The sequence below is a fragment of the Kitasatospora sp. NPDC008115 genome (assembly GCF_042957205.1).
Taxonomy (GTDB): Bacteria; Actinomycetota; Actinomycetes; order Streptomycetales; family Streptomycetaceae; genus Kitasatospora.
In genome coordinates this window covers 56,365-167,181 of sequence record NZ_JBIBHU010000004.1, presented here as the reverse complement: position 1 = coordinate 167,181, position 110,817 = coordinate 56,365, and the positions used below count along the sequence as shown (strand labels likewise).

Below are 110,817 nucleotides of genomic sequence, written 5' to 3'. Positions count from 1 at the left end.
CGGCCAGCAGGCGGACCTCGCAGGTGCCGCAGAAGCCCTGGCGGCAGGAGTAGGCGAGTTCTGGGCGGGCCTCGCGGAGCACGTCCAGGGCGGAGCGGTCGGCGGGGACGGCGAGGCCGGGGCCGTCGGCGCCGAGGCGGACGGTGAACGGTTCGCCGTCGGTGACCGGGGCGGCGCCGAAGCGTTCGAAGTGCAGCGCGGAGGCGGGCGAAGCGTCCAGCGCCCGCTGCACGGCGGCGAGCATCGGGGCCGGGCCGCAGCAGTAGACGGCGGCGCCGCGCGGGGCGTGGGCGAGCAGTTCGGCGCCGGTGGGCGGGCCGCCGTGCTCGTCGTCGGTGCGCAGGTGGACCCGGGCCGGGTCGAGGGCGCGCAGCTCGTCGGCGAACGGGAGGGTGTCGGCGCTGCGGCCGGTGTGGACCAGCCGCCAGTCCAGGCCGTGCCGTTGGGCCTCGCGGGCCATCGGGAGCAGCGGGGTGACGCCGATGCCGCCGGCCAGCAGAAGGACGGCCGGTTCGGCGCAGAAGGCGAAACCGTTGCGCGGGCGGCGGGCGGTGAGCCGGGTGCCGGGGCGGACGGTGTCGTGGATCTCGACGGAGCCGCCGCCCCCGTCGGGCAGCCGGCGCACGGCGATCCGGTAGGCGGCGGGGTTGGCACGGTCGGCGGAGTCAGCGGGGTCGGCGGAGTCGGCGGGGTCAGCGGAGTCGGTGGGGTCGCCGCAGAGCGAGTAGTGGCGTTCGCGGCCGGAGGGGAGCGTGAGGCGCAGGTGCGCGCCGGGCTGCCAGGGCGGCAGCGGGCCGCCGGAGGGGTCCGCGAGGGTCAGTTCGACGGCGTCGGCGGCGACGGCGCGGCGGGCGGCGACGACCAGTTGGAGTGCGGGGGCGGGGCGGCCGAGCGGGCGCCGGGGGTTGCGGCGCAGCAGCGGGCCACCGAGGGCGGGGCTGTAGCGGTCGCCGAAGGCGGTGAGGAAGCGGAAGAAGGTGTCGGCGCGCGGGCGGCCGTAGAGGTCGGGGGGCGGGGTGCGCAGGTCGTCCATCCGGCGGGGTCCTTGGGGGCTCGGGTGGGGCGGGGGCTGACGGCGGACAGCTGACGGGCTGACAATTGACAGCTGACAGATTTCAGATGACAGATAACGTCAGCTGTCAGCTGTCAGTCGTCATCCGTTCCGCCCGGCGGCGGCGCGGGCGGCCGGGGAGGTCGCGAGGTAGCCGAGGGCCTGGCTGGAGGACCCCTCCTGGGTGGGGTGGTAGCCGGGCCGCAGGTAGCGCAGCCCGGAGCGGAGCGACCTGACCGGGTCGGGCAGCAGTCCGCACCGGGCGATCCGGCCGGCCTCGCGCCAGGTCGGCTTGAGCCGGCCGTCGAGGGTCGGGTCGGCGGCGAGCAGGAAGCGCGCGCCGCGCACCCAGAGGTGGACCAGCAGCGGTCCGGAGATCAGCATGCCGCGGATACGGCGCGCATAGCCGGGGTCGAGGTGAACCATCAGGTCGAAGGCGACGCTGCGGTGCTCGACCTCCTCGGCGCCGTGCCAGCGCAGCAGGTCGAGCATCGTCGGATCGGCCTTGGCACGGTCCAGGCCCGGGGAGTTGAGCGCCCAGTCGCCGAGGAAAGCGGTGAAGTGCTCGATCGCCGCGACGAAGGCGACCCGCTCGATGACGTTCTCGCGCCGGCGGGCGCCGGACAGGCCGGGCTTGTCGCCGAGCACGCGCTGGAACAGCCAGGCGATCTGGCGCACGTAGGGGCGCGGGTCGAGGCCTTGGCCGAGCAGGTGGTCGAGCACCTCCTGGTGCGCTTCGGCGTGGATGGCCTCCTGGCCGATGAACCCCAGGACCTCCTCGCGCAGTTGCTCGTCGCGGACCAGCGGCAGGGCCTCCTTGAAGACCTTGACGAACCAGCGCTCGCCCTCGGGCAGGAGCAGGTGCAGGACGTTGATGATGTGGGTGGCCACCGGCTCGTCGGGGATCCAGTGCAGCGGCAGGCCGGCCCAGTCGAAGCGGACGTCGCGGGGCTCCAGGACAAGGCCCTCGTGCACCCGGGCAGCGGGCGCGGCGAGGGCGGGGACGGGGGTGGGGCTGGGCATGGGAGGGCCCTCCTGACCTGCGGGTGGCGGCTCGACCCGGCACAACGTACTCGCGGGTAGCCCGCGCCACAAGGGTTTCGGCACCCCTTATCGACATCGAGTCTAATAAGTGACGCGCGCCCCGCACCCCCGCTGGACCCCGGGTCCGGGTACGCGAAGACCCCGCCGAAGCGGGGTCCCGGGTGCGCGGTCCGGCTCGGACCGCCGTTCGGCCTGCCGTTCAGACCGCCATCGCGAGCATCAGCGGCGCCGCGCGGGCGGCGAGCAGTTCGGCCGCCGCCTTCAGCCGGTGCACATTGTCGACCGGCATCGAGGTGGCCAGGCAGCCGACCGTGCTCCCGGCGGTCACCGGCACGGCCGCGCAGACCGTGCCGAGGGCGTACTCCTGGATGTCCAGCACCGGCACGGTGGCCGGCTGGCGCTCCAGACGGTGCATCAGCTGGTCGGCGTCGATGACCGTCCGCGAGGTGAGGCGGGCCACCGGGTGGCGCGACAGGTGGTCCCGGCGGGCGTCGTGGTCGAGCTGGCTGAGCAGGCACTTGCCGATCGCGCTGGCGTGCGCGGTGGCCCGGAAGTCCACCCACTCCTGCACCGCGGGCGCCCCCTCGGACGCGGACACGGCCTCGACCGACAACTCTCCGTCGTGGTAGCGGCCGAAGTAGACCGCCGCACCCAACTCGTCGCGCAGCTCCCCGAGTTTGCTGTCCAGCCGGGCCCGGACCAGCTGCTCCCGGTTGTGCTGGCCGAGCAGCGCGAAGGTCCCGCCGAGCACCCAGCCGCCGTCCTGACAGAGCAGGTAGCCCTCGACCTCCAGGATCTCCGCGAGCCGGCGAACCGTCGGGAGGCCCAGGGACGTCTCCCTCGCCAGGGTGACCAGGGTGGCACCGCCGGGGTGCCGGTCGACCGCCTCCAGCAGTCTGAGGGCGTGCTGCAGGGAGGCGAACGAACCGGGCGCGCCCTGCTCCGGCACGGCGTGGCGGCCCGGGGCTGGTGTCGACATGTCGTCCCCTTCCGATGTCCCCCGCGGCGTGACCGGCGGGTAGGGTCCAGCCTATCGACCGTCGGGCGCCGCCATTGCCTCCTTCGCGGGAATCCCGAGCAGGCGCGGTGAAACACTTGACTGGCATATGCCTCACCGCGCCCCCTCCTACCCCCTTGCGGTCAGGTGAAGGTCAGCACCTCGGGACGTTCGGGGTGTTGCTCCCCGTCCACACCCAGCCGTCGGGGAAGACGAGGTGGCGGAGGTCCGACGGCCCCGTCACGGGACCTCCGGGCTCCTGGTAGAGCCCCACCGCGTCCCAGACGGAGGACTTCCCCCACATACCGTCGACCTCCGGCCCCTTGAGCCAGCAGTAGATGTAGAGCCTGGTGTTGTACCGGTACGCCTTGTCCAGGGGGTCCGACCAGGTGACGTCGGAGGACCCGCCGTGCCAGCGGGCCCAGAGCCCGTCCGTCGCCGCGATGCAGCCGTTCCACGTGCCGATGTAGCCGGGGATCGGCTCCCCCACCCCGGAGCACGGCGGGTTCGCCGCCCCGGCCGTGCCCGTGCCGCTCGCGATGCCGCCGGCCACCAGGCCGGCCGACAGCGCCAGGGCGGCCGCCGTCTTCCTCACTCGCATGCCAACTCCTCCGTCGGGACGCGACGTTCGCCGCGTCGTCGGCCCTCAGTGCAGCAGCGGCCGTCGTCGCCGGGCCAGGCCCACCGGCACCCTGTGACCAACGGTGGACAGGGCCCACACCGCGCACACGGTGGTCTTGACGTGGCCGAACAACGGTGAACAATCGGACAGCGTTGGCAGCGCCACGATCCCCGGGGGTCGACACGATGGCACGCAGACAGGCTCCACTGGAGGGCGACGGCGCGGCGGCGCGGTTCGCCGAGCGGCTTCGCCAGGCACGGAGGGACTCCGGGCTGACCCTGCGGCAGCTCGCCGCCGTGTCGGGCTACTCGCACAGCACCCTGTCCCTCGCCGAGAGCGGCCGGCGGCTGCCCACCTGGGAGGTCGCGGAGGCCTTCGCCCAGGCCTGCGGGCGCGCGGACGTCGACCGGTGGCGGGGGTGGTGGGAGGCGGCGGAGGAACAGTGCTCCGCCCTGTCCGAAGCGGCGGGGACCGAACCGGTGGCGACCGGGGCCGAAGCGGAGCCGGACCCCGGAAGCGGGAAGCCCGGGCCGGTGGTCGTGGTCCGCACCCGCTGGTGGGCGCTGCTCCTCGCGGTGGTGCTCTCTTCGGTGCTCACCGCGACGATCACGCTCGCCCTCGCCCCGGAACGCGGCGCCGCCCGCAACAGTTCGGAGTACCCGCCGGGCCGCGACGCGATCCCCACCGAGTCCTGCGGCGGAGCGAAGCCCGGGTACGGCTGCGCGCACAAGGACCCGAACGACAGCGGCTGTTGGGACGACCACGCGGAGCAGGGCCACATCACGGAGATCGAGTACCAGGGCGGGGTGGTCGGCAAGCTCGTCAACTGGTACTCGCCCCGGTGCGGAACCAACTGGGCCGCCCTGCACATCCGGTCGGGCTGGCAGGGGCGGGTGACGGTCAGGTCGCCGACGGACTCGGTGTGCTTCCCGGAGGACTGCACGACGATGAACGGCAAGACGCCACCGTTCTGGACCGCCATGGTGTTCGGGATGAACCGGCCGATCGCGGCCCGTGCCGAAGTGGAGTTCCCCGACGGGCAGGTGCGGACGGTCATCGCCGACACCACCTGACCGGCGCCCCGGTCCCCCTGTTCAGCGGCCGGGTCCGCCCTCCTCGGCGGCGGCGGTGCCAGGTCGGACGAGCCGGGTGCCGAAGGGCTCCCCGGTGACGTCCACCACCCGCCCGCGCAGCCAGGTGCGGCGCACGACGCCTGTGAGCACGCGCCCCTCGTACGGGGTGACCGGGTGGCGGTGCTGCAACTCGTCTGCGTGGACGGTGAATTCGCCGTCCGGATCGAAGGCGATCAGGTCGGCGTCATGGCCGACCGCGATGGCACCCTTGCGCCCGTCGAGGCCGACCAGCCGGGCCGGTCCCGCGGACATCCAGCCGGCCACGTCGGCGAGGCCGTGGCCGCGCCGCCGAGCCTCCGTCCAGACCGCCGGAAGGCCGATCTGGAGCGAGGCGATGCCACCCCAGGCCACCGCGAAGTCCCCGCTTCCGCCGCGCTCGGGCAGCAGCTTGAGGTCGGGGGTGGACGGCGAGTGGTCGGACACCACAGCGATGAACTCCCCTGCCGCCAGGGCCTCCCAGAGCGCTTCACGGTTGGCCTCGTCGCGTATCGGCGGGCAGCACTTGAACGCGGTGCCGCCGTCCGGGACGTGCTCGGCGGCCAGTGCCAAGTAGTGCGGGCAGGTCTCGGCGGTGACCTCGACGCCCTCCGCGCGGGCCCTGCGCAGCAGCGGCAGGACCGCCGCCGAGGAGACGTGCAGCACGTGCGCCCGGGCACCGGTGCGGCGGGCCGCCGCCAACAGCCGGGAAACGGCGGCGACTTCTGCCCCGGCGGGGCGGGAGGCGAGGAAGTCCCGGTAGCGGGGCCCCGGTTGATGCGGCGCGGCGGCCAGTTCGGCCGGGTCCTCGGCGTGGACTATGGCCAGTGCCCCGAGCCTGGCCTGCTCGGCGAGCGCGGTCTCCAGACCGGCGGGCTCCAGGTGCGGGAACTCGTCGACGCCGCTCGGCGCAAGGAAGGACTTGAAGCCGAACACGCCCGCGCGGTGCAGGGGTTCGAGATCGGCGAGGTTCCCGGGGACGGTGCCGCCCCAGAAGCCGACGTCCACCCAGGCCCGGCCCTCGACGGCCTTCCGCTTGGCCTCCAGGCCGGCGAGCGTGGTGGTCGGGGGCACCGAGTTGAGCGGCATGTCGACGATGGTGGTGACGCCGCCGGCCGCGGCTGCCCGGGTGGCGGTGGCGAAGCCCTCCCACGCGGTGCGGCCGGGCTCGTTGACGTGCACGTGGGTGTCGACCAACCCGGGCAGCAGCGCGGTGTCGCCGAGATCGGCCAGCCGGGCACCTTCGACCGCAAGGGAGCCGTGTGCGGCGATCCGCGCGATCAGCCCGTCCTGGACCAGCACGTCCGCAGGCCGCTCGTCGTCCGGCAGGACCACACGGCGGGAGCGGATCACCGCGGTCTGGCTGAGGGGCACGGGACCTCCGAGGCCTGGACGAGGGCGGGTGGGCCGAAGGGTGGGCCGGAGCCTAGGCCCGCCTCCGACAAGGCGTCAATGGGACCGGCGGTGGGCGGGCGCCCGCTACCGGTTCAGGAGGTCCGCCGCCAGCCGCTCCCCCGCGACCTCGGCCAACTCCCCCGCCCTGGTCAGGCCTTCGGCCGGGCTCGCGCCCAACTCGCCGAGCGCGTAGGCGGCGACGAATCCGGCGGCCCGCCACTCGCGCTCGGACAGCTCCACCCGCCCCGCCACCGCCGCCACCGGAACACCTGCCCTGACGGCCGCCGCGGCGACGCCGGCGGGGGCCTTGCCGTGGAGGGTCTGCGCGTCCAGGCAGCCCTCACCGGTGACGACGAGGGCTGCCCCCCGCACCTCCGCGTCGAAGCCGAGGAGGTCGAGCAGGAGCTCGATGCCGGGTCGCATGGCGGCGCCCAGCAGGGCGAGCGCGGCGAAGCCGACGCCGCCCGCCGCCCCGGCACCGGGGGCGTCGCGGACGTCCCGGCCGACGGTCGCGCCGACGACGTCGGCGAACCGGGTCAGGCCTTCCTCCAGCACCACCAGGTCGGCACCGCTCGCACCCTTCTGCGGGCCGTAGACGGCGGCGGCGCCGCGCGGGCCGAGCAGCGGGTTGTCGACATCGCAGGCCACGACGACCTCGACGCCCTCCAGGATGCGGGCCGACGGGCCGGAGTCGATCCGCGCCAGCCGTCGCAACGCGGCTCCGCCGGGCGGCAGTTCGACGCCATCTCCGTCCAACAGGGAGACGCCCAGTGCCTGGAGCAGGCCGGCCCCGCCGTCGGTGCTCGCGCTGCCGCCGAGGCCGAGCACGATCCGCCGGGCGCCGTGGTCGAGGGCGCGTCCGATCAGCTCGCCGACCCCGTAGGAACCGGCCGTCAACGGGGCGGTCCGGCCACCGGGGAGCCGGGCCAGTCCGGCGGCCTGGGCCAGCTCGACCACGGCCGTGTCACCGCGGACGGCGAGCGCGGCGTCCACGGGCACCCCGGTGGGACCGGCCACCTTGACGGGGACCCGCGCGAACCCGGCCGCCAGCGCGGCGGCCAGAGTGCCCTCACCACCGTCGGCGACCGGAAGTTCGCGCACCTCGACGCCGGGGGCGGCGCGGCGGATGCCGGCGGCGATCCGGGCGGCGGCCTCGGCGGCCTCCAGGGTGCCCTTGAACTTGTCGGGCGCTACGACCACATGGCCCTGGCGGGTGGTGGCAGGCATGGCGTGGGCCTCGCTTCCGGACGGTCTGGCCATGGTCTCAAGCATCGGCGGCTGACAACTGACAGCTGACAGATTTCAGATAACAGATTTCAGTTGACAGATAACAGATAACAGATTCTGTCAGCTGTCATTTCACCCCTCACCCGCACCCCCGATCGCTAGAGTGATCAGGTGCGATTGATGGTGGAGTTCACAACAGAACCGTTCGAACTGGACACGTTCCCGCCGCACGCCGCGGCGGCCCGCCGGGCGGTCGACGAGGCGGGACTCGCGGCCTCGGTCGGCCCGTTCGGCACCGGCGCCGAGGGCGAGGCCGATCAGATCCTGGCCGCCGTGACCGCCCTGCTCCGGCAGAGCCTGGACGCCGGCGCGACCCGGATCTCGCTCCAGGTCAGCGTGCTCGGCGAGACTCACGACAGCACGGCCCCGGAGGGCGACAGGCCGTGACCGAGCAGCCCCAACACCCGCTCGCCACGGCGCTCAAGCCCCTCCTCGACGCGGTCGGCGCGACGCCCGTCCCGCTGGACGCGGCCAGGCCCGAGGACGTCGTCCTGGAGTGGGAGGGCGAACGGGCCCTGGCCGTCCGCCTGCCGCACCTCGGCAGCGCCCTGGACCGCCTGCTCGCCGAGATGACCCGCCAGTTCGACGGCCGGCCGCTATCCGCGCTGGAGCGCTCCGAGAAGCAACGCGTGGTCGCCCTCCTGGAGGAACGCGGCGCGTTCACCGTCCGCCACGGCGTGGAGACGGTCGCCACAGCCCTCGGCGTCAGCCGCTTCACCGTGTACAACTACCTGAACCGGCAAGACGGATCCACTGGCACAACATCCAAATAGGCCACACCGGTCGAGCGAGCCGGCGCCACCACAGGAGCCGGCTCTCTCACGCTTTCTCTCAGACGCCCCCTGAGGTCACCAGGTGCCCAGGAAGGGGCTCGCCGACCGGAACGACCTTGATCATCAAGGTGCGAAGCGCCCGCTTAGTGGGGCATGGCGCCCGCCCCCTATGGGGCGCAGGGGCCGGGTAAGGGGTCGAGTCTTGGGCAAGCCCCCGCGCCTGCGAGAAGGGCTGGCTTGACAGGTTCCATCGGGGATTGTCTCTGGATCGAAGCTCCATCAGCAGACCCATGGCTCCCGTAGATTTTGGTTGATGCTCTTCCTTAAGGTGAATATTTCCAGCCAAATAATGGCCTACCGCCGAGAGCCAGAGCACTGCAAGCGTCAACCCGATGGCGACCCGCAACGGCTTAGCGAGAGCGCCACTAAGGGCCGATGACTCCCTTGCCAGCAGCAATGCTGAAGCGAAGGTGGAAGGCGTGAGCAGCAGTGCAATATGAGGGGCAGTTAGCTCGTGGATTAAAAACAACCAGCCAGCAAAGATAGCCGTGCATGTCAGCAGAACGATGCCGGCAACCACCCAGTGAATAAGACGGATTGGCAGCGCCGGTTGAAATGCACACAAAATGCGCGCAATAGCTGGCTCGCCATTTCCTGACGAATAGAGCAGGAGCACGTCGCTCTTTTGGAATGTCAGGTCAGAGTCCGACAGTTGGCCACTACCACCAAAGACCCCCTCTACGCGATGATCTCTCCCAAACTGGATGTTTGGATCAGCAATTTCCAGGCTCACATGGGTCGACTGTGCATCATTTAACACCACCGTAGGACCGAGGTCGCGCCGGCGCATTAGGAGCATTGATCGCACAGATTGCTTGTGTTCTGTTGCCCGACCAAAGTCAACTGCCCGTCGTTCACTGACCGTGGCAATAAACGGCTCATCCAGAGGGACGAGGCAATCCGCAAGCGCAATCCAGTGGTGCCCGATGAAGTCAAACGTACTTAGTAGCCTTTCTGCAGAACTCCGGATCTCACTGCTTGCTGCCTCATTGCTTGCCCAGTACCGCACCGTACCCGCAAAGGTCACAAGCGGACCCAGGAGATCGGAGACCTCCTCGGCGAATTTCAATACCCCGTTCGCCTTAAGAGTCGGAAGCACCAGTAGCGGGTTTTCTGCTGGGCTATCCGTTGAGATCGCACCCCTATTAGCACTTAGCTTCGGGAAGGAAGGAGTCAGTTCAACTCTCCACTCATCGAGCCATTTCCTTCTCAACCATCGGGAATCAAGGCCCTGAGGATCCTCCCGACAAAGGCCGTTCTTGAGAAACTCAAACAATGCGTCCGGCCCATGCGAGGCCCGCGACCGGTGCCACTTGCCAGACTCGAATGAACAGACAGCCAGCAGGATATTCCGAAGACCCCCGTCCGCAAGGCACAACTGGAACTCCTTGACAGAATGGCCTTCAGAAGCGATTTTCTTGGAGAGCCCTTTCCCCTGCCTCAGAATGTAATCACCAAGCGCCTGCCCATTTTCATGAATCGGAATCCGATAGCACTCTTCGCCAGAAATTGTGAGATCAAGCCTATGCAGCAGCGTTCTAGGGAACGCCCCCACGGGAAGCCGAATCCACGCGGATCCCGGAACCCTCGGCAGCAGGTGACCCACCTGCTGGCCAATATGCTCCCATAGGGGCAGTACGTGAAGGATGCGCGTTCTGTCCATCCATAGCGAGCTTGAATAGCTGATTCTTTCCACGCTCCGCACCCGCCACCGCGCCGGATTGCCCAAGAGAGCGTCCAGGACGTCTGTATTGCTACGCAAATCGATACCCTCAGTGGAACCCATACTCTCCTAATAGCACCTTTTTCATTCTCCGCGCCAAGTCGGCCGGGCGCGGCTAGTCCTTCCGCAGTGCAGGGTTAACCCGTTGTGCTATAATTAGCACGCAGGGGTTTAGGAAGGCGCGATGACCGTCTGAAGAGTTATTAGGACCCTTTTCCGGTCGCACCAAATTGCGGAGGCGCACATGGCATCCCCCGAGCCGCCCCGGTACGTTCCCCCATCCCAAGAGGGTGATAATCTCACGGACGCGGAGTTTGAGATCAAAGAGGAGGAGGGTAGAGTTAAGTGGATTTCCAGTCGGGACTGGAAGTGGCCTCGATTTGCCGATGACAAGCCGGGGGAGATCCCGCGTGACCGCGGCAACTGGAACCTTTGAGTGGCAATCCTCCTTACACCTACGGTAGGGACCAGAACTTCCACATAGACGGCGACAAGGCCGTGTCGAAACTCCTCAGCGGACGCTCCCGACAGTCGAGGGACGAGGGTGTCGTCTTCTCGCACAGGATGCCGATCACGAGCAGTCCACTGTCGCCCTCCACCCGGGTGTCGCGATCATCATGGAATACCAGGTCGCCGCTGGCCCTACTTCCGTCGCCGGCCTCCCCAGCCGAGGAGGCCCAGGTCGACGAGGAGCCAGCACCCGAGGTCGTGTGCCGGCGGCCTTTGACCGTCTGCTCGGTGATCGGTTGGCGCGTCCGGACTCTCTCACGCATGTCTCACGGACCTGCGAGGAGCGTTCCAGGCCCAGGTCTCTGACTTGGACGTTTCCCGTGCTGACAGGATGGACTGGGGCCTTGCAGGTGTGACTCGAACCACCTCAACCGCCAGGACGGTTCAAAGTCGAACTGACCGGGATCCACGTCCCGGAGCACACCTCACAACCGGCGAACGTTCAACAAAGTGTTGACGCCCTGACCTCGCCGATCTAGCTTGAGCGGGTGGCTTCATTCCCCAGGAGGTCCACTCGTGACCGACCGTGCCCGCGCCCTTGACGCCCTGGCGGCCGTCGACGCCGCCGGGCTGAGGGCGGTCCTGCTGAAGGTCTGCGCCAGCCCCGCCTGGGCCGATGCCGTCGCCGCGACCCGGCCCTGGCGGGACCGCCAGGCACTGCTCGACGCCAACGCCGAGGCGGTGGCGGCGCTCTCCACCGCCGACCTGCGCGACGCGCTGGCCGCCCACCCCCGGATCGGCGCGCCCGCGGCCGGCGACGCCGCCTCCCGGCGGGAGCAGGCCGCAGTCCACGAGGCCGACCCGGCCCTGCTCGACGAACTGCGCCGGGCGAACGCCGCCTACGAGGCCAGGTTCGGCCATGTCTTCCTGATCTGCGCGACCGGCCGGACCGCGGCCACCCTGCTCGCGGCCCTGCGCGAGCGCCACGCGAACGACCCCGCCACCGAGGCGGAGACCACCCGCCACGAACTCCGGAGGATCAACGACATCCGCATCACCCGCCTACTGGAAGGCAACTGACGCCCAACCACCCAGGAACCACGACCGGACAGGCCCCCCATGACCGGAATCTCCACCCACGTGCTCGACACCAGCCTCGGCCGCCCCGCCGAGGGCGTCACCGTCGAACTCGCAGTGCGCGCCGAGGACGGCTGGCAGCCGCTCGGCACCTCCGCCACGGACGCCGGCGGCCGGGCCGAGGACCTGCCGGCCGTGTCGGCCGGCTCGGTCGTCCGCCTGGTCTTCGACACCGCCGCGTACTTCGCCCGCACGAGCGGGGACCCGCCGTTCTTCCCCGAGGTCTCGGTCGTCCTCACGGTCGCACCGGCGCAGCACCACTACCACGTGCCCTTGCTGTTGAACCCGTTCGGCTACTCGGTCTACCGCGGGAGCTAGACCGCCCGACTGACAGGGGAACCGCGCCATGGCCCACGTGCTCGGCCAGAACCAGTACGGCAAGGCGGAGAACCGCATCGTCCGTGTCCGCCGGGACTCCGCCCGCCACGAGATCAAGGACCTGAACGTCTCGGTCTCCCTCTCCGGCGCGTTCGAGGACGTCCACCTCACCGGGTCCAACGCCAACTGCCTGCCCACCGACACCGCCAAGAACACCGTCTACGCCTTCGCCAAGAAGTACGGCATCGACTCCGCCGAGGCCTTCGGCATCCTGCTCGCCCGGCACTTCGTCGACGCCACCGAGCGCGGCGTCGTCCACCGCGCCCGGATCCGGATCGAGGAGTACGCCTGGGACCGGATCATCCACCGCGCCGGCACCGCCTCCGGGAGCACCGGTTCCGAGGAGGCCGGCCACTCCTTCGTCCGCCGCGGCCAGGAGGTCCGCACCGCCGAGATCGGCTACGACGGCGACCACCTCCAGGTGATCTCCGGGCTCAAGGACCTCATCGTGCTGAACTCCACCGACTCGGAGTTCTGGGGCTACCTCAAGGACGGCTACACCACCCTCCAGGAGGCGTACGACCGCATCCTCGCCACCCAGGTCACCGCCCGCTGGAGGTACGGCCACACCGGCCGCGCCGACGAGGCCGCACCGCCCTGGGACCGCTGCTACGCCCAGGTCAAGCGGCACCTGCTGGAGGGCTTCGCCGACACGTACTCCTACTCCCTGCAACAGACCCTGCACGCGATGGGCAGCCGCGTCCTGGACCACAGCCCCGAGGTCGACGAGATCCGCCTCGAACTCCCCAACAAGCACCACTTCCTGGTCGACCTGGAGCCGTTCGGCCTCAAGAACGACAACGAGGTCTACTACGCCGCCGACCGGATGTACGGCCTCATCGAGGGCACCGTGCACCGCGAGGGCGTCGTCCCGGTCATCCCGGTCGTCTGACCGGCCGCCGCCCCCGATCCCCCGGACTCCCCTTGGAGCCGCCATGGCAGTCCAGCCCCCGCCCGCCGGCCGGCGGATCGTCGTCGAGCACGCGGCGATCGCCACCGTCGACGCGCACGACACCGAGTACGCCCGCGGCCACGTCGTGGTCCTCGGCAACCGGATCGAGTCGGTCGGCGACGGGCCCGCCCCGGCCGGGCTGGACGGCGTGGCGCGCCGGATCGACGCCGAGGGCCACCTGCTGACCCCGGGCCTGGTCAACACCCACCACCACTTCTACCAGTGGATCACCCGCGGCCTCGCCCAGGACGACATCCTCTTCGACTGGCTGGTCGCCCTCTACCCGCTCTGGGCCCGGATCGACGACCGGCTGGTGCACGCCGCCGCCCAGGGCTCCGCCGCCGCGCTGCTCAAGTCCGGTTGCAGCACCGCCGCCGACCACCACTACGTGTTCCCCCGGGGCGGCGGCGACATCCTGGGCGCCGAGATCGAGGCGGTGCGCGAACTCGGCCTGCGGTTCACCGCCTCGCGCGGCTCGATGGACCGGGGACGCAAGGACGGCGGCCTGCCCCCGGACCACGCCGTCGAGGACCTCGACACCATCCTCACCGCCTGCGAGGAGGCCGTCGACCGCCACCACGACCCCTCCCCCGGCGCCATGCTGCGGATCGCCCTCGCGCCCTGCTCCCCGTTCTCGGTCTCCACCCGGCTGATGCGCGAGTGCGCCGCACTCGCCCGCCGCAAGGGCGTCCGGCTGCACACCCACGGCTCCGAGACGGCCGAGGAGGAGGCGTTCTGCCGGGCGCGGTTCGGCATGGGCCCGACCGACTACTTCGAGTCGGTGGGCTGGCTGGGCGAGGACGTCTGGATGGCGCACTGCGTCCATCTGAGCAACGCCGACATCGCCAAGTTCGCCGGGACCGGCACAGGCGTCGCACACTGCCCGTCCTCCAACGCCCGGCTGGCCGCCGGAATGGCGCGGGTGCCCGACATGCTGGCGGCGGGCGTCCCGGTCGGCCTCGGCGTCGACGGCACCGCCTCCAACGAGTCCGGCGAACTCGGCACCGAACTGCGCAACGCCCTGCTGATCAACCGCCTGCACGGCTCGCCGCGGGCGCTCACCGGCCGCCGGGCGCTGCGGCTGGGCACCATGGGCGGCGCCCGGGTGCTCGGGCGGCAGGACGAGATCGGCTCGGTCGAGGCCGGCAAGCTCGCCGACCTCGCGCTGTGGAAGGTCGACGGCCTGATGCACTCCTCGATCGCCGACCCGGTCGCCGCGCTCACCTTCGGCGCGCTGCCGCCGCTCGCGCTCCTGCTCGTCAACGGCAACACCGTCGTCGAACAGGGGCGGCTGACCACGGTGGACGAGGAGCGGATCGCCCGCGCCTGCGCCCGGGCGGCGAAAGAGCTGGCCGCCCGGGAGAAATGACGCCGCACCGGCCGACTACGTGGACGGGTGCCGGCGCCCACCCCCGTGGGGCGCCGGCACCCGTCCGGCTCATGGGGCCGCCCGCGCGGGCGCGCCCACCGGTCCCCGCACGGCCGGCAGCAGCGCGGGACCGGCCAGCGCGAACAGCCCCGCCAGCACCACCCAGCCGGCCGCCCCGTGGTCCACCGCCGTCAGCGTGACCACCAGCGGCCCGATCACGTGCGCCGCCGCCCGCCCGCTCAGGAACACCCCCTGGTACTCGCCGTGCGCCCGGGCGTCCGCCAGGTCCAGGCTGAGCGTCCAGCCGCCCGCCGAGGTCAGCAGCTCGCCCAGGGTGTGCACCAGCGAGCCGGCCAGCAGCGCCCCGGCCGCCACCCACCCCGGGCCGTACTGCGCCGCCGCGTAGCCCAGACAGCCCGCCGCCGGCAGCAGCGCCCCGCGCGCGCAGGCCCGCGCCGCCGAGGGGACGTCCGTGACACCCCGGCTCGCCCGCACCTGGAACAGCACCACCAGCAGGCAGTTGACCACGTTCACCGCCGCGACCGTCGCCGCCGGGGCCTCGGTGCCGAGCACGATCCACAGCGGCAACCCCACCGTCAGCACGGCCAGTTGCAGCTCCAGGACGGCGTGCAGCGCGGTGACCGGCAGATAGCGGCGGTCGCGCAGCGCCGTCCGCGCCGGCCGGCCTGGTGGGGCTGATCGGCCCGGCGCGGGCGCGGTTGCTGGTGCTGCTGGCGGTCCCGGCCGGCACCACGGAACTCGCCCACCGGCTGGGGGTGACGCCGGGCGCGGTCAGCCGGCACCTCGGCGCGCTGGCCGCCGCCGGCCTGCTGGAGCGCACCCGGCACGGCCGCCGGGTGCACTACCGGCGCAGCGGCCTCGGTGACGCGCTGACGGCCGGCCGCCGCTGAGCCCGGCCGCGGCGGGCGGGCACAGTGCCCGGGCTCTGCGGTTCAGTCCAGCAGGGGCAGCGCGGGCAGGGTCAGGAAGTCCACGAACTCCTCGTCCAGCGCGACCTGTTCGAAGAGCCGCGCGGCCTCCTCCCAGCGCCCGGCGGCGTAGGCCCGGTCGCCGAGTCCGGTCCGCAGCGCGGCCAGTTCCTCGGCGACCAGACGGCGCACCAGCCCGGCGGTGGCCGCCTCGCCGGTGTCGGCGAGGACGACGCCGTTGTGGATCCACTGCCAGATCTGCGAGCGGGAGATTTCGGCGGTCGCGACGTCCTCCATCATGTGGAAGACGGCCACCGCGCCGAGGCCGCGCAGCCAGGCCTCGATGTAGCGGATGCCGACCTGGACGGCGTTGTGCAGCCCGTGGCGGGTGCAGTCGCCGCCGGCGCCGGCGATGTCGAGCAGCTGCGCGGCGGTGACGGGTTCGGCCGCCGCGGGCCGGTCCTTCTGGTGCGGGCGCCCGCCGAGCACGGCGTCGAAGGAGGCCCGGGCGACCGGGACCAGGTCGGGGTGGGCGACCCAGGAGCCGTCGAAGCCCTGGCCGGCCTCGCGGTCCTTGTCGGCCCTGACCTTCTCCAGGGCGACCGCGTTGGCCCCGGGGTCCTTGCGGCTGGGGACGAAGGCGGCCATGCCGCCGATGGCGTGGGCGCCGCGCCGGTGGCAGGTCCGCACCAGCAGCCGGGCGTAGGCGGCCATGAACGGGGAGGCCATGGTGACGGTGTTGCGGTCCGGCAGGACGTAGTGGGACCCGGCGTCGCGGAAGGTCTTGACGATGGAGAACAGGTAGTCCCAGCGGCCGGCGTTGAGCCCGGCGGCGTGGTCGCGCAGCTCGTAGAGGATCTCGTCCATCTCGAACGCGGCGGTGACGGTCTCGATGAGGACGGTGGCGCGGATCGTGCCGTGCGGGATGCCGAGCGCGGCCTGGGCGTGGGTGAAGACGTCGTTCCAGAGCCGGGCCTCCAGGTGGCTCTCGGTCTTCGGGAGGTAGAAGTACGGTCCGGAGTTGGGGTCGTCCGGGTGGTCGGCGCCGCGGGCGAGCAGCCGGGCGGCGTTGTGGAAGAAGTAGAGGCCGAAGTCGAGGAGTCCGCCGGCCACCGGTTCGCCGTCGACCAGCAGGTGGTTCTCATCGAGGTGCCAGCCGCGCGGGCGGACGACGACGGTGGCGAGTTCGGCGGCGGGCCTCAGGGTGTAGGCCCGGCCGGCGGGGGTGGTGAAGTCGATCCGGCCTTCGAGGGCGTCGATCAGGTTGAGCTGGCCGCCGATGACGTTCTCCCAGGTGGGCGAGGTGGCGTCCTCGAAGTCGGCGAGCCAGACCTTCGCGCCGGAGTTGAGCGCGTTGATCGTCATCCTGCGGTCGGTGGGGCCGGTGATCTCGACCCGGCGGTCCTGGAGCGCCCTGGGGGCCTCGGCGACGCGCCAGTCGGCGGCGCGGACGGCGGCCGTCTCGGGGAGGAAGTCCAGGGCGGCGGTGCGGGCGATCGCGGCGCGGCGCTCCCGGCGGCGGGCGAGCAGGTCGCGGCGCCGGCCCTCGAAGGCGCGGTGCAGGCCGGCGACGAAGGCGAGCGCCCCGGCGGTGAGCACCTCCTCGCCGCGGTGGACGGGCGGGCCCGCGACCGTGACGACCGGAGCGGAGGCGGGGGCGCCGGGTTCCTGATCTTCAGCCATCGCGGACGCTCCTAGCTGGAGGGCGTGATTCTGTAAGGTGGAGACTAGTTTCCGCGATACAGAATTTCAACGGTTTGTTGAGGAGGTCGCGGGGACGGCACTCTCCCCCGGATTCGCGACAGTGAAGGGAACGCCGGTGGCCCCGACCTCCTCCGACAGCACCGGGACAACGACGACGGGCCGGACAGCGACGACGGAGCGGACGAGCACGGAGCGTGCGAGCGGCGGGGTGCAGTCCGTCGAGCGGGCCTTCCAACTGCTGGAGGCGCTCGCCGACGCCGGCGGCGTGGCCACCCTCAGCGAGCTGTCCACCTCCTCGGGCCTGCCGATGCCGACCATCCACCGCCTGGTCCGCACCCTCGTCCAGCAGGGCTACGTCCGCCAGGACGCCACCCGCCGCTACACCCTCGGCCCCCGGCTGATCCGGCTCGGCGAGACCGCGGGCCGGCTGCTCGGCAGTTGGGCCCGCCCCTACCTGGCGGAGCTGATGGAGGCCACCGGCGAGACCGCCAACCTGGCGGTGCTGGAGGGCGGCGAGGTCGTGTACGTCGGCCAGGTGCAGTCGCGACGCTCGATGCGGATGTTCACCGAGGTCGGCCGCCGGGCGCAGCCGCACTGCACCGGCGTCGGCAAGGCGCTGCTGTCGCAGCTGCCGGAGGAGGAGGCGCGCGCCGTCCTCGGCCCCGACCCGCTGCCCGCGCACACCCCGCACACGGTGACCGACCCGCGGGAACTGATGCGCCGACTGGCCGAGGCGCGCGAGCGCGGCTACGTGGTCGACGACCAGGAGCAGGAGATCGGGGTGCGCTGCATCGCGCTCGCCGTCCCGGGCGCGCCGACCCCGACGGCGCTGTCGGTCTCCGGCCCGGAGGCCCGGATCCGGGCGCTGGAGGAACAGGCCGGCACGGCGTCGCTGGTGCCGGTGATGCAGGAGATCGCCGCCCGGCTCGGGCAGGTCCTGGCCCCCTGACCGCCGGCCGACCCGCCTTCCGCACACCCGGTCGCCCGGCCGTGCGATTGGCGTTCGTCCGTTCGAGTCACCCGAGGGCGGGTTGCCCCCGGGTTGCCCCGGCCCCGGCGGAACCGTCGGTGACGCTGGTGCGGACGCGGCCCGCGACGGCGCGGGGCGCCGGACACGGAGGGCAGGGTGAGCGGGATGGCCCGCAACGGATCCGTTCGAGGTCTCCTCGGTAGGTCCTTGGCAGTGGGGTGCGCGATGGCGGCGCTGACGACCGGGCAGGCGTGGGCGGCGGACTGCACGGCGGAGGAGCAGGCGGCCACGCCGGTGGCGAGCGCCCCGGCCGCGGAGCCGGTGGGGGCGGAGGTCGTGGAGCCGGTGGGGGCGGAGGTCGTGGAGGTCGTGGAGCCGGTGGCCGACCCGGGCGCGACGGAAGCGGACACAGCGGGCCCTGCCACGGCGGGCCCTGCCACGGCGGAGTCGGGCGCGGCCGGAACAGGCACGACCGGAACGGGCGCGGCGGAGTCGGCGGCGGCCGTCCGACCGTCGGACTCCGACCTCTTCGTGGTCCGGATGGACCCGGACGCAGCCGCGCCCGGCGGCACCACCACCGTGCACGCCTTCATCAGCAACCTCGGCCCGGACACGACGGCCTCGCCGTTCACCGTCGTGGTCACCCTGCCCGCGGGCGTCACCGCCGAGGGCCCGTACTTCCCGGACAACTGTTACGCCTTCCAGGAGGGCCACCGGGTGCGCTGCACCTTCCCGGCCGGCCTGCAGCCGTACCGCAGCGCGACCGCGCTCGTCCCGGTCCGGCTGGCCGCCACCGTCCCCGCCCCCGGCACGCTGACCGGGGGCTGGGTGGCGGTGCGCAGCAGCGACGACTGCAACGAGGAGAACAACAAGCAGCCGTTCGAGATCGCCGTCGTCGAGACGACCGAGCCGCGCCCGGCCGTCTGACCCGCGCCTGCCGCGGGGCGGCGGCCCGGTCCGGCGGGCGCCGCACCCGACGGCGGGCCGGGGTGGCGGGTCCGGCCGGGAAAGTGCGCCGCGCAGGCGGAGCGGTCGGATAGGTTGGAGATCCGTCCGCACCGCCGACAAGGAGACCCGCCCCACCATGACCGCGTCCCTGCCCGCCTTCGCCGGCCGTACCTACCTGTTCCGGGTCGACAACGGCGCGGCCTTCCGCAACGCCTACTCGGCCGACGGCAAGCGGCTGCGCTGGGAGGGCCTCGGCGAGTCGGCGGGCCAGTGGGAGGACGTCGGCCTGCACGTGGCCGAGGTCGGCCCGCAGGTGTACTTCGTGAGCTGGACCGAGGTGAGCGGGATCACCGTCAGCCACGTCATGGACCTGGCCCGGATGACGGTCCGCGTGTTCTGGACCTACGAGGGCGAGGGCGGCCGGGTCGGCGAGCTGCACACCGGCACGCTGGAGCAGGTGGCCTGAGCCCGCCGCCCCCGCACGCCGGTCCCGGCTCCGGCCCTGGTCTCGGCCCTGGTTCCGGCTCCGGCCCGGGCCCGGGTCAGACCGACTGGCCGGCGGCCGGGACGACCAGGCGCTGGGAGATCCACTCCAGCGAGGACGGGAGCAGCCTGCTCCAGGTCTCGAAGTTGTGGCCGCCGGTCTCCAGCATGCTGTAGGAGACCTTCATCGGGCTGTGCGCGGCGGCCACGAACGCCTCGGTGTCCCGCCGGTAGTCGCCGTCGCCCTCCTTGGTGCCGGCCAGCAGCACGGCGACCTCGGGCTGCGGGAGGTTCTTGAGCCGCCACATCAGGTCGGCCTCGTTGCGCCGCTGGGCACTGCCCTTGAAGAGGTCGCCGGTGGTCGGGTCCTCGGCGGCCTGGTAGTAGCCGGAGAGCGAGACGGCGGTCGGGAAGACCTCCGGGTGGCGCATCGCCAGCTTGAGGGCGCAGTAGCCGCCGGTCGAGTTGCCCATGAACGCCCAGGCCTTCGGGTCGGCCGACACCCGGTAGGTGGCCTGGACCGCCGAGGGCACGTCCTTGGTGAAGTAGGTCTCGGACTGCGCACCGCCCGGGATGTCCTCGCACTCGGTGTCCTGCGGCAGCGCCGGCGAGGGGCGCACCAGCACCATCACGGTCGGCTGCATCCGGCCCTCCTGGAGCAGCTTGAGCGCCGCGCCCGGGTAGTTGAGCCGGGTGACGAGGTTCTTGGCGATGCCGGGGAAGCCGGTGCTGACGATCAGGACCGGGAACTGCTTCTGCGCGTACTCCGGCTGGAAGTACTGCGGTGGCAGGTAGACGTACCCCTCGGTGGACAGCCGGGTGGTGGCGCCGTCGATGCGGACCTCGCGGATCTCGCCGGACTTCCCGGGGTCGCGGCCGAGCGCGCCGCCGCCCTGCACCTCGGCGTGGCCGATGGTCTCCACGCGCAGCCGGCCGGAGGCGTCCACCTTGTTCTGGATGACCACCGGGCCGTTGTCGCCGGTGCCCAGCAGGTCGTCCCAACTGCTGTAGAACGCGAAGTAGTTGTTGGCCACCAGGCCGAGCGCGGCGAGCACGGTCAGCTGGGTGGCGAGCAGGGCGCCGATCCGGCCGAGCACCGCCTGCCAGCTCCGCTTCGACAGTCTCGGCCACAGCCAGACCGTCCCGGCCATCGCCGCGACGGCGATCAGGACGGTCAACGCCAGTACCTTGTGGCTCGTCAGCCCCATGTTCCGCTTGCTCCCACGCCTCGTACTCCCCCGCCCCCCGGGGGGAAGGACACCCGGGAGGGCCGCCCCGGTTCCCCGCGTCCGCCGCGAGGTCGTCGCCCGGGCGCGACCACTCAGCCTAGCGTCCGCGCGGACCGCTCCGCCCCCGCCGACCAGCGGTGACACCCTCGACCTGGAGGAGGAGGCCGGCTCGCGGGGGGGTGTGTGGCGGGCGCGCCGTCAGCCGACGTGCTCCCAGAGGCCGAGGCCGGCGGTGAGTTCGCGCATGCAGCGGGCGCCGAGTTCGCGGGGCGAGCCGGGGCCGGTCGCCGGGGCGCCGGAGGACGCCCACTGTTCCAGGGCGACCCGGATGGCGGCGGTCGCGGCGGCGGCCAGCCGGATCTCCAGGGCGTCGGTCCCCGGCGGGCAGCGGTCGGCGATCGCGGCCCTCAGCCGCTCCTCGGAGTCGGCGTGCACCCGCTGCCAGACCGAGGCGAGGCGCGGGTCGCGCAGCAGTTCGCGGGTCCAGTGCATGGCCTCGTCGGCCTGGGCGTCGAACGGGCTCAGCGACTCGGCCGCCGAGCGCTCCAGCGCCTCGCGGACCGGCAGGTCGGAGGCGCTCTCGGTGAACAGCCGCACCCAGCGCTCGCCGCCGGCCGCGAGCAGCGGGGCGACGGCGTCCTCCTTCTCCGAGAAGTAGCGGTAGAAGGTGCGCAGCGAGATGCCCGAGGCGTTGGCGATCTCCTCGGCGGTGGTGGCCTCGGCCCCGCGCGCGGCGAACAGTTCGGCCGCGGCCCGGGCGATCTCCAGGCGGGTGCTCTCGCGGCGGCGCTGGGTCAGGGTGGGGCGTCCGGTCACGGGGTCAGCGTACGCGAGGCGGCACGTCGAGACTTTTTGGCACAACGTGCCATTCGGGCGTAACGTGCCAATCAGGTCGCTTGACCAAGAACGGAACGGAGTACCACCACCATGGAGCGCTTCACCGGACGGAACGTCCTGATCACCGGCGGCGGCTCGGGCATCGGCCAGGCCACCGTGCACCGGATCCTCGCCGAGGGCGGGCGGGTCGTCGCCGTCGACGTCAACGAGGACGGGCTGAAGGCCACCCTGGACCGCGCCACCGCCGACGGCACCGCCGACCGCCTCACCACGGCGGTGCTGGACGTCTCGGACGAGGCCGCCGTCCGGGCCGGCGTCGCCGGGGCCGTGGCCTCGCTCGGCGGTCTGGACGTACTGGTCAACGCGGCCGGCATCCTGCGCTCCGCGCACACCCACCGGACCAGCCTGGAGTTCTGGAACAAGGTGGTCGCGGTCAACCTGACCGGCACCTTCCTGATGACCCGCGAGGCGCTGCCCGCGCTGCTCGCGGACGGCAAGGGCGTGGTGGTGAACTTCAGCTCCACCTCCGCCGCCTTCGCCCACCCCTACATGGCCGCGTACGCCGCGACCAAGGGCGGCATCCAGTCCTTCACCCACGCGATCGCCGCCGAGTACGCCAAGCAGGGCCTGCGCGCCGTCTGCGTCGCACCGGGCAGCATCGACAGCGGCATGACCCACAACCCGGGCCTGCCCGAGGACGCCGACCTCAGCCACTTCGCCAAGCTCACCCCCGCGATCGGCCAGGGCTTCGCGGGCCCGGAGACCGTGGCCGGCGTGATCGCCATGCTCGCCTCGGACGACGGCGCCTTCGTCACCGGCACCGAACTGCGCATCGACGGCGGCACCCACATGTGAGGCCGCCCGACGGGCCCGACACCGGGCCCGGCGCACGCCGGGCCCCTTGCGCGGGGCCCCTTCCGCGGGGCCCCTTGCGTGGGGATCAGTCCTGGTCGCCGCCCAGGCCGCCGTGCCGGGCGGCGGCCAGGACCGCCCGGGCGGCGCGGTCGGCCGCGCGCTCGTCGACCGGCTCGCCGGTGATCAGCGCGCGGAAGTAGAGGGGGGCGGCGAGATTCTTGATCACCTCGGCCGGGTCGATGCCGGCCGGCAGTTCGCCGCGCTCGACCGCCCGGACCACCACCGGCTCGGCGCGGCGCAGCCGGTCCGCGAAGATCCCCGCCCTGACCTCGGCGATCCCCGGGGCGCGGGCCGCGTCGGACAGCATCACGGCGAGCACGGCGGCACCGGCCGGCGAGCCGAGCCAGGCGGCGAGCCCGCGGGCGAGGGCGCGCAGGTCGCCGTCGAGGTCACCGGTGTCGGGGATGGGGATGTCCCCGGCGATCCGGCCGGTGAGGGCGTCGAGGATGAGCGCGTCCCGGTCCTTCCAGCGGCGGTAGACGGTCGTCTTGTGGACGCCGGCCCGCTGGGCCACACCGTCCATGGTGAGCGCCGCGTAGCCGATGTCGTCGAGTTCGGCGAGGGCGGCGGTCAGGACGGCGGCCCGCACCTTCTCGCCGCGGCCGATCGTGGGGCGGGACGGGGCGGGCGGAGCGTTCTCCGGAGACATCGCAACTCCCGGTTGCGTTAGGGCGGGCAGCGTGGCACGCTCAGGCTATCGCAACCATGAGTTGCGATAGTGCTTCGCGTCGCACCGCGGAGATCACCAGGAGGGGAACGCGCATGCCCACGCCCTACCGCTTCACCACCCCCGTCCGCCCCCGGGCCGCCACCGGCCGGGTCGCCGCCGTCTACGCGCAGGTGGAACGGGACTTCCTGCTCGCCGACGGCCCGCTGATGAGCCTTTCCCCCGCGCCCGAGGTGCTGGCCGCCACCTGGGCGCTGCTGCGCGAGGCCGAGATCGTCGGCGCCGCCGGGCGGGCCGAGAAGGAGGCGGTCGCCAGCGCCGTCTCGCTCGCCAACCGCTGCCCGTTCTGCACAGAGGCCCACGCGCTGCTCGTCCGCGGCGCCGGCGACCACGGCCTCGCGGAGGCCGCCCGGGCCGGCCGCACCCCCGAGGACCTTCGGCACGCCGCCCTGCTCGCCTGGGCGGCGGCCACCCGCTCACCCGGCGACCCGGCCCTCGCCGCCCCGCCGTTCACCGCCGACCGGGCTCCCGAGTTCCTCGGCACGGCCCTGGCCACCCACTTCATCAACCGGATGGTCACCTCGCTGCTGGACGAGGACGAACTGCTCCCGGGCGCGGTGCGCCGCTCCGCGACCGCGCGACGGGCGGCCGCCCTGACCGTCACCCGCGCCGCCCGGCGCAGCCCCGAGCCGGGGGCGGGCCTCGCCGTGCTCGCGGCGCCGGCGCCGGCCGGGTCCGTGCCCGCCTGGGCCGGCGGGAGCCCGGTCGGCGAGGCGTACGGCGCGCTGCGGGCCGTCGCCGCGGCGGGCGGTGAGCTGCTGGGAGCGGCGGCCCGCGCGGCCGTCCTCGAAGCGGTCGCGGCCTGGGACGGCGGCCACCCCCCGCTGGGAGGCGCCCCGGCCGCGGTGGCGCTCGCGGATGTCCCGCCCGCCGAACGGCCCGGCGCCCGCCTCGCCCTGCTGGCCGCGCTGGCGCCGTACCGGATCACCGACGCGGACGTCGCCGCCTGGCGGACCGGGGGTGGCGGGGGTGGGGACGGGGAGCTGACGCGGGTGCTGGCGTTCGGCGCGATCGCGGCGACCGCGCGGGTGGAGGAGTGGATCACCGCCGGGGCGGGCTCCGCGGCGGCGGATCGGGGTCGGGGCCGGCGGGCTGACAGTTGACAGATTTCAGATTCTGTTATCTGAAATCTGTTATCTGTCAGTTGTCAGTTGTCAGCCCCTCGTGGCCGCTCCCCCGCCACACGACCGCGAAGGCCCGGGCGGGGTTGGCGGTGAGGAGGCGGTGGGGGGTGTCGGGGCCGAACTCCCGGGAGAGGCGGGGGGCGAGGGCGGTGAGGAGGTGGGTGGGGCCGGGGGTGTGGCGGGCGGTGCGGGTGGTGGTGTCGCCACCGAGGAGCAGGCGGTCGGCGTGGCCGGCCTCGATGAGGGCCGCCACCGTGTCGAAGAGGTGGTGGTCGGTCGCGTGATGCGCGCGGGAGGGGCCGTCCAGTGCCAGGAAGGCTCCGGTGGCGGCGAGTTGGCGGTGCAGGCGGAGGTCCGGGTGCCGGTTGAGGTGGCCGAGGATCACCCGCCCGGGCGGCACGCCGTGGCGGTCGCAGAGCAGGTCGAGGACGTCCGGGGCCGCGGTGCCGAGTTCGTGGTGGACGGCGATCGGCGCGCCGGTGGCGTGGTGCGCCTCGGCGGCGGCGGCCATCACCCGCCGGGTGTGGGCGTCCAGGCCGTGGTAGTCGCCGGCCACCTTGATCAGTCCCGCGCGGACGCCCTCGGGCGCGCCGCGCACGCCGGTGGTGAGCTCGGCGGTGAAGAACCCGGCGAGCCCGGCGTAGCGCCGTTCGAGGTCGGCCGGGTCGTAGTGGACGGCCTGGTGGAGCCCGGTGGCGGCGACCAGGTGAACACCGGTCGCGCGGGACAGCCCCGGCAGCGCGTCGGCGCGCCGCCCCAGTCCGGCGGGCGTCCACTGGACGAACGCCCGGCCGCCGGCCGCCGCGAAGGCGCGCAGCACCTCCTCCGCGGCGGCCGGGTCGTCGAGTTCCTCACCCGGCAGCCTGGGGCTGCGCAGGAAGAGGTGGTCGTGGGCGTCGCAGACGCCGAGCGCGGCGGGATCGAGGTCACCGAGGACGGTCCGGACGGCGGCCTCGGCGGCGGTGGCGCTCATTCCGTCCCGGCGAAGGTCGCGGCGGCGACCCGCAGTCCGGCCAGGGCCTTGGGGACGCCGACGTAGGGCGCGAGGTGGACCAGGACCTCGGTGATCTCCTCCCTGGTCAGGCCGATCCGCAGGCTGTTGCGGACGTGGTCGGCGAGCTGCGGTTCCACGCCGCCGAGCGCGGTGAGCGCGGCCAGGTTGGCCACCTGGCGGTCGCGCAGGGCGAGTCCGGGCCGCTGGTAGGTGCCGCCGAAGAGCGCGGTGACGATCCAGTCGGGGAAGCCGGGGGCGAGTTCGTCGAGCGGGCCCAGGGTGTCGGCCCGGGTCCTCGGCCCGGCGAGCTCGTCGAGCAGGGCGTACCCGGCGGCCCGGTCGAGCGGGGCGGGGGCGAGGCCGGCGGGGGCGTCGGGAGCGGGGGCGTCAGGAGCGGGGTGCATCGGGCGGGATGGTCCTTTCACCAGTGGCGGCCGGGGGGGGCAGCCGGTCGAGTTCGGGGCTGGAGAGGTGGTGCACGCGGTACCGGGTGCCGGGCGCGGTGTCCGGGGCGCCGGCGCGCCAGAGGGCGAAATGCAGCAGTTCCCAGCGGTGGGGGTCGACCGCGACGGCGGCGGTGTGCAGGTCGGGGTGGTCCGGCAGTGCGGCGAGGGCCTGTTCGACGGCCTCGGCGGGGTCGGCGTCCTCCGGGAGCCGCTCCGTCCGGCGGGTGGCCGTGGCGGGCGCATCGTCGGCGGGACCGCGGCGCAGGCCGGCGCCGAGCCAGTGCCGTACGACGGGGCGGCCGAAGTCGGCGCTGAGGCCGCGGAAGCCGGGGCCCCAGAGGAAGGCGTTCATGCCCTCGGCGGTGCGCCAGAGGTAGAACGGCGCGTACTGGTTGACGGGCGATCCGTCGAGGCCGCGTTCGCGCACCAGGTAGGCCTTGAGGCCGAGACCGGGGAAGCCGTCGAGCAGGTGGCCCTTGGCGGCGATCCGCCGGTGGATGACGCCCATGTCGTAGTCGGCGGGCAACGTGATCTCGTACTGCATGGCGAGCACGGCGGGCTCCGGTAAGGGGTCGGGCACCGGCGGCTCAGCCGGTGCGGTGGGCGGCGAGCAGGGCGAGGGCGCCGCGGACGGCCCGCTCGAACGGTTCGGCGCCGTCGGCGGCGCGGGCGAGCACGTAACCGCCCTGGACGACGGCGACCACGGCGGCGGCGAGGTCGGCGGGGTCGGCGCCCGGCCGCAGCTCGCCGGCCGCCTGGCCCTCGGCGATCACCCCGGTGATCCGGCCGCGCAGCCAGTCGAAGGTCTCCTCGACGGGGGCGCGCAGCCGGGGGTCGGCCACCACCTCCGGGTCCTGGGCCATCCGGCCGATCCGGCAGCCGCGCAGCACGTCGCGCTCGCGCCGCAGGTAGGCGGCGACCCGGTCGTACGCGGTGCCGGGGCCCGCGAGGTCGGCCTCCACGACGGCGCGCATCTGCTCGGCGCTGCGGCGCAGGGCGGCGGCCGCGAGGCCGGGCTTGCCGTCGAAGTGGTGGTACATGCTGCCCTGGCCGACGCCGGCGCGCTGCTGGATGGCCTTGGGGCTGGTGCCGACGTAGCCGCGCTCCCAGAGGAGTTCCTGGGTGCTCTCGATGAGGCGGTCCTGGGTTGCCATGACGGCCACTGTACCTACTGGTACAGAAGAATGTACATACCAGTAGGTACAGCCGGTCGGTGCCGGCGCGCCCGGAAGGCCCCGGACCGTGGGCCGCCCCCCGGCGGTCCACGACCCGGTGTGATCGTCGTCCCCGCCCGCCCCACGAGGCACTCCTCGACCGGTGGTGGCGCACATCACCCCGGACGGCCGAGTCCTGGCAGGATGTCGGGCATGACCTACCTCGCCGCGGAAGACCGCTACGCCTCGATGACCTACCGCCGGGCCGGCCGCAGTGGCGTGCTGCTCCCCGCCGTCTCGCTGGGCCTGTGGCACAACTTCGGTGACGCCCAGCCGCTCGACGTCCAGCGCGCGGTGCTGCGCCGCGCCTTCGACCGGGGTGTCACCCACTTCGACCTGGCCAACAACTACGGCCCGCCGTACGGCAGTGCGGAGCGCAACTTCGGCTACCTCTTCGCACAGGACTTCCGCCCGTACCGGGACGAGCTGTTCATCGCCTCCAAGGCCGGCTACGACATGTGGCCGGGCCCGTACGGCGTGGGCGGCAGCCGCAAGTACCTGCTGTCCAGCCTGGACCAGTCGCTGGGCCGGATGGGCCTCGACTACGTCGACGTCTTCTACTCGCACCGCTACGACCCGCAGACCCCGCTCGAGGAGACCATGGGCGCGCTGGACTCGGCGGTCCGGGCGGGCAAGGCGCTGTACGCGGGCATCTCCAACTACCCGGCGGAGCAGCACCGGGAGGCGGTGGCGATCCTGCGCGAGCTGGGTACGCCGGTCCTGATGAACCAGTGCGCGTACTCCGTCCTCAACCGCTACGTCGAGGACGAGGGCGTCCTGGACGCGGTCGCCGACACGCAGACCAGCCTGATCGCCTACTCGCCGCTGGCGCAGGGCCTGCTGACCGACCGCTACCTGTCGGGGCAGGTGCCGGCCGGGTCGCGGATGTCGATCGGCAAGTTCCTCCGCGAGGAGGCGCTCACCGAGGCGAAGCTGGAGCAGTTGCGGGCGCTCGACAAGGTGGCGGAGCGGCGCGGGCAGAGCCTCGCGCAACTGGCGCTGAGCTGGGTGCTGCGGGACCCGCGGGTGGTGTCGGTGATCATCGGGGCCAGCAGTGTGGCGCAGCTGGACCAGAACCTGGACGCGCTGGCGGCCGGTCCGCTGACCGCCGAGGAGCTGGCCGAGATCGATGCGCTCAGCCGCTGATCAGTCGACCCGATGCGCCGATGAACAGCTGAGCCGCTGATCCCCTGCACGGCGGTGCCCGGACGGTCGATGCGTGACCGGCCGGGCACCGTGCTCGTTGGACCGCTCGTACGGGACCGTCCGTACGCGTCCTTCGAGATCTCGGGAGCCCGCCGTGCGGACGTTCCTCCTCCGGGCCGTCGCCCGTTTCGCCCGGCAGCTGGCGCTCACCTCGCCGCTGCCCTTCCCCCTGCTGCCCGGCGCACTACCGCCGGCGGACGCCCAGCGCCGGTAGCACCGTCTCGGCGACCCGGTGGGCCTCCTCCAGGAGCGGGTTGCCGGAGAGGATGAAGGTGTCCACGCCGAGCGACTCGAACTCCTGGAGCCGCTCGATCACCTGGGCCGTCGAGCCGACCACGGCGGTGCCCGGGCCGGGACGGAACAGGCTCATCCCGGGCCAGAGGTTCGGGTAGGTCTCCAGCTCCCGGGCCCGGGCCGGGACCTTGCCGCCGTGCTGGCGGAACTGCCGCTGCCAGCCGACGCCGTCCTCGCCGCGCGCGCCGCCCAGTTGGCGGGCGTAGGTGGCCTCGCTGGTGACGTCGAGCAGCCGGTCGGCGGCGGCCCAGGCCTCGTCCTCGGTGTCGCGGACGATGAGGTGAAGTCGCAGCCCGATCCGCAGGCTCCGGCCGTGCGCGGCGGCCCGCTCGCGCACCAGGTCGAGCTTCTCCTTCAGCTGCCGCGGCGGCTCGCCCCAGGTGAGGTAGACGTCCACGTGCTCGGCGGCCATCTCGATGCCGGCCGCCGAACTGCCGCCGAACCAGAGCGGGATGCCGCCCGGCTGGACCGGGGTGAGTTCGCGCAGGCTCGCACCGGCGTTCCGCAGGTCGTAGAACTCGCCCTTGTGGTCGAAGACTTCACCGGCGGTGAGGCGCTTGACGATCGACCAGTACTCGGCGCTCAGGCGGTAGCGGTCGTCGTGCGCGACGTGCAGGCCGTACTCGCGCAGCTGCTCGGTGGAGCCGTTGACCACGTTGAAGCGCAGCCGTCCGCCGTGCAGGTGGTCGAAGGCGAGCGCCATCTTCGCCAGCAGGGTCGGCGAGATCAGCCCGGGGTGGACGGCCAGCAGCGGCTTGAACGCGGGGGTGGTGGCGGCGGCCAGGGCGTTGCCGAGGTCCCACACGTCGTAGAGGTCGGTCGCCAGCAGCGCGCCGGTGTAGCCCAGGCGCTCGACGCTGCCCGCGAGTTGCTGGAGGTAGCGCAGGTCGACCGGGCGTCGGCCGGCCGGCTCCCACGGGTAGTGGCCCTCGCGCGGGATGATGTACCAGAGGACTTCGGAGGCCATCGGTCAGACCGCCTCGGCGACGGTACCGGACGCGACGGCGGCGGTGCCGGACGCTTCGGCCGCGGTGCCGGACGTGACGGCGGCGGCCACCGGGGCCTGGAGCGCGGGCAGGTGGGCGTCGGCGACGGTCACCGCGCGGTCGATGAAGCCGACCCGGTGGAAGATGTCGGCCGCCTCCTGCTGTTCGGCGACGAACGCGGCGCTCGCGGGCTCCAGCCGCCACGGCAGCGCGGCCAGCGCCGTCCGCCAGTCCTCGGCGCTTCCGCCGAGGTCCTCGGCGGCGATCGCGGCGGCCTCCGGCAGGTGCGCGGCCACCCAGGCGTCCGCGCGGCGCAGGGCGGTGGCGATCGCGGCGACCACCTCGGGGCGGTCGGCGGCGAAGCCCCGGCGGGTGAAGAACACCGAGCGGTCGGTGATCACGTCGCCGGTGCGCACCAGCTCACGGAACTCCCCGCCGCGCCGGGCGGCGGCCAGCTCGGCGCCCTGGGCGATCCAGCCGGCGATCTCGCCCTCGCGCAGCCGGCGTGCCTGGTCCTCCCCGGCGGCCGGGCGGACGGCGGTGATGGCGGTGGCGTAGGAGAGGCCCTCGGCGTGCAGGGCCTTGGCGAGCAGGTGGGTCTGCCAGGAGCCGATGCCGAGGACGACGGTGCCGCCCTTGAGGTCGGCGACCGTCCGCACGGGGCCGTCGGCGCGCACCAGCAGCGCGCCGTGGTCGGGGCGGGGCGCGGAGACCACCGCGTAGACGAGGTCGTGGCCGGCCGCCTGGGCGGTGATCGGCGGGGTGGAGCCGGTGCCGCCGAAGTCGATGGTGCCGTCGGCGAGCAGCTCGCCGGTGCGGGTGCCGTCGCGGTAGTGGTGGAACGCGCCGGTCTCCCCGAGCGGGGCCAACTCCTCGTCCAGGTAGTCGAGTCGGGAGAGGTAGTAGAGCGAGGGGTTGCTGGCGTGGACGCCGAGGGTGATGGCCATGGGGATCAACTCCTGTGGTGCGGACGGTGAAGGGGGTCGGTACGGGGGTTCAGTGGACGCCGAGGTCGGCGAGCAGGCGGCGGCGCAGCTCGGCGAAGGCCGGGTCGGCCGGGTCGCGCGGGCGTTCGACGGTGACGCGCTCGTCGCGCACCAGCGCGCCGTCGCGGAGCACGGCGACCCGGTCGGCGAGCCGCACGGCCTCGTCCACGTCGTGGGTGACCAGCAGGACGGCCGGGCGGTGGCGGCGGACGAGGTCGCCCACGAGGTCCTGCATGCGCAGCCGGGTGAGCGCGTCCAGGGCGGCGAACGGCTCGTCCAGCAGCAGCAGTTGGGGCTCGCGGACGAGTGCCCGGGCGAGTGCGGCGCGCTGCGCCTCGCCACCGGAGAGGGTGGCCGGCCAGGCGTCGGCGTGCCGGTCGAGGCCGACCTCGGCGAGCGCCTTGAGCCCGGTCTCCCGGGTGGCTGCGCCGCGCGGCAGGCCGACGGTGACATTGGCGAGCACCCGCTTCGAGGGGACCAGCCGGGGCTCCTGGAAGACCACCGTGTGCACCGGCGGCACCAGGACGGTGCCGGCGTCGGCCCGGTCGAGGGCGCCGAGGATGCGCAGCAGGGTGGTCTTGCCGGTGCCGCTGGCACCGAGCAGGGCGACGAACTCGCCGCGGTCGATGGAGAGGTCGACGCCGTCGAGGACGGCGCGGTCTCCGAACACCCGGCGCAGGCCGCGCAGATGGACGGCGGGTGCGGTGGCGGTGGCTGCGGCGGTGCTCATCGGGCTGCTCCCTGGGTGGCCTTGCGCCAGGGCATCAGGACCCGCTCCAGGAGGCGGACGACGCCGTCGGCGGTGAGTCCCAGCAGTCCGTAGATCAGGATGCAGACGGCGAGGATGTCGGTGCGCGAGTAGTTCTGTGCCTGGGCCATCAAGTAGCCGATGCCCTCGGTGGAGTTGATCTCCTCGGCGGCGATCAGCGCGATCACGCTGAGCGTCATGGACAGCCGCAGTCCGGAGAGCAGCGCGGGGAGTGCGCCGGGCAGGACGACGGTGCGCACGATCGCCCAGCGGCCGAGGCCGAAGCTGCGCATGGCCTCGATGAGTTTGCGGTCGGTGTTCCGTACACCGCCGGAGGTCGACACGTACATCGGGAAGCTGGTGGCGACGCCGATCAGCGCGATCTTGGCCGTCTCGGTGATGCCGAACCAGACCATGAACAGCGGGACGAGCGCGAGGAAGGGGACGGTGCGCAGCACCTGGACGGCGGAGTCCAGCAGTTCCTCGCCGAGGCGGAAGAAGCCGGTGACGACGCCGAGCACCAGGCCGGTGGTGGCACCGATCAGCAGGCCGAGGCCGGCCCGGGTGAGCGAGACGGTGAGGGCGTCGGCGAGTTGGCCGTTGCCCCACAGTTCGCCGACCGCCTCGGCGACCTGGGCGGGCGAGGCCAGGACGTCCTGGGTGAGGGCGCCGGTGGCGGAGGCGAGGGCCCAGCCGCCGAGCAGGGCCAGCGGGCCGAGGGTGCGCAGGGTGAGGGCGAGGCCCCGGGGGCGCGGGGTCTGGAGGCGGGTGCGGGGCTCGACCAGGCCGGCCGCGCGGGCGGCGGCGGTGCCGTCGTCGGTGTCCTGCCCGGGGGCGGGCGCCGGCGGCTTGGTGGTCAACGGGTCGGTGGTGATGGTCACTTGGCACCGGTCCCGAGCTTGTCGACGTCGATGAGGTAGGGCTTGACGTCGACCAGTTGCTTGGTGACCTTCTGGTCGGCGAAGAACGCGGCGACGGTGCCGAACCGGGTGATGTCGGCCTCGGCGATGGCGCCGGCGGCGGAGCCCTGCCGGGCCACCTCGATCGCGACGCCCTTCTCGGCGGGGGTGACGGCGGTCGGCCCGGAGTCGGTGAAGACGTTGAGGTAGGCGGCCGGGTCGGCCTTCTCCTTGAGGCCGTTCTCGCGCAGGTAGTCGTAGAAGGCCTTGACGACGTCGGGGTGCTTGTCGGCGAAGCCGTTGCGGACGGCCCAGACGGCGTAGTTGTCGGAGCCGACCTCCTTGCCGTTGACCAGGAAGTGGGCGCCGGAGTTGGCGATCGACGGGGTGGAGAAGGTGTTCCAGGTGGCCCAGGCGTCGACCTGGCCGGAGTTGAAGACGCCTGAGGTCTGGTCGGCGCGCAGGTAGACCCGTTCGACCTTGTCCGCCGGGACGCCGTTCTTCTCCAGTGCCTTGAGCAGCAGGTACTCGCTGGTTCCGCCCTGGCTGACGGCGACCTTGCGGCCGACGAGGTCCTGCACGCTCTTGATCGGCGAGTCGTTCTTCACCAGGATGCCCTCGCCGACTCCGTCGGGGGCGGTCTGGGCGAACAGCTTGAAGCCGGGCTTCTGGGCGAGCGCGGCGACGGCGGAGGTGATCGAGCCCTGGGCGACGTCGAGCTGGTCGGCGGAGAGCGCCTGGGCGGCGGGGGCGAACGGGCCGGCGCTGCCGGTCCAGGCGACCTTGGCGTGGACGGCGGCCAGCGCCCGGTCCAGCGAGCCGTCCTTCTTCCCGAGGGCGAGGAAGCCGTTGTTACCGGGGTCGGGCACCCTGAGCACCACGTCGGCCTTGCCGCCGTCGGCGGAGGCCTTGGCCCCGTCGGCGGACGAGCCGCAGGCGGCCAGGGCGGTGGTGGCGAGCAGTGCGGCGGCGGCGAGGGCGAGGCGGGAGGGGTTCACGGGGTCGACTCCTGAGGAGGGGTGACGGGGCGGGGGACGGGGAGCGTCGGCCTCGGCGGCTGACAATTGACAGCTGACAGATTTCAGATGACAGATAACAGATTTCAGAATCTGTTATCTGTCATCTGTCAGCTGTCAGTCGCCGTGCGTCCGTCCTTCGGCGCGGCGGGCGGCGAGGAGGGTGCGGGCGGCACGGAGGGGCTCGGGGTCGGTCCAGGCGTGGACGTCGACCGGGCCGGCCAGGAATTCGTGCCGCTCAAGGAAACGTTTCTGCTGGTCCAGCAGGGTGAGGCGCTCCTCGGAGAGGTCGAGGTGCAGGGTGCGGTGGCCGCCGCGCGCATACGCTCCGGCGACGCCCTCCTCCCCCGCGCCGGTCTCGGCGCTCAGGATGCGCGCGACCTCCGCCGGACGTCCGGCGGCCCAGTCGGCGGCCTCCAGCAGGACGGCGAGGAATCGGGTCACCAGATCCGGGTGCTCGTCGAGCAGCCGCTGGTGGACGGTGATCGGCCGGGGCGTCCCGTTGTTCACCCGGGCCCCGCGGTCCGGCGCCTCGTCCAGCTCGACGGCGACCTCCGCGCCGATCCGGCGCGCCGCCTCCACCGCGAGCGCGCCCTTCACATAGACCGCGTCCACGACGCCGTCACGCAGCGCCGCCAGCTCCGCGGCCCACTGCCCGCCCTCCGGCGCGGCCGGCACGTCCACCAGTTCGGCGTCGTCCAGCGTGAGCCCGGCGAGCGAGAGCGCCCCGTGCAGACCGGCCAGGGCCATCGCCCGCCAGAAGTCGATCGCGATCCCATGTCGTGGGACGGCGAGGCGGCGCCCGCGCAGTTGCCGGGCATCGGTGATACCGCTGCCGGCCCGGACCAGGACGACCTGACGCTCCTCGATCCAGGTGAGCCCGATCAGCCTGGTCCGCTCGCCGCGCGAACGGGCCCACAGCGCCGGCACGTTGCCGCCTTCGCGGAACAGCCCGGTCAGGGCGTGGGTGTAGTGGTGGTCGGCCGCCACCTCCGGCGGCACGTCCTGGAGCGAGCGGACGGCGATGCCGTCGACGGCGAACTCCCGGCCGAGCCAGCCCTGGTCGGCCGCGATGCCGGTCGCGGTGGGGACGGGGCAGCGGGTGAACCAGAGGGTGTCGGGCGCGGACGGGATCGGGAGGGCGGCGGCGGTGGGGCTGTCATGGCTGGGCACGGTGGGCTGGTCCTCTGCGGCAGGGTGCGCGGACGCGGCGGAGCGCGGCGCGGCACGGGTCACCAGGCGTGGCGGGGCGGGGAGTCCGTAGGGTGGTCGGCGCGGACGGAGGCGACGCGTCAGCGACAACAGGCGCAGGGGGCGGGGCACCGGCGGTTCGTCACGGCGCTGCTCCTTCCTGCGGTTCGGTGCGCGGTGGACGGGGCTCGTCCGGTGCGCTGTACCGAGCGTTCCACGACCGACGGCCACCGGACAAGGGTTTGCCACATCATGGGATCGGTTGTTCATGAACGGCATCCTTTTGCAACGCCGTTGACACATTCCCGCAGCACGCGCTGCCATAGTCTGGGAGCGACTCCGGTGAACCGGCCGGAGCCAAGGACAGAACGAGAGGTGCCATGGCCGAGGCCGTCACCGCCGTCCAGAGCCCGCCGGCCGGCGCCCAGGCCGTCCAGCGGGCCCTCGGGTTGCTGCACTGCTTCCACGACAACGGCCCCGATCTGAGCGCCTCGGACCTGGCCCGCCGGATGGGCCTGTCGGTCTCCACCGCGCACCGGCTGGCCCGCACCCTGGTCAGCGCCGGATTCCTGGAGCAGGACGAGCAGACGGCCCGCTACCGGCTCGGCCCCGCCGTCGCCGAACTGGGCCAACTCACCTTCCACCAGCGGGGCCTGCACCTGGCCGCGCCGGAACTCGACCTGCTGTCGCGCCGCACCGGCGCCGCCGCCGATCTGGCGATCCGCAGCGGCCCGCACGCGGTGATCCTGGTCGGCGCCTCGGTGCGCCCGGACACCGGCCTGGGGCTGCGCCGGCCGCTGCACTCCACGGCACTCGGCAAGGTGCTGCTGGCCTGGCCGCGCCCGGGCGACGCGGGGGTCTCCACGCTGGGCCCGCTGCCGCCGTTCACCGACCGGACCATCACCGAACCGGAGCGCCTGGACGAGGAGTTGGCGAAGGTCCGGGCGGCCGGTTACGCGCTCAACGACGGCGAGTCGGCGGCCGGCGTAAGGACGGTGGCCGTACCGGTGCTGGACGGCGCCGGACAGGCCCGCTTCGCGCTCGCCGTCCGCTCCACGCCGGTCCACCTCACCGACGAGCGGCTGGACTGGTTCCTCGGCCACGCGCGGTCCTGCGCCGGGGCGCTCGCCGTGCTGCTGCTCCCGCCCGACCAACGAATATGACGGACGGTCAAAAACGCCTGAAGGGCCGGGCGCCCAGGGGGAGCGCCCGGCCCCGCCGGGGAAGGGGTCAGGCGACCGGGGTGTACTTGTAGCCGACCCGACGGACCGTCACGATGCTGTCCCGGTAGGCCACTCCGAGCTTGCGGCGCAGCCGGGCCACGTGCACGTCCACCGTGCGGCCGTCGCCGACGTGGCCGTAGCCCCAGACGGCGGAGACCAGGTGGTCGCGGGTGTGCACCCGCTGCGGGTGCTCGGTCAGGTGGGCGAGCAGCTCGAACTCCAGGTAGGTGAGGTCGAGCAACCGCCCGTCCACGTAGGCGTTGCGGCGCTCCACGTCGACGGCGATGCCGCGCCCGGCGGGCCGCACCGGACGGACGGGAATCCCTCCTGCGGGTGCGGCGGAGACGGTCGGGGCGGTGACGGACGGCGCCGGGCCGAAGGGCGCGGAGCCGAACGGCACACCGGAGGACGGGCCGCCCGGCGCACCGGCGGCGGGCGCCGGGGCCTGAGCCGGAGCCGCGATGGACGCGACCGGGAAGCCGGTCGGCGCGGCGCCGCCCTCGGCCGGGACCAGCACGAGGTAGCCGACCATCGGCTGCCCCGCCGAGGCGCCGAACTGCGCCCCGTACTGGGCGAGCAGGGCCTGCGGCAGCGAGCCCTGCGGCAGCGCCGCGACCACCGCCGCGCCCTCCGGCAGCGCCGCGAGCAGCGCCTGCGGCGGGAGCGACGGCACGACCGGGGCCGGGCCGGACGCCACCGGGGACACGGACGGGCCCGCCGCGGCGGGCGGGACGGAACCGGGCTGGCCGGCCGGACGCTGCGGACCGGGTCCGGGGTGCCGGCGTTCGGGGTTCGGGGCGACGGAGCGAACCGCGCGCAGGTGCGGGGTCGCGGAAGGGAGGGGAAGGGTGGCGGTGGAGGAGATGGACATGATGCCGCTCATTTCGCGCGTGACGGACGGGGTGGAGTCGTCTGCGCGTCGACCGGGCGTACTGCCGAGGACTGACCCGGGGTCAGCGGAGGGAGTGCCGGGACGCGCTGGGCGATCCCGGACACGTCTGGTCGAACAGGTGCGGCTGCCGCGACGGCCAGAACGGCTCGAGGTCGGCGGGCCGGCCTCTTCCTCCGTCCACGGCGTGTCTTCCGCGCCCATCCGGCCGGATGGTTCCCGCGTCGCACCGCGCCACGGCGGCCACCCCGACCGTCCCGGCGGCGACGCGGGCGGCGGCGCTGCTGGTGGCGGTGGTGGCGGCGGCCGGGTGACTGGTGGTGCTGGCGAGGTTCACTGGTGGTCTCCGCGAAGCGGGCAGGGACGACGGCGGCCCACCGGACGGATGTCCGGTGCTGCCGGGTCGACGGTGCGAGGGGCCGTCGTCCTCCGCCCGACCCGGTCCGGCATTGGCGATCCGGACGGGCCTGGCCGGCCGGGAGGGCTTCCCGGGCGGCGGGCGGTGGCGACGGTGAGGTGGACGGCGAAGGGTGGTGACGTCAGCGACAGCAGGCGCTGCAGATCAGCGCGTGGTCGATGTACCGCCGGACGGTCAGCGCCGGAGTGGCCGGGACGGGGAGGTTCAGGGAGGCGGCCAGGGCCGACGCGCGTCGCTGCTCGACGTTCACGGTACGGCCCTCCCCCCTCTGGTCCCGGTGTGCCGGCACGTCCTTGCGTCGTGCCGCGTCGCGCGTGCCGGACGCACTCGGTGCGTGGCACGTTCGAGGCATCCCGGCAACGGGCCGGGCGGCCTCCGTCCCCAGAGCCTTCCACGCCGGGCCGGTCAAGGCAACCTGCCGGGCACCGAACGTCCGACATGTGAACACCGGAATGAGACGCTGACGCGGCGCCACCCTCCGTGGCGGGGACGGCGGCCCGGTCCGGCGCCGTGTCCGGCAAGGCCTCCGGCCACGGCTCGGCACCGGGTCCTACGCGGGTCCGGCACCGGGTCCGGCGTCGGGTCAGACCGTGACCGGCGTGCTCCGGCGGCGGGCGGCGGCGTGCTCGACCAGCGCCACCAGCAGTTCCTTGCCGTCCTCGCGGAGGCGGGCGTCACAGAGCATCACCGGGATGCCCGGGTCCAGGTCGAGCGCGTCCCGGACCTCGTCGGGGGCGAAGACCTCGCTGCCCTCGAAGCAGTTCACGGCCACCAGGAACGGGATGCCGCGCTGCTCGAAGAAGTCCACCGAGGGGAAGCAGTCCGCGAGGCGCCGGGTGTCCGCCAGTACCACCGCGCCGAGCGCGCCGCGGGCCAGCTCGTCCCAGACGAACCAGAACCGGTCCTGGCCGGGGGTGCCGAAGAGGTAGAGGGCGAGCCCGGGCCGCAGGTCGATCCGGCCGAAGTCCATGGCCACCGTGGTGGTGCGCTTGGCCTCCACGCCCGCCGTGTCGTCCACCGGCCGGCCCAGCTCGCTGAGCTCCTCCTCGGTGCGCAGCGGGCGGATCTCGCTGACCGAGCCGACCAGGGTGGTCTTGCCCGCGCCGAAGCCTCCGGCGACCAGGATCTTCACCGCCGCCGCCGGGCCGCCGCGCCAGCGCGGGTCGTTGGCCCGGTCGCCGCCCGCGGCGCCGGCCCGGTGGTGGGCGGGCCCCGCCGGGGCGGCCGCGGTCACGGTGGCGTCGGCGGTGGCGTCGGCAGTGGCATCGGCGGCCGCGGTCAGGTCAGAGCGCACGGAGTCCATTGATCACGTCTCGCAGCAGGCGCTCGTCCGGCAGCTCGGCGAGCGGAACGGGTCGGGTGACGCCGATCAGATCGGCGTCGTAGAGGTCGCCGAGCAGGACACGCACGACGCTGACCGGCAGATCGGTGTAGGAGCCGAGCTCGGCCACCGAGATCGGCTCCCGGCGGCACCAGGCCAGGATGGTCTGGTGCTCCGGGTCGAGCACGTGGGCGGGCACGGCCCCGGTGCCCGGCGCGGGGTCCTTGGCGGTGATCAGCGAGATCAGGTCGAACAGGCCGTCCTCGACGGGCCGGGTGCGGCCGCGGGTCATCGAGTACAGCCGCACCACCGGGCCGGCGTCGTCGTCGAACCAGCGGTCGTCGACCGGGGTCCGCGCCTGGAACAGGTCGAGCCCGGGCCCGCCCCCGTCCGGGCCGTCCGGGCCATCGGGACCGCCCGGGCCGTGCGGCCCCCGGTCGCCGGACCCGCGGCCGCCGCCCTCACGGCCGTCCGGGTCCGGGACGGGCTCCGGGACCGGGTCCGGTCCCGGGACGGGTTCCGGGGGCACCGATGTCGGCTCCTCGTCCGCCATCGGACCGCTCATCTCCCGGGCGGGGCCACGTCGGCGCGCGGTTCGGCGGCCAGGTGCTCGCCGACCCGCTTGACCAGCAGGGCCATCTCGTAGGCGATCTGGCCGATGTCGGCCTCGGCCTCGCTCAGCACCGCCAGGCAGCTGCCGTCGCCGGCCGCGGTGATGAACAGGAAGGCCTCGTCCAGCTCGACCATGGTCTGGCGCACGCCGCCGACCTTGAAGTGCCCGCCGGCGCCCTTCGCCAGGCTGTGGAAGCCCGCGGCGACGGCGGCCAGGTGCTCGGCGTCCTCCCGGTCGAGGTCACGGGAGGCGCCGGTGGCCAGGCCGTCGCTGGAGAGGATCACCGCGTGCCGCAGCGCGGCGACGCGTCCCACCAGGTCGTCCAGGAGCCAGTTGAGGTCCCCGGGCGACTGCGTCGAAGTGGTCATGAATCTGTTCCTTCCGCTGGAGCGGGTGGTGCGGGTGGTGCCTGTCGTGCGGGTGGTGCCTGTCGTGCCTGTCGTGCCGGTGGAGCGGGTCGAACGGGCCTGACGGGTCGTGCGGGTGGTGCGGTGCCTTCGGACGGCCCGTCGGACAACGGACCGGCGGGTGCGCCTGGTTCCACGGTGGCGCGAGGAGCGCGGAGGAGCCTGGTCGGCGGCGGGACGGGCGCGCGGCGGGCCAACGGCGCCGGCTCGCCTCCTGCGGGGCCGGGCAGCGCCGCTGGGGCGGGCGCCGGACTGATCGCGCGGCGTCCCGGGTCCGGCGGCTGCCAGCCGGGCACGGTCCTCGACGCCGAGACCGGCGGTGCCGGCGGTGCCGACGACGGCGGCCGGGGGGCGGGCGGGGCACCGGTGGCGCCCCGGCCTCGGGTGAAGCCGCGCTGGAACGAGGCGAAGGTGGCCCGGGCCTCCTCCGGCGAACGCTCGCGCGCCGCCTCGGCGCCGCCGTCCGGGCGCTCCCCCGCCGGGGCGGCGGCTGCGCTCTCCGCCGCCCGCTCGCGCAACTGCGGGGCGAGGCTCGCCTGCCGGACGCGACGCGGCAGCCCGCCCGGCGAGACTCCGCCACCGGAGACTGCGCCACCGGGGACTGCGCCACGCGAGGCACCGTCGCCCGAGGCGTCGTCACGCGGCGGGGCGCTGTCCTCGGGCACGGCGGGCACCGTGTCCGTCACGGCCGCCGCACCCTGGGCCTCCGCACGCCGGTGCCGGCCGGTGCCGGGCCCGGCGGGCTCACCGGCCGGCGCAGGAACGAGCACCGGCCCGCCGTTGCCGCGCGACCGGCGCGGCAGACCGCCGGGCGTGCGCGCCGGCTCGGGCGCCGAGGGACGCGGCCCACCGCTGATCCGGTGCCGCCCGCCCACGCCGTCCGAGCCGTTCGTTCCGTTCGTTCCGTTCGAGCTGTTCGAGCCGTTTGCCCCGCCGGCCCCGTTCGCGGCCTTCACCGCGCCCGGGCCGCCGGCGCCCGCCGCCCGGTCCGCGCCGAGCGACGGCACCGCGACGAGGTCGCGCCGACCCGCCGCCGCCCGCCGCCCCCCGGCCGAACCCGCACCGGCACCCGTCCCCACACCCGAGCCCGCGCCCGAGCCCGCCGCCGGCGGCTCCGGCAGCCCGTCCGGCGCCTCCGCCAGCAGCTCGCGCGGTATCAGCACCACCGCCGTGGTCCCCCCGTACGGCGAGGGCCGCAGGTGCACCCGGATGCCGTGCCGCCGGGCCAGCCGGCTGACCACGAAGAGGCCGAGCCGGTCGGTGTCGGCGAGGTCGAACTCCTGCTCGACCGCGAGGCGTTCGTTGATCCCGGCGAGCGCCTGCTCGCTCAGCCCGAGCCCCCGGTCGTCGATCTCCAGCGCGAAGCCGTGCGCGACCACCTCGCCCTGGACGGTGACCTGGGTGGCCGGCGGGGAGTACACCGCCGCGTTCTCGACCAGCTCGGCGACCAGGTGGGTGACGTCCGCGACCGCGCTGCCGAGCAGGCCGGTGCCGGGGAACGGCCGGACGATCACCCGGGCGTAGTCCTCGACCTCGCCGACCGCCGCGCGGACCACGTCCACCATCCGCACCGGCTTGCGCCAGGCCCGGCCCGGCGAGCCGCCGGCCAGGATGATCAGGCCCTCGGCGTGCCGGCGCATACGGGTGGTGAGGTGGTCGACCTTGAAGAGGTCCTCCAGCTCCGCCGGGTCCTCGGTGCGCCGCTCCATGGTGTCGAGCAGGGTCAGCTGGCGGTGCAGCAGCACCTGGCTGCGCCGGGCCAGGTTGACGAAGACCGCGGAGACGCCGCGCCGCAGCTCGGCCTGTTCGACGGCGGCCTCGACGGCGGCCCGCTGCACGGCGTTGATCGCCTGTCCGACCTGGCCGATCTCCGCCGGGCCGAACTCCAGCTCGGGGGCCTCGGCGGCGACGTCCACCGCCTCGCCCTTGCGCAGCCGCAGCATCACCGAGGGCAGGCGGGTGCCGGCCAGCTCGTTGGCGGCGTTGCGCAGGCCGATCAGGTCGCGCACCAGGCCGCGGCCGATCCGGTAGGAGATCAGGACCGAGAGCACCACGGCGACCAGGCCGATCACACCGGCGATGCCGCCGCGCCAGAGCAGTCCGATCGCGTACGAGTGGTCGCGCTCGTCGATGGTGCCGGCCAGCCGGGCGTTGATCGCCGCGAGGTCGCCCAGCGCGTGGTCGGCGGTCCGCCGCCAGTCGTCGCCGTTGATCGCCTGGACCACCCGCTCGGGGCCGCCCGCGCCGACGAAGTCCGCCTCGGCCCGGGCGAGCGAGGCCCAGGCCTCGCCGCCGCGCAGGGCGATGTAGTCGGCCTGGTCGACCGGGTCCAGCTCGGCGATGTAGACGGTGAACAGGGCCTGCTGGTTGTGCAGGGCGTCGAGCGCGACCTGGTACTGCTCGGCGGTCGGGCGGGCGGTCGCGGAGCTCAGCCCCTCCATCGCCGCGTCCTCCTGGGAGAGGTACTCCCGGGCGCGCACCAGCTCGGTCAGGATGGTGCCCTGCCGCGGGAGCTGGCCGCTCTGGCGGGCGACGAAGGCGGACCGGAAGCCGAAGGTGGGCTTGACCAGGTCGGTGTACTGGGCGAGCGCGAACTCCCAGTTGAGCGCGGCGCGGCCGACCTGCGCGCGCAGCGGGGGGAGCTGGTCGGCGGCGGCGAGGATCTGCAGCAGGCGGCCGCGCTGGGCCTCGTCGAGCCGTCCGTTCCCGGTGTCCTTCTTCTGCCGCAGCACGGCGAGGTCCCGGTCGGTGACGGCCTGGGCCTGTTCGAGGGCGTCCCGGGCGGCGCGCGAGGCCGGGTCGGCCAGCCGCTTGACGGCGGCCCGGCGCTCGTTTTGCAGGTCGTGCGCGTACTGGTCGACCGGGGCGCCGAACTCCTTGTACGTCCTGCTGAGGTCCAGCCGGCTCCAGACGTCCCCGGCGGTGGTGAGCGTCGCGTACGCCCAGAGGGCGGCGAGGGCGACGATGGGCACCAGGAGCAGCGCGATGATCTTCGCGCGGATCGAGCTGCTACGCAGACGCATGGAGTCCTCGGTCGGGAAGTGCCAGGCGCGGACGGGGTGCGGGCGGCGGGTCGGCGGGGGCGGTGGGGTCGGCGGGGGCGTGGATCGGCGCGGACAGGAGGCGTGCTGGTACGGACCAGGTGCCGGTCCGGGGGTGGTTTCGCAGGCCGGGCCGGGAGCCCCGGCCGCAGGTCTGCGAGACTCTACTACGCCCTGACCACTCGTTCGAGGGTCGAACCCGGCCTCTCTTCGCCCCGGGCCCGATCGTGTCCGGATCGGCACCAAGATCACCGGTTTGGCACTACCGCCACATCGTCGTCACACCGCCACCCCTCCGTCGCCACACTGCCCGTGGGCCGCCTCCAAGCCACGGCCCGGCCGCCTCCCGGCCACGTCCGGACCGCCCGGGGCGGACGCCGGCCGGCGGCGCAACGGCGACACGACGACGGCACGACGACGGCGGACGACCGTTCCACGGCACTTTCCGCACGGACCGGTGCCGATCTCGTCGCGTCCTGGTCACAACCCTGGGCAGTCGGCACGCCATCCGATAGTTTCGCTCCACTTGGAGGACGGATCGGGGGGATCGTGCGCGAGTTCACCACCCCCGCCCCGGCCGGGCCGCCGGCCACCGGCGGGCTGGCCGACTCGCTCTACGACACCGCCGAACGCTCCCCCGGCCTGGTCCAGTTGGCCCGCCGCGCCGAGAGCGCCCGGGGCACCGCCGGCGGCGGCTGGCAGGACGTCACGGCGGCCGGCTTCCGCGACGAGGTGCTCGCCCTCGCCAAGGGCCTGCTCACCCGTGGCGTGCGCTACGGCGACCGGGTCGCGCTGATGTCCCGCACCCGCTACGAGTGGACGCTGTTCGACTACGCGCTCTGGTCGATCGGCGCGATCCCCGTCCCCGTCTACCCCACCGCCGCGCCCGAGCAGGTCCGCTGGATCCTCGCCGAAACCCAGGCGGTGGCCTGCCTGGTCGAGGACGAGGACCACGCGATGACCGTCGGCGCGGTCTGCGACGCGTTACCCGACCTGACCGGCATCTGGCAGCTGGACCGGGGCTGCGTCGCCGCGATCGTCGAGGACGGGCGCGGGGTCCCCGACACCCTGGTCCACCGCCAGCGGCTCGGCGTCACCGCCGACACCGTCGCCACCGTCGTCTACACCTCCGGCACCACCGGCCGCCCCAAGGGCTGCCTGCTCACCCACGGCGCCCTGGCCACCGCCGCCGACGCGCTGATCGCCTGCTGGCACGAGGCGCTGCAGGACACCGGCGGCCACCAGCCCTCCACCGTGCTGTTCCTGCCGCTGGCGCACGTCTACGGGCGGATGGTGCAGATCGCCGCGGTGCGCGGCGGGTTCCGGCTCGGCCACCTCTCCGAGATGTCCACCGGCGCCCTGCTGCCCGCGCTCACCGCGCTGCGCCCGACCTTCCTGCTCGTCGTGCCGTACGTGCTCGACAAGGTGTTCCAGCAGGCCCGGCGCACCGCCGAGGAGGCCGGGCGGGCCGAACTGTTCGAACAGGCCCGGCAGGTGGCCGTCGAGTGGGCCGGCTGCCGGGAGCAGCGCGCGCACGGGCGCGGCCACGGGCCCGGCGCCGGCCTGCGGCTGCGCCACCTCGCCTACGAGCGGACGGTCTACCAGCGGCTGCGCGCCGTGTTCGGCGGCCGGCTGCGGACGCTGATGTGCGGCGGTTCGGCGCTGGACCGCGAACTCGGCCTGTTCTTCGCCGGGATCGGCTTCCAGCTGTACGAGGGCTACGGGCTCACCGAGACCTCGGCCGCGATCGCCGGCAACCCGCCCGGGCGCTCCAAGATCGGCACGGTCGGACGGCCGGTGCCCGGCGCCACCGTGGCGATCGCCGACGACGGCGAGGTGTGGGTGCGCGGCCCCGGCGTCTTCGGCGGCTACCTCAACCATCCGCGCTGCACGGCCGAGTCGCTGTTCGAGGGCTGGTTCGGGACCGGCGACCTCGGCCGACTGGACGAGGACGGCTATCTGACCATCACCGGCCGCAAGAAGGACCTCATCGTCACCAGCAGCGGCAAGAACCTCGCGCCCGGCGCCCTGGAAGTGCGGGTCGAGACGCATCCGCTGGTCTCGCAGTGCCTGGTGGTGGGCGACGACCGCCCCTACGTGGGCGCGCTGATCACCCTCGACCCGGCGGCGCTGGCGCACTGGCTGAAGCAGCGCGGGCGCGGGCAGTCGGACCCGTGGGCGGTGCTCACCGACGAGGACCTGCACGCCGAGATCCAGCGCGCCGTCGCGGCCGCCAACGCCGCCGTCTCGCGCGCCGAGTCGATCCGCGCGTTCCGGCTGCTGCCCCGCGAGTTCGGGGTGGAGCAGGGGCTGGTGACGCCTTCGCTGAAGCTGCGGCGGGCCGCGATCACCGACTACTACGCGGCGGACATCGAGGAGCTCTACGCACCCTGACGGACCGTCTCACCCCGTGTCCGGTACGACCGGTGTCCCCCGTCGTGTTCGCCACTCCTTGACGATCGGAGTGGTCCAGTCCATTGTTTTGGTCCGGTCAGAGTGCGGCACGCCGACGGCTCCCGCCCCCTCCGGGAGCACCCCCACATCCCGTTCTCCGCGCGCCCGCCCCAACGGTCGCGTCCCCACGCAGGAGTCCCCACGTGTCCATCTCCTCGCGCATGCCCGCACGCCTGTCGGCACTCGCCGCCACCGCCGCACTGCTGGTGGCCGGCCTCGCCGGGCCCGCCGCGGCCTCGGCGAACGAGAGCGCCGCCCCGGCCGAGGCCGCCGCAGCCACCGTCAACCTGGCCACCAACCCCGGGTTCGAGATCCCCGCCTCCCCGCTCGCCGACTGGGGCAGCGTGCCCGGCTGGCACTGCGACGGCGGGCCCGCCGAGGCCTCCGTCACCACCGCCGCCCCGCACTCGGGCGCCTCCGCCCTGGCCGTCACCCCGGCGGGCGACGAGTCCACCGGCAGGTGCGCGCAGACCGTCTCGGTCCGGCCCGGCACCACCTACACCGCCTCCGCCTGGGTCCGCGGGAAGTTCGTCTTCCTCGGCGCCACCGACGGCACCGACCGCCCGACCGCCCCCGCCTGGACCGAGGACACCCACGGCGACTGGCAGAAGCTCACCACCCGCTTCACCGCCGGCCCCACCGCCACCACCGTGCGGCTGTCCGTCCACGGCTGGTACCAGCAGGGCCCGTTCGCGGTCGACGACGTCCGGGTGGACGGCCCCGCGCCCGCCCCGGCGACCGCCGCCGCCTCGGTGCCGACCAGCGACAAGGTGGTCTTCTTCACCATCGACGACGGCTGGCAGACCACCCCGGAGGCGGAGCGCTTCATCGCCGACCACCAGCTGCCCATCACCGCCTTCCCGCTGCCGATGGCCGCCGCCGCCAACCCCGGCTACTTCCAGCGGGTCACCTCCGCGCCCGGCTCCTCCATCCAGAACCACAGCGTCTCCCACCCGGACCTCACCAAGCTCTCGCCCGCCGAGCAGCAGGTGGAGATCTGCGACGCCCGGGACTCGCTCACGCGCCGGTTCGGCACCGCGCCGACCGTGTTCCGCCCGCCGTACTTCGCCTGGAACGCCGACACCCTCCAGGCCGCCGCCAACTGCGGCATGCGCACCGTGCTCACCGCCGACGCGGACTTCAGCTGGGGCGCCTCCAACATCTGGCACGAGGGCACCCTGTCGCCCGGGGACGTCGTGCTGATGCACTGGACCGACACCCTGGCCGGCGACCTCCAGCGCGCCCTGGCCGCCGCCGAGGTCGCCGGGCTCAAGCCCGCCGGGCTCACCTCCTACCTGCGCTGACCCGCGCCCTCGCGTATCACCGCACACCGCAGCGCACCGCAGCGCACCGCAGCGCACCGCCGGACGCCCAACGGGCACCGGCGGTGCGCCGGTTCCGCGCCCGTTCCGCGCCTTGTCCGTGGCCGGTACGAGATCCTCCGCCGCCAGACTCGTCCCCATGGGGAGAGCAGGGGAAGGGACCTTCCGCCGGGTGCCGCGCGCCCGCCGGACGACGCGGGGCGACGCCGACCTCGCCCGCCGCTCCCCCGGCCAGGTGTGGGCACACGCCCGGGCCCTGGAGGCATTCGACCGCTCCTGCGCCCGCACCCGATGCTGACCTCCCTGCGCGCCTCGGTCGCGTCACAGGCCCGCCCCGGTGCGCGCAACGAGGACTTCGTCCTGGCCGCCGCCGACGTGGTGGTCCTGCTGGACGGCGCGGGCCTGCCCGCCGCCCTGGACACCGGGTGCCTCCACGGAGTGCCGTGGTTCGTGCGGACGCTCGGCACCGCGCTGCACCGCCTGGCCGCCGACCGGCGCACCGGCCTGCGCGAGTGCCTGGCCACGGCGATCCGCCGGACCGCACGGGCACACGCGGCCACCTGCGACCTGGGCAGCACGCTCACCCCTTCGGCCACGGTTGCCGTCGCCAGGGCCGGCGCCGACCGGCTGGAGTGGCTGGTCCTCGCGGACTGCACACTGGTGCTCCGGCTGGGCACGGGCGACGTCCGTACGGGCGACGCCCCGACCGGCAGCGTCCGCACGGTCTCGGACCACCGCGTCTCGCACGTCACCACCGCCCAGCGCGCGGCCCTGGCCGCCGAGGTGGAGCAGCTCGGACCGGCCGAACGGGCCGCCGCGTTCGCGCGTGCCCAGCGCCGGGTGATGAACACCGCCGGCGGCTACTGGGTGGCGGCCGCCGAGGAGGCCGCCGCCGAGGAGGCCTGCACCGGCTCGGTGCCGCTCGACCGGCTGCGGGCCGCGGCGCTGCTCACCGACGGGGCCGCCCGTCCGGTCGACGACTTCGGCGTCCACAGCTGGCCCGAGCTGCTGGACCGGCTCGAAACCCACGGCCCCCGCCACCTCATCGCCCGCACCCGGGAGCTGGAGCGCTCCGACCCCGACTGCCGCCGCTGGCCCCGCAGCAAGTGCCACGACGACGCGACGGCCGTCCTGCTGGTGCCGCGCCCGGCGGCCGGCTGACCCCTCGTGCGGCCCCTCGTTGACAGGGGACGGGCCGGGTGTTCTGATGGGGCGCGTGCAGCGTGGCGCCGGCCAAAAAGACTTGGGCCGGCCGGTGACCGGGCCGGCACCCGAGTTCGAGGGACGACGCGTGATGAGTATCTGCTCCGCTCTCCTCTACTGACCCATTCCGCGCGGCCACGGCCGAGGCGGTGGCCGCTCTTCCGTGTTCGGAGATCCGCACAGACGCATGCCCATGTCTTCTTCATCGTTCAACTCAACCGATTCAACCGATTCGACTGGTTCTGCCGGTTCTGCTGGTTCTGCTGGTTCTGCAGATTCGTTCAACCAGGCCGTCATCAAGGAGTTCCGCGCCAACGGCGGGAAGGTCGGCGGGCCCTTCGAGGGCGGGGACCTGCTGCTGTTGACCACCTTCGGCGCCCGGACCGGCCGGGAGCACACGGTGCCGCTCGGCTTCGTGCGGGCCGAGGGGCTGCTGCTGGTCGTCGCCTCGGCGGCCGGGGCGGCCGAGGACCCGCAGTGGTACCGCAACCTGCTCGCCCGCCCGGTGGTGGGGGTGGAGCTCGGCGAGGAGGCGTTCGACGCGATCGCCGTCCCCGCCGAAGGGGCGCGGCGCGACCGGCTCTTCGAGGCGGTCGTCCGGGCCGCGCCCGGATACGGGGACTACCAGCGGCACACCGAACGGGTGCTGCCGGTGGTGGTGCTGGAGCACACCGGGGACGACTCGCCGCGCGAGGTCACCAGCCTGGCGGACAAGCTCCTGGAGGTGCACGACTGGCTGCGCGCCCAGCTGCGGCACCTCCGGGCCGAGACCGAGGCGCACTTCGCCGGCGGCGGCGATCGCGTTCCCGCGCTCGGGCTGCAGATCCGCCAGCACTGCCTGGCGTTCTGCCAGGGGCTGACCGTGCACCACACCGGCGAGGACCGGGGCGTCTTCCCCGCACTCGCCCGCAGCCACCCGCAACTGCGGGGCGTGCTGGAACGGCTGGCCGCGGAGCACCTGGTGCTGTCCGGGCTGAAGGACGGGCTGGTCGAGCTGGTGGCCGGGATCGGCGCCGCCGAGCCCGGGGCGTTCCGCGCCGAGCTGGAGCGGACGGCGGCCGCGCTGGAGGACCATCTCGCCCATGAGGAACGGGAACTGCTGCCCGCGCTCGCCGGGATCCCGTTCCCGCCGGCGCCACCCGCGCCGGCACCGGAACCGCGCCGCTGAGCGGACGGGCCCGCCGGTCCCTCCCCCTGTGAGGGGCCGGCGGGCCCGGGCCTGTCGGGGCCTGGGCGGGTCCGCTCAGACCTGGGCGGAGAAGACCGGGAGGTAGCCGCCCGAGTGGCCGGCGGCCTTGGGGTGGTAGCTCTCGTCGACGGGCAGGGTGGTGCTGTTCAGCCAGGTCGTGCTGGAGCCGCAGATCTCGTGCTCGCGGAAGATCGAGCGGACGTCGCCGAAGGCGAAGCCCGCGTTGGCGGCGCGCTTGGCGAGGACCTCGTCGAGCACGTCGGCGGCGCTGTTGATGGCGGCGCGCTTGGTGTCGCCGATGCCGAGGATGCAGCTGCCGCCGACCTTGTACATGTGCGGGTAGCCGAGGACCACGACGCGGGCATTCGGCGACTTGGCGCGGATCGCCGAGTAGACCCTGTCGAGCTGGCCGGGCAGCGTGCTGTTGGCGTAGTTCTTCGCGGTGGCGACGGCGTTGAGGCAGGCGCTCTCGGAGTCCAGGACGCACGTCTGCATCGTGCTCGCGAAGCCCGCGTCGTTGCCGCCGATGCTGATGCTGACCAGCGTGGTGGTGGAACTCAGCGCGGAGATCTGGCTGTTGAGCACGTCTCCGGTCCTCGCGCCGGAACAGGCGACGAACTTGAAGGACGTCGGCGCGTGCGCGTTCTTCCACAGGTAGGCGTAGGCGTTGGTGCTGCGCTTACAGCTCCCGCTCTCGGCGGTGTAGCTGCCGGCGCCGACGCCGGAGGAGTACGAGTCGCCCAGTGCGACGTAGTTGACGCCGGCGGCGTGGGCCGAACCGGCGGTGGCGAGCGTGGTGAGGGAAAGGAGGGCCGCGGTGACGGCGACGGACATGACTCGGGCAGGGCGGGGCATGGGACCTCCTGGTCGTGACGTGCGTCACGGAATTTGATACCAGGCAGTAGCTAACGTGTGAAGTTGTCATGCCAAGTCAATTGACGAAAAGTCTGACAACGGCGCGATGAACGCGCCCTTTCTCACTACGGGCGACGGCGCGAGCGCCGGTGGTGACCGGACGGCGCGTCACTCGGACGGGCCGTCACCCGGACGGGTCGCCACCCCGGCGGGGTGGGGCAAGGCGGGGGGCAGGGCAAGACCGGGCAGGGCAAAGCCGGGCAGGGCAGGGCAAGGCCGGGGCCGGGGCCGGGACGGGTCAGCCGGGCTCGCCGTCGTGGACGACGATCTCCAGCTCGAAGCCCTGGCGGTCGATCAGGTGGACCGCTTCCCCGGTGTCCACCCGGACGGCCCAGCCGGCGGCGAGGGCGGCGTCCACCGCCGCCCGTCCGCCGTGCACGGCGAGGTGGTTGAGGCCGGCCCGCAGGCGCTGGTGACCGCCCGGCAGCAGCGCCGGCGACTGCTCGATCACCAGGTAGGCGTCACCGAGGCGCCAGCTGCGGCCGCTCGGCCAGTGCTGGAACGGCTCGCACCCGAGCGCGAGCAGCACCGGGCCCCACTGCGCCGCGGCGACCGCCAGGTCGTCCGTCCACAGCTCGACGTGGTGGAACAGGCCCCGGGGGCGGCCCGGGCCGGCCGCGCTCACCGGCCACCGGAGGGGTCCGCCGCGTGACCGGACCGGTCCGCCGGGCGCGCGGGCCGGTCGGCCGGGGCGGCCTCGACGGCGGACGGGGCGTCAGGGAACACCTCGCAGCCGTCGGCCGGCAGTTCCTCGATCGCCTCGTTGGCCGCCGCGGGCACGCCGAGCCGGTGTACGGCGGTCGCCACCGCCGCCCGGGCCTGGCGCAGTCCGGGCGTGCCCCAGCCGAGCAGCTCGACGGCGAGGCCCGGCGCCACCAGCAGCCGCCGGTAGTGCCGGCCCGACGCCGGGTCGGGCGCGCTCGGACCGACCGCCCGCAGCGCGGCGGCCATCCGGACCCGGGCGCACTCGTTCCCGCCGTTGGCCGACCCCACCCGGTCGTAGAGGTAGCCGAGGTAGTACGCCGTGCCGATCATGGCCTGCGCCTCCTCGCCCGCCTCCCGGGCCAGCGCGCAGCCGGGATCGCCGGCGTCCTCCGGCTCCAGCGAGCCGCCGGGCAGCGAGACGATGCCGTCCCTGGGGTTGACCAGCGTCAGCACCCGGCCGTCGGGGGCGAACAGCCACCCCCAGGACTGCTTGACCACGAGCCCGGGAGGCACCCGCTCACCCGGCCGCCACGGCCACCCCGCGGTGGGACGCCGGCGCACCCGGCCGAGCAGCTCGGCGATCTCCGCGCTGTACTCGATCCGGCTCATGCGTCCCCCCTTTCGGTGTCGGGCTCGCCGGACCGACGGTGCGCGGGGACGTTCGCGGTGCGCGGTTCGGGGCCGATCGGGCGGGAGCGGCGGCGTGGGGCACCGGCCGTTCCCACTGTTGATCTTCCCCGAAATCTTCCCCGAACAGGCGGTCGATGAACAGTCCCCAGCGCCGCTTGGTGGACACCGCGGACCGAAGAGCCTGGTCGGCCCCGGTCAGTCCAGGGGCCCACCCCCGTCCTCCGGCGCGGGCGGCGCGGGGAGCGCGAAGCCCGGCAGCGGGACGGCGGCCGGCGGGAACGGCAGGCCGCGGCCCACGTCGTCGGCCAGCTCGTCGAGCACCTCGCGGCCGGTCATCGGCCGCAGCCGCCCGCGGTGCAGCGCCCAGCCCCGCACCGCCTGCCCGCCGGGCGCCGCCGGATCGCCGTGCAGCACCATCGCCCCGGCGCCGCCGGAGGCCAGCCCCGCCGCCAGCGTCATGCAGAACGCCTCGCCGTCGCGCCCGCCCGTGGCGCACCGGCCCCGCTCCATCTGGAGGTCGGCCGCCGAGGTCAGCTCCTCGCCGTGCTCGGGGCCGTGGCAGCGCAGGGTCAGCAGGTGGAAGCCGTCGCCCGCCCCCGCGGCGACCGCCGACCACACCTCGATCGCGTGCCGCAGCGCCGCCACCAGCCGCCGCTCCCCCGGCGGCCCCTCGCCGGCCGCCTCCAGCAGCGCCGCCGTCGCGATGGAGATCCGCACCCTGGCCCGGTGGTCGTCGGCCAGCCCGGGCAGCAGCACGGCCAGTCGCTGCCCGGCGTAGACGAACGGCTCCCCGCCCAGCTCGGGATCGGCCGCGTACGCCACCCGCGCCGCCGCGTCCCCGGGGTCGAAGCCGAGCGCCGCGCAGTACTCCTCGTAGTCCGCCGGGTCCAGCGCCCGCAGGTGGACCTCGAAGCCATGCCCGCCCAGCGCCCGGAGCTGGACCGCCACCCGCCGCAGATAGGCCCGGAACGACAGCCCGCCGAACAGCCCGTACCCCGCGAGGTCGGCGAAGTCGGCGGCGCGGACCGCCACCGCGAGCGCCACCGGCTGCGGCGGCGGCGCCCCGCGCGGCCGACCCCGCCGCCGGCCCGGCGCGCCCGGCCCGGCCGGCCCGCCTCCCGGCGGCCGCCCACCGGAGCCCCGCGCCCCCGGCCCACCGGGCCCCGGCCGCCGCCGCCCCGCACTCCCGCCACGCGTCCCTCCACGCATACCGTCCCGCATGCCCACGACCCCTTCCGCCTACGGCCGGCACCTGTCACACCGGCCCCACGAGCCCCTCGGCTCCCGACGACCGCGAACATACACACGGTCACTGACAATCGACGCGCAGCGACCGCCGCGAAGGGTCCGCAGGCCAGGCGGGGCGGAAGGGAATCCCCGTTCCGGACCTCGTTGTCGGTGCCGCCCGTTATGGTCGGGGACCATGCGACTGCTGCATACCTCCGACTGGCACCTCGGGCGAACGTTCCACCGGGAGAGCCTGCACGACGCCCAGCGCGCCTTCCTGGACCACCTGGTGGCGGTGGTCCGGGACCGGGGCGTGGACGCCGTGCTGGTCGCCGGCGACGTGTACGACCGCGCGCTGCCCGGGCTGGAGGCGGTCGCGCTGTTCGACGACGTGCTGCACCGGCTGGCCGGCCTCGGCGTGCCGACGGTGTTCATCAGCGGCAACCACGACTCCGCCCGCCGCCTGGGCGTCGGCGCGGGGCTGATCGGCCGGGCCGGCGTCCACCTGCGGACCGACCCGGGCGAGTGCGCCGAGCCGGTGGTGCTGGCCGACGCGCACGGGCCGGTCGCCGTCTACGGGCTGCCGTACCTGGAGCCGACGCTGGTCCGGGAGCGGTTCGGCCTGGCGCGCGGCGGCCACGCGGCGGTGCTCGGCGCGGCGATGGACCAGGTCAGGACCGACCTCGCGGCCCGCCCGGCCGGCACCCGCGCGGTGGTGCTGGCGCACGCCTTCGTCACCGGCGGCGAGCCCAGCGACAGCGAGCGCGACATCGCGGTGGGCGGGGTCGCGGCCGTCCCCGCCGGCGTCTTCGACGGCGTGCACTACGCCGCCCTCGGCCACCTGCACGGCTGCCAGACGCTCGCCCCGCACCTGCGCTACAGCGGCTCCCCGCTCGCCTACTCCTTCTCCGAGCACGAGCACCGCAAGAGCATGTGGCTGGTCGACCTCGCGGCGGACGGCACGGTCGCCGCCGAGCGGGTGTACTGCCCGGTGCCCAGGCCGCTGGCCCGGCTGCGCGGCCGGCTCGACGAACTGCTCACCGACGAGCGGTACACCGCCGACGAGCAGTCCTGGGTGCAGGCCACCCTCACCGACCCGAGCCGCCCGAGCGAGCCGATGGAGCGGCTGCGCCGCCGCTTCCCGCACACCCTCCAACTGCTCTTCGAGCCGGAGGAGACGACCACCGACGCCCGCGCCTCCTACGCCGCCCGGGTCGGCGGACGGACCGACCTGGAGATCGCCGAGGGCTTCCTGCGGCACGTCCGCCCCGGCGCCGAGCCGGACGCGGAGGAGCTGGACTGGCTGCGCGAGGGCTTCGAGCACGTCCGGCAGGCCACCGACCGGAAGGCGGAGCTGCCCCGATGAGACTCCACCGGCTGACCGTGACCGCCTTCGGCCCGTTCGCGGGCTCCGAGACGGTCGACTTCGACGCGCTCGCCGCCGGCGGTCTCTTCCTGCTGCGCGGCGCCACCGGCGCGGGCAAGAGCAGCGTGCTGGACGCGGTCTGCTACGCCCTCTACGGCGAGGTGCCCGGCACCCGCCGGACCAACCGGCTGCGCAGCGACCACGCCGCGCCGGACCGGCTGACCGCCGTCCGGCTGGAGCTGACCCTGGGCGGGCGGCGGCTGGAGATCACCCGCATCCCGGAGCAGCCGCGGCCGAAGAAGGTCGGCCGGGGCATGACCGTCGAGCGGGCCCAGACGCTGCTGCGCGAGTGGTCGGCCGACGGCGCGGGGACCGGCGACGGTGCCCCGGGCTGGCGGGCGGTCAGCAAGTCGCACCAGGAGGCCGGCGAGGAGATCCACCGGCTGATCGGCATGAGCCGGGACCAGTTCTGCCAGGTGGTGCTGCTGCCGCAGGGCGACTTCGCGCGGTTCCTGCGGGCGGACTCGGAGGAGCGCGGCAAGCTGCTGCGCCGGCTGTTCGACACCGAGCGGTTCCAGTCCGTCGAGGCCTGGCTGGCCGAGCAGCGCCGAACCCACGAGGCCGCCGTCCAGGCGGGACGCCGCCGGCTGCGGGACCTCGCGAGCAAGGCCGAGCAGGCGGCCGGTCCGGGCGCCGAGCCGGCCGCGGGCGCGGTGCCCGGCGAGGACGCGTCCGGCCCGGACACCGATCTCACCACGGGCGTGCTCGGCTGGGCGGCGGTGCTGCGCGGCGGCGCGGCCGAGCAGCTGACCGTCGCCGGGGCCGCGCTGGCCGGCGCCGAGGAGGCCCATCTGGCGGCGCAGCGGGCGCGGGGCGCCGCCGAGCAGCTGGCCGACCGGCAGGACCGGCACCGGCAGGCGGTGCGCGAGGCGGCCCGGCTGGCCGAGGACGAGCCCGCCCGGGCGGCGGACCGGCGACGGCTGGCGGCGGCGCAGGCGGCGGTCGGTGTCGAGTCGGTGCTGCACCTGCGCGAACGCGCGGCACAGGCGTACCAGCGGGCCCGGGAGGAGGAGCGCCGGCACCGCGCGGTGCTGGCCGAGGTCGCCGACGGCCCGGCGGGACGGGCCTGGACGGCGGACGGCGGCACCGGGCACGACGTCGCTGGACACGACGACACCGGAAGCGGCAGCGGGCACGACAGGACCGGGACCGGCCGCGCGGGCGGCGGGGTCCCGGCGGGCGGGGTCCCGGCGGGCGGGGGCCGGGCGCTGGCGCGGGCCGAGGCCGGGGAGCTGGCCGAGGCCGAGCAGCGGCTGCGCGCGGAGGTCGTCCGGCTGGAGGCGGCCCGGGAGGACGAGCGGCAGTGCGCCGAGTTGGACGGCGCGCGGGCGGCGCTGGCCGCCGACCTGCGGCGGGCCGAGGACCTCGCCGAGGAGGCGGGCGACTGGCTGGCCGACTTCGAGACCCGGCTCGCCGGGTTCCAGGCGCAGGAGTCCGCCGCGCGGGACGCCGCCGGACGCGTCGAGCGGCTGGACGCCCGGCGCGCGGAGCTGGCCGCGCGGCTGGCCGCCGCCCGTGAGCGGGACGGGCTGGACCTGGAGATCGACCACGCCCGGCCGCGCGTCCTGGCGCTGCGCGCGGAGGCGCTGGACGCCCGGCAGTACGGCCTGGACCTCCGCGAGCGCCGGCTGGCCGGGATGGCCGCCGAGCTGGCCGCGCAGCTGACCCCCGGGGAGCCGTGCCGGGTCTGCGGCTCGGCGGAGCACCCGGACCCGGCCCGCCAGGCCGGCGAGCCGGTCCGGGCCGAGGACGAGGAGCGCGCCCGGCGGGCCCAGACCTCGGCCGAGCAGGCCGCCGACACGGCGGAGCGGGACCTGTCCGGCCTCCAGGTGCGCCGGGCGGCGGCGGCCGGTGCGGCCGGTGAGGAGCCCGCCGAGGCCCTCGCGGCGACGCTCGCCGGCCTGGAGCGCGAGCACCGGGAGGCGCTGCGGGCCGCGGAGGGGCTCGGCCCGGTGGGCCGGGCGATCGAGCGGCTCACCGCCGAGCAGGCCGTGCGGCGGACGGCGCTGGCCGAGGCCCGCGAGGAGGGCGCCCGGCTGGCCACCCAGGTGCGGAGCCTGCACGCCGAGCAGGAGAAGCTGGGCGCCCGGGTGGCGGCGGCCCGGGGTGACGCCCCGTCGGTCGCGGCGCGCGCGGCCGCCCTGGAGCGGCTCGCCTCGGCCGTGGCAGCGCTGGCGGGCGCGGCCCGGGCCACCGCCGAGACGGCGCACCAGCTCAAGCTGGCCGACGAGGAACTGGCCGGCGCCGCGGTGGCGGCCGGGTTCGCGAGCGCGCAGGACGCCGCCGCCGTCCTGCTGCCCCGGCCGGAGCGCGAGCGGCTGGAGCGGCGGCTGGACCGGCACCGGGCGGAGCTGGCGGCGGCCGAGCGGCGGCTCGCCGAACCGGAGTCGGCCGCGGCCGCCGCCCTGCCGCCCGCAGACCTGCCGGGCACCCGCGCCGCTCTCGGCGCCGCCACCGACCGGCTGCGGGCCGCGCACGCTGCGCGGGACGCGGCCCGGGTGCGGTGCGAGGCGCTGACCGCGATCGGGCGGCAGCTGGCCGAGCTGGCCCGCTCACTCGCCCCGGAGCTGGACCGGTTCGCGCGGATCAGCCGGCTGGCCGCGCTGGCGGCCGGCACCTCGGCCGACAACCGGCTCCGGATGCGCCTGGAGTCGTACGTCCTGGCGGCGCGGCTGGAGCAGGTCGCGGCGGCGGCCAGCGACCGGCTGGTCCGGATGTCCGGCGGCCGCTACACCCTCGTCCACAGCGACGACCGGGGCACGGGCAACAAGCGCTCGGGGCTGGCCCTGCGGGTGGTGGACGCCTGGACCGGCACCGAGCGCGACACCGCGACGCTCTCCGGCGGCGAGAGCTTCTTCGCCTCACTGGCCCTGGCGCTCGGCCTCGCCGACGTGGTCACCGACGAGGCCGGGGGCATGCCGCTGGACACCCTGTTCATCGACGAGGGCTTCGGCAGCCTCGACGAGCACACCCTGGAGGAGGTGATGGACGTCCTCGACGGCCTGCGCGAGCGGGACCGCGCGGTCGGCATCGTCAGCCACGTCGCCGATCTGCGCAGCCGGATCCCGGCCCAGCTGCTGGTCCGCAAGGGCCGGCACGGCTCCACCCTGACCCTGGCGGGGCGGGAGGACACCTGACGGCACCTGATCGCACCTGGCGCCGGCGCCCGGCGTTCGCGGTCAGCCGGAGCAGGCGATCCGCTGTGCCTGCTGCCAGGTGCAGACGGGGCAGAGCGTGCTGCCCGGGTGGTCGGCGGGCAGCTCGGTGGGCTCGCCGCACAGCACGCAGTCCGCGCGCGGTCCGGTGAGGTCCGGGTCGGGCAGCAGGCCCGCCACGGCTTCGCCGTCGCCCGGGGCGAGGACGCAGACCTGGTCGGCCGCGGTGGTGCCGTCGTCGTTCACGCCTGTTCCACTCATGCCGCCCTCTCTACTCCTCGGCCGGGCCCCGCGCAAGGCGCTCCAGGTCGGGCGCTACGGTGGCCGTATGCCCGACTCACCCATGTCCGCCCTGGAACGGCGGCTGCTGGCCGCCCGGGCCGCCGCCCCCGACTACCCCGAGGTGGGCGCCATCCGGGGCACCCGGCTGCCGGCGGGCTACACGCACCTGCGACGGCGGGTCCACCTCGGGCACGGCCCCGAGGTGCTGGCGCGCGCCGGCGCGTTCGTCCTCGGCTGGGGCTGCCAGCTGGGCACCGGCTTCGCGGTGTACCCGCACGCGCCCGCCGAACCGGGGGCGACGGTGCTGCTGCGGCTCGCCCTGCCCGGCACCCGGTGGCCCCGGCTGGTGATCCCGTGCCGGGTGGTGTGGAGGGTGGAGGAGGCGGACCGGATCGGCTTCGCCTACGGGACGCTGCCGGGGCACCCGGAGCGGGGCGAGGAGGCGTTCGTGGTGTCCATGGACGCGGCGGGCGAGGTGTGGTTCGAGGTGAGCGCCTTCGCGCGGCTCGCCTCCTGGTACGCGCGGCTCGGCCGTCCGGTCTCCGTGCTCTGCCAGTACCTGGCGATCGAGCGGTACCTCGGCGCCGTCGTCGAGGCGGTCGGCCCCGGGAGAGGCCGCCCCGCAACGGGCGCCGTCGGAACGGCCGTCGCCAAAGCGGCCGTCGTTGAGACAGCCGTCGCCGAAACGGCCGTCCTCGAAGCGGCCGCCGTCGACACGGCTGTCCCCGGAACGGCCGCCGTCGACACGGCCGCCGTCGGGAAAGCGGCCCTCGAAGCCGCCGCCGAGGCCCCCGGGGGCGGGCCGGCACCGGACTAGGCCCGGCCCCGCGCCGCCCGACCTCCGGGGGGGTGTGCGCCGGTCAGCCCAGGAAGGAGAGCCGGACGGTGCGCCGCGGGTTGTCGCCGTTGGTGTCGACGAGGACCACCGACTGCCAGATGCCGAGCGCGAGCCGCCCGTCGATCACCGGCAGGGTGGCGTGCGGGGCGACCAGTCCGGGGACGACGTGGTCACGGCCGTGGCCTGGGGTGCCGTGCCGGTGCTGCCAGCGGTCGTCGGCCGGCAGCAGCTCGCGCAGGGCGGCGAGCAGGTCAGCGTCGCTGCCGGAGCCGGTCTCCAGGACGGCGATCCCGGCGGTCGCGTGCGGAACGAAGACGTTGAGCAGGCCGTCCCGGCCGACGGCGTGCAGGTCGAGGAACCGGGCGCAGCGGTCGGTGATGTCGAGCGCGACCTCGCGGCTGCCGGTGGTGATCTCGATGGTCTCGGTCCGGAAGGACGTGGAGTGGGGGGTGGTGTGGGTGTGGTCCGCCATGGCGCCATCCTCGCCCACGTCCGGGGGTGGCCCGACCAGCCTCGCCGACTCTCCGTGCCGGCGGGGCATGTCGGTTTACCATGAGAGGTTCAGACCAATCCGGGCGGTGCGGCGGGCCGGGACGGCGCGGGCCCGGGGCGCCCGGTTCCGGGCACGCCGAAGACCCGGCGGTCGCGAGGATCCGCCGGGTCGGTGCAGGTGGGTGCGGAGGGCGGTGGCGCGCCCCGAGGCCGGCCGGCCTCTCAGCCGCGGCCGCGCCCGCCGAAGAGCCCGCGCCGCAGCCGGCGCAGCGGCGCCAGCAGCCTGACCCGCGCGTGGCGGCGCGGCGGCGCGGTCGGGGCGCCGACACCGCGCGGCGTCAGCTCCCTTATCAACCCGAGCGCCTCGGCGGTGTCCACCGCCGGGAGTGCGGGCGCGCCGAGCACAGCCAGGTGTCGGTCGATCCGGCGGCCGGTCGTGCCGACACCGCACTGGATCGCCGGCACGCGGGGCCGAGTCCGCACTTGCATGTGTTCCATCTGATTTCCCACCCCTACGAGGCGCCAGGGCCGTGAGGCGAAGACTATCCGCGACAGACGGTCTTCGCGCAACCGTCCCGGTGTTCTGCCACCGTACCGTGCGGCGTCAACTGACACCGCACCAGGGGCTGCCCGAGCGGTCACGACTAGGCATCAATGATGGTGCACGACCGGGCATTCGTCAGCGGGTTCGCCGGGTCACACACCCGGCGCCCGCCGCGCGGGTGCACGCCGGGCGCACACAGTCACCGCAACCTCACCCCCCGTGTCCGCCGAACCCCTGCCGGGAGCCCAGTTTTCACCGCCGGATCGGTACGACTATCCCTTTAAGAAGTGAACGCAAACGAGGGATTGACGTGGGAGCCGTCTCCAAGCAGTATCGGTACCGATCACGCGGGCGCGAGTCGCACCCACCGTCGTGTTCGACTGATGAATATTCCGGCTCCCCCCGCGCCTACTGCCAGGCCGCCTCGACGCTGCGGCGGCCAGGTTCGGGCGGTGCTCGGAGCGGCGGCCGGCCGTGAGGGTCGGCCGGGCCGCCACCAGGCTGCCGGTGCCGCCCCGCACGGGGTCCGGCACCGGCGGCTCCGGCGCCCCGGACCTGCGGGTTCCGCCCTTGCGCCGCCTCGGTAGACTCGGCCAGCGTGCCAGTCCTCCTCAGCATCGTGCTCCCGGTCCACGGGGTGGAGCGCTTCCTGCCGCGCTGCCTCGACTCCCTCCTGGCGGACACGCCCTCCGCCGAGTCCCGCTTCGAGGTGATCGCGGTCGACGACCGCTCCCCCGACCGCTGCGGCGCGATCCTGGACGAGTACGCCGCCCGCGACCCGCGGCTGCGCGTCCTCCACCTCGCCGAGAACCAGGGTCTCGGCGGCGCCCGCACCGCCGCCCTCCCCGAGGTGCGCGGCGAGTACGTCTGGTTCGTCGACAGCGACGACTGGGTGCCCGAGGGCACGGTGGCCGCCCTCCTCGACGAGCTCACCGCGGAGACGGAGCGCGCGGAGCGCGGCGAGGCCCCCGCCGACGTGCTGCTGACCGACTTCACCCACGTCTACCCCGACGGCGGCACCGAGCCCAACCCCTGGCGGCACGTGCTGACCGGCTCCCCGCTCGTCGCCGGGTGCACGCTGGCCGAGCACCCGGCGCTGTTCAAGACCGTGATGTCGGTCTGGAACAAGGTGTTCCGCCGGGAGTTCCTGCTCGGCCTCGGCGTCTCCTTCGGCCGCGGCTACTACGAGGACATCTCCGTCACCTACCCCGCGCTGCTCGCCGCCGAGCGGCTGCGCCACCTCGACCGCCCCTGCTACTTCTACCGGCGCGGCCGGGCCGGGGCGATCACCAGCACCGCCTCCGCCAAGCACGCCGACGCCTTCGCCCAGTACGACGCGATCTTCGCCTTCCTGGACCGGCCCGACCGCCCCGGCCGGCCCGTGCCGGAGGAGCTGCGCACCCTGGTCTTCGAGCGGACCGTGCAGCAGGCGCTCACCGTCTACGACACCCCGGGGCTGGTCCCGGTCGGGCTGCGGCCGGAGTTCTTCCGCCGGATCGCCGGGCACTTCGCCCGGCACCGTCCGGCGGGCTACCGCTTCCCCGGGGGCGTGCGCGGGGTGCAGTACCGGCTCGCGGCGCGCGGCGCCCGGCGCGCGTACGCGGAGCTGCGCCGTACGGGGCGGCTGCCGCGCGAACTCAAGCGCGGGGCCCGGGCGGTGGCTCCGGCCCTGAAGAAGGGGGTGCGCAGCAGCGCCCGCTTCACCGCGTACAACGCCTTCCGCCGGATGCCGCTCAACCCGAACCTGGCGGTCTACGCGGCGTACTGGCACCGGGGTTACGCGTGCAGCCCGGCCGCGATCTACGAGAAGGCGAAGGAGCTGGCGCCCGCGGTCCACGGCGTCTGGGTGGTGGAGAACCGCGCGCAGGCGGCGACGCTGCCGGAGGGCGTGCCCTACGTCATCGTCAACACCCCGGCCTACCTGAAGACGATGGCCACCGCGAAGTACTTCGTGAACAACGTCAACTTCCCGCGCACGATGGTGAAGCGGCCCGGTACGGTGCACGTCCAGACACAGCACGGCACGCCGCTCAAGGCGATGGGCATGGACCTCAGGGACCATCCGGTGGCCGCCGACGGGATGGACTTCGACCGGCTCCAGGAGGCCGTGGACCGCTGGGACTTCCTGGTCTCCTCCAACCCGCACACCAGCGAGCACTTCGCCCGCGCCTTCCCCGGCCGCTACGAGATGCTGGACACCGGCTACCCGCGCAACGACCGGCTGGCCCGCGCGACGCCGGCCGAGTCGGCGGCGATGCGCGAGCGGTTCGGCCTGGGGCCCGGGCACACCGCCGTGCTGTACGCGCCCACCCACCGGGAGGCGCGCGGCGGTTACGTACCGCTGCTGGACGTGCGGGAGCTGGCCCGGGAGCTGGGGCCGGAGTTCACGCTGCTGGTGCGCACCCACTACTTCCACACCGGCGGCCCGGGCGACCTGACGGAGCAGGAGGACGCGGCGAGGATCCTGGACGTGTCGGCGCACCCGGCCGTGGAGGACCTCTACCTGGCGGCGGACGTGCTGGTCACGGACTACTCGTCGATGATGTTCGACTACGCCGTGCTGGACCGGCCGATCGTGATCTTCGCGCCGGACTGGGAGGAGTACAAGCGGGACCGCGGCGTCTACTTCGACCTGTTCGAGCAGCCGCCGGGCGCGCTGACGACGGATCCGCGGGGGCTGGCGGCGGCGCTGCTGGCCGGGGACCCGGAGCCGGCGGCGCGGGCGGAGTTCCGCAAGCGGTTCAACCCGTGGGACGACGGCGGGGCGGCGGAGCGGGTGGTCCGCCGGGTCTTCCCGACCACCGGCTGAGACGCCCGCCGAGACACCGGCCAAGACACCGGCCGAAACGCCCGCCGAGGCGCCGGCTGAGACACCGGCCGGACACCGGCGCAAGGCCGGTGAACGCGGCGACGGGGCCCCGGGACCGCGCCCGGGACCCCGTCCTCGGCCGGGTCAGCCCTGGCGCGCGGCGAGGAACTCGTCGAAGGTCAGCTCGCCGTCGTGGTTGGTGTCCATCGTCTTGATGACGGCCTCGGCCACGGCGATCGAGGTGGTCAGGTCGCCGAGCTCACGCGCGACCAGCGCGTACTCGGTGGCGGTGATCCGGCCGTCGCCGTTCACGTCGTACTTGTCGAACGCCGCGCGGATGGTGTCGACGTCTGCCATGGGGCCCTCCCTGGGATGACCAGATGCTGATGTGTAATTCCGACGGCCGTACCCTACCGGGCCGTGGTGAGCGCCACGGTCGGCGGGAGTGGACGGCCGCCGGGGTGGGTGTCGTAGTCTGCGGTTCTGATCCCGGCCCGGCCGGGCAACCGAACGCCGCTCGTCGTAACCCCAGGCCCGGGCACCTCTCGGGCGTGCTCGTCCAGGGAGGGACCATGCTCGATCTCGTCACCAGGCTGGTGCTGAAACCGCTCGCCCGGGGGATCTGGCGGCCCACCATCGAGGGCATCGAGAACGTGCCCCGCAAGGGCGGCGTCATCCTGGCCAGCAATCACCTCTCGTTCATCGACAGCGTGGTGATCCCGCTCACCGCCCCGCGCCGGGTGCACTTCCTGGCCAAGGCCGAGTACTTCACCGGTACCGGGCTCAAGGGCGCGCTGTCCCGCGGCTTCTTCCAGGGCATCGGCGCGGTGCCGGTCGAGCGCGGCACCTACCGCTCCGCGCAGGCCTCGCTGGAGCGGGCGCTGGAGATCCTGGAGGACGGCAAGGCCTTCGGCATCTACCCGGAGGGGACCCGATCCCTGGACGGGCGGCTCTACCGCGGCAAGACCGGCGTGGCGTGGCTCGCCCTCACCGCCGGCGTCCCGGTGGTGCCGGTGGCGCTGGAGGGGCCTGAGGAGATCCTGCCGGTCGGCAAGCGGGTGCCGCGTCTGAAGAAGGTGACGGTCCGTTTCGGCGAACCGCTGCACTTCGACGAGCTGCACGGGCAGGCCCGGTCGCTCAAGGCCCGCCGCCAGGTCACCGACGAGGTGATGGCGGCGATCCAGCGGCTCTCCGGCCAGGAGGTCGCGCAGACCTACAACGAGGTCCCCAAGGCCGCCTGAGCCCGAGCCTGAGCCGGGCGCGGGGCGTGGGCGGGGCGGGGGCGGGCCGCGCGGCGGCGTCGGGCCGCGCGGCCGGGTTCAGCGGGCGGCGGCCACGGCCGGTGCCTCCCGGCGCAGCAGCGCGGCGTAGCGGCCGTCCGCCGCCAGCAGCTCCTCGTGGGTGCCGAGTTCGGCGACCTCGCCGCGCTCCAGCACGGCGATCTGGTCGGCCGCGCGCACGGTGGAGAGCCGGTGTGCGACGGTGATCGTCGTGCGGCCCGCCGCAAGGGTGTCGATGGCCTCCTGGACGGCGCGTTCGGTGCTGTTGTCCAGCGCGCTGGTGGCCTCGTCGAGGATCAGCACCGGCGGGTTGCGCAGGATGGTGCGGGCGAGCGCGAGGCGCTGCTTCTCCCCTCCCGAGAAGCGGTAGCCGCGCTCGCCGACCAGGGTGTCGTAGCCGTCCGGCAGGGCGGCGACGGTGTCGTGGATCCGCGCGGCGCGGGCGGCGGCGACGAGTTCCGCGTCGGTGGCGTCCGGCTTGGCGAAGCGCAGGTTGTCGGCGACCGAGGCGTGGAAGAGGTAGGTCTCCTGGGAGACCACGCCCACCGCGCGGGCGAGCGTGTCGAAGGACAGCTCGCGCACGTCGACCCCGTCGAGGGTGACCCGGCCGCCGGTGACGTCGTAGAGCCGGGGCACCAGGTAGCTGAGCGTGGTCTTGCCGGAGCCGGTCTCGCCGACCACCGCGAGCGAGCCGCCGGCCGGGATCCGCAGGTCCACCCCGGCGAGGGTGGGCCGCTCCTGCCCCGGGTCGTAGCGGAAGTCGACGCCCTCGAAACGGACCTCTCCGCGCACGGCGTCCAGGGTGACGGGGCGCTCGGGCTCGTCGATCTCCACGGTCAGGTCGAGGTACTCGAAGATCCGCTGGAAGAGCGCGAGCGAGGCCTGCACCTGGACGCCGGTGGAGAGCAGGCTGACGGTCGGGCGGAACAGGCCCTGCTGGAGCGAGACGAAGGCGACCAGGGTGCCCACCGAGACGATCGGGGCGCCGCTGGCCGCGGCCATGCCGGCCGCCCAGTAGATCACCGCGGGCATCGCGGCCATCACGACCTGGATGGTGTTCATCCGCCAGCGCCCGGCCATCGAGGCGCGCACCTCCAGCTCGGCCAGCCGGTCGGACTGGCCGGTGAACTCGCGGGAGAGCGAGTCGGAGCGGCCCATGGTGCGGCCGAGCAGGATGCCGCTGACCGAGAGCGACTCCTGCACCGCCGAGCTCATCGCGGCGAGCTGCTTCTGCCGCTCACCGGTGATCTTCTTGCGCTCGTTGCCGACCCGCCGGCTGATCCAGACGAACAGCGGCAGGAGCAGCAGCGAGATCACGGTCAGCCGCCAGTCCAGGGCCACCATGGCGACCACCGAGGCGGTCACGGCGGTGAAGTTGGAGACCAGGGAGGTGGCGGTGGAGGTCACCGTGGACTGCATGCCGCCGATGTCGTTGGCGATCCGGGACTGCACCTCGCCGGTGCGGGTGCGGGTGAAGAACGCCAGCGACATCCGCTGGAGGTGGCCGTAGACGGCGGTGCGCAGGTCGTGCATGACCCGCTGGCCGACGGTGGTGGATATCAGCGTCTGCAGCACGCCGAAGACGCTGTTCACCACGGCGGCGCCGACCATGCCCAGCACCAGGGCGGTCAGCAGGCCGGTGCGGCCCTGCGGGATGGCGGTGTCCAGGACCGCGCGCAGCAGGAACGGCGTGGTCACCGAGACCACGGCGGAGGCGGCGACCAGCAGGCCGACGACGGCGAGGCGGCCGGAGTAGGGGCGGAAGAGTGCGAGGATGCGGCGCCACTGGGTCGGCGGGCGCGGGTCGTCCTCGGCGCGGGCGGGCGGGGTCCACTGGATGCCTTCGGGGCGCACGGGCGGGCAGCCTCCCTCGGACGGCCGGGCGGGCGCGGCGCCCGGGGGGCGCGCGCCGGCGGCGGGTGGGCGGTCGGGTGGCGGCCAGCATAACGAGAGAGGCTCATAGTTAGCAAAGCTAATAGTGAGATGCCCTCCGCGATGCTCGGTCGGCCGACCGTCCGCCTGCCCGGCCAGCCGCCCGCCCGCCTGCCCGGCAACCCAGCCACCCGGCCGCGCCTCCTCCTTCGGATCAGTTGGTGCGGTAGGTGCGGGCCGCCCTGGAGGAGACGCCGCCGAGCCTGCCGGACGGCAGCACCCGGGCGACGGCCACCGCCAGCTTGTAGCGCTTGCTCGGCACCGACACCGAACGCCCCCGGGCCAGGTCGCGCATCGCCTCGTCCACCACGCGCTCCGCGGACAGCCAGCCCCAGGCGGGGATGTTGTCGGTGCCCATGCCGGCCCGCTGGTGGAACTCGGTACGGGTGAAGCCCGGGCAGAGCGCCATCAGCCGCACCCCCGTGCCGCCGAGGTCGCGCATCACACCCTGGGTGAAGCTCACCACCCAGGCCTTGCTCGCCCCGTACGTGCCGCGCGGCAGGAACGCCGCCACCGAGGCCACGTTGACGACCGCGCCGCGGCCGCGCTCGCGCATCCCCGGCAGCGCGGCCGTCGTCAGCCGCAGCACCGCCTCGATGTGCACCTTCAGCATGTCCAACTCGTCCTGGAGCGGCACGGTGGAGAACGCGCCCCGGTTGCCGAAGCCGGCGTTGTTCACCAGCAGGTCCACCGGGCGGTCGCCGTCGGCCAGGCGGGCCTCGACCGCCGCGATCCCCTCGTCGGTGGCGAGGTCGGCGCCGAGCACCTCCACCTCCACACCGAACCTCCCGCGCAGGTCCTCGGCGGAACGTTCCAGCCGCTCGGTGTCCCGGGCCACCAGGACGAGCCGGTAGCCGCTCCGTGCGAGCCGGCGGGCGAAGGCGGCTCCGATGCCGGCGGTCGCGCCGGTGATCAAGGCAGTGGTCATGCAGCGACCGTATCTACTCGCGGGTATCCGCGACAGTCCGGCGAGCTGCCGCTGCGCCCCTGCGCGATGCCTCAGCGTGACGACGGTGACGGAGCGTGCAGGGGTGGCGCCGGTCGGTTCGTGCTCGTATCGTCGATCGAGGGGGCATCGCCGGACCAGGCGGTGGAACTTCGATGAGGAGGCACTCAGATGCTTGCTCAGACCACCCGTACGACGCGGGCCCCGCTCGCCACCCAGGCCGAGGTCGACGCACTCGGTACGTTGATCACGGAGGACGAGGCGGCCGTCAGCGACGCGCCCACGTACCAGCCCGAAGCCGCAGGCCTGCTCCTGCTGCTCGGCCTCCTCCTGCTGTCGCCGCAGAAGCAGCCCAAGTAGAGGACCCGGCAGACCACGGATCCGGCGACCCGGCCGAGACCTCGGCCGGGTCGCCGACCGGCCCCGAGGCCCCCGAGCACGCTCCAGACAGGAGAATCCCACTCCATGCCGTTCGCCGACACCACACTCCGCGACGAGTACGCGGCGGCCGTCGAGCGAGTGGCGGGCCGGGTCCTCGACGCCCTCCGGGGCGCCGGGGACCCGGCCGCGCCCACCCGCCGGTCCGCCCCGGGCGCCGCCGGACCCGCCCACGCGGTGCCCGAGGGCCCCCTTCCCGCCGAAAGCCCGCTCCCCAGAGCAGAGTCGGCCGCGGTACGGGTCCTGGGACCCGACCTGTTCGCCGCCCAACTGCTCGCCGGACTGCCCCCGGACGGGCCGACCGCCGACGCCGCGGCCGAAGCCCTTGAGACCTTCCCGATGGGCGAGGCCTCCCCCGCGCCCGGCACCGCCGCGGCGGACCCGGCCACGAAGGGCGCCGCGCTCGCCAACGCCTGGCGGGACCGGGCCACCGCGCAGCTCGTCGCCCTGGCGGGCCGCCCCCTCCCGGCAGCGGGCCCCGACCCGGTCCGCCCCTCGGAACCGGCGCCGGGCGACTGGCCGCGGTGGACCGTGGACATGGCCCGGCTCTCCGCCCTCGCCCTCCCCGGGCTCGACGGCCCCGTGCACGAACTGGCCCGCCGCCACTCGCTGACGCTGGCCCGCGGCGTCGTGCGCTCGATGCTCCGCCGCGACTACCGCACCGCCGCCCGGCTCGCCCGCTGGCTGGCCTGGAACGAGGCGGACGGCGGGCCGGCGCACCTGGACCTCGGCCCCGTCCTGGACCGGATCCGCGCGGTCGGCGACGGCAGCACCCGCATGTGGCTCGAACTCGCCATCGCCGAAGCGCTGTCGGGCTTCGGCGCCACGGCCAACACGACGACGGAGCAGCGGCATGACTGACAGTCAGATCATCGGCATCGCCCAGCAGGTCGGATCGCGATCGCTGCACTGGCTGCACTCCTTCTACGCCAACGGCCTCGGCGGCTTCCAGGAGGACGTCACCACCGACCTCGCCAACCCCAACGAGATCTACAAGCCGCTCGGCGAAGTCGCCCTGGCCACCGGCCTTTTGCTGCGCGAGGGAGTCGCCGGCGCCGACGACACCCGGACCGCCCGCCAGATCATCGACCTCGCCTGGGCCGAACTGCGCGAGGGGGACCTGCTGTACGACCGGCAGCTGCGCTACCCGCTGATGACCGACCCGCTGGAGGTCTACGTCCACTTCGCGCGGGCCGGCTTCCGCCACCGGGCCCTGGAGGAACAGCTGGCGACGCTGAACCGGCTGCACTCCGTCCGGGCCGCCGAACAACTCCCCAGCCGCCGCCTGGCCTCGGCCAACGCCCGGCGCGTGATCGGTCTGGACCAGTTGGAGGACTGGAACGAACTGGCCGCCGCCACCTGGCTGGGCGCCACGCCCGAGCCGTGGATCATCGACTGGCTGACCGCCTACTACGTCACCCACTCCGTCTTCCACCTCACCGACTGGGGCGCCCGCCCCGAGTGCCTGCCCCCGCACATCCGCGACTACCTGCGCGACTGGCTGCCGGCCTGGCTCGACGTGTGGCAGGAGGTCGGCCACTGGGACCTGGTGGGCGAACTGCTCATCGTCGCCGCCTGCATCGGCGAACTGGAGCAGGGCACGACGGGCTGGGCCGCGCTGGCGTCCGCCCAACTGCCCGACGGGCTCCTGCCCAAGGACGCCAACACGGCGACCGAGGGCGATCCCGCCCAACTGCTCGCCGACCACGGGCACACCGCCGTGGTCGCCGTGGTCGCCGCCACCACCACCCTGGCCCGCGCCCTCGGCGGCACGGCGGGAGCGTCCGCGGGCGCGCCGGCGGTGACGCTCGGCGCGCCGCCGGAGAGCGCCAGGTGACCGCCCTCGACGCCCCTGCACGAGTGGACGACAGCCTCTGGGGCGAGCGGGAGTTGGCGGACCTGGTCCGCTCGGCCGGGCCGGGTTCCAGCGCCGTGACGCTCGCCGTGACCCGGGGCGGGCGTCAGGCGGTTCGGTGCGCCGGGCGGCTGGACCACGCCGCCGGCGAGCCCTGCACGCCCGACACCGTCTTCGAACTCGGCTCCGTCACCAAGACGTTCACCGCCCTGCTGCTCGCCGACCTGGCCGCACGGGGCGAACTCGCCCTGGACGACCCGGTGGAGCGGCACCTCCCGGAGGGCTGGCGGCCCGCCGACGTCCGGCGCGGCGGGCCGATCCGGCTGCTCCACCTGGCCACCCACACCTCCGGGCTGCCGAGGCTGCCGCCCGGGCTGCTGGCCAGCGCCGTCGCGTCCTGGGGCAGCAATCCGTACGCCGCGTACGACGAGGGGCGGCTGCGGGCGGGCCTGGCCCGGACCACCGTGCGGCACCGGCCCGGCGAGCGGTTCGGGTACTCCAACTTCGGGGTCGGGCTGCTCGGGCGGCTGCTCACCGAGGCGGGGCGTGGGGCCGGCTACCCGGAGCTGCTCGCCGAGCGCGTGTGCCGCCCGCTCGGGATGCGCGCCACCACCTGCTCGCCCGACCCGCCGCACCGGGCGATCGGCCACCGGCACGGGCGTCCGCTGCCGCCGTGGCTCATCCCCGGCCTCCCCGGCGCGGGCGCCGTCCGGTCCAGTGGCGCCGACCTGCTCCGGTTCCTGCGGGCGCACCTGCGGCCGGAGGAGGGGCCGGAGGGGGACGGGGCGGCGGGCCCGGGATCCCTGGGAGACGCCCTGCGGGAGGTGCAGCGGCCGCGGCTGAGGCTGCCGCACTCGGACGACCAGCTGTGCCTGGTCTGGAACCACCGACGCACCCCGGACGGCCGCGACCTCCTCTTCCACTCCGGCGGCACCCGCGGCTGCACCTCGCTCATCGCCTTCTGCCCGCAGACCGCCACCGCCCTCGCCGCCCTCTGCAACGCCGGCCCGACCCGGCGGGACAACTTCGCGCAGGCGGCGTACGACGTGTTCAAGCGGTTCGCCGGGGCGGCGGACGGAGGGTGAGGCGGGGCACTGACAGATGACAGATGACAGATATTGAAATCTGTCATCTGTCATCTGATATCTGTCAACTGTCAGTTGTCAGCCGTCGCTCGTCAGCGCCGCACGGCCCGCACGGCCGTGTCGGCGGCGCCGCCGGCGCCGACCGCGCGGAGGCGGGTGGCGGCGGTCGCGGCGAGCTGCGGCGCGAGGCGGGCCACGTCACGGGAGCCGACCAGCGCGATCAGCGACGGCAGGGCCCAGCGGACCGGCTGCATGCCGCGCAGCCAGGCCTGCGCGTAGACGTGGGCGGAGCGCCGGGCGATGCCGGCGACCAGACGGTCAACCGCCGGCTCCAGCGGATAGGTCTTGTTCGCCGGCCACGGCAACCGCGAGCGCATCTGCTTGAGCACAGCGTCCTCGTCGGCCCCTCGCACCATGTCGGTGTCGGTCCAACTCAGGTAGCCCACCCCGACCTTGACGCCTTCGTGGGCGACCTCGGCGCGGATCGCGTGGGCGAACGCCTCGACCCCGGACTTGCTCGCGCAGTACGCGCTCATCAGCGGCGCCGGCGTGAGCGCGGCCAGCGAGGCGATCTGCAGCAGGTAGCCGCGGCTCTCGGCGAGCGACGGGAGGAAGGCCCGGGCGGTGGCCACACTGCCGAGCAGGTTGACCTCGATCACCCGGGCGAACGCCCAGTGGTCGTTCTGCAGCAGCGGGCCGCCGATCGCGATGCCCGCGTTGGCGACCACGGTGTCGATCCGGCCGTAGTGCTCCTTGATCCGCCCGGCGAGCGCGGTGAGCGCCTCGACGTCGGTGACGTCGGCCTCCCAGGCGGTGGCGTCCGGGCCGCACCGGGCGGCGGCGGCCTTGAGCTCCTCCGGCTCCAGGCCGACCAGCGCGACCTTGGCGCCACGGCGGGCGAGGCCACGGGCCAGGGAGGCACCGACGCCGCGTGCGGCTCCGGTGACGACGGCGACCTGGGCGGAGAGCGGCGGGGTGGCGGTCATGCGACGGCGGTCCTCTCGGGGTCGGTGGTGGCGGTCGCGGGGTCGGCGACCCGGGCATCCGGCATCCCCGGCGGGTGGGCGCTCGCCATCCGGTCGATCTCGGCGGCGATCTCGGCCGGCCGCTCCAACGGCGCCATGTGGCCGACGCCGGGCAGCAGGAGCAGCCCCTGCGGGTCGGCCAGCGCCGCGACCATCCGGTGCGCGTGCACCGGCGGGGTGAGCCGGTCCTCGGAGCCGACGACGACGGAGGTCGGCGCCGCGAGCCGGGCCAGCCCCGCGCGGACGTCCAGCCGTTCCAGCACCCGGGCCCAGTTGGCCCGGACGCCGGTCGGGCAGGCGTGCACGATCCGGGCCGCCGCCTCGACGCGTCCTGCGGGCACGCCTGCCCCCATGATCGCGTAGCCGAGCGCCGCCCGGGTGACCGGGCCGACCGGCCCCAGCGGCAGCCGCGAGCGCAGGATCCGCCGGTGCAGGAAGCGCCGAACGCCCTTCGACCGCACCGCCCCCGGGACCACGCGCAACTCCGTGACCAGGTCCGACGGCCCGGTGGAGACCAGGACGACCGCCGCCGTGCGCTCGACGACCTCGGGCCGGGCGGCGCCCGCCATGATGGTCATGCCGCCCATGCTGTGACCGGCCACCACCGCTCGCTCCCCCGGCGGGACGACCCGGGTGAGCACCGCCGCCAGGTCCTCGCCCAGCGCCCGGGTGGAGTAGCGCACGCGGCTCGGCGGGACCTCGCTGCGACCGTGGCCGCGCTGGTCGTAGGCCACCACCCGGTAGCGCTCGGCGAGCCGGTGGATCACCGGCGCCCAGAACAGCGTCGAGCAGGTCCAGCCGTGCGCGAGCACCACGGTCGGCGCGCCGGGCTGTCCGTGCACCTCGACATGCAGCCTGGTCCCGTCGGCCGAGCGGACGTCCAACTCCTCGACGGGAACGGGCGGGAGGAAGTCGGTGGGGATCGGCGGGCGGCTCATACCAGGACCTCCCCGGCCTCGGCGGAGCTCGCGGGAAGCCTCGGTCGGTCGTCCTGACGGAGGATCAGTTCGTACTCGGCGAGGTCGACCTTGCGGGTGGCACGGCGGAACGCGGTGGTCGATCCCGGCCAGAGCACGGTGTTCTTGCCGCTCTTGTCCTGGTACCAGCTGCGGCAGCCGCCGGTGGTCCAGACGGTGCGGTCCATGCGGTGCTGGAGTTCGAGGTTCCAGCGGCGCTGCGCCCGGGCGGTGGGCTGCATGGCGGTCGCGCCGATCTCGTCGAGCGTGGTCAACGCGTCGATCAGGTAGTTCAGTTGGGACTCGATCATCAGGATCATCGAGCTGTTGCCGAGGCCGGTGTTGGGGCCGATGACGAAGAAGAAGTTCGGGAAGCCGTGCACGGTCGAGCCGCGCAGCGCCTCCATGCCCTCCTTCCACTCCTCGGCGAGGCTGGTGCCGTTGGCCCCGAACACCTTGGAGCCCAGCGGCATGTCGGTGACGTGGAAGCCGGTGCCGAAGACGATCGCGTCCGCCTCGTGCTCGCTGCCGTCGGCGGCGACCAGGGTCGAGCCGCGTACCTCGCGCAGGCCGCCGGACACCACCTCGGTGTTGGCGGCGGCGAGCGCCGGGTAGTAGGTGTTGCTGAGCAGGATGCGCTTGCAGCCGATCCGGTAGTCGGGGGTGAGCCGGGCGCGCAGGGCCGGGTCGGCGATGCCGTCCGCGATGTGGCGTTCGGCGATCCGCTGGACCGTCCTGAGCAGTGCGGGCCGCCGGACGAAGGCGTCCACCTGAACCTCGCGCAGCGCGAACAGGGCCGCGCGGCGAACCTTGGAGGTGAGCGGGAACCGGCCGTGCAACCACTTCTCCAACTCGGTGATGGTCCGGTCGCGGCGCGGCAGGACCCAGGCCGGGGTGCGCTGGAAGACCGTCAGCCTGCCCACCCTCGGCTGGATCGCCGGGATGATCTGGGCGGCGGAGGCGCCGGTGCCGACCATCGCGACGCGCTTGCCCGCGAGGTCGAAGTCGTGGTCCCAGCGGGAGGAGTGAAACACCTTGCCCGGGAAGGAGTCCAGGCCGGGAAGGTCGGGGATCTGCGGGTCGGCGAGCGGTCCGGCGGCGGCCACGACGGCGTCGGCGGTCCACCGGCCGGCCGTGGTGGTGATCCGCCAGCGGGTCCGCTCGGCATCCCAACGGGCCTCGACGACCTCGGTGTTGAAGCGCAGGTGCGGGCGGAGGCCGAAGACGTCGGCGACCTTCTCCAGGTAGGCGCGGATGTCCGGCTGGCCGGAGAAGCTGCGCGGCCAGTCCGGGTTGGGGGCGAAGGAGAAGGAGTAGAGGTGCGAGGGGACGTCGCAGGCGCAGCCCGGGTAGCTGTTGTCGCGCCAGGTGCCGCCGACCGAGTCGGCGCGCTCCAGGATGACGAAGTCGGTGATGCCGGCGCGGCGCAGCCGCACGCCCGCGCCGAGGCCGCCGAAGCCGGAGCCGATCACGGCGACCCGGACGTGCGGAACGGGCTGCGCGTCGGAGGGCGGCTCGCCGCTGCGCCTCTCGTCGGCGGACGCGGCCTGGTCGGGGGCGGTCGCGTCGGCGGTGACGTCGAGGGCGGCGGCGGCGTCGGCGTCCGCGCTGGACGCGCTGGACGCGCCGGGGCGGGGGCGCTTGCTGCTGGATGCCATGCGGCGTCCTCCTGGGGGTGGGGGCCGTGGGGCGCGCGTCGCCGCTGTTCGGAGCGGCACCGCGGGCCACGCCAACCGCGCCAGCAATCACTGGCGCGATTGGCAGGTTAGCCCTTGTTGACAGTTGATGGAAGAAGCCCGACCGATCCGATCGGGCGACCGCCGGTCCTATGCTGAGCGCCGTGGACGAGGAAGAAACCGCCGGTCAGGACAGACATCGCGAGTTCCGGGTGGAGGAATTGGCCAACGCGGCCGGCATCACCACCCGCACCCTGCGCTTCTACCGCGAGCGGAAGCTGCTCCAGCCACCCCGCAGGGAGGGGCGGATCGCCTGGTACGGCGAGGCCCACCTGGCCCGGCTGCGGATGATCGCCGAACTGCTGGAGCGCGGCCACACCCTGGGCGGCATCGCCGAGCTCATCGGCGCGGGCGAATGCGGGCGGGACGTCGCCGAGCTGATCGGCCTGGAGGCGGCGATCGTCGCACCGTGGTCCGACGAGACGCCGGTCCACCTCGACTGGGACGAGCTGAAGGCGTCCCTCGGCGACCAGCTCACCGAGGAGAACACCGCCGAGTCCATCGCCCAGGGTTTCATCACGGTCGAGGAGGACGGGATCACGCATGTCAGCCGGCGGCTGATGGACGCCACCACGGCACTGGTCGAGGAGGGGGTCCCGCTCGCGGTGGTGCTGGAGGCCAGCCGGCAGACCCAGGAGCACGTGACGGCGATCGCCGAGATCTTCACCTCCCTGGTGCGCGACCACCTGCTCGGTGCACTCGCCGCCGACGGCCCGCTGCCAGCCGGCGAGGCCGCCCGACTGACCGAGCGGGTCCTGCGGATCCGCCCGCTCGCCCGGACGGTCACCGACGCCCAGTTCGCGCTGGCGATGGACCGCCGGGTGCACGCCGAGTACGACGAACTGCTCCGCCAACGTATGGAGCACCAGGAGGACGGCGAGGGCTGACGGCTGACAACTGACAACTGACAGATGATGAAATCTGTTATCTGTCATCTGAAATCTGTCAGCTGTCATTTGTCAGCCGCCCCCGGCTGCCCCCAGGCGTAACGATCCGCACCGCCGGGCAGGGAACGGACGCCTCGCCGTCTGCCTCCGGAACGGAGTCGCCCGATGTCCGACGCCCCCGCCCCTGCCCTCCCCGCGCCCCTGACCCGCCGCCGCCTGCTCACGCTGACCGCCGCGCTCGCCTCCGGGCTCGCGCTCACCGCGTGCGGCTCCGGCGGCCCCGCGAAGGCGGGAGCGTCGAACGCCCCGGAGGGGCGCGTCGTACGGCACGCGCGCGGCGAGAGCACCGTCCCGGCACGGGCCGGCCGGGTCGTCGTCCTGGACACCGACGCCCTGGACTCCGCCGTCACCCTCGGCATCACCCCCGTCGGCGCCACCACGGTCGCCGCCGGCGCACCGCTCTCCGCCTACCTTCCCGCCGAACGCCTCGCCGGGATCAGGACCGTCGGCACCATCGGCGCGCCCGACCTGGAGGCCGTCGCCGCCCTCCGCCCGGACGTCATCCTCAGCAACCAGGTCCGCGACGACAAGCGCTACGACGAGCTCTCCAAGATCGCGCCGACCGTGCTGAGCAGGACCACCGGCCCCGCCTGGAAGGAGAACGTCCGCCTGCACGCCGAGGCCCTCGGCCGCCAGAGCGAGGCGGCAGCGGCCGAACAGGCGTACCGGGCGAAGCTCGCCGACCTGGTCACCGCGCTCGGCGGCAAGGAGAAGGCGGCCGCTCTCAAGGTCGAGATGGCCCGCTTCCTGGCCGGCGCGCCCACCCGTCTCTACCTCAACGACACCTTCATCGGCTCGATCCTCACCGACCTCGGCGTCGGCCGCCCCGCCAACCAGAACAAGCCCGGCTTCTCCATCGAGATCAGCCCCGAACAGGCCGACCAGGCCGCCGCCGACGTCATCTTCTACTCGGTCTACGGCGACGCGACCAAGTCCGACCAGCCGAGGATCGTCGGCGGCACACTGTGGAAGAGCCTCGACGCCGTCCGCAACGGCAAGGTCTACCAGGTCGACGACAACCTGTGGATGCTCGGCATCGGTTACACCGGCGCCGGCCTGATCCTCGACCAGATCCACCACCACCTCGCCGGCTGACGGCGCCGCGGCCCTACCATCCCGTCATGATCGAAGGTAAGTCGGTACGACTGCGCGCCATGCGCGCCGAGGACGCGAAGCACCAACTGCGGTGGCGCAACGACCCCGAGGTGGTCCGGATGGCGGCGGCCGGGGACCCACGCTTCGGCCCGACCACCGCCGAGGCGCTGGCGGAGCGGTTCGAGCGGATACTGCGCCTCAACCCGCGCGAGGCCGCCATGCTGACGGTCGAGGAGAAGGCCGGCGGCCGCCCGATCGGCCTGGTCGACTACCGGGGCCTCGACCCCCACGAGGGCGTCGTCGAGGTCGGAGTCGCCATCGGCGAAAGGAAGTTCTGGGACCGCGGCTACGGCTCCGAGGCCCTCGGCCTACTGGTGGACCACCTGTTCGGCACCTTCCCCCTGCACCGGATCGAACTGGACACCTGGAGCGGCAACGCCCGCGCCGCCCGCGCGTTCAGCCGCCTCGGCTTCCAGGAGGAGGGCCGCCGCCGGTCCGCCGTCCTGCTGGCGGGCGTCCGCTACGACCGCCTCCTGTTCGGCATGCTCCGCGAGGAGTGGGAGGAACGGCGCCGCCGCGACAGCCCCGACGGCACTCACGACAACCCCGGGGGCCGCTACATCGGGCCACCCGCTGCGCCCGGCCCCGGCCCCGGCGTCGGCCCCGACGCCCCCGAAGCCCCCGACGCACCCCCGGCGGTTCGCGACCACAGCGCCGCGAGCGCCTCCCGGGTGTCCGATGTCGGCTGGGGCTCCGTGAGCACGATCCTCGCCACCGAATAGCTCTCGCCCGGCACCCGGAGCGGCGTCCACGACGGGTCCGCGAAGAAGTGCAGCCGCCCGCCGGTGAGCGCGAACCGGGGCAGCGCCACCCCGAACTCGACGGCGAGCGCGGCCAGCAGGCCGTGCTCGCCCTGGCGGCCGTGGGCGTGCGGACCGAAGTGGCGTTCCGGGTCGAGGCCCGGCGGGACCTCCGCCGCTCCCCTGCGGGCGACCTCCGGTCCGCGCACCGTGAACCCGTACCGCTCCACCCCGCCCTCGGCCACGGACAGGTGGAAGAAGCCCTCCTCCGGGGCGGCGTAGACCGCGAGGGCGCGCCCGCCCGTCCGGCCGGAGGCGGTCACGGCCGGCGCCGCGATGCGCGGTCCCACGGGCCCCGACGACGTCTCCGCCTCGAAGGCGAAGCTCCAGCCGGCGCCGCCGTCACCGCCCGCGTGTCCGACCCGGGTGGGCACCGGGTCCTCGGACGAGAAGTCCGTCCGGTCCAGGAACCGGGCCCGGACCGCCTCCCAACGGGTAGCGGGCGGCTCCAGCACCGCCCCCTCCCCGGCGAGGACGGCCGGCAGCCCGTCCGGCGGCACCCCCTCCACCAGCACGAAACGGTACGGCTCGGGCCGGCCGGTGGACGGTTCCAGGGCCAGCCAGGCGAGGCCGTCGCACCCGGCCCCCGGTTCCCCCTCCGTCCGCTCCCCCGCCGTCCACTCCCCCTCCGTCCGCTCCCCCGCTGCCCCGTCGGGCAGGCCGCGCGGCGTGGCCAGCACGTCCCGTCCGCGCTCCGGCGTGAGCAGCGGCCCGAGCAGCGTGTCCGCGAGCAGCCCGACGGGCGCGAGGTGGTCGGGCCCCACCGGCGTCCAGAGCGGCAGCGCGGCGCACAGCGTCCGCCAGGCGGCGTCCGTGCCGCCCCAGCGCGCCTGTGCCCGCGCCCGTTCGACGGCCTCCCCGAACGGACCCGGCGGTGCGTAGCGGTACTCGCGCCCGCGCACCTGCCGCAGCACCTCGTCGGCCTCGGTCCGTAGCTCCCCTGAGTCGACCCGCAGCGTGTAGCCCCACACCGAACTGTCGTGCCCGCTCCGCACATGGTCGGCCGCGAGCACCGGCACCACCTCGCCGAGGTAGGCCGGGTCGCCCGGCAGGTCCCCGAAGGTCGGCACGGACTGCGGCCGGGTGAACCGGCGCACCTGGTCGAGCATCCCGAGGGCGCGCGGCCGTCCGAAGCCGACGGCCTCGGCCAGTGCCTCCTCCGCCCGTTCCCAGGCCCCGGCGAGGGCGTCGCGGCGGGCAGCCTCGACCCGGGCGTCGGCCTCACGGGTGGTCGCGTTGGCGAACGCCGCGCCGTGCCGGTGGGCGCTCAGGCTGTGGAACTCCTGGTACATGGCCCGCATGAACGCGCGGAACGACGCGTACCGCTGCGGCGGCGAGCCCTGCCACGAGGCGTACCAGTACACCGCCCACTCGCCGTCGGCGTCGACGTCGCCCGGGTCGAGGAGGACGAGCGTCGCGTCGGACTCGACGTCGAGTTGCAGGGCCCGCTGCCACATGCCCTCCAGTTCCCCGTCGTCGAAGTACTCGCTGAGCCCGTCGGCGTCCCGGTGCCACCGCGCGCCGTCCGTCCCGGCCAGCCGGTCCACGAAGCCGCCCGCGTGCCGCCACCCGTCACTGACCGCGAGGAACTCCCGGTACGACGGCGGCAGCCCGCACCCCAGCCCGGCCTCCGCCGCCGCGACGCGCTCGGCCGGCGCCCCGTCGAACCCCAGCCAGCGCGCCCGCCACGCCTCCTCGTCCTCCGCACAGAGCTCGGCCGGGTCGGCGCACGCCCCGGCCCACTCCTCGCTCCAGCGGACGAGGAAGGGCCGCCAGTCGAACACCTGATCCGTCATGGTGGTGATCCTTGCACGCACCTCCGACAATTCCCGCCGGCGCATCAGGTCGGCTGTCACCGAGGGGGGCTGACAACTGGTCGGGACGGCAGGCCGAGGCGGGAGGATGGCGGGCATGGCGAGGCGTGACTACGAGGACGCCCCCGGGGCTCCGGCGGCGAACAGTCTGGTCCCGGCGGCGTCGGTGGTGGCCGTGGACGAGGCGACGGGGCGGGTGCTGGTGCGGGTGCTGGTGCGCGAGACCCTGGAGGAGACCGGGATCGAGGTGGTGGTGACCGGGATCGCCGGGACGTACACCAGTCCCCGTCGTGTCATGGCGTACGACGACGGGGAGGTGCGGCAGGGGTTCCCGGCCTGTCTGCTGGGGCGGCCGGCCGGCGGTGTGCTGCGGACGGCCGACGAGTCGTCCGAGGTCGGGTGGTTCACGCCGGAGGAGACGGACGGGCTTCCCATGGTGGCGAGCGTGCGCAAGCGGCCCACGGACCGGCGCGGTGGTGGCGGACCGGTGGCCTTGTGAGCGGGGGCTTCGCGCTCCGGGTGCTGACGCCCGCCGACCCCGCCGACTGGCCGCTGTGGCGGGACGCCCGGCTGGCGGCGCTCGCGGACGCTCCGTACGCGTTCAAGGCGCGGTTGGCGGACTGGTCCACGGGCGGCGAGGAGCAGTGGCGGGCGCGGTTCGCGCGGGCGGACGCCGTGCACGTGGTGGCCGTGGCGGCGGACGGGCGGCCGGTCGGTCTGGCGGGCGGGGTGCCCGGGGACGGGGTGAGCGAGCTGCGCTCGGTGTGGGTCGGGCCGCGGGCGCGCGGCCAGGGCGTCGGGGACCGGCTGCTCGCCGCCGTCGAGGCGTGGGCGCGGCTCCAGGGCAGTGCGGCGCTGCGGCTCGCCGTGCTGCCGGGCAACACGGCGGCCGTCGCGCTCTACCGGCGGCACGGGTACGTCGAGGCCGACGCCCCGGAGGGACCGGACGGGGCGGCGGAGCGGGTGATGGCCAAGCGGCTCACGGGGTGAGCGGGGTGAGCGGGCCGTCCGCCGCGGTCGAGCAGCCGCCGGCCCAACTCGCGCTCCAGACCACGGACCTGCGCGCCGATCCCGGGGTGCGCGAGGTGCGGGCGATCGGCCGCCCGGGTGAATCCGCCCTCCTCGACCACCCTCACCAGGTACTGCGACTGCCGAAGCTCCGAATCCGGCGATTCCAGGGACCGGAGCCCGTTCCTGGCCCCGTGGCCGTCCCCTCCCACAGCCTGGTGATCACGACGCACACCCACGGCCACTGCGCAACCGGGCAGCCGCGCTCCGGGATCGCCGCCGAGCGGCGCGAACTCGCCGACGTCCTGGACAGCCTGTCCCTCGCGCAGTGGAACTCGCCCTCGCTCTGCGCGGGTTGGCTGGTGCGCGAGGGTGTCGGCGCACCTGGGCACGGGCTTTCGCCACCTTGGCCCAACTCGCCGCCGCGCCAAAGGACAACGCGCACCACCCCTGGAAGCCACCGGTCGGCGGGCTCGCCACCGCACCGGGGCACGACGTCGTGCACGGCCCGGACATCACGGTGGCCCCCGGCCTCGACCCGGGTGACCGCCGGGTGCCCGCCGAGCGGCGGCGTCCACTGCCGGCCGGCGTCACTCCGCGTACCGTGCGGTTCTTCGGCGCCCGCCCGGGCGGCGCCGCACCGCGCGCCACCGACCTCGACCGGTCGTACGGAAGCGGTAGTCGGACGGTCACCCGGCCGGGCCAGGAGTTGCTCCTCCTCGCGTACGGGCGCGACGTTCCCGGGGTCGACATCTGACCGGAAGCGTCCGATTCACTGTCAACCAGGGGTAAAGTCAGCGGGCATGGTCGAATCGACGGTTCCGATCCTGCCCTGTCAGGCCCTCCCGCCAGTTCTCGAGTTCTACGCCGCGCTCGGCTTCGAGGTGACGCACCATCAGCAGAGCCCCAGCCCGTACGCGGTGGTCCAGCGCGGCGCCATCCAGCTGCACTTCTTCGGCATGAAGAAGTACGACCCGGGCGCCTCCTACAGCACCTGCCTGGTCCGCACGGACGACGTGGACGCGCTGCACGCCGCGTTCCAGGAAGGCCTGCGCTCCGCCTACGGGCGGGTGCCGACCCGCGGCCTGCCGCGGATCGGCCCGGTCGGCGACACCTCGCACGGCGTGCGGCAGTTCCTGGTGACCGACCCCGGCGGCAACTGCCTGCGGATCGGCCAGCCGATCCGCGCCGACCAGCGGCACCAGCCCGCCCCCGAGGAGCCGTTCGCGAAGGCCCTGCACCACGCGGCGCTGTTCGCCGACTCCAAGGAGGACCCGGCCGCGGCCGCCCGGGTACTGGACCGCGCGCTGACCCGGCCGGACGGGCCGCCCGCGCCGGTACTGCTGTTCCGCATCCTGGCGCTGCGCGCCGACCTGGCGCACCGCCTCGCGGACGGCGCGAGCGCCGAGGCGTTCGCCCGGCGGGCCGACGCGGCCGCCGCCGAACTGACCGAGGAGGAGCGGGAGTCGGTCCGCGACGACCTCAAGCGGCTGGCGGACGTCCTGATCTGACCCGACATCAGTCGGGCCACGACGCCCGAGGGTCCTTGAGCGGCGCGAACGGCGCGGCGCAAGGGTGCGCAAGAGTGCGGAACGCTGTGCCCGGCGCGGACGGTGCACGCGGCCCGCGCGGAGCGCACCGCGCGGACGGCGCGCACGCCGCAGCCGGCGCGCCGCTCAAGGACCCTGCGCGCGGTCAGGAGCTCCAACTGCGGGTGCAGAGCACCAGGCGGTAGCCGTCCGGGTCGGCGACGGTGACGCCGTACTCGTCCCAGTACGGGTTGTGCGAGGGCACGCGCGTCCCGCCGGCGTCCTCCAGGCGCCGCACCAGCGCCTCGTCCACGGTGGCGCCGAGGTAGACGACGAACAGGTCGTCGACGGTGGGCGCGGGCACGACGGGGCGCTCGGGGTCGCGGGTGAGTTCGAAGTGCCAGCCGCCGCCGGACGGGCCGACCATCAGGAGGTCGTGCTCGCCGGGGACGCGCTCGGCAGTGCGCCACAGCACGGCGAGGCCGAGGCCGTCGACGTAGAACCGCTCGGCCGCGGCGAGGTCCCGGGAGGGGCGCGCGACCCGGATGTGGGTGGTGGAGTCGATCACGGGCGCCGAGCCTACCCCCGCACGCCCCCGAGCAGCAGGAGAGGCCGGGGAAGCCGTCAGAGCCGGCGCAGCCGCTCCTCGTCGCCGGTGCGCGGGCAGGTGATGCAGGCCCGGTCGGGTTCGACGGCGTAGTAGAGGCAGCAGCCGAGGCGGGTGCGGGTGTGGTGGCCGCGGCCGTCCTCGCCGCGCAGGCGCCGGAAGTCGGCGGCGCCGGGGAGCGGGTCGGTGCGACCGGGCAGGACGGCCCCGGCGGCCGCGACGGCGGCATCCTCGTGGGCAGCACCGGCACCGGCACCGGCCCCTGCACCGATCCCTGCACCGGCCCTGGCCCCGGCCCCCGCGCCGGCATCGACATCGGCCCCCGTACCGCTCCCGGAGCCCGCGTCCGCCACGCGCGCGTCGAGCCGCTTGCCGAGGTACCAGATCGCCGAGGCGAGGTCGTCGGTGACCATGCCCCACAGCGCGCGGGTGCCGCGCCGGGTGGGGGCGGCAAAGGCGGCGAGCAGTGGTTCGGCGTGGGTGACGACGGAGGCCCGCAGTTCGGCGCGCAGCTCGTCCTCGCCGGGGAGCGTGACATAGGCGCCCGGACGTAGTGCGAGATCACCCGTGGGAGCGTGCAGCCACAGGTTCGCGCCGTCGATCGAGGGAACGCGCCGGGTGAGCCACCAGGGACCGGCGATCAGCACGCACAGCGACCACAGGTAGTGGTGCAGCAGCCGGGAGGCGGCCACGTGCGGGCGCGGGGCGGTGCCGTGCGCGGCGGCGACGGGGGCGATCCGGTCGGCCTCGCCGGCCAGCGCCAGCGCCAGCGCGTCCGGCTCGCAGGACAGTTCGTCGGCGGAGTACCAGCCCTGAGCACGGTCGGGGGCGGGTTCGTCCGCCGTGAGCAGCCGCACCCGGAGCACCGGGCAGAGGTCCAGCAGGAGGCGGTAGTCGGCGTCCAGCGGGTTCACCGAGCACGACGCGACGGGCGCGGTGGCGGGCGCGGCGGGCATGGCGCCGGGCACGTCGGCAGCCAGGGACGAACCCGAGAAGATCATCGGCACTCCCGAGATCGCGTTAGGTGAGGCTCACCTTATAGGCACTCGGAGACCGCCTCGCGCCACCCCCGGAAGTTCGCCCGCCGACGCCCCCGGTACGGACCAATCCCGCCAGGGCTTGACGGTATTAGGCATGCCTAACCTAATATCTCCCCCCGTGCTGACAACCGATCCACCGGGCCCCGCGGCCCCGGCTCCCAACCGCCGCTCGCCGGCCCGGCTCCCGCTGGTGCTCGCCGCCGCGCTCGGCGTGCTCGCGCTGTGCGTCGCGCTGAGCCTCGCCCTCGGATCCCGCACCGTCCCGCTCGGCACCGTCATCGGCGCGCTGACCGGTGATGAGCACGGCGGCGACGCGGACGTGGTGACGGGCCTGCGGGTGCCGCGCACGCTGATCGGACTCGCCGTCGGCGCCGCGCTCGGCGTCGCCGGGGCCGTCGCCCAGGGCGTCACCCGCAATCCGCTCGCCTCGCCGGTCACCCTCGGCATCAACGCGGGCGCGGGCTTCGCCGTGGTCGCCGCGATCTACACCTTCGGACTGACCCGCCCGATCGAGTACATCTGGTTCGCCTTCGCCGGAGCGGCGCTCGCCGCCGTCACCGCGTACGCGATGTCGCGCCACGGCGGGGACCTCGACCCGGTGCGCCTGGCGCTCGGCGGCACCGTGCTGACCGTGGTGCTCACCTCGTGGACGTCCGCGCTGATGCTGGCCAGTCACCGCACCCTGGACGAGGCCCGCTTCTGGCTGGCCGGCTCGGTCGCCGGGCGCCACCTGGACGTCCTGCTGCCGGTGCTGCCGTTCCTGGCGCTCGGCCTGATCGGCGCGTTCGCCGTCGCGCCCGCGCTCAACGCGCTCGCGCTCGGCGACGAGACCGCCCAGTCGCTGGGCGTGCCGGTGGCCAGGATCCGGGTGCTCGGCGGACTCGCCGTGGTGCTGCTCGCCGGCTCCGCGATCGCCGTCGCCGGGCCGGTCGCGTTCATCGGCCTGGCCGCCCCGCACCTGGTGCGCCCGCTGCTCGGCAACGACCACCGGGCGCTGCTGCCCGGCTGCCTGATCGTCGGCCCGGTCCTGCTGCTCGCCGCCGACGTGCTCGGTCGGCTGGTGGCCCGGCCCTCCGAACTGGAGGTCGGCATCGTGACGGCCTTCCTCGGCGCGCCGCTGCTCGCGGTGCTGGCCCGCAAGGCGGCCCGATGAGCGCCCCGGCCCCCGCCCGCAGCGCCGCCACCACTGCCGGCGGCGGCGCGCGCACGGGTACCTCCGCCGCCCGCCGCCGCGCCCGCACGGCCGCCTGGTCCGTGGTCGTCGCCGCGCTGCTGGTCCTGCTCACCGGGGTCGCGCTCGGCACCGGGCAGGTCCGGATGACCGTCTGGGAGGCGCTGCGCGCGCTCGCCGGGATCGGCGACTCCGGCAACGTCCTGGTGGTCCAGGAGTTCCGCGCCCCGCGCGTGGTCTCCGCGCTGATCGCGGGCGCCGGGCTGGCGGTGGCCGGCTCGATGCTCCAGCGGCTGTTCCGCAACCCGCTCGCCTCGCCCGACACCATCGGCGTCACCGGCGGCGCCTCCTTCGGTGCGGTGCTGATGCTCGCCACCGGTGCCTCCCAGGAGTTCATCCCGCTGGCCGCGCTGGGCGGCGGCCTGCTGGCCGCGCTGCTGCTCGGCGGCTTCGCCTGGCGCTCCCGGATGGCCGTCACCCGGCTGGTCCTGGTCGGCCTGGCGGTCCAGCAGGGCCTCGCCGCCGCCGTCAATCTGATGATCGTCCGCTTCCCGGCCGAGCTGGCCTCCTCCGCGATGCAGTGGACCACCGGCTCGCTCTACGGCCGCAACTGGACCGAGGTGTGGATCGGCGGCGCCGCCATCGCGGCCTGCGCCGCCGCCGTGGTGCTCTGCCAGCGCCGGGTCGCCGTCCTCGACCTCGGCGACGACTCGGCCGGCGGCCTGGGCCTCAGCCCGCAGCGCGACCGCGTCCTGCTGCTCCTACTCACCATCGCGCTGGCCTCGCTCGCCGCCGCGCTCACCGGGCCGGTCGCGTTCGTCGCGCTCGCCGTGCCGCACCTGGTCCGGCTGCTCGCCGGGCCGCCCACCCTCGGCACGCTCGGCCTCACCGCGCTCACCGGCGCCCTGCTGCTGCTCGCCTCCGACCTCCTCGTGCTCCACGTGATCCCCGTCCACGGCCTGCCGGTCGGTGCCGTCACCGCCACGCTCGGCGCGCCCTGGCTCCTGGTGCTGATGATCCGCCAGGGCCGGCTTCCCCAGAGGAGCAGCTGATGACCCTCGACGCCGCCAAGGCCGCCACCGCCGGCGCCCCGGTCCCCGTCCCCGTGCCCGTCCCCGACCCCGACAAGGCGACGAACCGGCTCGCCGCCCACGGCCTCGGCCTGCGCTACGGCAACCGGACCATCGTCGACGGCCTCGACCTCGACCTGCCCGGCAACGCCGTCACCGCCATCGTCGGGCCCAACGCCTGCGGCAAGTCCACCCTGCTGCGCGGCCTGACCCGCCTGCTCGACCCCGCCGCCGGCACCGTCACCCTGGACGGCTCCGACATCCACCGGATGCCCGCCCGGGCGCTCGCCCGGCGGATGGGCCTGCTGCCCCAGCAGCCCGTCACGCCCGAGGCGGTCACCGTCGAGGCGCTGGTGCGGCTCGGGCGCTTCCCGCACCAGCGGATGCTCACCCCGTGGTCCAAGGCCGACCAGGCCGCCGTCGACGAGGCGCTTCAGCGCACCGGCATGGACGCGCTGCGCGACCAGCAGGTCGACCGGCTCTCCGGCGGCCAGCGCCAGCGCGCCTGGATCGCGCTCGCGCTCGCCCAGGACACCGACCTGCTGCTGCTCGACGAGCCCACCACCTTCCTCGACCTGCGCCACCAGCTCGACGTCCTCGACCTGGTCGCCGACCTGCACGCCGAGGCCGGGCGCACGGTCGTCATGGTGCTGCACGACCTCGGCCAGGCCGCCCGGTACGCGGACCACCTGGTCGTCCTCCAGGACGGGCGGCTCGCCGCCGCCGGGGCGCCGGGCGAGGTCCTCACCGCGGAGCTGGTGGAGCGCGTCTTCCAGGTGCCCTGCCAGGTCGTGCCCGACCCCGAGACCGGCACGCCGCTGGTCGTCCCCAAGGCCCGGTCGAAACGGGCCGCCGCCGCCCGGGACTGACCGCGCCGCCGACCCGGCCGCATCCCCCGCCCTGTCCCGTCCTGCCCTGTCCTGCCCCGTCCCCGCCCTGCCCCGGAACCAGAGAAGGAACCCCCTCATGAGCCGCTCCACCCGCGCCCGCAGACTCCCCGTCGCCGTCCTGGCCGTCGCGCTCTCCACCACCCTGCTCGCCGCCTGCGGCAGCGGCGGCGACTCCAAGGGCGGCGACAGCGCCGCCAAGCCCGCCGGGGACGCCTCCGCCGCCGGTTCCGCCGCCGTCTTCCCGCGCAGCGTCACCCACGCCGCCGGCACCGCCGAGATCAAGGCCCAGCCCAAGCGCGTGGTGGTCCTGGACAGCGGCGAGCTGGACGACGTCACCCTGCTCGGCATCACCCCGGTCGGCGCGGTCTCCCCGCACATGAAGACCGAGGGCGGCTTCCCGAGCTACCTCAAGGACAAGATCAAGGACACCAAGGACGTCGGCCCGATGAACGAGCCGAACCTGGAGCTGATCACCTCCCTCAAGCCCGACCTGATCCTCTCCTCGAAGGTCCGGCACGCCAAGGTCTACGACAAGCTCAACGCGATCGCCCCGACCGTGCTGGCCGAGACCACCGGCTTCCCGTGGAAGGAGAACCTCGCCCTCTACGCGCAGGCGCTCGGCAAGGAGGCGGAGGCCAAGAAGGCGCTCTCCGACTACGAGGCCCGTGCCGCCAAGCTCGGCGAGGCGATCAAGGCGAAGAACGGCGGCACCGCACCGACCGCCTCCGTGGTCCGCTTCGTGGCCGGCCCGACCCGCCTCTACCAGAAGCAGTCGTTCAGCGGCGTCGTGCTGAAGGACGCCGGCCTGGGCCGCCCCGCCTCGCAGGACGTCGACAAGTCGATGCTGGAGGTCAGCGCCGAGCAGATCAACCAGGCCGACGCCGACCTGGTCTTCGTCACCGTCGCCGACGACCCGACCAAGACCAAGCAGAGCGAGGTCCAGAACACCCCGGTCTGGCAGGGCCTGAACGCCGTCAAGAACAACAAGGTCTTCAACGTGCCGGACGAGACCTGGATGTCGGGCATCGGCGTCCAGGCCGCCGAGGCCATGCTCGTCGACATCGCCAAGGCCGCGGGCGTCGACGCGCCCAAGTAGGCCCGGCCCCAAGCCCGGAGGCACCGGGGGGCGGGCCGTGCGGAGCCCGTCCCCCGTCCTCCCCCACACCACCCCGCGGAGAGGACCCACCCGGCCATGCGCCTCTACCTGCTCGCGCTCAACCCGACCGACTCGGTGACCGACGGATTCCTGCCGGCCGCCGCCCGGATCGGACTCGACGTCACCGTCCTCACGCCCGCCGGCCACACCGACGCCCACCGCGACGCCTACGCCGAACTGCCCCACCGGCCCGAGGTGGTGGCGTGCGAGGTGCACGACTTCCGCGAGGTGGTCGGGCTGATCTCGCGGCTCACCCTGGACGGCCGCGAGCCGTTCGCCGTCTTCAGCAACAGCGACCACCTGCAGACCCAGACCGCCCTGGCCGCCGAGTACTTCGGGCTGCCGGGCAAGGACTGGAAGGCCACCCTGCGGGCCAAGAACAAGGGCCAGTTGCGCCGCCACCTGGCCGCCGCCGGCCTCGACACCGTGCGCTCCGCCGAACTCGCCCCGGACCAGGACCCGTCCGTGCTGCGCGAGGCGGGCCTGCCCTTCCCCGTCGTCGTCAAGCCGCGCGAGGGCGTCGCCAGCGAGGACGTCACACTCGCCGCCGACGCCGGGGAACTGGTGCGGCTCGCCAAGGAGATCCAGGCCAGACGGCCCGGCGCCGCGCTGGTCGCCGAGGAGTTCCTGGACGGGGCGCTGTGCACCCTGGAGACGCTCGGCGACGGCCGCCGCCGGCACGTCCTCGGGGGATTTCGCACCAGGCTCTCCCCGCCGCCGGACTTCATCGAGGAGATGCTGGAGTTCGTCCCCGCCCACCCGCCGGCCGTGGTCGCCCAGGTGCTCGCCCAGCTGGACGCGACAGGCGTCGGGCTCGGCGCCTGTCACACCGAGTTCGTCGTCCAGCCGGACGGCCGGGCCCGGATCATCGAGGTCAACTACCGCGCCATCGGCGACCAGTGCGACCTCATGCTCGCCGAGGTGCTCGGCATTCCGCTGTTCGAGCACATCCTCGCCGCCCATCTCGGCCGCGAACTGCCCGCCGACCTCGGCGAACGCTGCGCCGCCACCACCCTGCGGGCCCGCAACGAGCCGGTCTGCGCCGACCGGGCCGGCACGCTCACCGCCGCGCCGGGACCGTACGACGCGCGGGCCGAGGAGCGGGCCGACGGGGTGCGGCTCGCCTACCGGCCGCTGCGCGCCGTCGGCGAACGGCACGAGCACTACCGCACCAACCGGGACTACCTGGGCGTGATCTGGGCGGTCGGCCCCGAGCAGGCCGCCGTCGACGCCGCCGTGGCGCGCTTCACGGCCGCCAACCGCTGGGAGATCACCCCGTGAGCGCCACCGCCCGCGCCGGCTCCCCGCCCGTTGCCGGCTCCCCCGCCGCCGATGCCCTCGCGCTGCGGGTGCTGTCCGCGCTGCTGCGCGAGGACGTGCTCCACCTGCGCACCCGCGCCGCCGTGGAGCAACGGGCCGACGGCGCCTGGCTGGCGGCCGCCGGACCGCCGATCGCCGTCCCCGTCGCCGCCGACGGCTTCCAGAGCGAGTACGCCGCCCGGCTCCCGCTCGTCGAACTCGACGGCCGCCCCGTCCACGGCCTGGACGCCGTCCTCACGGCCCTCGCCGGGCACGCCGACCCGGAGGACCGGCCCGGTTGGGCCGCGTTCGCCGAGGAGTGCCGCCAGACCCTCGCCACCATGGAACTGCACGACCGGGTCCGCGACGAGGTCCACACCGCGCTCACCGACCTGTACGGCGCCGACCCGGCCCGCTGGAGCGGCCCCGCCGCCGCGCTCGGCCACGACACCCTGGCCGCCTACCTCGACCACCCCGTCTACCCCACCGCGCGCGGCCGGTCCGGCCTCGACGAGACGCAACTGCGCTCCCACGCACCGGAGTTCCACCCGGCCTTCGAGCTGCGCTGGCTCGCCCTGCCGGCCGGCACGCTCACCCGGCACGGCGAGCGGCCACTGCCGCGCTGGTGGCCCACCCAGGGCTGGCTCGGCCTCGACCTGCCCGGCGGCAACCAGGCCTGGGAGACCCTGCCGGTCCACCCGCTCACCGTCGGACCGGCCCTGGACGAGGCGCTGCGCGCCACCGGCCTCGACGGACGCGCCGTACTCGCCGAACGCCCGTACCTCACCGTCGTCCCCACCCTCTCGATGCGCACCGTCGCCGTCGCCGAGGACCCCGTCCACCACCTCAAGCTCCCGCTCGCGACCGCCACCCTCGGCCGGCTCAACCGCCGCACCATCAAGCCCGGCACCCTGCGCGACGGCGCCGCCGGACAGCGGCTGGTCGAGGCCGTGCTGGCGCGCGAACCGCGCTTCGCCGGGCGGATCCTGCACGCCGACGAGCAGACCTGGGCGCACGCCGGGCACGAACTGCTGGCGGTGCTGCTGCGCCGCCAACCGGCCGGGCTGGAGCGGTCCGTGACCGTCCCGCTCGCCGCCCTGCTCGCCCCGGCGCCGCGAACGGGCGCGCCGGGGAGCAGTGCCGGTGACGGCACCGGCGGCGGCGCCGGCACCGGCGGGCGCCTGGTCGTCGACCATCTCGCCGACCGCTTCTTCGGCGGCGGGACGGTCGCCCTCTACGACGCCCTGCTGGAACTGCTGCTGGACTGGCAGACCACCCTCTTCGGGTACGGCGTCGCCCTGGAGTCCCACCAGCAGAACACCTCGCTGGTCCTCGACGAGGACGGCGGCCCCCCGCGCCTGCTCTACAAGGACGACGACGGCCCGCGCGTCCACCCCGGCCGCCTCGCCGCCGCGCTCGGCGAATCGGCGCCCGCCCGCGAGGAGTTCGACGACGCCCGGGTCTTCGCCGACGACGACCGTCCGCTCACCGACCTGTTCGCCACCATCACCGGCCATCTGTGCACCGGCGCCCTGGCGTTCGGCCTCGCCGCCCACGGGCGGGCCGAACTCGACGACCTGCTGGCGCTGTTGCGCAAGCGGCTCGCCGAGGCCGTCGAACGGGCCGGACCGGCCGCCGAACCGCTGCGCACCGCCCTGCTCGACGCCGAACGGCTGCCGGTCAAGGCGATGGTCACCGCCGGCACCCTGCTCAGCAAGCAGCGCTCGGGCGCCGCCGACATCAACAAGCACTACACCGAAGGCCCCAACTACCTCCTCCCGCAGACCGGTTGCGGCACGACGGGAAGCGCGCGATGACGGTCGACGCGGCGCCCCTGACCTGCGGTCCCGGCGCCGTCCACCCCGGCGGGCTCGGCCGCCGCCAGGTGCATGCCGTCGCCGCCTGCTACTTCGTCGCCTCCTTCGCCGCCCTCGGCCTGCCGCCGTACCTGACCGCGATCCTGCCCACCCTCGGCGACCCGGACGGCCGCTGGGCGGGCGTCCTCTACATCGTCCCGACGGTGTTCAGCGCCCTCGGCGCCCCGCTCTGGGGGCGGCTCGCCGACCGGTTCGGCCGCAAGCGGCTGCTGCTCCGCGCCCAACTCGGCCTCACCGTCTCCTTCCTGCTGGCCGGCGCCGCCGACTCGCTGACCGCGTTCACCCTCGCCCTCGTCCTCCAGGGCTTCCTCGGCGGCACCTTCGCCGCCACCAACGGCTACCTGGCCGCCGCCCTCGACGGCGCGCGGCTGTCCAGGGCGCTCACCCTGATGCAGGGCAGCGCGCGGGCCTCGCTGGTGGCGGCGCCGATCCTGGTCGGCGCGCTGTCGCCGTGGATCGACCCGCACCGGCAGTACCTGCTGATGGCCGCCCTGCCGCTGGCCGCCGCCGGCCTGCTCGCGCTGCTGCCGGAGCCGGGCCGACCGGGCGAGCCCGGCACGACGCGGGGCGGCAAGGGCGGTAGGGGCGCCAAGGGTGGTAGGGGTACCAAGCGCGGCAAGGGCGCCGCGGCCGCCGAGGAGGCCCCGGACGGCGGGAGCACCGAGCGCGGGGGCATCGAGGGCGGCGAGGGTGCCTCGTCGTCCGCCGAGGAGCCGCGCCGGGCGCCGCTGCGCGCGCTCTACGCCTTCGAGTTCGCCTTCGTCTTCGCCACCGTCATCTCCTTCCCCTACCTGATATCCCTGGCCGAGCAGCGCCTGCCCGGCGTCTCCGGCACCACCACCGGCGTGCTGTTCGCCCTGCCGCACCTGTGCTACCTGGCGTTCGCTGCCCGCACCCACACCGCCTTCCTGCACCGCCCGCACACCGGCCTCGCCCTCGGCTTCGTCCTCGTCGCGCTCGGCCTCGCCGGACACGCCGTGGCCGACTCGCTGCCCGTCTTCGTCGCCGTCCGGCTGCTGCTCGGCGCCGGGCTCACCCTCGGCCTGGTCTGCCTCGCGGTGCTGGCCGCCGAGGCCGCCCGCGGCCGGGCGCCCGGACGGATGTTCGGCACCCTCGAATTCGTCTCCAAGGGCGGCGCCGTGGCCGCCGGCGCCGTCGCCGCGCTGGCCAACGGCCGGTTCGGCGCCGCCTCCCCCGTGCTGGCCGGCACCGCCGCAGCACTGCTGGCCGCCGTCGCGGCCACCGCCTTCAGCTCCCCCGTCCGCCAGCGTTGGAGTCACTCATGACGCACCAACTGCCCACCGCCGACCACGCGGTGGCCCACACCCTGGTCAACTGCCTGCTGCGCGAGGTGTCCGCGCCCGAGCACCAGACCGCCGTCACCGACGGCCGGCTGCTGATCCGCCTGCCCCGGCGCGGCGCCCTGCTGCGGGTCGCCCTGCGCCGCACCTCGCTGCTCGGCGCGCACCGCTTCACCGGCCCGGTCGAGGAGGAACACGAGGACGGCTGGCGCGAGTTGGACCGGGACGGGCTCGCCCGGCACGTCCAGGGCGAACTGGAACTGCGCACCGGCACCGTCAACGAGGAGTTCCTCGGCCAACTCGCCTCCAGCCACGCGGCCGTCGCCGCCGCCCTGGCGGGACGCCCTGAGCCGGGCACCGACCGCTACCTGGAGTCCGAGCAGGCACTGCTGTTCGGACACCGCTTCCACCCCGCCCCCAAGTCCCGCTCCGCCGAACGGGGCGACTGGCGCGACTACGCCCCCGAGGCGCGCGCCGCCTTCCCGCTGCGCCACCTCGCCGTACGGCGGGAACTGGTCGCCGAGTCCTCCGCCGACCCGGCCGCGACCGCGCTGCTCGACGGGCTCGGCCCCGTCCCGGACGGCTACCGGCTGCTGCCCGCCCACCCTTGGCAGTACCAACTGATCGGCGACCACCCGCTGTTGAGGGGCGCCCTGGAGAGCGGGGACATCCTCGACCTCGGCCCCGGCGGCGCTCCGTTCGCCGCCACCGCCTCGGTGCGGACCCTGTACGGCGCGGGCGCGTTCCTCAAGTTCAGCCTGAACGTGCGGATCACCAACTGCCTGCGCAAGAACGCCGCCTACGAGCTGACCGGCGCCGTCACCCTCACCCGGCTGCTCGCCCCCGTGCTGGCCGACCTCGCCGAACGGTTCCCGGACGCGGCCGTGCTGCGCGAACCGGCGTTCCGCACCCTCGCCGTGCCCGGCGCCGACGGCCGGCCCGACCGGGCGCTGTACGAGGGGTTCGGGCTGATCGTCCGCGAGGGCCTCGGCGGCGCGCTGCGCCCCGGCGTCACCCCGCTGCTGGCCGCCGCCGTCGCCGACGAGTACCCGACCAGCTCGGCACACGTCTCCCGGCTGCTGCCCGGCACGGCGGGCCAGGCGCGGGCGCTCGACTGGTGGACGGCCTACCTGCGGCTGCTGCTCCCGCCCGTGCTGGCCGCCTACTTCGACCACGGCGTGGTCCTGGAGCCGCACCTGCAGAACGTGCTGATCGGCGTGGACGCCGCCGGGCGGCCGGTCCAGGTGCTCTTCCGCGACCTGGAGGGGACCAAGCTCGTCCCCGAGCGGCACGCGGCCCTGCTCGCCGCACTGCCGCCCGAGGTGGCGGGGCCGATGGCGTACGACGCCGAGCGGGGCTGGGACCGGGTGGTCTACTGCCTGCTGGTCAACCACGTCGCCGAACTGCTCGCCGCCCTCGCCGACCTGCACCCGGCGGCGGAGGGGGCGCTGTGGGAGGCGGTACGCCGCGTCCTGGCCGAGTACGCCGCCGCGCACGGGTGCCCGCCGCGGCTGCGGGCGCTGCTGGCGGGCGTGCCGCTGCCCGGCAAGGCCAATCTGCTCACCCGCTGGGAGCGCAAGGCCGACCGTGCGGCCGGCTATGTCCGCCTCGCCTCGCCGCTGGCACGCTCCGTACTGGCCGAGGCGGCACACGCCCCGAACCCCGTGCAGGCCCCGCCCGTTCCCGCCGGAAGGACCCGATGACCGCCCCCTTCGAAGCCCCCGCCACCTCCGCCCCCGCTTCCGTGACCGGGGCCGTCCGCCGCCATGTCGCGGGCCTGGCGGCGGAGCAACTGCCCGCCTACGTCTACGACCTGGCGGTGCTGCGGGCCCACGCGTCGGCCGTCCGGGCCGCCCTGCCGGAGCGCGTCGAGCTCTACTACGCCGCCAAGGCCAACCCCGAGGCACCGGTGCTGGCCGCGCTGCGTGACGCCGTGGACGGCTACGAGGTTTCCAGCGGCGGCGAGTTGGCCCATGTGCGGGCGGCCGTGCCGGACGCGCCGCTGGCCTTCGGCGGGCCGGGAAAGACGCCCGCCGAGATCGCCGCCGCCGTGGACGCGGGCGTGCACCGGTGGCACGTGGAGAGCGAGCAGGAACTGCACCGGCTCGCCGCTGTGCTGGCCGACCGGCCGGAGGCGGTGGTGGACGTGCTGCTGCGGGTCAACCTGCCGGTCGGCGCGGGCGCGCTGGACTCGGTGGCACTGGCGATGGGCGGGCGGCCGACGCCGTTCGGGCTGGACCCGGACCGGGCCGAGGCCGCCGTCCGGCTGCTCACCGAGCCGGTCGGGCCGCTGGGCCCGGTCCGGCGGCGCCTGCGGCTGCGCGGCGTGCACGCCCACCTGGCGAGCGGGCTGACCGCCGGCGAGCAGCTGGCGATCGCCGAGCGGATCGTCGCCTGGTCCGTCCGGCTGGCGGAGCGGCACGCGTTCGCGCTGGACGAGGTCAACGTGGGCGGCGGCATGGCCGTCGACTACGGCGACCCGGCGGCGCGCTTCGACTGGGCGGCGTTCGGCGAGGGCCTGGGCCGGCTGCTGGAGCGCCACCCGGGGCCGGTCCTGCGGATCGAGCCCGGCCGGGCGCTCACCGCGTACTGCGGCTGGTACGCCACCGAGGTGCTGGACGTGAAGCGCAGCCACGGCGAGGACTTCGCGGTCGTCCGCGGCGGCACCCACCACCTGCGCACCCCGGCCACCCGCGGCCACAGCCAGCCGTTCGACCCGCTGCCGGTCACCGCCTGGCCGCACCCGTGGACGCGCCCGGCCGTGACCACCGGCCGGGCGACCCTGGCCGGCCAGCTCTGCACCCCGAAGGACGTCCTCGCCCACGCCGCCCCGGCGGCGGCCGGCCTGCGCGCGGGCGACCGGGTGCTCTTCGGTATGGCGGGGGCGTACGCGTTCAACATCTCGCACCACGACTTCCTGATGCATCCGCGCCCGGGCTTCCACTACCTGGGCGGCTGACGGCTGACAGCTGACAAATTTCAGATGACAGATTCTGAAATCTGTTATCTGTCATCTGTTATCTGTCAGCTGTCATTTGTCAGCCCCCGGCACGACCGCCCCGCCGCACGCCGAATCCGCACTGACGTGCGAAGGTGGTAGCCGGCGAAGGGAGCGGGCACGTGCTGATGGACAGGGTGGCGGAGATCATCGCCGAGGCCTCGGCCGAGGTGGTGGAGCCCCGGTTCCGGGCGCTGGCGGCCGGCGAGGTGATGGAGAAGGCCCCCGGCGAGGTGGTCACCGTCGCCGACCGGGAGGCCGAGGTGATCATCGCCCGGCGCCTACGCGAGCTGCTGCCCGTCCCCGTGGTGGGTGAGGAGGCCGTCGCCGCCGACCCGGACCTCACTGGGGCGCTGCTCGCGGAACCCGCCGTCTGGCTCGTCGACCCGGTCGACGGCACCTCCAACTTCATCGCCGGCCGGCCCGAGTACGCGCTCATGGTCTCCCTGGTGCGCGACGGCCGGACGGTCGCCGCCTGGATCCGGCACCCCGTCACGTCCACCACCTACACCGCCGAACTCGGCTCCGGCGCCTGGCGCGACGGCCACCGCCTCACCCGCACCCCCGCCGGCACCGACCCCGCCAAGTGGCGCGGCTCGGTGAAGAGCCGCTTCCTCGACCCGTCCCGCCGCCGCCTGGTGGAGGCGAACACCGCCGCCTTCGGCGAGATGACCCCGGGCCGCCACGCCGCGGGCTTCGAGTACCCGGACATCGCCGAGGGCGCCGCGGACTTCATGCTCTACTGGCGCACCCTCCCCTGGGACCACGCGCCCGGGTCCCTCCTCCTCACCGAGGCCGGCGGCCGCTCCGCCCGCCTCGACGGCACCCCGTACCACCCCGAACCCCCGGGCGGCGAGGACGGCCTGCTCGTCGCCGCCGACCCGGCCACCTGGGAGCGCTGCCGCGAGATCCTGCTCGCGCCGTAGCAGCCCGGCCCGGCCCGCCGCCCCGCCCCCGCCCCCGCCCGCGCTACCGCCCCACCACCCACGCCTCCCGGCCGGCGCGGGCGACCTCGCCGAGGAGGCCCACGACCTCCTCGGGCGTGGTGTGCGGATTGAGCAGGGTGAGTTTGAGCCGCACCCGGCCCGGCCCCTCGCCGGGCAACTCGGTGCGGCCGACCACGGCGCGGCCGGCCCGCAGCAGTTCCCGGCGCAGCCCGGCGTTGACCCGGTCGACGGCGGCCTCGTCCCGGGCGTCCGCCGGGCGGTAGCGGAAGAGCAGCGCGGTCAGCACCGGTTCGGCGTGCAGTTCGAGGTCCGGCTCGGCGCGGACGGCGTCGGCGGCGGCGAGGGCGAGGTCGTGGCAGGCGTCGACGAGCCGGCCGAGTCCGGCTCGGCCGAGGGTGCGCAGGGTGACGGCGAGCTTGAAGGCGTCCGGCCGCCGGGTGGTGCGCAGCGAGAGCCCCAGCAGGCCCGGGTAGCCGGCCTGTTCGTCGTCGGCCGGGTTGAGGTAGGCGGCCCGGCGGGCGAGCGAGACGTAGGTCTCGGCGCGGCGGACCAGGAAGACGCCGGCGGCGGCGGGCTGCCAGCCCAGTTTGTGCCAGTCCAGCGCGACGGAGTCGGCCCGTTCGATGCCCGCCAGCAGCGGGGCGAGCCGGTCGGAGAGCAGCGCGCCACCGCCGTACGCGGCGTCGACGTGCAGCCAGGCGCCGTAGCGGGCGGCGAGGTCGGCGGCGGCGGGCAGCGGGTCGACGGCGCCGGTGTCGGTGGTGCCCGCGGTGGCGACGACGGCAACGGGGGTGTCGCCCGCCCAGACGGTCTCCGCCAGGGCGCGTTCGAGGGCGGCCGGGTCCATGCGCAGCGCGCGGTCGACGTCGACGGGGACGACGGCCCGTTCGCCGAGGCCGAGCAGGGCGGCCGCGCGCTGGACGGAGAAGTGCGCGGCCCGGGAGGCGAGGATCCGGGGCCGGGTGCCGGCGGGCAGGCCGAGCAGGCCGTCGAGTTCGACGATGCCGTCGAGCCGCTGGTCGCGGGCGAGCATCAGGCCCATGAGGTTGGACTCGGTGCCGCCGGAGGTGAGGACGCCGGCGGCGTGGGCGGGGTCGTAGCCGACCAGGTCGGCGAGTTCGGCGAGCAGCGCGCTCTCCAGCGCGGTCGCTGCGGGCGCCTGGTCCCAGGAGTCCTGGGAGGGGTTGAGGGCGCTGACGGCGAGGTCGGCGGCGGTGGCGACGGCGAGCGGGGGGCAGTGCAGGTGGGCGGCGCAGTAGGGGTCGGCGGGGTCGGCGGCGCCGTGGGCGAGGAGTTCGGTGAGGCGGGCGAGGGCGTCGGGGCCGTGTGCGGCGGCGAGCGTGTCGGCCGTGCGGGCGGCGAGGTCGGCGGGGCGGCCGGGGGGCAGCGGGCCGCCGCGCCGGGTGGCGCCGGTCTCCAGGGCGTCGAGGACGGTGGCGAGCAGCGGGCCGAGGGCCGCGGGCCCGCCGACACCGCCGGACAGCGCGTCGAGCAGCGGGCCGTCGTCGTCCACGTTCATGCGGAGGCCCCTGCGGCCCCCGTTGCCGGCGCAGACGACGCCGACACAGACGACACAGACGACGCCGACGACGCCGCCGCGATGGCGTCGGCGAGCCGGTCCAGCACCGCGGCCGCCTGTTCGTCGGTGATGGTGAGCGGGGGCAGCAGGCGCAGCACGGCGTCGTGCCGTCCGCCGAGTTCGACGATCAGCCCGCGTTCCAGGCACGCCTCCCGTACCCGGACGGCCAGTTCGGGGGCGGCGGGCCGCGCCCCGCAGGCGTCGGGTTCGGCGGCCGGGTCGACGAGTTCCACGCCGATCATCAGCCCGCGCCCGCGCACATCGCCGATCACCGGCAGTTCCCCGGCCAGCGCCCGCAGCCGTTCGGTCATCCGCGCGCCGACCGTCGCCGCCCGTTCGGCGAGTCCGTTGGCGGCGACGTAGCGCAGGGTGGCGGCGCCGGCCGCCATGGCGAGGGTGTTGCCGCGGAAGGTGCCGGTGTGCGCGCCGGGCCGCCAGCCGTCGTACTCCTCGCGGTAGACGACGACGGCGAGCGGCAGGCTGCCGCCGATGGCCTTGGAGAGCACCATCGCGTCCGGCAGGATGCCGCTGTGCTCGACGGCCCACATCGCGCCGGTGCGGCCGACGCCGGTCTGCACCTCGTCGACGATGAGCGGGATGCGGCGCTCGGCGGTGATCCGGCGCATCGCGCGCAGCCAGTCGTCGGGCGCGGGGACGACGCCGCCCTCGCCCTGGACGGCCTCCAGGATCATCGCGGCGGGCGGGACGACGCCGCCGGACGGGTCGTCGAGCAGCCGCTCGACATACGTGGCGGACAGGGCGGCGCCGCGCTCCCCGCCGACCCCGAACGGGCAGCGGTAGCCGTAGGGGTAGGGAAGCCGGACCACCTCGCCGCCGGCGGGCAGCGGTTCCTTGACGGCGACGTTGCCGGTGAGCGCGAGGGCTCCGGCGGTCATCCCGTGGTAGGCGCCGGTGAAGGCGAGGGCGCCGGAGCGGCCGGTGGCGGTCTGCGTGAGTTTGAGCGCGGCCTCGACGGCGTCCGTCCCGGCGGGGCCGCAGAAGTGGACGCGCGCGCCGTCGGCGAAGGCGGGCGGCAGGCTCTCGAAGAGGGCGGTGGTGAAGTCGTCCTTCTCGGCGGTGGCGAGGTCGAGCAGGTGGAGCGGGGCGCCGCTGTCGAGGGTGCGGCGGATCGCCCCGAGGACGACGGGGTGGTTGTGGCCGAGCGCGAGGGTGCCGGCGCCGGAGAGGCAGTCGAGGTAGCGGCGGCCGTCGGCGCCCTCGACGGTCATGCCGTTGGCGCGCACGGGGACGATCGGGAACGAGCGCGCGTAGGTGCGGGCGGCGGACTCGCGGACGCGCTGGCGCCGCAGCACGGCGGCGGCCGGGGCCGCGGCCTGGGCCGCGTCGGCCTGGGCGGGGGTGGGCGCGGGGACGGGGACGGGGACGGTCGGACCGGTGGCGGGCTCAGCGGCGAGCGTCAAGGCGGGCTCCCAAGAAATTAGGTGAGCCTAACCTTACTTCTCTGCTTCGCCCGGATCCGCCCCGGGCCGCCGGAACCACCCGTGTGAGTGACAACGGGCCCGTTTCCCCAACGAGCGACCCGCCCCGAGGTCACGCTCCGACGTCACCCACCCCGGCCTCCCGCCCGCGCTACCCTCGCCGCATGCCGCCCTCACTCCCCGCCCGCCCCGCGCCCGACCATGACGCGTACGCCGCCGAACTGGCCCGCACCCGCGAGTTCTTCGCCGTCCGCGCCGCCGGCTGGGAGACCAGGTTCCCCGACGACGGCCCGCGCTACGCCGCCGCAGTCGCCGAACTCGGCCTCCACCCGGGCGAGTCGGTGCTCGACGCGGGCTGCGGCACCGGCCGCGCCCTGCCGCCGCTGCGCGAGGCGGTCGGCCCGGACGGCCGGGTGCTCGGCGCCGACGTGACCCCGGAGATGCTGCACGAGGCCGCCACCCGCCACCCGGGCACCGCCATCCTGCTGCTCGCCGACTGCGCCCGGCTGCCGCTGCCCGACGGCGCGCTGGACGCCGTCTTCGCCGCCGGCCTGATCTCCCACCTGCCCGAACCGGCCCGCGCCCTCGGCGAGCTCGCCCGGGTGGCGCGCCCCGGCGCCCGGCTCGCACTGTTCCACCCCGTCGGCCGCGCCGCGCTCGCCGCCCGGCACGGCCGCGCCGTCACCCCGGACGACCTGCGGGCCGAACCCAACCTCCGCCCCCTGCTCGCCGCCGCCGGCTGGCGCCTCACCTCCTACACAGACGTCGACGACCGCTACCTCGCCCTCGCCGAGCGGACCGGGAACGGAAACGGGAACCGGACCGGGAACGGGGCCGGCAACGGGAACGGGACGGACGCGGGCACCTCCGGAGGCGCCGCCCGGCCATGATCACCGGCATGGCAGACTCTTAGCCCTCCGCACCCGGATCCGGGTGCCAGACGAGAGGGGCCGGCATGGCGCTCTTCGGCAACGCCCACCGGGTGGACAACGACGAGGCCCAGAAGGAGTTCGCCCGGCTGTTCGGCCCGGGCGAGCAGGTCCACGCGGCGTACCAGCTGATGCGCGACTCCTTCCTGTTCACCGACCGCCGGCTGATCCTCGTCGACAAGCAGGGCATCACCGGCAAGAAGACCGAGTACCACTCGATCCCCTACCGCTCCATCACCCACTTCTCGGTGGAGACCGCCGGCAGCTTCGACCTGGACGCCGAACTGAAGATCTGGGTGTCGGGCACCGCGCTGCCGATCTCCAAGAACTTCACCAAGGGCGTGGACATCTACGAGGTGCAGGCCCTGCTCACCCAGTTCGTCACCCGCTGAACCCACTGGTCCCACTGGGCCCGCCGGCCCCAGTGCCCCCGCTGCCCCCACCGCTCCCACTGCCCCCGCCCGTCCAGCGGTAGCACAGCTCCGGGCGGCCCACCGTGCCGTACCGGGGCTCGCGGACGGCGAGGCCGGAGTCGACCAGGTGCTCCAGGTAGCGGCGGGCGGTGATCCGCGAGACCCCCGCCGCCGCGCCCGCCGCGGCGGCGGACAGGCCGGTGCGGGCCGTGCGCAGCACACCGGCGACGGCGTCCAGCGTCGGCGCGCTCAACCCCTTGGGCAGGGCGGTGCGTTCGGGGGCGCGAAGCAGCGCGAGCGCCTGGTCGACCTCGTCCTGCCCGGTGGCCGGGCCGGTCCGGGCGAGGGTGTCCCGGTAGCGGGCGTAGCGCTCCAGGCGGTCGTGCAGCGCGGCGGCGGCGAACGGCTTCAGCAGGTACTGGACGACGCCCGCCGAGACGGCCTGGCGGACCATCGCGAGGTCGCGGGCGGAGGTGACGGCGATGACGTCGGTGGTGTGCCCGGCGGCGCGCAGCGTGCCGCAGAGTTGGAGGCCGTGGCCGTCGGGCAGGTAGAGGTCGAGCAGCAGCAGGTCGACGGGCCGCCCGGCGGCGCGTTCGCGTTCCAGGAAGCGCAGCGCCTGCGCGCAGCCGTGCACGGTGCCGGCGGTGCGGAAGCCCGGTTCGCGGTCGACGTAGCGGGCGTGGGCGTCGGCGGCCACCGGGTCGTCCTCGACGACCAGGACGGAGATGCCGGGGCTCACGGCGCCACCGCCACATGCCCACCGCGCCCGCGCTCCCCCGTACCGGCAGACGCCGTACCGACGCCGGCCGACCGGTCGAGCGGCAGGCGCACGGTGAGGACTGCGCCGCGCTCGCGGCCGACCTCGACGGCGCCCCCGTTGCGCCGGGCGGCCTGCGCGACGAGCGCGAGGCCGAGGCCGCGTCCCTGCCCGCTCTCCTGCCCGTCCTCCTTGTCCTTGGTGCTCCAGCCGCGCCGGAACACGTCCTCCACCGCCCCGGGGTCGATGCCCGCGCCGGTGTCGGCGACCCGCAGCAGCAGGTGCCCGGCGTCGATCCGGGCGGTGACGGTGACCTCCGGCGGCTCGGGGTTCGCGGCGGCGCCGACGATGGCGGCGTCCACGGCGTTGTCGATCAGGTTGCCGAGGACGGTGATGAGGTCGCGCGCGCTCAGGTGCGGCGGCAGCACCCCGTCGTCGATGGAGCTGTCCGGGGTGAGCGTCAACTCCACGCCCCGCTCGGCCGCCTGGGCGGCCTTGCCGAGCAGGAGGGCGGCCAGCACGGGCTCGCCGACGGCGGCCACCACCCGGTCGGTGAGCCGCTGGGCGAGGGCGAGTTCGGCGGTGGCGAACTCCACCGCCTCGCGGTGGCGGCCAAGTTCGATCAGCGAGACGACGGCGTGCAGCCGGTTGGCGGCCTCGTGCGCCTGTGCGCCGAGCGCCTCGGTGAAGCCGCGCACCGAGTCCAATTCTCCGCTCAGCGACTGGAGTTCGGTGTGATCGCGGAGGGTGAGGACGCGGCCGAGGCCGGTGCCGATGGTGGAGGTGTTGAGCACCACCACGCGCTCGGCGGTCAGGTGCACCTCGTCGCGGACCGGTCCGGCCCCCGAGACGGCGGCCACCAGTGCGGCCGGCAGCCCCAGCCCGGCGACCGGCCGGCCCTCCACCGCCCCTTCCAGGCCGAGGAGTTCACGCGCGGCGTCGTTGCAGAGCACCACCCGGTGGTCGCGGTCGAGCAGCACCAGCCCCTCCCGGACGGCGTGCAGGGTGGCCTGGTGGTACTCGTAGAGGTGGCTGAGTTCGACCGGGCCCATGCCGTGGGTGTGCCGCCGCAGCCGGGAGTTGGCGAGGTAGGTGCCGGCCCCGCCGAGGGCCAGCGCGCCCGCCGCGACGCCGACCAGGGCGAGCAGCGGGCCGCGCAGCCGTTCGGAGATGGACTGCACCGTGATGCCCGAGCTGACCAGGGCGACCACCCGGTGCCGCTCGTCCAGCACCGGGGTGACCACCCGCACCGACGGGCCGAGGGTGCCGGTGTACGTCTCGCTGCGGGTCCGGCCGGCGAGTGCCCAGTCGGTGTGGCCGAGGAAGGTGCGCCCGATCTGCTCGGGCAGCGGGTGGGTCCAGCGGACGCCGTCGGTGTCCATCACGGTGACGAAGGAGACCCCGGTGTCGACCCGCACCCGCTCCGCGTACGGCTGGAGCACGGCCGTCGGGTCGGGCCCGCCGACGGCGGCGAGCACGTCCGGGGAGTCGGCGACGGCGTGGGCGACGGCGGTGACCTGTCGGCGGGCGGCGTCCTCGGCGCGCTCGGCGGTGAACAGGTACGCGAGCACCGCCCCGCCGGCCACCACGGCGGCGACGATGACCACTTGGACGACGAAGAGCTGTCCGGCCAGGCTGCGCACCAGCCGGCGCGGCGGGGTGAGGGTACGCGCGGACATGCCTGTCAGTGTGCACCACGACCGCGGCGGCCCGGTGCGCACGCGGCGCCCCAGCACCCCCGGCGCCCCGGTGTCCCGGTGTCCCGGTGTCCCGGCCCCCAGGCCTTCGGCGCCCGGCGCCCGGCGCCCGCGTGAACTCTATGAACGCAAGCGTGACCCGCGTCACGCCGACCCGCATAGTCGGAGCGGCCCACCACCCGGGGCCGTCAGGACAGCACGGCCGCGCACCCCCACGCAGGCGCGCCGTGCGGGCACAGCACGGCGAAGGAGCCGCAGATGTCGATCACCGGAGCAGCAGCGGGAAAGGCCGCCGGAGCGAAGGACCGCACCCACTACCTCTACCTCGCCGTGATCGCGGCGGTCGTCGCCGGCGTCGCGGTGGGCCTGGCCGCGCCGGGCTTCGCGGTGGAGCTGAAGCCGGTCGGCACGGGCTTCGTCAACCTCATCAAGATGATGATCAGCCCGGTCATCTTCTGCACCATCGTGCTCGGCATCGGCTCGGTGACCAAGGCCGCCAAGGTCGGCCGGGTCGGCGGCCTGGCGCTCGGCTACTTCCTCACCATGTCGACCGTCGCCCTCGGCATCGGCCTGCTGGTCGGCAACCTGCTGGAACCCGGCGGCGGCCTCCACCTGACCGCCGCGCTCGCCAAGTCCGGCCACGCCCAGGCGGCCGCCGGCGGCGCCCAGTCCACCACCGACTTCCTGCTCGGCATGATCCCGACCTCCCTGCTCTCCGCGCTCACCGAGGGCAAGGTGCTGCAGACCCTGCTGGTCGCCCTCCTGGTCGGCTTCGCCCTCCAGGCGATGGGCCCGGCCGGCGCGCCCGTGCTGCGCGGCGTCGAGCACGTCCAGCGGCTGGTCTTCCGGGTGATGGCGATGATCATGTGGGTGGCACCCATCGGCGCGTTCGGCGCGATGGCGGCGGTGGTCGGCGCCACCGGCACCGCCGCACTGAAGAGCCTCGCCGTCATCATGGCCGGCTTCTACCTGACCTGCGCGCTGTTCGTGGTCGTGGTGCTCGGCGCGCTGCTGCGCCTGGTCGCGGGCGTCAACATCCTCACCCTGCTGCGCTACCTGGGCCGCGAGTTCCTGCTGATCCTCTCCACCTCCTCCTCGGAGAGCGCGCTGCCCCGGCTGATCGCCAAGATGGAGCACCTGGGCGTCAGCCGCCCGGTGGTCGGCATCACCGTCCCGACCGGCTACAGCTTCAACCTCGACGGGACCGCGATCTACCTCACCATGGCCTCGATCTTCATCTCGGAGGCGCTGGACAAGCCGATGTCGGTGGGCGAGCAGCTGTCGCTGCTGGTCTTCATGGTGATCGCCAGCAAGGGCGCGGCCGGGGTCACCGGCGCCGGGCTGGCCACCCTGGCGGGCGGGCTGCAGTCGCACAAGCCGGCCCTGGTGGACGGGGTCGGGCTGATCGTCGGCATCGACCGGTTCATGTCCGAGGCCCGCGCCCTGACCAACTTCGCGGGCAACGCCGTCGCCACCGTGCTGATCGGGCAGTGGACCGGGGAGTTCGACCGCGAGCGGGCCCGGCAGGTGCTGACGGGAGCGGCACCGTTCGACGAGCGGACGCTGCTGGACGCCGACGCCGGGACCGACGGCCGGACCGACGAGCGGACCGACGCACCGGCACCCGCCGCCGGGTCCGTGCCCGGGGCCGTGCCCGGGGCCGCCGCCCCGGGACCGGTTCCGGCGACCGCCGCCTGAGCCACCCGGCCGTCCCACCCCCCTGACTCCCCCGGTCCGGCGCCCCGCCCAACCCCCCGGAAAAGGCGCCGGACCGGGGGTTCCGCGTTCCCCGCACCGTGCTCCTCCCGCCCCTCAGACCTCCTCGGACCCGCTGACCGCCCAGCTCAGGCCGGTCGCCGGGTCCTCCAGCGCGAGGTGCAGGTGCCGCAGCCGGTCCGCCGGATCCTCCCAGGTGAAGCACCGCATCCGCGCGACCAGCGCCTCCACCTCCGCCCGGTCCGCCCGGTCCGCCGACCCCGGCCGCCCCGGCCGCCCGGCCCCGGTCATCGCCGCCAGCACCCGCCACAGCGCCAGCCGCCCGTGTGCCGCGCCGTGCGCCCGGTCCGCGACGCCCGCCTGCACCAGCGCCGGCCAGGCGAGCGCGAACGGCAGGTACCCGCCGGTGACCACCCGCCCGGGTGCGAGCTGCGCGGCGGCGTGCGGCGCCGGCCCCCGCACGCAGACCGCCCGCGCCCACCCGGCCAGCTCGGCGAGCGCCCGGGTGGCGGGCTGCCCGGGCAGCCGGGCGCCGGGTTCAGGGAGGTCCACCGGGGCCAGGCCCTCACGGCTGGCCGGCAGCGTCAGCAGCGCGCTGCGCGAGCCGCCGTCGCGCAGGTACTCCCGCACCGGCGCGCCCTCGCCCCGGCCCGCCGCCTCCCACCGCTCCAGCAGCAGCGGGACGCCCTCCCCGTCCGGCTCGGCGTCCCGGGAGAGGTCCTCCCCGAGCAGCACCCGGGTCTGCGCGACCAGCCGCCGCACCGGGGGCGGGCCGAGCAGCGGGGCGAGCCGCCGCCAGCAATGGCGGGTCGCCAGCACCTCCCAGAGCGGCCCGGCGTCGTGGTCGGCGACGCCGGCGGCGGTGCCGGGGCCGCCGTCCGGGTCGAACAGCCGGGCGGCGACCTCGGGCGGCGCGGCGTACGCGATCAGGTGGCCGAGCGGAGCGGCCTCGACGGCGCCCCGTGCAGGGCCGAACCGCACCGGCCCGCCCCGCACGGGCCCGCCCTGCACCGGCCCGAACGCGACGGCGGTGGCGCGCGCCTGCCGGTAGGCGCCCAGCAGTTCGATCCAACGGCCCTCGTCCGCCAGCGAGCGGAGCCGACGCTCCTCGTACGTGATCACGGTTCAGCGTACGGGCCGGACCGGGCGCGGGCTGATGATCCGTCAGCCCGGCGCGTCGGAGCCGGTCCCGCGCCCGTCGGCCGTCTCGCGCTCCCGTTCGAGGACGGTCCGCAGCCGCTCCAGCGCCCGCCGCCGGGTGAGGGCCAGGGTGGAGCGGTGCACACCGAGCAGGGCCGCGGCCTCCTCCAGCCCGTACCCGTCGAGGTCGACCAGCAGGACGGCGCGCGCCTGCTTGGCCGTCAGGCAGCCCAGCAGGCGCACCACCTCCCAGTGCGCCTGCAGCTCGGCCTGCCCGCCCGCCTCCCCGCCGCCGAGCGCCTCGACGTCCTCCAGCGCCTCGAACGGCACCAGCCGGCGGCGGTCACGGCGCCACTCGTCGCGCACGACGTTGACCATCGCGGTGAACGCGTAGGCATAGGGCCGCGGATGGCCGAGGAAGCGGGCGGGCCGCCGGGCGATGCGCAGATACACCTCGTGGACGACGTCCCCCGCGCCGAACGGGCTTCCGAGCAGGCGCGCGGCCGCCCGGTGCAGCCTGGGCAGCAGTTCCGTGAACACCCGGTCGAACTCCGCCGATTCGGCGCCGGAACAGCGGTCCGGCCCCCGTTCGCCCCGACAACCCGGCGCGCTCGCCATGCCGCCCCCTCGGAACTCGGCACCCCGCAGCCCGGTTGGCGGCCACCGACCGGAACCCCCGCGACGCGTCGCCCGCCACGGTCGCGGTCCTCCTGCCCGCTGCGCATCCCGGTGATGCGTCCCGCCCCGCCGACCTGCCCCGCCTGCACCACCACGCGCGCACCCGCACGAACGCACAGGCGAACACCCGCACGCCCGTACGTCCTCGCGTACGCACGCCCGCGCGTACGCTCAGCCGCGCGGCGTCAGCCGGACCCGCATCGGGCTGCGCACCTGGAGCGTGATGCCCTGCCCGAGCCGCACCCCGCGGTCGATCGCCTCCAGGTCGAACTCCCGCAGCAGCGCGCCCAGCGTCAGCACCGACTCCAGCATCGAGAAGTGCTGCCCGATGCAGGCCCGCGGCCCGCCCCCGAACGGGTACCAGGCGTACCGGTGGCGCCCCTTCTCCCGCTCGGGCAGGAAGCGGTCGGGGTCGAAGCGGTCGGGCTCCTCCCAGTGATCGGGGTGCCGGTGGGTCACCCAGGGCGCCAGGATCACCTGGGCGCCGGCCGGGATGACGTGACCGTCGACCACCGACTCCTCCACCGAGCGGCGCCCCATCTGCGAGGCGGCCGGGTAGAGCCGCATGGCCTCCTTCAGCACCCGGGTCAGGTACGGCAGCGCCTCCAGGTCGGCGGCCACGGGCTCGCGCCCGGCCAGCACCGCGTCCGCCTCCTCGCGCGCCAGGCGGCGCTGCTCGGGGTGCTTGGCCAACAGGAACAGCGCGAAGGCGAGCGAGGTCGCCGTGGTCTCGTGACCGGCGAGCAGGAAGATCAGCACCTGGTCGCGCAGCTCGTCCGGGTCCAGCCGCTCGCCGTCCTCGCCACGGGCCCGGGTCAGCAGCTCCAGCAGGTCCTCCGTGCCGCCCGTGCCGCCCGTGCCGCCCGCACCGGCCGGGCCCCCGGCGCCGGACGCTCCGTGAGAACCGCCCGGCCCGCCCGGCCCGTCCACCGCGAGCACCCCGCCGGAGCGCTCCGCCCGCCGGGCCCGCTCGGCGATGATCCGGTCGCACACCGCGTAGAGGTCACGGCGCGCCCCGGCGCCGCGCCGGTTGGACGGCGTCGGCCAGGAGCGGGGCACCGGGACCGGCGCGAATCCGCGTTCGAGGACGAACTCCCCTATCACCGGGAAACTGCGGTGCACCACCTCCACCGCCTCCTCCACGTCCGCCCCGAACAGGATCCGGGACACCGTGCGCAGCGCGAAGCGCGACATCTCCCCGCCCAGGTCGACCACGCCGTCGGGCGCCGCCCGCCACCGCTCGGCCAGCGCCCGGCACTCCACGCCGACCGCCTGCGCGTAGCCGTCCACCCGGCGGCGGGTGAACAGCGGCTGGATCAGCCGGCGCTGGCGCTGGTAGTCACCGTCCAGGCTGGTCAGCAGGCCGTTGCCGAGGCTGACCCGCAGTTCGTCGTAGAAGCTGTTGTCCTTGCGGAAGTTGGCGGCCTGGCTGCCGAGCACCTGGTGCGCGCCCTCCGGGGAGAAGACGGCGTAGAACTCGGCGCGCAGCCCGGGCGGGCCGGCCACGAACCGGACGACGTCGCCGTAGTCGCGGCGGGCGTCGAGGTAGGTCCGCAGCGGGCGCCGGGTCAGGTCGAACAGCGAGCCCACCAGGGGGAGTCCGGGCGGGCCCGGTATCCGTTTCGCGGCGCCCGCGCCGGAGCCGGCGCGTGAGGCCGCAGCGACGGTTCCGGCGGCGATGGTGTGTGCCATGTCCCCTCCTCGGTCGTACCCCTCGTACCACTTCCAACGTAACTGAGTGGTAATCAGAGCAGAAGGAGCGCACGGGTCGGCCCGGCGGTCGCCGTACGGCGCGCGCCGGGCCTTTCACGCCCCCTGTTCGTCCTACTCGTACTCCGTGCCGCCCTTGCGGGTGAGGTAGGCGTCCCCGACCGCCTTGGCGATGGCGCGACCGCCGACCACCGGGCTGTAGCGCTCGGTCACCGCCCGGACCACCACGCCCTCGCGCACGTGCAGCCCGCGCCCGGAGACCGTCTCGCGGCCCTGCGCGAGCTCCAGCACGGTGTCCGGCGCGAACGGCCCGCGCCACAGCTCGGGCACCAACGGCAGCTCCCCGTCCAGCAGTTCGGCGGCGGGCAGCCAGCTCAGCCGCCCGTCGACGACCGCCGAGACGTCGAACACCGCGTAGCCGGGCACCTCGCCGCGTCCGGACCCGCCGTAGGTGAGGTCCTGCACACCCGCGCCGTAGACCTCGCCGAAGACGCCGACCCGCTCGGCCCCCAGCCGCTCCGCCAGCCGCTCGGCGACCCGGGCGACGCCGTGCGCCCGCACCGCCCGCCAGTACAGGTTGCGGCCGTCCTCGGCGAGCGCCAGCCCCCGCGCGGCGAGCCCCTTGGAGGAGACCCGCACCTCGCCGGTGGCGGCGTCGTAGGTGAGCAGGCAGCAACTGCCGTGCAGCTTCTCGGTCACCACGACGGGCTCGCCGGGCGCGAAGACGTCCGGGAAGCGCTTGAGGTTCTCGACGTCCACCCAGGGCAGCAGGCCCGGGGCCGCCACCACGTCGCCGCTCATCGAGGTGGGCACCGGCGGCTGCCACTTGGTGACGCCCAGCAGCGCGGCGAAGTCCTCGCCGCGCCCGGCGGCGGCCTCCAGGTCGGTGCCGGCCAGCGCGGCGGGCCGGCAGACGATGCCCTGGGACAGCTCGCCGCGCAGCCGCACCGCCTTGACCCGGTCGGCGCCGCTCCCAGCGAGCCGCCCGGTCAGCCCCAGTTCCGCGATCAGCGGGGCCGGCAGCACGGCCTGCTCCGGGATGTAGACGGCCCAGTCGCCGGTGCGGTAGGCGCCCTTGGCGACCACCGCGCGGTAGAGGCCGACCTGTGCGAGTTCCAGGGCGTCGGCGTTCGGGTGCTCCAGGACGGTCAACCGCTCGGCGGTGACCCGCAGTGTGGACATGGGTGTGCTCCTCCCCCGGCTCGGCCGGTCGGCCCGTGGACTGACAGCGCCACTCTCCCGCCCCGGTGCGTCCGCGCGCGAAGGGTTTTCCGGCGGCGCGCACGGGTCGCCGCGCCGACTCAGCGCCGCCGCCGCGCCTCGCCCGACGGCCGGGGGCCGCTTCCGCCGCCCCTGGCCTCTGCGATAGCCAAGGCGATGATCGGACCGCATATGCGGCACTATGATCGGCATAAAGGCCGCAACTGCGGCTGTGGACCCGCGCCCTTCCGAAGGCGCGCCCAGGAGGGGAAGCGAAGGAATGACCATCCGCAGACTCACCGCCGCCGGCGCCGCGGCCCTCGTCCTCGCCCTCGGCGCCACCGCCTGCGGAAGCGGCGGCGGCACGGACGGCCGCGACGACGCGGCCGGCGCCGACGCCTCGAAGGCGTCCGGCCCGGTCACCGTGTTCGCGGCCGCCTCGCTCAAGGAGACCTTCACCGACCTCGGCAGGAAGTTCGAGGCCGCCAACCCCGGCACCAAGGTCACCTTCAACTTCGGCGGCAGCTCCGCCCTCGCCACCAGCATCAACTCCGGCGCCCCCGCCGACGTCTTCGCCGCCGCCAGCCCGGCCACCATGAAGACCGTCACCGACGCGGGCGGCGCGTCGGGCGAGCCGAAGACCTTCGTGCGCAACACGCTGGCCATCGCTGTCCCCAAGGGCAACCCCAAGCACATCACCGGCCTCGCCGGCCTGGCCGCGCCCGGCGTGAAGGTCGCGCTCTGCGCCAAGGAGGTGCCCTGCGGCGCCGCCGCGCTGACCGCCCTCAAGGCCGCGAACGTCAACTTCACCCCGGTCACCCTGGAGCAGGACGTCAAGGGCGCGCTGACCAAGGTCGAACTGGGCGAGGTCGACGCCTCCCTGGTCTACCGCACCGATGTCCGGGCCGATGCCGGGAAGATCGACGGCGTGGACTTCCCCGAGGCCGCCCAGGCCGTGAACGACTACCCGATCGCCGCGCTGGCCAAGGCACCGAACAAGGGCGGCGCCGCCGCCTTCGTCGCCTACGTGCAGTCGCCCGAGGCGCAGCAGGTGCTGACCGCGGCGGGCTTCCAGGCCCCGTGATCCGCCGCACCCGCGCCCGCCCCGACGCCCTGCCGGAGATCGCCGACGGCCCGGCGCGCCGCCGCGGCCGGCGGCGGGCGCACCGCGTGCCGGTCGCCCTGCTGCTCCCGGCGCTGCTCGGCCTGGCGTTCCTCGTCCTCCCGCTGGTCGGGCTGCTGGTCCGGGCGCCGTGGAGCACGCTGTCGGACCAGCTCACCAGCCCGCAGGTGTGGGAGGCGCTGCGCCTGTCGCTGGTCTGCGCGACGGCCGCCACGGGCGTGTCGCTGGTGCTGGGGGTGCCGCTGGCCTGGCTGCTGGCCCGGACCGAACTGCCGGGCCGCCGACTGATCCGGGCCCTGGTGACGCTGCCGCTGGTGCTGCCGCCGGTCGTCGGCGGCGTGGCGCTGCTGCTGGTGCTCGGCCGGCGCGGCATCGTCGGCTCCTGGCTGGACTCCGCCTTCGGCGTGACCCTGCCGTTCACCACCACGGGTGTGGTGATCGCCGAGGCGTTCGTCGCGATGCCGTTCCTGGTGATCAGCGTGGAGGGCGCGCTGCGGGCCGCCGACCCGCGCTACGAGGAGGCCGCCGCGACGCTGGGCGCCTCCCGGCTGACCGTCTTCCGCCGGGTGACGCTGCCGCTGATCGCCCCGGGGATCGGGGCCGGCGCGGTGCTGGCCTGGGCGCGGGCGCTCGGCGAGTTCGGCGCGACGATCACCTTCGCGGGCAACTTCCCCGGCCGCACCCAGACCATGCCGCTCGCCGTCTACCTGGCGATGGAGTCGGATCCGGAGGCGGCGATCGCGCTGTCGCTGGTGCTGCTGGTGGTCTCGATCGCGGTCCTGGCCGGGCTGCGCGAGCGCTGGATGTCCGCGCCGTGACGCCCGCCTCTTCCGGGTCCGTCGCCATCTCCCTCTCCGTTCCCGTCGCCGTCCCCGTTCCCGTCCCCGTTCCCGTCGCCGTCCCCGCTCCCGGAGGCTCCCGCCGATGACCGCCCCGATCGCTCGGCCCGCCCCCGGACTGGACGCCCGGCTGCGGGTCGAGCGCGCCGCGTTCACCCTGGACCTCGCGCTGACCGCAGCCCCCGGCGAGGTGGTCGCGCTGCTGGGCCCGAACGGCGCCGGCAAGTCCACCGCCCTGCGCGCGCTGGCCGGCCTGCTCCCGCTCGGCGCCGGCCACCTGCGGCTGGACGGCCGCGTCCTGGAGGACCCGGCCCGGCGGCTGCACACCCCCGCCGAGGAGCGCCCGGTCGGCGTGGTCTTCCAGGACTACCTGCTGTTCCCCCACCTCAGCGCGCTGGACAACGTGGCGTTCGGCCCGCGCTGCCGGGGCCGCTCCAAGCGCGAGGCACGCGCCGAGGCGGCCGGGTGGCTGGAGCGGATGGGCCTGGCCGAGCACGCGGACGCCCGGCCGGGCCGGCTCTCCGGCGGCCAGGCGCAGCGGGTGGCGCTGGCCCGGGCGCTGGCCGTGCGGCCGCGGCTGCTGCTCCTGGACGAGCCGCTGGCCGCCCTGGACGCCCGCACCCGGCTCGACGTCCGGGCCCAACTGCGGCGCCATCTGGCCGATTTCGAGGCGGTCGCGGTGCTGGTGACGCACGACCCGCTGGACGCGATGGTGCTGGCCGACCGCCTGGTGGTGATCGAGGAGGGGCACGAGGTGCAGTCCGGTGTCCCGGCGGAGATCGCGCGCCGGCCGCGCACCGACTACATCGCCCGGCTGGTCGGCCTCAACCTCTACCGGGGCACGGCGGACGGGCACCGGGTGACCCTGCCGCAGGGCGCGGTGCTGACGACGGACGAGGAGCTGTCCGGGCCCGCGTTCGTCGCGTTCCCGCCGTCCGCCGTGACCCTGCACCGGGCGCGGCCGGAGGGCAGCGCGCGCAACGTCTGGGAGCTGACGGTGGCCGGCCTGGACCTGCACGGCGACCAGGTGCGGGCCGACCTGGCGGGCGCCGTGCCGATGGCCGCCGACCTGACGCCGGCGGCGGCCGCGGAACTCGGACTCGCGCCGGGCGCGGCGGTCTGGGCCGCCGTCAAGGCCGCCCAGACGCACGCCTACCCGGCCTGAGGCGCGGGCCCCGTCCCCGACGTCCGGCGCCTGGCGTCCGGCGTCCGATGTCCGGCGCCCGATGCCCAGTGCCCAGTGCCCGGCTAGTCGGACGGCGCGACGAACCCCGACTCGTAGGCGAGGATCACCGCCTGGGTGCGGTCGCGCGCCCCGAGCTTCGCCAGCACGCTGCTGACGTGCGTCTTCACCGTCTGCACGCCGAGGAAGAGCTGTTCGGCGATCTCGCCGTTGGTCAGTCCGCGGGCCACCTGCCGCAGCACCTCGGCCTCGC

The 110,817-nt window shown here is 74.7% G+C and carries 104 protein-coding genes and 2 pseudogenes (2 of these 106 cut by a window edge); 52 read left to right on the top strand and 54 right to left on the bottom strand.

The window, feature by feature from the left end; all coding sequences use genetic code 11:
• The 4 genes from ACFZBX_RS07075 to ACFZBX_RS07060 form a co-directional block, all read right to left on the bottom strand.
• A protein-coding gene (locus ACFZBX_RS07075; protein ID WP_391531920.1) for a PDR/VanB family oxidoreductase crosses the window boundary here: on the bottom strand, positions 1-1,033 show its 5' portion. The gene continues 113 nt to the left of window position 1, outside the view; 1,033 of the gene's 1,146 nt are visible here — the first part of the coding sequence; the start codon lies at positions 1,031-1,033; its stop codon lies beyond the left edge, outside the window.
• A gap of 120 nt (positions 1,034-1,153) precedes the next feature.
• The gene (locus ACFZBX_RS07070) at positions 1,154-2,074 is read right to left on the bottom strand and encodes a metal-dependent hydrolase (protein WP_391531919.1); all 921 of its coding nucleotides are present in this window, start codon (positions 2,072-2,074) and stop codon (positions 1,154-1,156) included.
• A gap of 220 nt (positions 2,075-2,294) precedes the next feature.
• Positions 2,295-3,074, bottom strand: coding sequence for an IclR family transcriptional regulator (locus ACFZBX_RS07065; protein ID WP_391531918.1), 780 nt, complete (start codon positions 3,072-3,074; stop codon positions 2,295-2,297).
• A 172-nt stretch (positions 3,075-3,246) separates the two neighbouring features.
• The gene (locus ACFZBX_RS07060) at positions 3,247-3,693 is read right to left on the bottom strand and encodes a hypothetical protein (protein WP_391531917.1); all 447 of its coding nucleotides are present in this window, start codon (positions 3,691-3,693) and stop codon (positions 3,247-3,249) included.
• A 206-nt stretch (positions 3,694-3,899) separates the two neighbouring features.
• Between ACFZBX_RS07060 and ACFZBX_RS07055 the strand changes: the two genes are divergently transcribed.
• Complete coding sequence (locus ACFZBX_RS07055) at positions 3,900-4,787, top strand: helix-turn-helix domain-containing protein (RefSeq protein WP_391531916.1); 888 nt, start codon at positions 3,900-3,902, stop codon at positions 4,785-4,787.
• Between the two features lie 21 nt (positions 4,788-4,808).
• Here the strand turns inward: ACFZBX_RS07055 and allB are convergent, their stop codons facing one another.
• Positions 4,809-6,197: an allantoinase AllB gene (gene allB, locus ACFZBX_RS07050; RefSeq protein ID WP_391531915.1), complete on the bottom strand. Its 1,389-nt coding sequence runs from the start codon at positions 6,195-6,197 to the stop codon at positions 4,809-4,811.
• 105 nt (positions 6,198-6,302) lie between these two features.
• Positions 6,303-7,478, bottom strand: a complete 1,176-nt coding sequence (locus ACFZBX_RS07045; RefSeq protein ID WP_391531914.1) for a glycerate kinase — start codon at positions 7,476-7,478, stop codon at positions 6,303-6,305.
• Positions 7,479-7,616: 138 nt separating this feature from the next.
• Here ACFZBX_RS07045 and ACFZBX_RS07040 point away from each other — a divergent pair, with 138 nt between their 5' ends.
• Both ACFZBX_RS07040 and ACFZBX_RS07035 read left to right on the top strand, forming a co-directional pair.
• Entirely contained in the window at positions 7,617-7,892 is a 276-nt protein-coding gene (locus ACFZBX_RS07040) for a thiamine-binding protein (protein ID WP_391531913.1), read from the top strand.
• Entirely contained in the window at positions 7,889-8,278 is a 390-nt protein-coding gene (locus ACFZBX_RS07035; RefSeq protein WP_391531912.1) for a helix-turn-helix domain-containing protein, read from the top strand. Before ACFZBX_RS07040 ends, ACFZBX_RS07035 begins: the two co-directional genes overlap by 4 nt.
• Positions 8,279-8,336: 58 nt before the next feature.
• On the opposite strand, the gene ACFZBX_RS07030 is transcribed toward ACFZBX_RS07035, so the two are convergent.
• A complete protein-coding gene (locus tag ACFZBX_RS07030; RefSeq protein ID WP_391531911.1) occupies positions 8,337-10,034 on the bottom strand; it encodes a hypothetical protein in 1,698 nt (565 codons plus the stop codon).
• A 1,053-nt stretch (positions 10,035-11,087) separates the two neighbouring features.
• On the opposite strand from ACFZBX_RS07030, the gene uraD reads away from it, so the two are divergent.
• The 4 genes from uraD to ACFZBX_RS07010 are packed head-to-tail and all read left to right on the top strand — an operon-like array spanning position 11,088 to position 14,347.
• Entirely contained in the window at positions 11,088-11,591 is a 504-nt protein-coding gene (uraD, locus tag ACFZBX_RS07025) for a 2-oxo-4-hydroxy-4-carboxy-5-ureidoimidazoline decarboxylase (RefSeq protein WP_391531910.1), read from the top strand.
• Positions 11,592-11,630: 39 nt separating this feature from the next.
• Positions 11,631-11,966 carry a hydroxyisourate hydrolase gene (uraH, locus tag ACFZBX_RS07020; protein WP_391531909.1) on the top strand — a complete coding sequence of 112 codons (336 nt, stop codon included), beginning with the start codon at positions 11,631-11,633 and terminating at the stop codon, positions 11,964-11,966.
• A 28-nt stretch (positions 11,967-11,994) separates the two neighbouring features.
• On the top strand, positions 11,995-12,918 hold the full coding sequence (gene pucL, locus ACFZBX_RS07015; protein WP_391531908.1) for a factor-independent urate hydroxylase: 924 nt from the start codon (positions 11,995-11,997) through the stop codon (positions 12,916-12,918).
• Between the two features lie 43 nt (positions 12,919-12,961).
• Complete coding sequence (locus tag ACFZBX_RS07010) at positions 12,962-14,347, top strand: 8-oxoguanine deaminase (protein WP_391531907.1); 1,386 nt, start codon at positions 12,962-12,964, stop codon at positions 14,345-14,347.
• Positions 14,348-14,416: 69 nt separating this feature from the next.
• Here ACFZBX_RS07010 and ACFZBX_RS07005 read toward each other — a convergent pair whose 3' ends face one another.
• Complete coding sequence (locus ACFZBX_RS07005; RefSeq protein ID WP_391531906.1) at positions 14,417-14,950, bottom strand: hypothetical protein; 534 nt, start codon at positions 14,948-14,950, stop codon at positions 14,417-14,419.
• Between the two features lie 86 nt (positions 14,951-15,036).
• Here ACFZBX_RS07005 and ACFZBX_RS07000 point away from each other — a divergent pair, with 86 nt between their 5' ends.
• On the top strand, positions 15,037-15,258 hold the full coding sequence (locus ACFZBX_RS07000; protein WP_391531905.1) for a helix-turn-helix domain-containing protein: 222 nt from the start codon (positions 15,037-15,039) through the stop codon (positions 15,256-15,258).
• 42 nt (positions 15,259-15,300) lie between these two features.
• Here ACFZBX_RS07000 and aceB read toward each other — a convergent pair whose 3' ends face one another.
• Positions 15,301-16,959: a malate synthase A gene (gene aceB, locus ACFZBX_RS06995; RefSeq protein ID WP_391531904.1), complete on the bottom strand. Its 1,659-nt coding sequence runs from the start codon at positions 16,957-16,959 to the stop codon at positions 15,301-15,303.
• Between the two features lie 229 nt (positions 16,960-17,188).
• Between aceB and ACFZBX_RS06990 the strand changes: the two genes are divergently transcribed.
• The 3 genes from ACFZBX_RS06990 to ACFZBX_RS06980 all read left to right on the top strand — a co-directional run bounded on the left by ACFZBX_RS06990 (position 17,189) and on the right by ACFZBX_RS06980 (position 19,364).
• Complete coding sequence (locus ACFZBX_RS06990) at positions 17,189-17,929, top strand: IclR family transcriptional regulator (RefSeq protein ID WP_391531903.1); 741 nt, start codon at positions 17,189-17,191, stop codon at positions 17,927-17,929.
• Positions 17,930-18,175: 246 nt separating this feature from the next.
• Entirely contained in the window at positions 18,176-18,877 is a 702-nt protein-coding gene (locus tag ACFZBX_RS06985; protein ID WP_391531902.1) for a hypothetical protein, read from the top strand.
• A gap of 157 nt (positions 18,878-19,034) precedes the next feature.
• A complete protein-coding gene (locus tag ACFZBX_RS06980) occupies positions 19,035-19,364 on the top strand; it encodes a hypothetical protein (RefSeq protein ID WP_391531901.1) in 330 nt (109 codons plus the stop codon).
• 76 nt (positions 19,365-19,440) lie between these two features.
• On the opposite strand, the gene ACFZBX_RS06975 is transcribed toward ACFZBX_RS06980, so the two are convergent.
• Together ACFZBX_RS06975 and ACFZBX_RS06970 are read right to left on the bottom strand one after the other, a co-directional pair.
• The gene (locus tag ACFZBX_RS06975; protein WP_391531900.1) at positions 19,441-20,589 is read right to left on the bottom strand and encodes an alpha/beta hydrolase; all 1,149 of its coding nucleotides are present in this window, start codon (positions 20,587-20,589) and stop codon (positions 19,441-19,443) included.
• Positions 20,590-20,808: 219 nt separating this feature from the next.
• The gene (locus tag ACFZBX_RS06970; protein ID WP_391531899.1) at positions 20,809-21,426 is read right to left on the bottom strand and encodes a TetR/AcrR family transcriptional regulator; all 618 of its coding nucleotides are present in this window, start codon (positions 21,424-21,426) and stop codon (positions 20,809-20,811) included.
• Between the two features lie 111 nt (positions 21,427-21,537).
• Here ACFZBX_RS06970 and ACFZBX_RS06965 point away from each other — a divergent pair, with 111 nt between their 5' ends.
• Complete coding sequence (locus ACFZBX_RS06965; protein WP_391531898.1) at positions 21,538-22,302, top strand: SDR family NAD(P)-dependent oxidoreductase; 765 nt, start codon at positions 21,538-21,540, stop codon at positions 22,300-22,302.
• 85 nt (positions 22,303-22,387) lie between these two features.
• Here ACFZBX_RS06965 and ACFZBX_RS06960 read toward each other — a convergent pair whose 3' ends face one another.
• Complete coding sequence (locus ACFZBX_RS06960) at positions 22,388-23,011, bottom strand: TetR/AcrR family transcriptional regulator (RefSeq protein WP_391531897.1); 624 nt, start codon at positions 23,009-23,011, stop codon at positions 22,388-22,390.
• A 113-nt stretch (positions 23,012-23,124) separates the two neighbouring features.
• Here ACFZBX_RS06960 and ACFZBX_RS06955 point away from each other — a divergent pair, with 113 nt between their 5' ends.
• Complete coding sequence (locus ACFZBX_RS06955) at positions 23,125-24,192, top strand: DNA-binding protein (RefSeq protein ID WP_391531896.1); 1,068 nt, start codon at positions 23,125-23,127, stop codon at positions 24,190-24,192.
• A 37-nt stretch (positions 24,193-24,229) separates the two neighbouring features.
• On the opposite strand, the gene ACFZBX_RS06950 is transcribed toward ACFZBX_RS06955, so the two are convergent.
• The 4 genes and pseudogenes from ACFZBX_RS06950 to ACFZBX_RS06935 all read right to left on the bottom strand — a co-directional run bounded on the left by ACFZBX_RS06950 (position 24,230) and on the right by ACFZBX_RS06935 (position 26,807).
• On the bottom strand, positions 24,230-25,186 hold the full coding sequence (locus ACFZBX_RS06950) for a phosphotriesterase (protein WP_391531895.1): 957 nt from the start codon (positions 25,184-25,186) through the stop codon (positions 24,230-24,232).
• Positions 25,183-25,611 carry a carboxymuconolactone decarboxylase family protein gene (locus ACFZBX_RS06945; RefSeq protein ID WP_391531894.1) on the bottom strand — a complete coding sequence of 143 codons (429 nt, stop codon included), beginning with the start codon at positions 25,609-25,611 and terminating at the stop codon, positions 25,183-25,185. Before ACFZBX_RS06945 ends, ACFZBX_RS06950 begins: the two co-directional genes overlap by 4 nt.
• A 17-nt stretch (positions 25,612-25,628) precedes the next feature.
• Positions 25,629-26,206 (bottom strand): annotated as a pseudogene (locus ACFZBX_RS06940) (DUF4865 family protein).
• Between the two features lie 34 nt (positions 26,207-26,240).
• A complete protein-coding gene (locus ACFZBX_RS06935; RefSeq protein WP_391531893.1) occupies positions 26,241-26,807 on the bottom strand; it encodes a TetR/AcrR family transcriptional regulator in 567 nt (188 codons plus the stop codon).
• A 213-nt stretch (positions 26,808-27,020) separates the two neighbouring features.
• On the opposite strand from ACFZBX_RS06935, the gene ACFZBX_RS06930 reads away from it, so the two are divergent.
• Entirely contained in the window at positions 27,021-28,013 is a 993-nt protein-coding gene (locus tag ACFZBX_RS06930) for an aldo/keto reductase (protein ID WP_391531892.1), read from the top strand.
• 244 nt (positions 28,014-28,257) lie between these two features.
• Here ACFZBX_RS06930 and ACFZBX_RS06925 read toward each other — a convergent pair whose 3' ends face one another.
• From ACFZBX_RS06925 to ACFZBX_RS06900, 6 genes are all read right to left on the bottom strand, one after another.
• On the bottom strand, positions 28,258-29,334 hold the full coding sequence (locus ACFZBX_RS06925) for an LLM class flavin-dependent oxidoreductase (RefSeq protein ID WP_391531891.1): 1,077 nt from the start codon (positions 29,332-29,334) through the stop codon (positions 28,258-28,260).
• A 3-nt stretch (positions 29,335-29,337) separates the two neighbouring features.
• A complete protein-coding gene (locus ACFZBX_RS06920) occupies positions 29,338-30,300 on the bottom strand; it encodes an ABC transporter substrate-binding protein (protein ID WP_391531890.1) in 963 nt (320 codons plus the stop codon).
• Between the two features lie 49 nt (positions 30,301-30,349).
• On the bottom strand, positions 30,350-31,069 hold the full coding sequence (locus ACFZBX_RS06915) for an ABC transporter ATP-binding protein (protein WP_391531889.1): 720 nt from the start codon (positions 31,067-31,069) through the stop codon (positions 30,350-30,352).
• Positions 31,066-31,872, bottom strand: coding sequence for an ABC transporter permease (locus ACFZBX_RS06910; RefSeq protein ID WP_391532093.1), 807 nt, complete (start codon positions 31,870-31,872; stop codon positions 31,066-31,068). The genes ACFZBX_RS06915 and ACFZBX_RS06910 overlap by 4 nt, the downstream gene beginning before the upstream one ends.
• 92 nt (positions 31,873-31,964) lie before the next feature.
• Positions 31,965-32,984: an NrtA/SsuA/CpmA family ABC transporter substrate-binding protein gene (locus tag ACFZBX_RS06905; protein ID WP_391531888.1), complete on the bottom strand. Its 1,020-nt coding sequence runs from the start codon at positions 32,982-32,984 to the stop codon at positions 31,965-31,967.
• Positions 32,985-33,119: 135 nt separating this feature from the next.
• Positions 33,120-34,175, bottom strand: coding sequence for an ABC transporter substrate-binding protein (locus ACFZBX_RS06900; protein WP_391531887.1), 1,056 nt, complete (start codon positions 34,173-34,175; stop codon positions 33,120-33,122).
• 398 nt (positions 34,176-34,573) lie between these two features.
• Between ACFZBX_RS06900 and ACFZBX_RS06895 the strand changes: the two genes are divergently transcribed.
• Positions 34,574-35,356 (top strand): IclR family transcriptional regulator, encoded by a 783-nt coding sequence (locus ACFZBX_RS06895; protein WP_391531886.1) that lies wholly within the window; start codon positions 34,574-34,576, stop codon positions 35,354-35,356.
• A gap of 67 nt (positions 35,357-35,423) precedes the next feature.
• On the opposite strand, the gene ACFZBX_RS06890 is transcribed toward ACFZBX_RS06895, so the two are convergent.
• From ACFZBX_RS06890 to ACFZBX_RS06865, 6 genes are all read right to left on the bottom strand, one after another.
• Complete coding sequence (locus ACFZBX_RS06890; RefSeq protein WP_391531885.1) at positions 35,424-36,287, bottom strand: winged helix-turn-helix domain-containing protein; 864 nt, start codon at positions 36,285-36,287, stop codon at positions 35,424-35,426.
• A gap of 557 nt (positions 36,288-36,844) precedes the next feature.
• The gene (locus ACFZBX_RS06885) at positions 36,845-36,973 is read right to left on the bottom strand and encodes a hypothetical protein (protein ID WP_391531884.1); all 129 of its coding nucleotides are present in this window, start codon (positions 36,971-36,973) and stop codon (positions 36,845-36,847) included.
• Positions 36,974-37,306: 333 nt separating this feature from the next.
• The gene (locus ACFZBX_RS06880; RefSeq protein ID WP_391532092.1) at positions 37,307-37,855 is read right to left on the bottom strand and encodes an ATP/GTP-binding protein; all 549 of its coding nucleotides are present in this window, start codon (positions 37,853-37,855) and stop codon (positions 37,307-37,309) included.
• A gap of 151 nt (positions 37,856-38,006) precedes the next feature.
• Entirely contained in the window at positions 38,007-38,411 is a 405-nt protein-coding gene (locus tag ACFZBX_RS06875; RefSeq protein ID WP_391532091.1) for a DUF742 domain-containing protein, read from the bottom strand.
• A gap of 194 nt (positions 38,412-38,605) precedes the next feature.
• Positions 38,606-39,025, bottom strand: a complete 420-nt coding sequence (locus tag ACFZBX_RS06870; RefSeq protein WP_350542745.1) for a roadblock/LC7 domain-containing protein — start codon at positions 39,023-39,025, stop codon at positions 38,606-38,608.
• Positions 39,022-42,087 carry a nitrate- and nitrite sensing domain-containing protein gene (locus ACFZBX_RS06865; protein WP_391531883.1) on the bottom strand — a complete coding sequence of 1,022 codons (3,066 nt, stop codon included), beginning with the start codon at positions 42,085-42,087 and terminating at the stop codon, positions 39,022-39,024. The genes ACFZBX_RS06870 and ACFZBX_RS06865 overlap by 4 nt, the downstream gene beginning before the upstream one ends.
• A 567-nt stretch (positions 42,088-42,654) precedes the next feature.
• Between ACFZBX_RS06865 and ACFZBX_RS06860 the strand changes: the two genes are divergently transcribed.
• The 5 genes from ACFZBX_RS06860 (at position 42,655) to ACFZBX_RS06840 (ending at position 48,252) form a co-directional block, all read left to right on the top strand.
• Complete coding sequence (locus ACFZBX_RS06860; RefSeq protein ID WP_391531882.1) at positions 42,655-44,499, top strand: AMP-dependent synthetase/ligase; 1,845 nt, start codon at positions 42,655-42,657, stop codon at positions 44,497-44,499.
• 203 nt (positions 44,500-44,702) lie between these two features.
• Positions 44,703-45,863 (top strand): polysaccharide deacetylase family protein, encoded by a 1,161-nt coding sequence (locus ACFZBX_RS06855; RefSeq protein ID WP_391531881.1) that lies wholly within the window; start codon positions 44,703-44,705, stop codon positions 45,861-45,863.
• A 157-nt stretch (positions 45,864-46,020) separates the two neighbouring features.
• Complete coding sequence (locus tag ACFZBX_RS06850) at positions 46,021-46,179, top strand: hypothetical protein (protein WP_391531880.1); 159 nt, start codon at positions 46,021-46,023, stop codon at positions 46,177-46,179.
• Positions 46,173-47,042 (top strand): protein phosphatase 2C domain-containing protein, encoded by an 870-nt coding sequence (locus ACFZBX_RS06845; protein ID WP_391531879.1) that lies wholly within the window; start codon positions 46,173-46,175, stop codon positions 47,040-47,042. The genes ACFZBX_RS06850 and ACFZBX_RS06845 overlap by 7 nt, the downstream gene beginning before the upstream one ends.
• A gap of 235 nt (positions 47,043-47,277) precedes the next feature.
• On the top strand, positions 47,278-48,252 hold the full coding sequence (locus ACFZBX_RS06840) for a nitroreductase/quinone reductase family protein (protein ID WP_391531878.1): 975 nt from the start codon (positions 47,278-47,280) through the stop codon (positions 48,250-48,252).
• 75 nt (positions 48,253-48,327) lie between these two features.
• On the opposite strand, the gene ACFZBX_RS06835 is transcribed toward ACFZBX_RS06840, so the two are convergent.
• The 4 genes from ACFZBX_RS06835 to ACFZBX_RS06820 all read right to left on the bottom strand — a co-directional run bounded on the left by ACFZBX_RS06835 (position 48,328) and on the right by ACFZBX_RS06820 (position 51,555).
• Positions 48,328-49,128, bottom strand: coding sequence for an SGNH/GDSL hydrolase family protein (locus ACFZBX_RS06835; protein ID WP_391531877.1), 801 nt, complete (start codon positions 49,126-49,128; stop codon positions 48,328-48,330).
• Between the two features lie 298 nt (positions 49,129-49,426).
• Positions 49,427-49,813, bottom strand: coding sequence for a glyoxalase (locus ACFZBX_RS06830; RefSeq protein ID WP_391531876.1), 387 nt, complete (start codon positions 49,811-49,813; stop codon positions 49,427-49,429).
• Positions 49,810-50,502: a hypothetical protein gene (locus ACFZBX_RS06825; protein WP_391531875.1), complete on the bottom strand. Its 693-nt coding sequence runs from the start codon at positions 50,500-50,502 to the stop codon at positions 49,810-49,812. The genes ACFZBX_RS06830 and ACFZBX_RS06825 overlap by 4 nt, the downstream gene beginning before the upstream one ends.
• A gap of 216 nt (positions 50,503-50,718) precedes the next feature.
• The gene (locus tag ACFZBX_RS06820) at positions 50,719-51,555 is read right to left on the bottom strand and encodes a hypothetical protein (protein ID WP_391531874.1); all 837 of its coding nucleotides are present in this window, start codon (positions 51,553-51,555) and stop codon (positions 50,719-50,721) included.
• Positions 51,556-51,946: 391 nt separating this feature from the next.
• Here ACFZBX_RS06820 and ACFZBX_RS06815 point away from each other — a divergent pair, with 391 nt between their 5' ends.
• Together ACFZBX_RS06815 and ACFZBX_RS06810 are read left to right on the top strand one after the other, a co-directional pair.
• On the top strand, positions 51,947-53,116 hold the full coding sequence (locus ACFZBX_RS06815; protein ID WP_391531873.1) for an exonuclease SbcCD subunit D: 1,170 nt from the start codon (positions 51,947-51,949) through the stop codon (positions 53,114-53,116).
• A complete protein-coding gene (locus ACFZBX_RS06810; protein WP_391531872.1) occupies positions 53,113-56,313 on the top strand; it encodes an AAA family ATPase in 3,201 nt (1,066 codons plus the stop codon). The genes ACFZBX_RS06815 and ACFZBX_RS06810 overlap by 4 nt, the downstream gene beginning before the upstream one ends.
• A gap of 42 nt (positions 56,314-56,355) precedes the next feature.
• On the opposite strand, the gene ACFZBX_RS06805 is transcribed toward ACFZBX_RS06810, so the two are convergent.
• Positions 56,356-56,592 carry a hypothetical protein gene (locus tag ACFZBX_RS06805; protein WP_391531871.1) on the bottom strand — a complete coding sequence of 79 codons (237 nt, stop codon included), beginning with the start codon at positions 56,590-56,592 and terminating at the stop codon, positions 56,356-56,358.
• 67 nt (positions 56,593-56,659) lie between these two features.
• Between ACFZBX_RS06805 and ACFZBX_RS06800 the strand changes: the two genes are divergently transcribed.
• Complete coding sequence (locus ACFZBX_RS06800; RefSeq protein WP_391531870.1) at positions 56,660-57,430, top strand: DUF1990 family protein; 771 nt, start codon at positions 56,660-56,662, stop codon at positions 57,428-57,430.
• A 43-nt stretch (positions 57,431-57,473) separates the two neighbouring features.
• Here ACFZBX_RS06800 and ACFZBX_RS06795 read toward each other — a convergent pair whose 3' ends face one another.
• Positions 57,474-57,923, bottom strand: coding sequence for a secondary thiamine-phosphate synthase enzyme YjbQ (locus tag ACFZBX_RS06795; protein WP_391531869.1), 450 nt, complete (start codon positions 57,921-57,923; stop codon positions 57,474-57,476).
• Between the two features lie 242 nt (positions 57,924-58,165).
• Complete coding sequence (locus ACFZBX_RS06790) at positions 58,166-58,441, bottom strand: hypothetical protein (RefSeq protein ID WP_350542760.1); 276 nt, start codon at positions 58,439-58,441, stop codon at positions 58,166-58,168.
• A 644-nt stretch (positions 58,442-59,085) separates the two neighbouring features.
• Here ACFZBX_RS06790 and ACFZBX_RS06785 point away from each other — a divergent pair.
• On the top strand, positions 59,086-61,296 hold the full coding sequence (locus ACFZBX_RS06785) for a CDP-glycerol glycerophosphotransferase family protein (protein ID WP_391531868.1): 2,211 nt from the start codon (positions 59,086-59,088) through the stop codon (positions 61,294-61,296).
• A 144-nt stretch (positions 61,297-61,440) separates the two neighbouring features.
• Here ACFZBX_RS06785 and ACFZBX_RS06780 read toward each other — a convergent pair whose 3' ends face one another.
• Positions 61,441-61,653, bottom strand: coding sequence for an EF-hand domain-containing protein (locus ACFZBX_RS06780; RefSeq protein ID WP_380763985.1), 213 nt, complete (start codon positions 61,651-61,653; stop codon positions 61,441-61,443).
• Positions 61,654-61,868: 215 nt separating this feature from the next.
• Between ACFZBX_RS06780 and ACFZBX_RS06775 the strand changes: the two genes are divergently transcribed.
• Positions 61,869-62,537 (top strand): lysophospholipid acyltransferase family protein, encoded by a 669-nt coding sequence (locus ACFZBX_RS06775; RefSeq protein ID WP_380763983.1) that lies wholly within the window; start codon positions 61,869-61,871, stop codon positions 62,535-62,537.
• 78 nt (positions 62,538-62,615) lie between these two features.
• On the opposite strand, the gene ACFZBX_RS06770 is transcribed toward ACFZBX_RS06775, so the two are convergent.
• Both ACFZBX_RS06770 and ACFZBX_RS06765 read right to left on the bottom strand, forming a co-directional pair.
• Positions 62,616-64,430, bottom strand: coding sequence for an ABC transporter ATP-binding protein (locus ACFZBX_RS06770; RefSeq protein ID WP_391531867.1), 1,815 nt, complete (start codon positions 64,428-64,430; stop codon positions 62,616-62,618).
• 232 nt (positions 64,431-64,662) lie between these two features.
• A complete protein-coding gene (locus ACFZBX_RS06765; RefSeq protein WP_391531866.1) occupies positions 64,663-65,436 on the bottom strand; it encodes an SDR family NAD(P)-dependent oxidoreductase in 774 nt (257 codons plus the stop codon).
• Positions 65,437-65,625: 189 nt separating this feature from the next.
• On the opposite strand from ACFZBX_RS06765, the gene ACFZBX_RS06760 reads away from it, so the two are divergent.
• From ACFZBX_RS06760 to ACFZBX_RS06745, 4 genes are all read left to right on the top strand, one after another.
• Positions 65,626-65,814, top strand: coding sequence for a hypothetical protein (locus ACFZBX_RS06760; RefSeq protein WP_391531865.1), 189 nt, complete (start codon positions 65,626-65,628; stop codon positions 65,812-65,814).
• Between the two features lie 105 nt (positions 65,815-65,919).
• On the top strand, positions 65,920-66,753 hold the full coding sequence (locus ACFZBX_RS06755) for a hypothetical protein (RefSeq protein WP_391531864.1): 834 nt from the start codon (positions 65,920-65,922) through the stop codon (positions 66,751-66,753).
• Positions 66,746-67,729: a DUF6895 family protein gene (locus ACFZBX_RS06750; RefSeq protein WP_391531863.1), complete on the top strand. Its 984-nt coding sequence runs from the start codon at positions 66,746-66,748 to the stop codon at positions 67,727-67,729. Before ACFZBX_RS06755 ends, ACFZBX_RS06750 begins: the two co-directional genes overlap by 8 nt.
• Positions 67,726-68,832, top strand: a complete 1,107-nt coding sequence (locus ACFZBX_RS06745) for a serine hydrolase domain-containing protein (RefSeq protein WP_391531862.1) — start codon at positions 67,726-67,728, stop codon at positions 68,830-68,832. The genes ACFZBX_RS06750 and ACFZBX_RS06745 overlap by 4 nt, the downstream gene beginning before the upstream one ends.
• 92 nt (positions 68,833-68,924) lie before the next feature.
• On the opposite strand, the gene ACFZBX_RS06740 is transcribed toward ACFZBX_RS06745, so the two are convergent.
• The 3 genes from ACFZBX_RS06740 to ACFZBX_RS06730 are packed head-to-tail and all read right to left on the bottom strand — an operon-like array spanning position 68,925 to position 72,471.
• Complete coding sequence (locus tag ACFZBX_RS06740; RefSeq protein ID WP_391531861.1) at positions 68,925-69,818, bottom strand: SDR family oxidoreductase; 894 nt, start codon at positions 69,816-69,818, stop codon at positions 68,925-68,927.
• Positions 69,815-70,795, bottom strand: a complete 981-nt coding sequence (locus ACFZBX_RS06735; RefSeq protein ID WP_391531860.1) for an alpha/beta fold hydrolase — start codon at positions 70,793-70,795, stop codon at positions 69,815-69,817. The genes ACFZBX_RS06740 and ACFZBX_RS06735 overlap by 4 nt, the downstream gene beginning before the upstream one ends.
• Positions 70,792-72,471: a flavin-containing monooxygenase gene (locus ACFZBX_RS06730; RefSeq protein WP_391531859.1), complete on the bottom strand. Its 1,680-nt coding sequence runs from the start codon at positions 72,469-72,471 to the stop codon at positions 70,792-70,794. Before ACFZBX_RS06730 ends, ACFZBX_RS06735 begins: the two co-directional genes overlap by 4 nt.
• A gap of 170 nt (positions 72,472-72,641) precedes the next feature.
• Between ACFZBX_RS06730 and ACFZBX_RS06725 the strand changes: the two genes are divergently transcribed.
• From ACFZBX_RS06725 to ACFZBX_RS06715, 3 genes and pseudogenes are all read left to right on the top strand, one after another.
• The gene (locus ACFZBX_RS06725) at positions 72,642-73,436 is read left to right on the top strand and encodes a MerR family transcriptional regulator (RefSeq protein WP_391531858.1); all 795 of its coding nucleotides are present in this window, start codon (positions 72,642-72,644) and stop codon (positions 73,434-73,436) included.
• Positions 73,437-73,601: 165 nt separating this feature from the next.
• Entirely contained in the window at positions 73,602-74,591 is a 990-nt protein-coding gene (locus ACFZBX_RS06720; RefSeq protein WP_391531857.1) for an ABC transporter substrate-binding protein, read from the top strand.
• A gap of 26 nt (positions 74,592-74,617) precedes the next feature.
• Positions 74,618-75,112: pseudogene (locus ACFZBX_RS06715) on the top strand (GNAT family N-acetyltransferase); the annotation flags it as partial.
• A 95-nt stretch (positions 75,113-75,207) separates the two neighbouring features.
• Here the strand turns inward: ACFZBX_RS06715 and ACFZBX_RS06710 are convergent.
• On the bottom strand, positions 75,208-77,247 hold the full coding sequence (locus tag ACFZBX_RS06710; RefSeq protein ID WP_391531856.1) for an SMI1/KNR4 family protein: 2,040 nt from the start codon (positions 77,245-77,247) through the stop codon (positions 75,208-75,210).
• 115 nt (positions 77,248-77,362) lie between these two features.
• Between ACFZBX_RS06710 and ACFZBX_RS06705 the strand changes: the two genes are divergently transcribed.
• Both ACFZBX_RS06705 and ACFZBX_RS06700 read left to right on the top strand, forming a co-directional pair.
• Positions 77,363-77,764, top strand: a complete 402-nt coding sequence (locus ACFZBX_RS06705; protein ID WP_391531855.1) for an NUDIX domain-containing protein — start codon at positions 77,363-77,365, stop codon at positions 77,762-77,764.
• Positions 77,761-78,255, top strand: a complete 495-nt coding sequence (locus ACFZBX_RS06700) for a GNAT family N-acetyltransferase (RefSeq protein WP_391531854.1) — start codon at positions 77,761-77,763, stop codon at positions 78,253-78,255. The genes ACFZBX_RS06705 and ACFZBX_RS06700 overlap by 4 nt, the downstream gene beginning before the upstream one ends.
• Here ACFZBX_RS06700 and ACFZBX_RS06695 read toward each other — a convergent pair.
• Positions 78,165-78,395 (bottom strand): LysR family transcriptional regulator, encoded by a 231-nt coding sequence (locus ACFZBX_RS06695; protein ID WP_391532090.1) that lies wholly within the window; start codon positions 78,393-78,395, stop codon positions 78,165-78,167. The genes ACFZBX_RS06700 and ACFZBX_RS06695 overlap by 91 nt on opposite strands.
• A 284-nt stretch (positions 78,396-78,679) precedes the next feature.
• Here ACFZBX_RS06695 and ACFZBX_RS06690 point away from each other — a divergent pair, with 284 nt between their 5' ends.
• The gene (locus tag ACFZBX_RS06690) at positions 78,680-79,030 is read left to right on the top strand and encodes a hypothetical protein (protein WP_391531853.1); all 351 of its coding nucleotides are present in this window, start codon (positions 78,680-78,682) and stop codon (positions 79,028-79,030) included.
• Between the two features lie 46 nt (positions 79,031-79,076).
• Positions 79,077-79,784 (top strand): bleomycin resistance protein, encoded by a 708-nt coding sequence (locus ACFZBX_RS06685; RefSeq protein WP_391531852.1) that lies wholly within the window; start codon positions 79,077-79,079, stop codon positions 79,782-79,784.
• Positions 79,785-79,968: 184 nt separating this feature from the next.
• Here the strand turns inward: ACFZBX_RS06685 and ACFZBX_RS06680 are convergent, their stop codons facing one another.
• Positions 79,969-80,370, bottom strand: a complete 402-nt coding sequence (locus ACFZBX_RS06680) for a VOC family protein (RefSeq protein WP_391531851.1) — start codon at positions 80,368-80,370, stop codon at positions 79,969-79,971.
• 56 nt (positions 80,371-80,426) lie between these two features.
• The gene (locus ACFZBX_RS06675; RefSeq protein WP_391531850.1) at positions 80,427-81,410 is read right to left on the bottom strand and encodes a (2Fe-2S)-binding protein; all 984 of its coding nucleotides are present in this window, start codon (positions 81,408-81,410) and stop codon (positions 80,427-80,429) included.
• Positions 81,411-81,543: 133 nt separating this feature from the next.
• Here ACFZBX_RS06675 and ACFZBX_RS06670 point away from each other — a divergent pair, with 133 nt between their 5' ends.
• The 10 genes from ACFZBX_RS06670 (at position 81,544) to ACFZBX_RS06625 (ending at position 94,137) form a co-directional block, all read left to right on the top strand.
• Positions 81,544-82,602, top strand: a complete 1,059-nt coding sequence (locus tag ACFZBX_RS06670) for a FecCD family ABC transporter permease (RefSeq protein WP_391531849.1) — start codon at positions 81,544-81,546, stop codon at positions 82,600-82,602.
• Positions 82,599-83,672: a FecCD family ABC transporter permease gene (locus tag ACFZBX_RS06665; RefSeq protein ID WP_391531848.1), complete on the top strand. Its 1,074-nt coding sequence runs from the start codon at positions 82,599-82,601 to the stop codon at positions 83,670-83,672. Before ACFZBX_RS06670 ends, ACFZBX_RS06665 begins: the two co-directional genes overlap by 4 nt.
• Entirely contained in the window at positions 83,672-84,559 is an 888-nt protein-coding gene (locus ACFZBX_RS06660; RefSeq protein ID WP_391531847.1) for an ABC transporter ATP-binding protein, read from the top strand. The genes ACFZBX_RS06665 and ACFZBX_RS06660 overlap by 1 nt, the downstream gene beginning before the upstream one ends.
• Before the next feature lie 97 nt (positions 84,560-84,656).
• Entirely contained in the window at positions 84,657-85,676 is a 1,020-nt protein-coding gene (locus ACFZBX_RS06655) for an ABC transporter substrate-binding protein (RefSeq protein WP_391531846.1), read from the top strand.
• A gap of 96 nt (positions 85,677-85,772) precedes the next feature.
• Entirely contained in the window at positions 85,773-87,017 is a 1,245-nt protein-coding gene (locus tag ACFZBX_RS06650; protein ID WP_391531845.1) for an acetyl-CoA carboxylase biotin carboxylase subunit family protein, read from the top strand.
• Positions 87,014-88,852 (top strand): IucA/IucC family protein, encoded by a 1,839-nt coding sequence (locus ACFZBX_RS06645; RefSeq protein WP_391531844.1) that lies wholly within the window; start codon positions 87,014-87,016, stop codon positions 88,850-88,852. The genes ACFZBX_RS06650 and ACFZBX_RS06645 overlap by 4 nt, the downstream gene beginning before the upstream one ends.
• On the top strand, positions 88,849-90,198 hold the full coding sequence (locus ACFZBX_RS06640) for an MFS transporter (protein WP_391531843.1): 1,350 nt from the start codon (positions 88,849-88,851) through the stop codon (positions 90,196-90,198). Before ACFZBX_RS06645 ends, ACFZBX_RS06640 begins: the two co-directional genes overlap by 4 nt.
• The gene (locus ACFZBX_RS06635) at positions 90,195-91,916 is read left to right on the top strand and encodes an IucA/IucC family protein (protein ID WP_391531842.1); all 1,722 of its coding nucleotides are present in this window, start codon (positions 90,195-90,197) and stop codon (positions 91,914-91,916) included. Before ACFZBX_RS06640 ends, ACFZBX_RS06635 begins: the two co-directional genes overlap by 4 nt.
• Positions 91,913-93,172, top strand: coding sequence for a type III PLP-dependent enzyme (locus ACFZBX_RS06630; protein ID WP_391531841.1), 1,260 nt, complete (start codon positions 91,913-91,915; stop codon positions 93,170-93,172). The genes ACFZBX_RS06635 and ACFZBX_RS06630 overlap by 4 nt, the downstream gene beginning before the upstream one ends.
• A 167-nt stretch (positions 93,173-93,339) precedes the next feature.
• Positions 93,340-94,137, top strand: coding sequence for an inositol monophosphatase family protein (locus tag ACFZBX_RS06625; RefSeq protein ID WP_391532089.1), 798 nt, complete (start codon positions 93,340-93,342; stop codon positions 94,135-94,137).
• 43 nt (positions 94,138-94,180) lie between these two features.
• Here the strand turns inward: ACFZBX_RS06625 and ACFZBX_RS06620 are convergent, their stop codons facing one another.
• Together ACFZBX_RS06620 and ACFZBX_RS06615 are read right to left on the bottom strand one after the other, a co-directional pair.
• Positions 94,181-95,677, bottom strand: a complete 1,497-nt coding sequence (locus ACFZBX_RS06620; RefSeq protein WP_391531840.1) for a pyridoxal phosphate-dependent decarboxylase family protein — start codon at positions 95,675-95,677, stop codon at positions 94,181-94,183.
• The gene (locus tag ACFZBX_RS06615) at positions 95,674-97,050 is read right to left on the bottom strand and encodes a diaminobutyrate--2-oxoglutarate transaminase family protein (RefSeq protein ID WP_391532088.1); all 1,377 of its coding nucleotides are present in this window, start codon (positions 97,048-97,050) and stop codon (positions 95,674-95,676) included. The genes ACFZBX_RS06620 and ACFZBX_RS06615 overlap by 4 nt, the downstream gene beginning before the upstream one ends.
• A gap of 290 nt (positions 97,051-97,340) precedes the next feature.
• Between ACFZBX_RS06615 and ACFZBX_RS06610 the strand changes: the two genes are divergently transcribed.
• Positions 97,341-98,066 (top strand): class I SAM-dependent methyltransferase, encoded by a 726-nt coding sequence (locus tag ACFZBX_RS06610; RefSeq protein ID WP_391531839.1) that lies wholly within the window; start codon positions 97,341-97,343, stop codon positions 98,064-98,066.
• 65 nt (positions 98,067-98,131) lie between these two features.
• Positions 98,132-98,497 carry a PH domain-containing protein gene (locus tag ACFZBX_RS06605; protein WP_391531838.1) on the top strand — a complete coding sequence of 122 codons (366 nt, stop codon included), beginning with the start codon at positions 98,132-98,134 and terminating at the stop codon, positions 98,495-98,497.
• Here ACFZBX_RS06605 and ACFZBX_RS06600 read toward each other — a convergent pair.
• Both ACFZBX_RS06600 and ACFZBX_RS06595 read right to left on the bottom strand, forming a co-directional pair.
• A complete protein-coding gene (locus ACFZBX_RS06600; protein WP_391531837.1) occupies positions 98,487-99,260 on the bottom strand; it encodes a response regulator in 774 nt (257 codons plus the stop codon). The two genes, ACFZBX_RS06605 and ACFZBX_RS06600, sit on opposite strands and share 11 nt — an antisense overlap.
• A complete protein-coding gene (locus ACFZBX_RS06595; RefSeq protein WP_391531836.1) occupies positions 99,257-100,957 on the bottom strand; it encodes an ATP-binding protein in 1,701 nt (566 codons plus the stop codon). Before ACFZBX_RS06595 ends, ACFZBX_RS06600 begins: the two co-directional genes overlap by 4 nt.
• 276 nt (positions 100,958-101,233) lie before the next feature.
• Between ACFZBX_RS06595 and ACFZBX_RS06590 the strand changes: the two genes are divergently transcribed.
• Positions 101,234-102,673, top strand: coding sequence for a cation:dicarboxylate symporter family transporter (locus ACFZBX_RS06590; RefSeq protein WP_391531835.1), 1,440 nt, complete (start codon positions 101,234-101,236; stop codon positions 102,671-102,673).
• A gap of 114 nt (positions 102,674-102,787) precedes the next feature.
• Here ACFZBX_RS06590 and ACFZBX_RS06585 read toward each other — a convergent pair whose 3' ends face one another.
• From ACFZBX_RS06585 to ACFZBX_RS06570, 4 genes are all read right to left on the bottom strand, one after another.
• On the bottom strand, positions 102,788-103,813 hold the full coding sequence (locus ACFZBX_RS06585; RefSeq protein WP_391531834.1) for a hypothetical protein: 1,026 nt from the start codon (positions 103,811-103,813) through the stop codon (positions 102,788-102,790).
• 42 nt (positions 103,814-103,855) lie between these two features.
• Entirely contained in the window at positions 103,856-104,371 is a 516-nt protein-coding gene (locus ACFZBX_RS06580; protein WP_391531833.1) for an RNA polymerase sigma factor, read from the bottom strand.
• A 309-nt stretch (positions 104,372-104,680) separates the two neighbouring features.
• Positions 104,681-106,201, bottom strand: coding sequence for a cytochrome P450 (locus tag ACFZBX_RS06575; RefSeq protein WP_391531832.1), 1,521 nt, complete (start codon positions 106,199-106,201; stop codon positions 104,681-104,683).
• A gap of 132 nt (positions 106,202-106,333) precedes the next feature.
• The gene (locus tag ACFZBX_RS06570) at positions 106,334-107,401 is read right to left on the bottom strand and encodes an RNA ligase (ATP) (RefSeq protein ID WP_391531831.1); all 1,068 of its coding nucleotides are present in this window, start codon (positions 107,399-107,401) and stop codon (positions 106,334-106,336) included.
• A gap of 298 nt (positions 107,402-107,699) precedes the next feature.
• Between ACFZBX_RS06570 and modA the strand changes: the two genes are divergently transcribed.
• The 3 genes from modA to ACFZBX_RS06555 all read left to right on the top strand — a co-directional run bounded on the left by modA (position 107,700) and on the right by ACFZBX_RS06555 (position 110,546).
• The gene (gene modA / locus ACFZBX_RS06565) at positions 107,700-108,503 is read left to right on the top strand and encodes a molybdate ABC transporter substrate-binding protein (protein WP_391531830.1); all 804 of its coding nucleotides are present in this window, start codon (positions 107,700-107,702) and stop codon (positions 108,501-108,503) included.
• Positions 108,500-109,360, top strand: a complete 861-nt coding sequence (locus ACFZBX_RS06560; protein ID WP_391531829.1) for an ABC transporter permease — start codon at positions 108,500-108,502, stop codon at positions 109,358-109,360. Before modA ends, ACFZBX_RS06560 begins: the two co-directional genes overlap by 4 nt.
• 106 nt (positions 109,361-109,466) lie before the next feature.
• Entirely contained in the window at positions 109,467-110,546 is a 1,080-nt protein-coding gene (locus ACFZBX_RS06555) for an ABC transporter ATP-binding protein (RefSeq protein WP_391531828.1), read from the top strand.
• Positions 110,547-110,629: 83 nt separating this feature from the next.
• On the opposite strand, the gene ACFZBX_RS06550 is transcribed toward ACFZBX_RS06555, so the two are convergent.
• On the bottom strand, positions 110,630-110,817 hold the 3' portion of the coding sequence (locus tag ACFZBX_RS06550) for a response regulator (RefSeq protein WP_391532087.1). Its footprint extends 475 nt past the window's final position; the window shows 188 of its 663 coding nt (coding positions 476-663); its start codon lies beyond the right edge, outside the window — the gene reads right to left on this strand; it ends in the stop codon at positions 110,630-110,632.

Bases quoted from the DNA above. Each gene is read 5' to 3' on its own strand.
- ACFZBX_RS06930 (WP_391531892.1), top strand. From the start codon at position 27,021: ATGACCTACCTCGCCGCGGAAGACCGCTACGCCTCGATGACCTACCGC.
- ACFZBX_RS06975 (WP_391531900.1), bottom strand. From the start codon at position 20,589: ATGGGGCTGACGAGCCACAAGGTACTGGCGTTGACCGTCCTGATCGCC.
- ACFZBX_RS06985 (WP_391531902.1), top strand. From the start codon at position 18,176: ATGGCGGCGCTGACGACCGGGCAGGCGTGGGCGGCGGACTGCACGGCG.
- aceB (WP_391531904.1), bottom strand. From the start codon at position 16,959: ATGGCTGAAGATCAGGAACCCGGCGCCCCCGCCTCCGCTCCGGTCGTC.
- ACFZBX_RS07065 (WP_391531918.1), bottom strand. From the start codon at position 3,074: ATGTCGACACCAGCCCCGGGCCGCCACGCCGTGCCGGAGCAGGGCGCG.
- ACFZBX_RS06810 (WP_391531872.1), top strand. From the start codon at position 53,113: ATGAGACTCCACCGGCTGACCGTGACCGCCTTCGGCCCGTTCGCGGGC.
- ACFZBX_RS06775 (WP_380763983.1), top strand. From the start codon at position 61,869: ATGCTCGATCTCGTCACCAGGCTGGTGCTGAAACCGCTCGCCCGGGGG.
- ACFZBX_RS06835 (WP_391531877.1), bottom strand. From the start codon at position 49,128: ATGCCCCGCCCTGCCCGAGTCATGTCCGTCGCCGTCACCGCGGCCCTC.
- ACFZBX_RS06840 (WP_391531878.1), top strand. From the start codon at position 47,278: ATGTCTTCTTCATCGTTCAACTCAACCGATTCAACCGATTCGACTGGT.
- ACFZBX_RS06790 (WP_350542760.1), bottom strand. From the start codon at position 58,441: ATGGAACACATGCAAGTGCGGACTCGGCCCCGCGTGCCGGCGATCCAG.
- ACFZBX_RS06980 (WP_391531901.1), top strand. From the start codon at position 19,035: ATGACCGCGTCCCTGCCCGCCTTCGCCGGCCGTACCTACCTGTTCCGG.
- ACFZBX_RS06825 (WP_391531875.1), bottom strand. From the start codon at position 50,502: ATGAGCCGGATCGAGTACAGCGCGGAGATCGCCGAGCTGCTCGGCCGG.
- ACFZBX_RS06670 (WP_391531849.1), top strand. From the start codon at position 81,544: ATGCCTAACCTAATATCTCCCCCCGTGCTGACAACCGATCCACCGGGC.
- ACFZBX_RS06950 (WP_391531895.1), bottom strand. From the start codon at position 25,186: ATGAGCGCCACCGCCGCCGAGGCCGCCGTCCGGACCGTCCTCGGTGAC.
- ACFZBX_RS06685 (WP_391531852.1), top strand. From the start codon at position 79,077: ATGGTCGAATCGACGGTTCCGATCCTGCCCTGTCAGGCCCTCCCGCCA.
- ACFZBX_RS06575 (WP_391531832.1), bottom strand. From the start codon at position 106,201: ATGGCACACACCATCGCCGCCGGAACCGTCGCTGCGGCCTCACGCGCC.
- ACFZBX_RS06945 (WP_391531894.1), bottom strand. From the start codon at position 25,611: ATGCACCCCGCTCCTGACGCCCCCGCTCCCGACGCCCCCGCCGGCCTC.
- ACFZBX_RS06805 (WP_391531871.1), bottom strand. From the start codon at position 56,592: ATGAGTGGAACAGGCGTGAACGACGACGGCACCACCGCGGCCGACCAG.
- ACFZBX_RS06740 (WP_391531861.1), bottom strand. From the start codon at position 69,818: ATGACCGCCACCCCGCCGCTCTCCGCCCAGGTCGCCGTCGTCACCGGA.
- ACFZBX_RS06655 (WP_391531846.1), top strand. From the start codon at position 84,657: ATGAGCCGCTCCACCCGCGCCCGCAGACTCCCCGTCGCCGTCCTGGCC.
- ACFZBX_RS06640 (WP_391531843.1), top strand. From the start codon at position 88,849: ATGACGGTCGACGCGGCGCCCCTGACCTGCGGTCCCGGCGCCGTCCAC.
- ACFZBX_RS06890 (WP_391531885.1), bottom strand. From the start codon at position 36,287: ATGTCCATCTCCTCCACCGCCACCCTTCCCCTCCCTTCCGCGACCCCG.
- ACFZBX_RS06590 (WP_391531835.1), top strand. From the start codon at position 101,234: ATGTCGATCACCGGAGCAGCAGCGGGAAAGGCCGCCGGAGCGAAGGAC.
- ACFZBX_RS06555 (WP_391531828.1), top strand. From the start codon at position 109,467: ATGACCGCCCCGATCGCTCGGCCCGCCCCCGGACTGGACGCCCGGCTG.
- ACFZBX_RS06865 (WP_391531883.1), bottom strand. From the start codon at position 42,087: ATGCGTCTGCGTAGCAGCTCGATCCGCGCGAAGATCATCGCGCTGCTC.
- ACFZBX_RS06735 (WP_391531860.1), bottom strand. From the start codon at position 70,795: ATGAGCCGCCCGCCGATCCCCACCGACTTCCTCCCGCCCGTTCCCGTC.
- modA (WP_391531830.1), top strand. From the start codon at position 107,700: ATGACCATCCGCAGACTCACCGCCGCCGGCGCCGCGGCCCTCGTCCTC.
- ACFZBX_RS06665 (WP_391531848.1), top strand. From the start codon at position 82,599: ATGAGCGCCCCGGCCCCCGCCCGCAGCGCCGCCACCACTGCCGGCGGC.
- ACFZBX_RS06800 (WP_391531870.1), top strand. From the start codon at position 56,660: ATGCCCGACTCACCCATGTCCGCCCTGGAACGGCGGCTGCTGGCCGCC.
- ACFZBX_RS06765 (WP_391531866.1), bottom strand. From the start codon at position 65,436: ATGACCACTGCCTTGATCACCGGCGCGACCGCCGGCATCGGAGCCGCC.
- pucL (WP_391531908.1), top strand. From the start codon at position 11,995: ATGGCCCACGTGCTCGGCCAGAACCAGTACGGCAAGGCGGAGAACCGC.
- ACFZBX_RS06850 (WP_391531880.1), top strand. From the start codon at position 46,021: ATGGGGAGAGCAGGGGAAGGGACCTTCCGCCGGGTGCCGCGCGCCCGC.
- ACFZBX_RS06630 (WP_391531841.1), top strand. From the start codon at position 91,913: ATGACCGCCCCCTTCGAAGCCCCCGCCACCTCCGCCCCCGCTTCCGTG.
- ACFZBX_RS06650 (WP_391531845.1), top strand. From the start codon at position 85,773: ATGCGCCTCTACCTGCTCGCGCTCAACCCGACCGACTCGGTGACCGAC.
- ACFZBX_RS06895 (WP_391531886.1), top strand. From the start codon at position 34,574: ATGGCCGAGGCCGTCACCGCCGTCCAGAGCCCGCCGGCCGGCGCCCAG.
- ACFZBX_RS06710 (WP_391531856.1), bottom strand. From the start codon at position 77,247: ATGACGGATCAGGTGTTCGACTGGCGGCCCTTCCTCGTCCGCTGGAGC.
- ACFZBX_RS07045 (WP_391531914.1), bottom strand. From the start codon at position 7,478: ATGGCCAGACCGTCCGGAAGCGAGGCCCACGCCATGCCTGCCACCACC.
- ACFZBX_RS06925 (WP_391531891.1), bottom strand. From the start codon at position 29,334: ATGGCCTCCGAAGTCCTCTGGTACATCATCCCGCGCGAGGGCCACTAC.
- ACFZBX_RS06675 (WP_391531850.1), bottom strand. From the start codon at position 81,410: ATGATCTTCTCGGGTTCGTCCCTGGCTGCCGACGTGCCCGGCGCCATG.
- ACFZBX_RS06730 (WP_391531859.1), bottom strand. From the start codon at position 72,471: ATGGCATCCAGCAGCAAGCGCCCCCGCCCCGGCGCGTCCAGCGCGTCC.
- ACFZBX_RS06935 (WP_391531893.1), bottom strand. From the start codon at position 26,807: ATGGCAACCCAGGACCGCCTCATCGAGAGCACCCAGGAACTCCTCTGG.
- ACFZBX_RS06965 (WP_391531898.1), top strand. From the start codon at position 21,538: ATGGAGCGCTTCACCGGACGGAACGTCCTGATCACCGGCGGCGGCTCG.
- ACFZBX_RS06845 (WP_391531879.1), top strand. From the start codon at position 46,173: ATGCTGACCTCCCTGCGCGCCTCGGTCGCGTCACAGGCCCGCCCCGGT.
- ACFZBX_RS06625 (WP_391532089.1), top strand. From the start codon at position 93,340: ATGGACAGGGTGGCGGAGATCATCGCCGAGGCCTCGGCCGAGGTGGTG.
- ACFZBX_RS06725 (WP_391531858.1), top strand. From the start codon at position 72,642: ATGCTGAGCGCCGTGGACGAGGAAGAAACCGCCGGTCAGGACAGACAT.
- ACFZBX_RS06705 (WP_391531855.1), top strand. From the start codon at position 77,363: ATGGCGAGGCGTGACTACGAGGACGCCCCCGGGGCTCCGGCGGCGAAC.
- ACFZBX_RS06570 (WP_391531831.1), bottom strand. From the start codon at position 107,401: ATGTCCACACTGCGGGTCACCGCCGAGCGGTTGACCGTCCTGGAGCAC.
- ACFZBX_RS06620 (WP_391531840.1), bottom strand. From the start codon at position 95,677: ATGAACGTGGACGACGACGGCCCGCTGCTCGACGCGCTGTCCGGCGGT.
- uraH (WP_391531909.1), top strand. From the start codon at position 11,631: ATGACCGGAATCTCCACCCACGTGCTCGACACCAGCCTCGGCCGCCCC.
- ACFZBX_RS06755 (WP_391531864.1), top strand. From the start codon at position 65,920: ATGCCGTTCGCCGACACCACACTCCGCGACGAGTACGCGGCGGCCGTC.
- ACFZBX_RS06750 (WP_391531863.1), top strand. From the start codon at position 66,746: ATGACTGACAGTCAGATCATCGGCATCGCCCAGCAGGTCGGATCGCGA.
- ACFZBX_RS06760 (WP_391531865.1), top strand. From the start codon at position 65,626: ATGCTTGCTCAGACCACCCGTACGACGCGGGCCCCGCTCGCCACCCAG.
- ACFZBX_RS06795 (WP_391531869.1), bottom strand. From the start codon at position 57,923: ATGGCGGACCACACCCACACCACCCCCCACTCCACGTCCTTCCGGACC.
- ACFZBX_RS07060 (WP_391531917.1), bottom strand. From the start codon at position 3,693: ATGCGAGTGAGGAAGACGGCGGCCGCCCTGGCGCTGTCGGCCGGCCTG.
- ACFZBX_RS06610 (WP_391531839.1), top strand. From the start codon at position 97,341: ATGCCGCCCTCACTCCCCGCCCGCCCCGCGCCCGACCATGACGCGTAC.
- ACFZBX_RS06660 (WP_391531847.1), top strand. From the start codon at position 83,672: ATGACCCTCGACGCCGCCAAGGCCGCCACCGCCGGCGCCCCGGTCCCC.
- ACFZBX_RS06960 (WP_391531897.1), bottom strand. From the start codon at position 23,011: ATGTCTCCGGAGAACGCTCCGCCCGCCCCGTCCCGCCCCACGATCGGC.
- ACFZBX_RS06815 (WP_391531873.1), top strand. From the start codon at position 51,947: ATGCGACTGCTGCATACCTCCGACTGGCACCTCGGGCGAACGTTCCAC.
- ACFZBX_RS07070 (WP_391531919.1), bottom strand. From the start codon at position 2,074: ATGCCCAGCCCCACCCCCGTCCCCGCCCTCGCCGCGCCCGCTGCCCGG.
- ACFZBX_RS06605 (WP_391531838.1), top strand. From the start codon at position 98,132: ATGGCGCTCTTCGGCAACGCCCACCGGGTGGACAACGACGAGGCCCAG.
- ACFZBX_RS06870 (WP_350542745.1), bottom strand. From the start codon at position 39,025: ATGACCACTTCGACGCAGTCGCCCGGGGACCTCAACTGGCTCCTGGAC.
- ACFZBX_RS06635 (WP_391531842.1), top strand. From the start codon at position 90,195: ATGACGCACCAACTGCCCACCGCCGACCACGCGGTGGCCCACACCCTG.
- ACFZBX_RS06595 (WP_391531836.1), bottom strand. From the start codon at position 100,957: ATGTCCGCGCGTACCCTCACCCCGCCGCGCCGGCTGGTGCGCAGCCTG.
- ACFZBX_RS06955 (WP_391531896.1), top strand. From the start codon at position 23,125: ATGCCCACGCCCTACCGCTTCACCACCCCCGTCCGCCCCCGGGCCGCC.
- ACFZBX_RS06915 (WP_391531889.1), bottom strand. From the start codon at position 31,069: ATGAGCACCGCCGCAGCCACCGCCACCGCACCCGCCGTCCATCTGCGC.
- ACFZBX_RS07055 (WP_391531916.1), top strand. From the start codon at position 3,900: ATGGCACGCAGACAGGCTCCACTGGAGGGCGACGGCGCGGCGGCGCGG.
- ACFZBX_RS06920 (WP_391531890.1), bottom strand. From the start codon at position 30,300: ATGGCCATCACCCTCGGCGTCCACGCCAGCAACCCCTCGCTCTACTAC.
- ACFZBX_RS06780 (WP_380763985.1), bottom strand. From the start codon at position 61,653: ATGGCAGACGTCGACACCATCCGCGCGGCGTTCGACAAGTACGACGTG.
- ACFZBX_RS07010 (WP_391531907.1), top strand. From the start codon at position 12,962: ATGGCAGTCCAGCCCCCGCCCGCCGGCCGGCGGATCGTCGTCGAGCAC.
- ACFZBX_RS06720 (WP_391531857.1), top strand. From the start codon at position 73,602: ATGTCCGACGCCCCCGCCCCTGCCCTCCCCGCGCCCCTGACCCGCCGC.